Here is a 115,343-nt window from a genome sequence, read left to right on the forward strand (position 1 = left end):
CCAGACCCGGAATGACACCGCGCAGATTTTCCTCAAAATTCACCTTTCAGCCACGGTTGGTATGCAACAACGGCCCCCTCATTTGGGGGCCTGATTCATGCGCGCTGCGGCCGCAATATCAATCACTTTGCTTCTGGCGGGCTGCGCCGGCAACGAAGCGCCGGTCCAGCAGCCGTCCATGTATATCGACATGGCGGTCCCGGGCGCCAAGCTCGATGCGCAGGCGGCCGCTGTGATGATCTCGCAATACCGCCAGAACAACGGGCTCGGTACCGTCGTGATCGATTCCGATTTGATGCTGCTCGCCGAATCCCAGTCCCAGGCCATGGCGGCCGCCAACAAGATGGACCATGACGTTCGCGCGCCGCTCGCCAAGCGGCTGGCCGGCGGTGGCTATCCCGCGACCGTCGCGGTCGAGAACGTCTCGGCGGGCTATCACACGCTGGCGGAAGCGTTTTCCGGCTGGCGCGACTCGCCGCCTCACCGCGCCAACATGCTCAAGGGCGGTGTCACAAAACTGGGCATCGCGGCGGGCTATGCTCCCGGCACCAAATACAAGGTGTTCTGGACCATGATCCTGGCTTCGACGGACCCGCGATAAGCCAGACTTGATCCCGGGATGCATTGACGGCGCGCCGGACTGTCGCCACGGTGGCTCGCCTTTTGCTATTGTTCCCTCATGACAGATCATAGTCCGGACTCCGCTAGCATCCCCGCGAATGCGCAACGCGTCCTGGTCCTCCAGGGCGGTGGTGCGCTCGGCTCGTACCAGGCCGGCGCCTTCCAGGCGCTGTGCGGCCACGGCTTCGAGCCGGAATGGGTCGCCGGCATCTCCATCGGAGCGATTAACGCCGCCATCATCGCCGGCAACGAGGGCCGCACCCGCGTCGAGCGGCTGAAGGAATTCTGGGAGATGGTGTCGGCGCCGGTGCCGTGGAAGCCGATCGGCAAGAGCGATCACAGCCGCGAGCTGTTCAACTCGACGAGCGCGGCGCTGATCGCGACCTTCGGCGTGCCCGGCTTCTTCGTCCCGCGCGTTCCGCCGGCGCCGCTGTGGCCGCCGGGTCATCCCGAAGCGGAGAGCTATTACGATACCGCGCCGCTGAAGAAGACGCTGGAGCGTCTGGTCGATTTCGACCGCATCAACGATGTGAAGACGCGTCTGTCGATCGGTGCGGTCGGCGTCACCTCCGGCAACTTCAAATATTTCGACAATTACGAGTTCAAGAAGGTCGGCAAGAAAATCGGCCCCGAGCACATCATGGCCTCCGGCGCGCTGCCGCCGGGGTTTCCGTCCGTCGTCATCGATGGCGAGCACTATTGGGACGGCGGCATCGCCTCCAACACGCCGCTCGATTACGTGCTCGATGCCGAGCTCGCCCGCGATATGCTGATCTTCCAGGTCGATTTGTTTTCCGCCCGTGGCGATTTGCCGACCTCGCTGCTCGAGGCCGCCGAGCGCGAGAAGGACATTCGCTATTCCAGCCGCACGCGGATGAACACTGACAAGAACAAGCAGCTGCACAACGCCCGCCGGGCCGTGCGCGACCTCATCAGCAAGTTGCCGGATTATCTCAAGAACGATCCCTCCGTCGAATTCCTCGCGAAAGCGGCGCGCGAAAGCACCGTCACGGTGGTGCACCTGATCTACCGCAGCAAGAACTACGAATCCTCGTCCAAGGACTACGACTTCTCGCATGTCGCCATGGTCGAGCATTGGGAAGCCGGGGTGCGCGACGTGCATCTGTCGATGCGCCACAAGGACTGGCTCGAGAGGCCGCAGTCCGGCGAGACCATGGTGACCTACGATCTCACGGGGGACGTCACCGCACCCCCGACAAAAAGGAGCGAATGAAATGGGTAGTCTGTCAGGCAAGAACGCCGTCGTGACCGGATCGACCAGCGGCATCGGGCTCGCTTACGCACGCGCCTTCGCCGCCGCCGGCGCCAACGTGGTCATCAACGGCTTCGGCTCGCCCGAGGACATCGAGAAGGAGCGCGCCAAGATCGAGTCCGATTTCAAGGTCAAGGCGATCTACTCGCCCGCCGACATGACCAAGCCCGCCGAGATCGCCGGGATGATCGCGCTCGGCGAGAAGACGTTCGGCTCGGTCGACATCCTCGTCAACAATGCCGGCATCCAGTTCGTCTCGCCGATCGAGGAGTTTCCGCTCGAGAAGTGGGACCAGATCATCGCCATCAACCTGTCCTCCGCCTTCCATGCCATCCGTGCCGCCGTGCCCGGCATGAAGAAGAAGGGCTGGGGCCGCATCATCAACACGGCGTCGGCGCACTCGCTCGTCGCCTCGCCCTTCAAGTCGGCCTATGTCTCGGCCAAGCACGGCATCGCCGGTCTCACCAAGACCGTGGCGCTGGAAGTTGCGACCCACAAGATCACCTGCAACTGCATCAGCCCAGGCTATGTCTGGACGCCTCTGGTCGAGAAGCAGATCCCCGACACGATGAAGGCGCGCAATCTGACGCGCGAGCAGGTCATCAACGACGTGCTGCTCGATGCGCAGCCGACCAAGGAGTTCGTCACCTCCGAGCAGGTCGCCGCGCTCGCCCTGTTCCTGTGCAGTGACGATGCTGCGCAGATCACCGGCACCAATCTCTCGATCGACGGCGGATGGACCGCGGAGTAGTTCGCGCCGGTTCAGCTAGCTCGCTGTAGCTAGCTCGCTGTCATGCCCCGGCTTGACCGGGGCATCCAGTACGCCGCGGCTTATCAGTTCAATCACAGCTTTCTCGGAGTACTGGATCGCCCGGTCAAGCCGGGCGATGACAGTGAGAGTGGGGCGCGGTCTCTGGCCTAATGCGTCCAGGCCAGCGCCGTCACGAAGGCCGTCGACAAATTCAGCTCCGCAAACATGATCTTGCCGGCGACCACGAACAGCACGCTGGCAAGCGTCAGGCGCAGCACCGCTTCAGGGACGCGCGTCGCGCTGAAACTGCCGACGATGATGCCGGGCAGCGAGCCCATCAGCAGCACGCCCATCAGCGCCCAGTCCACGTCACCGAGCCCCCAGTGTCCGATGCCGGCAACCAGCGTCAGCGGCACGGCATGGGCGATGTCGGAGCCGACGATGGTCGCCATCGGCAGGCGCGGGTAGAGCAGCAGCAATACGGTGACGCCGACCGCACCGGCGCCGACCGACGAGATCGAGACCAGCACGCCGAGCACGATTCCGGTGATCACTGTCGCGATTGCAGTGGTGCGCTCGTCGATCCGCTCGAGGCGTTTCCGGTAGCGATCCATGATCGACTGGCGGAAGATCAGCGACGTCGCAGTCAGGATCAGCGCAAAGCACAGCACCAGATTGACCAGGCTGCGCTCGGTATCGCTCTTGAGGTCGAGCTTCCACAGCACCAGCAGCGTCACCGCGCTCGCCGGAATGCTGCCGCAGGCGAGCCGCAGCACCGCCGGCCAGTGCACGCTGCGCGACCAGCCATGGACCACGCTGCCGCCGGTCTTGGTGGCGGCAGCATAGAGCAGGTCGGTCCCGACCGCCGTGGAGGGATGAATGCCGAACAGCAGGATCAGGAGCGGCGTCATCAACGAGCCGCCGCCTACGCCGGTCATCCCGACAAGCAGGCCGACGCCGAAGCCAGAGGCGACGTAGAGTGGATCAAACATGTCCGGGGAATCTTAGGTTGGTCTCGTCGGTTGGGCAATACGACGTAGAATGAACTTTCTCCGGCATGCAACTGTTTGGATCAAATAAGAAAAATCATGCTGCAGGTGGGAGATGCATAGCCATTTTGCCCTGTTCACCGGCGTCTTGCGAAAGCGCCGTTCCCCAACGGGCAGATAGCCGCATGGCCTATTTTCCAAACGCCAGCACGTGCAGGCCGAGGCGCTGCCGCACGATCCAGAACAAGAGCACCGTCTCGAAGCTGAGCGAGATCGAGGTCGCGGCGGCGGCGCCGTGGCCACCGTAGCGCGGTACCAGTGCGATGCAGAGCACGACGTTCATCACGAAGGCCAGCGCATAAGCGAGCGCGCAGATTCTCTGCTGGCCGAGCATGTTGAGCAGCCGCTCGACCGGCCCGATCGCGGAGCGCACCACCAGGCCGATCGCGGCGACGAACATGATGTCGTAGCCGACCACAAATTGCGGCCCGAACAGCCAGAGCAGCGGCCTGCCGAGCGCAAGCAGCACGATGGTCGCCGCCAGCGACGGCCAGAACGTCCAGCTGATGGCGTGCGCCACATAGGCCGACAGCCGCGCCTTGTCGCCACTTGCGTTGTACTCGGCGAAGCGATGCGCGGTCGTTGCCGACATCGCGTAGTGGATGAAGGAAACCAGCGCCAGCGTCTTGACCACGGCAAAATAGACGCCGACCTCGTCGGAGGGGCGAAACTGCTGCAGCACCAGCACGTCGGTGTAGGACAGCAGCAGATAGAAGCTCTCGACCAGCAGGATCGGCAGCGAGATGGCGAGCCAGCCGCCGATGTCGTAGGCCTTGGGGCCCGGCTCGATGTGATCGGCGAGCTTGCGGTTCAGCATCACCATCTGCCCGGCCATCGCGATCCACACCGCACCCAGGCTCGCGACCATCGCGGCGATCGCGCCGAGATGATAGCCGAGCAGGAAGGCAGAGGCCGTGATGCCGATGATCAGCGCCTGGCGAATGATGAATTGTGGCATCAGCCCGAGCTGCATCCAGTCGTGCGAGCGCGCGATGCCGTCCTGGGTGTTGGCGACGACGAAGGCCGGCAGCGTCATGCAGCCGATATAGAGCGGCAGCACCTCGGCCGGATCGATCCAGGGTGCGAGCAGCCTGACGATGCCGGCGAGGCCGAGCGACACCAGCGCGGAGACGGCGAAGGTCAGCCAGCGGCTGCCGGAGAGAAAGCCGCGCAGCAACGCATGCTCGCCGCGGGCGCGGTACTCCGGAATGATCTTTTGCGCGGAAGCGGAGATGCCGAAATCCATCATGCTGCCGAGCAGCAGCACCCAGGTCCAGACATAGACATAGACGCCATAGTCGGACGTGCCCATCCAGCGCGCGAGCAGCACCTGCGAGACATAGGCGAGGCCTGCGCTGATGACGCGGATGACGAAGATGGTGCCGGCTAGCCGCCGCGTCAGCGAGGCCTCGCTCGAGCCGCCCGTCAGCCTGCCGCGCAGCCGCGCGATCAACCCGGCCGGTCCGGTCGTTGCGGGTTGTGCATCCATCACGGCCAATTCGAGATCCCCGGGGGTTCCGCTTGCTGCGGCCTGCCCGGGAATTAGCAACCATTCGTTAAGATTCGGTTGGGTGGGAGTGCTGTCGCAACCCCAACGTCGTCCTGGCGAAAGCCAGGACCCATTACCCCAGGGAGAAGTTGGACGAAGGCTCGGGGCTACGAGTTCGCGCCACCACTGATCCCTGGGGTAATGGGTCCTGGATCTGCGCTCCGCCCTGGACAACGCTACGCGTTGCCAAGAGCTGCGCTTGTCCAGGACGACCGCTGGGGTTGGGACGACACTACTCCAAATTCGCATTGAACTCGTACGACTTGTCCGGCCCGACCAGCGTGAACTTCAGCGCCGCACCGTCGGGCTTGGCGCCCGGCGGCAGCCCCTCGAGCTCGAAGGAAAATCGCTTCACGTCTGCCGGGCTGGGCTGGACCGGGGCCGGAATCGGCAGCGCCCAATCGGGCGTCGGCCCTTCCACGAACAGATTGACGTTGCGCGCCTCCGCCGGCGCGACCACGTCGACGACCACCTTGGTGGCGCCGTCACGCTTGACGTCGCGGATGGTGAGCGGGTTGGGGTCGCCGATATTGGCGGGCTTGGGCACGGTGTCGAGCGCTGCGCGCAGATTGGCGTCCTCGGTTGAGGCGACGCTGTTGAAGCCAAGCTCGGCGCGGGCCTCGACGGGGATGCAGAGCTTCTCGCACACGGCATAGTTGATCTCGGCGCGCAAGGTCACCGGCTTGTCGGCGGCCTTGGCGACGATGCGCAGGGGCAGCACGATCTGGTCGCGATAGCCGATCGAATGACCGCCCGCGCCGTCGTCGAACTTCAGCGGCGCCGGCCACATGACCGTCACCGCCTCGACATTGTCCGACTTGGAGAAGTCGAACCGCGGCGGAACGCCGGAGTCGCCGGGCGTACGCCAGTAGGTCTTCCAGCCTGGCTGGAGCTGGAAGGCGATACCGCCAAGCAGGACGGCGCCGCTGCGTGACCCCGCGACCAGCCGCACTGCGGAATGTCCGTCGCGTTGCCAGGGCGAAGCGTCGTCGGCACAGGCTGCGATGGCCAGCGACGACGCAAGCAGGGTTGTCGCGACGCCAATCGCCGCACGCAAGGGAACTATGCTGGACATGGCACGTCTTTACAGGGTGGCCCCGGGGCAAACCATTGAATTGCTTGTGATGGATGCATCTGAATCAAGTCTCTGCAAGCCTTGATTTGACAGCCGTCGGGCCCGACATCAGGATAGGAATTGAACCCGGAGTGCTTCACCATGGCTCCTACAGGCAAAAGGACGGGCGAGAGCACCCGCAGCGCGGGCCCCGCGCTCCCCAATTCGGCCGGTTATCTCGACGGCCGGCTCCTGATTGCGATGCCCGTGATGGGCGATCCCCGTTTCGAGCGCTCCGTGATCTATCTCTGTGCCCATTCTGCCGAAGGCGCGATGGGCATCATCGTCAATCACCCCGCCGGCTCCATCGACTTCCCCGAGCTCCTGATGCAGCTCGGCATCATCAAGAAGGGCGAGCACATCAAGCTGCCGGAAAATGCCGAAAGCATGAAAGTGCTGCGCGGCGGCCCGGTCGACACCGGGCGTGGCTTCGTGCTGCACTCCAGCGACTTCTACATTGAGAACGCGACGCTGCGGATCGACGAGGGCGTGTGCCTCACCGCGACCGTCGACATCCTGCGCGCGATCGCCAACGGCTCCGGCCCCAAGCACGCCATCCTCGCGCTCGGCTATGCTGGCTGGGCGCCGGGTCAGCTCGAGACCGAGATCCAGAGCAATGGCTGGTTGCACTGCGACGCCGACACTGACTTGATCTTCGGCGACGACGTCGACGACAAATACAACCGCGCCTTGCAGAAGATCGGCATCGATCCCGGCATGCTCTCCAACGAGGCCGGGCACGCGTAGCTTGGCGCGGCATCCTCGCGGTGTCGCGCGTCATCCTCCGCTGTCATGCCCCGGCTTGACTGGGGCATCCAGTACGCGGCGGCGTATCGGCTCTATCACAACCATCTCGGTGTACTGGATCGCCCGGTCAAGCCGGGCGATGACACCGGTTGCGGAGTAGATCCTACTCCGCCGCCTGCTGCTGCACCGTGGGCTCGGTGCCGGCCACCGTCGCGCGGCGCATGTCGCGCGGTTGCGACTGGTCGTAGCGGCGGACGCGGTGCATGGTCTGGCGGTTGTCCCACATCACGAGATCATGCAGCTTCCATTTGTGGATGTAGACGAACTCTGCTTGCGTCGCGTGCTCGTTCAGATCGCGCAGCAGCAGCCGGCCCTCCGGCACGCTCATGCCGACGATCTTGCCGGCATGCGATGAGAGATACAGCGATTTGCGGCGATGCACCGGGTGCGTGCGCACCAGACGTTGCAGCACCGGCTTGAACATCTCCTTCTCGTCGTCGGTATATTCGGTGAAGCCGAGGGATCCCCGCGAATACATCAGCGAGTGCTCGCACACGAGATTCTCGATCTCCGCCTTGGTCTCGTCGTCGAGCGCGTCATAGGCGGCGCGCATGTCGGCGAATTCGGTGTTGCCGCCCTTCGGGTTCACCACGCGCGCGGACAGCAGCGAGAACTTTGCCGGAATCGGGCGGAACGAGCTGTCGGAATGCCACAGGCAATTGCCGAGGTTGAACAGATGCGCGCGGCTGTCCTTCGCCAGCGGCTTGCCGTCCTTGCCGAGGTTCGAGACATCGTTCAGGCCGGATTGCAGCCGATAATCCTTCTCCTTGGTAACGGTGCCGCCGCGCGCATCCTCACGCTGGCCGAAATTCAGCGCGAACGCCATCTGCTGCTCGTCGGTGATGTCCTGATCGTGGAAGACCAGCACCGCGTATTTGTCCATGGCGGATTCGACCTCGCGCGCCTCCTCCGGCGTGAGCGGCTTTCGCAGGTCGAGGCCCGACACCTCACCGACGAAATGCTTCTGAAGCTGCCGGATGGCGATCGTCATGGCGTTTTCTCCCGCATCTGCGAGCGGTTTCCCCGCTCCGTTTGCGAAAAAAATGACTCCCGCGTCCGGCGATGTCAACGCGCCGCGCGCATGGCTCTTACGCGTTGCGCGCCATCAGCCCGCCATCGACCGGGATCACCGCGCCGGTGAGGAAAGAGGCGGCCGGCAGGCACAGGCTGAGCGTCATATGCGCAACCTCTTCAGGATCGCCGTAACGGCCGAGCGCAGTGCGGCGCTTGGCGTAGATGGTCTTGTGCTCCTCGGAGATGCGATCGGTGATTGCCGTGCGGATCGGACCGGGACAGATGCAGTTGACGGTGATGCCCTCTCGGCCGAGCTCCACCGCAAGCGAACGGGTGAGGCTCGCAACGCCGCCCTTCGCCGCCGAATAGGGACTATGCAATGCAGTGGCGCCGAGCGCCTCGGTCGAGGCGATGTTGACGATGCGCGGGCTCTTCGATTTGCGCAAATGCGGCAGCGCGGCGCGGATGACGCGCGGATGCGCCGTCAGCATCACGGCGAGGCCCTTGGCCCATGCATCCTCATAGGTCTCGTCGTCGATCGCGACACGCACCGAGATGCCGGCATTGTTGACGACGATGTCGAGCCCGCCGAAATGCGCCGCGACATCGCCGACCACGCGGTTGATCTCGCCGCCGTCGGCAACATCGAGCTTCCACGCCTTCGCTGCCCCGCTGCTTGCCGAGATCTCCTTGGCGACCGCATCGGCGCCGCGCTCATCATAATCGGTGACGGCGACGTTCGCACCCTCAGCGGCGAACACGCGCGCGGTTGCACGTCCCATGCCGCTGGCCGCGCCGGTGACGAGGACGGTCAGGCCCTTCACGGACCGGCTGAGCTGTTTGAATTCGGACATGCTGTTTCCTCGCGCCCTGCTTGTTCTTGTTATGATTGACAAGGCTGGCATCGATCCGCAGACAGGTCAAACAAGCAAAACAAGAGGGAGGCCGCGATGAACGAGCTCGATTTCTCAGGCAAGCAGGTGCTGGTGGTCGGCGGTTCCAGCGGCATTGGCAACGGCATCGCGCAGGCCTTTCGCGCCAGGGGTGCTCATGTCGCGGTTTGCGGCACGCGTGCTCGGCCTGCGGAATATTCCATCGAGGAAGGCTCCGATCTCACGGGTCTCGCCTACGCGCAGCTCGACGTCAGCGATGCCGGTGCGATCGAAGCGTTCAAACCGCCCTTCGAACGGCTCGATATCCTGGTGCTCGCGCAGGGCGCAGTGATCTATCGCCGCGGCGAATTCGAGATGGCGGGTTTCCGCAAGGTCGTCGAGGTCAACCTGATGAGCCTGATGGCGTGCGCAACGCGGTTTCATTCCATGCTGCGGGATGCGAAGGGCTCGCTGATCATCGTGTCCTCGACCGCGGCCTATCATTCCACCATGGGCAATCCAGCCTACAACGCCTCGAAGACCGGCGCTGTCGGATTGACGCGCACGCTGGGCGAGGCCTGGGCCGAGGACGGCATCCGCGTCAACGGCATCGCGCCCGGGCTCGTCGACACCAAGATGACGAAGGTGACCACCGACAATCCCAAGCGGCTCGAAGGCGCGCTGGCGCGCATTCCGCTGCGGCGATTGGGCACGCCGGCCGACATGGCGGGCGCGGCGCTGTTCCTGGCTTCGCCGCTGTCGTCCTACATCGTCGGCCAGACGTTGGTCGTCGATGGCGGCCTAACCTTGTAGCCTGGATGAGCGAAGCGACATCCGGGACTTTGCTTGCGCCGTTCCCGGGTATCGCTGCGCTCACCCGGGCTACGTGTTCTACACTTTCTTAAGCGCAAGGAACTGCGCTGCTTCTGATCGGTTACTTCGGCTGATCACCGAGGAGGATTATCATGGACGCGGATCGGATCATTGGATCAGCCAAGGAAATGGCGGGCGGCGTGGAAGGCACCGTGGGCGAGATGGCGGGAGACGCAAAAACGCAGGCCTCAGGCAAGGCACGGGAAGCCGCGGGGACAGTGCAGAATCTATATGGCCAGGCGAAGGACGCAGCGCGCGAAGCCGCAGACACGGCGACCAGCTACGCCAAGGATGCCTATGAGGCGAGCGGCGATACGTTCCGCGACGGCTCGCAGGCGATTGCGCGGAAGGTGCATGACAACCCGCTCGGCGCGCTGCTGATTGCCGGCGGCATCGGCTTCGCGCTCGCGCTTCTGATGTCGCGCCCCGCGCGCCGCCCGCCGCCGCGCTGGCGCTATTACGGCTAACAGCCAAGCCAATCATTCCGGGGCGCGCGCTACGCGCTCCGGAATGACATCTCCAATCAAACGAGAAAAATTACCGGAACATTTCGGCCGATCGCCCGACGTTACCCGGCGGCCGCGGGATCGCGGGGTTCATATTCGGATTGCGGGGGCCCGGGGGCGGCGCCAGTTGACGCGGTGGCTGCGGCGAGCCGAAGCCGAAGAAATCCCGGAATGACGGCGCTGCCTGTGCCGGCTGTTGCGGCGGGAGCTGCGGCTTCTTTGGCGCGAGTTTTGGCGGGGCGACCGCGGCGGCCGCTCCCGGTGAGCCGTGAGCAACGCTGCTGTCCGGCGTCGTCGCCGCCATCGGCGTATCGCCCTTGGCCTGCTCGCGGCCGACTTCGCGGCGCGGCCAGGCATAATCATCGGCACGGCCGGCAGGAGCCGTCAGCGGCTCGCCTTTCACCATCGTCTTCGCAGCGAGCGCATCGACGGCGGCGGGACGCGAGCCCGGCCCGCCCAGCAATTGATCGGTCGAGATCGAGGCCGCAACCAGCGGAACGATCGGGCCGGCCAGCGGCCGCGGCGCGGGCTTGCCGGGCTCGGCGCTGGTGTCGGGCGTCGCCGGCTCGCTCGGCAGCGCGATCGGGCCGGAGCGGCCCGCGAGCAGGCGCGTGATCTCGCGTTCGACATAGTGCGCGAGCTTGCGCGCGCCGGCTTTGGTGAAATAGACGCCATCAGAGCTGCGGAGCTGACGGATCTGGCCTTCGAAGTCAGGACCCTTCTGAAGGAAGCGGCCGGCCTCGTCGACAAAACCGTCCCAGACATCGACATAGGTGATGCCGGCCTTGGCTGCGCCTTCACGGTACAGCGAATCCAGGAATAGCATGTCCGCCGTGCCCTTCTGCCCGCGGATGGCGGGTAGGCCGACCCAGAGCACCGGAACGCCCTTGGCCTTGAGGACGTTGGCCAGCTCTTCGATCTTCTTGCCGTAAAGCTCGATCCAGCGCTCGTCGCGGAATTCGTAGAGACCGTTCGGGTTGCGCGCCGTCTTCTCCGGCGCGGCGGCCGCCGGCGTATCGGCGTTGTCGGCATCATCCTGCGGCAGGTCAGGATCCGCTGCGGGTTTGTCCTCAGGCTTGGCAGCGGTGTCGGGCTTGGCGTCGCCGGGCTTGCCCGGTGGCTTGCCGCGCGCGCCCTTGTCGTTCTTCTTGTCCTTGTCAGAGGCCTTGTCCGACTTGTCGGCCGCAGGCTCGCGGATCGCGATGCGGTCGTTGAGGCCGAGCATGACGACGATGATTTCGGGCTTTTCGGTTTCGAGGATGCCCTTCGCCGCAGCCGCCCAATCCGACGGCTCACCCTTCGGCTGGTACTTGATCAGGCCCGAGGTGGTCTTGTGCTTTCGGATCACGCCCATGTCGGGCTGCTCGGTGTAGGCGTCCTCGAGACCATAGGCGAGCCAGTCGGCCATGGCGTCGCCGATCACCAGCACGTTCTTGTCGGGGACGGTGTCGCGCTTCGCCGGTGCCGGCGCGCGCGAAAAATCCTGGCGCGGCGCCTGCGGCTGTTGCTGCTGGAATGGTGCGAAGAAGTCGCCGCCGAACCAGCCACCTCCACCGCCGCCCCGTGGTGGCGGCGGGGCGGCGCGCTGCGGCGGGCCGCCGAAGCCGGGGAAGTTGAAGAACTGCGCCGAGGCCGGGCCCGCGACCGACACCAGGATCGCAAGCGCCGTCCCCAGCGCGATCAGCGGGCCGGTCTCGGTCAGCGCCTTGAACAGGGACTTCTTCGACATGCGATCTCGGACACGCGCAACAGGATTGGAAGTGGCTTGGATATAATAACGGAATCAGGCGCCAAACGGGCAGATTCTCTCGCAGATTCTTCCGCCATACACCGGGGAACAGTCACCCAGGTCAAGGCTGCCTGCCAAAATCCCTGTTCAGGGTTACTTTCGGCGCGATTTACCGCCCGCGCAGCCGGTCCAGCACGTCGGACGACGCAAATCCGTCGGCGGGCACCCCGATCGAGGCCTGGAAGTTGCGCAGGGCTTCCCGGGTCTGGCCGCCGAACTGGCCGTCCGGGGTGCCCTTGTAGAAGCCGCGCTGGGCCAGCAGCTGCTGCAGTTCCAGCCGCTCGGTACGCGACAGCTCCCGCTCCTGCCGCGGCCAGGGCTGCACGAAAGGCTGCCCGCCGCGCAGGCGATCGGCGAAATGGCCGATCGCCAGCGCATAGGCCTCGGCCGGGTTGTACTTCATGATGACGCGGTAATTCTGCAGCATCAGGAAGCCCGGCCCCTGCGCGCCGGCCGGCGCGAGCAGATAGGCCTTCTCCGCCGGATGCGGGAAGGGCCGGTTGTTCGGACGCGTGAGCCCGAGCTTCTCCCACTGCGCGATCGTCATCGCCTTGGCCCGATCGGCCAGCATGTAGTTGAATCCCTCCGGCACGACGACCTCAAAGCCCCAGGTCTGGCCGGCCTGCCAGCCGTCCTTCTTCAGATTGTTGGCGGTGGATGCGATCAGGTCGGTCGGGTTGTCGACGACGTCGCGCCGTCCGTCGCCGTCGCCGTCGACGGCAAAGCGCTTGAACGCGGTCGGCATGAACTGGGTCGGGCCGAAGGCGCCGGCCCAGGAGCCGCGCATCTGCTCAGGCCTGAGATCGCCGCGGTTGAGGATCTCCAGCGCGGAGAGGAATTCGTCCTTGAAATAGGCCTGGCGACGTCCGATGCAGGCGAGCGTCGCGGTCGATTGCAGCACGCTGCGGTCGCCCATCTGCGTCGAGTAGTTGGACTCGATGCCCCAGATCGAGGCGATGATGTAGCGGTCGACGCCGGTGGCCTTTTCGGTGGCGTCGAACTGCGCCTTGTATGTGGCGAGGATCTCGCGGCCTTTGGCGAGGCGGTTGTCGTTCACAAGGATGTCGAGATAGTCCCAGATCGATTTGGTGAACTCCGGCTGCGAATCCATGAGGTCCATGATGCGCAAATCGGGGCTGAGACCTGCGGTGAAGCGCTGGAAATTCTCCTGCGTGATGCCGCGCCGTGCGGCATCGGGCCACATCGCGGCGACGCAATTGTTGAAATTGCCGGCGGCCTCGCGGATCGCGGCCGCCGTCATCAGCGGATGGCCGGAGGCGCCGTCCTCGCCGCTCCAAGGTTGCGCACCGCCATTGCCGGGCGGGGCTTGCGAGGGGGCGGGATTGGGGCCGGAGAAGATGCCGCCGAACAGATTGGAAAGGCCATTCTGGGCTTGCGCGTGCGCGCAAGCCGGCAGCAGCAAAGCCGCCGCAATCATCGTCGCGGCGGTCACGGAGCTAACCCGTTCCGCCAGTCGTGCCACTGATTGCATCATCTCCCACCCGTCGGCCTGAAATTCCGCCATCAGGAGGCCTGGTAGGCGTTGCCAATAGCTTAACAAAGGTGAAATTTTGGTGACGGCGTTTTTCTTAACTCTGACGGGGCGAGGCCCCACATCCGCCTTTGTTGGCGGCTGCAAACAGGCTAGCAAGATGCCATTGCTCCGTTCACGTCCTCAGGTATTCGATCGATCCCATGAAAATTCGCAAAGCCGTATTCCCCGTCGCCGGCCTCGGCACCCGCGTCCTGCCCGCCACCAAGGCGATGCCGAAGGAAATGCTGACCATCGTCGACAAGCCGCTGATCCAGTACGTCTATGACGAGGCGAGGGAGGCCGGCATCGAGCACTTCATCTTCGTCACCGGCCGCAACAAGAATGTCATCGAGGATCATTTCGACCGGATGTTCGAGCTCGATGCGACGCTGGCTGCGCGCGGCAAGAAGGGCGAGCAGGAGATCCTGGCGCAGAACCAGCCCGATGCCGGCGCCGTCAGCTTCACCCGCCAGCAAGCGCCGCTCGGCCTCGGTCACGCGGTCTGGTGCGCGCGCGACATCGTCGGCAACGAGCCGTTCGCGGTCGTGCTGCCGGACGAGCTCGTGCTCAACACGCCCGGCTGCCTGAAGCAGATGATCGAGATGGCGGCTTCGCTCGGCGAGAAATCCAATTTGGTCGCGGTCGAGGCGGTGCCCGACCATCTCACCCATCAATACGGCATCTGCGGCGTCGGCAAACGCACCGGCAAGATGTTCGAGGTCGACGGCATGGTCGAGAAGCCTGCCAAGGGCACTGCGCCCTCCAACCTCTCGATCACCGGCCGCTACATCCTCCAGCCGGAGATCTTCAAGATCCTGGAAACCCAGGAGCGTGGCGCCGGCGGTGAGATCCAGCTCACCGACGCCATGATCGGCCTCGCCAAGTCGCAAAAATTCTACGGCGTCGAGTTCGAGGGCGAACGCCACGATTGCGGCTCCAAGCCCGGCTTCCTCCGCGCCAACATCGCCTACGGCATGAAGCGCCCGGAGCTGCGCGATGGGCTGATCGCCGAGATGAAAAAGTATCTGGGGCAGTAGCTGCTCCGCGTCGTCCTGGACAAGCGCAGCGCCGATCCAGGACCCATTACCCCAAGACGGCGTTTGGCGAAGACGCGTGGTGATCAGCTCGCGCCACGACTCCTTCTTGGGGTAACGGGTCCTGGCCTTCGCCAGGACGACACGAGAATTAGGCACGCTACTCGCCGCCGATGACAGTCGCCTCACGCCACCAGCGACAACTGCGGCAGGCTCGCGACCACCGACTGATTGCGTCCGCCGGCTTTCGCGGCATAGAGCGCCTTGTCGGCGGCGGCGACCAGGATCGACGGGTCCATGCCGGCGGTGGGGACCAGGCTGGCGATGCCGCAGGAGACCGTCGTGCTCACCTGATCGTCGGACCAGCCCTGCACCTTGAGGCGGATCGTCTCGGCGACCTTGAAGGCGTCGGTGACCGAAATGTTCGGCAGCAGCACGGCGAATTCCTCGCCGCCATAGCGCGCGGCGCAGTCGCCGGCGCGGCTCACCGCGTCGGAGATGCAGATAGCGATGCCGACCAGCACCTGGTCGCCGGCCTGATGGCCGAACGTGTCGTTGTAGGCCTTGAAGTGATCGGCATCGATCATCAACAGCGCGACCGGCGTCTTCTGGCGCATGGCGCGGCGCCATTCGACGTCGATGACGGAATCGAACTTGCGGCGGTTCTTCAGGCCGGTGAGCGCGTCCGTCGTCGCCATCTCCTCGAGCTTGCCCTCGGCCTCCGCGCGCCGGCCGATCTCGCGCGCGAGCACCAGCGTCGAGGCCAGCATGAACAGGATCAGCGCCAGCACCACGGCGCCGATGCGATAGGCTTCCCTCTGCCAGAGCTCGAACACGGCGGTCAGCGGCTTGCCTGCCACCACGAACATCGGACCTGTGCCGGTGCTGCGCACGTAGAGCCGCGGGGTCGGGTCCACCGGGCCCTGGCCGGCGTAGGATCCGCCGGCCTTGAGATTATCGGCCCTCCAGTTCTGGCGCTCGTTCAAATTCCTGCCGATGATTTCGAGATCGAACGGCCGCCGCATCATGATGGTGCGGTCGCGCTTCAGCACGGTGATGGTGTCGTCGCGGTCGAGGTTCAGCCGCTCGAACAATTCGTGGAAATAGCTGAACCGGATCGAGCCGGCGACGACGCCCATGAAGCCGCCGTCGGTATCGCTGATGCGCCGGCTCAGCACGATGGAATAGGCGCCGCGAAACAGCATCGGACGGCTGATGAAGAGCCCGATGTCGGGATTTTCGCGATGAACCCTGAAATAGTCCTCCTCGCTCCTGACCTCCGGCAGCGGATCGAGCGTGGAAGCGTCGATGGTCAGCCGGCCCTCGGTATCGAACACCTGGATGGCGCCGAAATGCTTGGCGGTTATCGCATGGTCGAACAGGATCAGTTGACGGATCGGCTTCGACACCGTTGCGAGCTCCGGCAGCAACATGCTGCTGGCGACCGCCTTCAGTGACAGGTCGTAGATCTCGATGTTGCGGTTGACGTCGGACTCGATGGTCGTCGCCAAATTCTCCAGCGTCTGGCGGGCGAGCGCCTCCTCGCCGCGGCGCATGTCCAGCATCACGTTGACGCAAATGGCGGAGAAGCCGATCACCGTCACCACGGACGAGATGATCAGCAGCTTCGCCGAAATCCGCCACGGCCGGCGGGCCGTGACTTCGCGCCGTCCAGACAGCATCGCTCGCTCCCGATCCTAGTGGATGCGCCCGAAAGCTTGAGTAGTGTTTAAGGCGGGACGGCGCTACCGCAATGAGTTAAGAATCGGTTTATGCGGCGCACGGTTTTGGGCAGCCTCATGCAAGCGGGACGAGAGGACGATTGTGAACGACTACGGCGCGTTGCGCGACTATCTGGTGCGGCAGAAGCAGGACGAGTTGGTGCTGAGCTTCGAGCAGATCGAGGAGATCATCGGCGCGGCCCTGCCGCGCGCGGCGCATCGCGCCTCCTGGTGGGACAGCCTGCGCAGCCCCGACATCCAGATGCCGCAACGCGAAGCCTGCCTCGCTGCCGGCTTCGTGGCGACGCGCATGCCCGACGGCCAGAGCGTGCGGTTCAGGAAGCAGAAGAGCGACCGGCGGCGATAGTGCGGCGGCACGCTGCCACCCTCCCCTGGAGGGGGAGGGTCGGCTCACATTGAGCGCAGCGAAATGTGAGTCGGGGTGGGGTGACGGTCTCTCCACCGATGCAGCGCCCGAGTGGAGAGATCACCCCACCCCGCTCGCGCTCCGCGCGATCGACCCTCCCCCTCCAGGGGAGGGTAAGAGAGCCTAGCTCGCCGCTTCCAGCCGCACTTCCGTCAGCAGCCGCATCGCCGCGTCGGCGTCCATCGGCTCGCCGAAGGCGAAGCCTTGGGCGTATTCGCAGCCCATCTGGTAGAGTTCGACCGCGTCGGAATCGGTCTCGGCGCCCTCGGCCACCACGTCCATGCCGAGATCGTGCGCGAGCGCGATGATCGACTTCAGAATCACCGGGCGGGTGCCGCGGCTGGTGGTGCGCACGAAGGACTGGTCGATCTTGATGGTGTCGAACGGGAAGCGCTGCAGATAGGCCAGCGAGGAATGGCCGGTGCCGAAATCGTCGAGCGAGAGCCCGGTGCCGAGCTCGCGGATCCGCGTCAGCATCTGCGCTGCGTGCTCCGGATTCTCCATCACCAGCGATTCCGTCAGTTCCAGCTTGAGCGTGCCGCGCGCCACCGAGGAGCGTGACAGCACGGTGCGGATGTCGTGGATCAGATCGTGGCGCAGCAATTGCCGCGACGACACGTTGACGGAGGCGAAGATCGGCTCGCGCGAGCGCATCGCGCGCTGCCACACCGCGAGCTGCTTTGCGGTCTGGTCGAGCACGAACATGCCGAGGTCGACGATCAGCCCAGTCTCTTCCGCGATGGTGATGAATTCCGACGGCGCCATGCGCCCGAGCTTCGGATGGTCCCAGCGCGCCAAGGCCTCGAAGCCCGCGATCGACCGATCCTCCAGCCGCACGATCGGCTGGTACAGGATCGTGATCTCCTTCCGCTCGATGGCGCGGCGCAATTCGCTCTCCAGCGTCAGCCGGTCGGTCTTCCGCGCACGCATTGCCGGCTTGTAGACGTCGATGCGATCGCCGCCGATGCGCTTGGAGTGATACATCGCAAGCTCGGCGTCCTTGATGATCTCATCCGTCAGTTGGGTCTGCGGATCAGACAAGGCGAGGCCGATCGAAGCCGTGAGGAATATCTCGCGGTCGTTGAACGCGATCGGCGCGCGGATGGTCTTGCGGATGGTCTCGGCGAAGGCGGTGATGCGGGCAGGGTCCTGCTCCGACAGCAGGATCAGGCCGAACTGGTCACCGGCGAGCCGGGCCAGCGTGTCCTGCGGCTTCAGGATGCGGGTGAGGCGGCGCGCCAGCGTCAGCAGGATGGAATCGCCGACCGCGATGCCGACGGAATCGTTGACCTGCTTGAAGCGGTCGAGGTCGATCACCATCAGCGTCGGCCGCAGCGTCGGCATGGTCTTGGCGAAGTGCGCCACCGCCCCCAGCCGGTCCATGAACAGTTTGCGGTTGGGCAGGCCGGTGAGGTTGTCATGCACGGAATCGTGCAGCAGACGTTCTTCCGCGTTGCGCAGCTCGGTGACGTCGGTGAGGGTGCCGACCACGCGCGAGACCTCGCCGTCCGACCCGACCACCGGGCGCGCCTTCAGCGCGAACCACATGAAGTGGCCGTCCGGGGTGCGCAGGCGGAAATCCTGCACCAGGCGGCCGCGGCGCTGGTCGAGCACGCTGTCGAGCGCGGCGCGGAAACGGTCCTGGTCGAGCGGATGTAGCACTTCGAGCCAGGACGCGGCCGGCCCCTCCAGCGTGCCGCGCTTGAGGCCGAGCAGGGCTTCGGTCTCGGGGCTGGTGAAGACCTTGTCGGCGGATACGTCCCAGTCCCAGATCAGATCGCCGGAGCCGGCCAGCGCCAGCGCGCGGCGCTCGATGTCGGAGACGACGCCGGTCGAGGCGCCGCCGCCGGCGAAGGCGTGCTGCATCACCGTGAAGCCGATCAGCATCACGATCAGCACGAGGCCGCCGAGCAGGGCCGGGCCGACGATGTCGTTGGTGACGGAGCCGGCGACTGTCATGCCGGCCGCGACCACCCACACCACCAGCAGGAACCAGGTCGGAATCAGCAGCACCGCGCGGTCGAAGCCATGGGTGGAGAGATAGACGATCAGCGCGAAGCCGGCGAAGGCGATCAGCACCAGCGAGATGCGCGCGATGCCGGAGGCCACCGCGGGATCGAACAGCGCGAGCGCGACGAGCGAGCCAAGGAAGGCCAGCCAGCCGACCGTGATGTGCGAATAGCGCACATGCCAGCGGCTCAAATTGAGATAGGCAAACAGGAACACCAATAGCGTCGCCGCCAGGATCGCTTCACCCGCCGCGCGCCAGATGCGCTCGGCGTTGTTCGACATGTCGAGCACCTTGCCCCAGAAGCCGAAATCGACGCCGATATAGACCAGCACCGCCCAGGCCAGCGCCGCGGCGGCCGGGAACATGATGCTGCCTTTCACCACGAACAGGATGGTCAGTACCAGTGCGAGCAAGCCGGAGATGCCGATCACGATGCCCTGGTACAGCGTGAAGGAGTTGACCTTGTCCTTGTAGGCTTCCGGCTCCCACAGATAGAGCTGCGGCAGCTTGTCGGTGCGCAGCTCGGCGACGAAGGTGACAACGGCTCCCGGATCGAGCGTGATGCGGAACACGTCCGCGGTTGCGCTTTCCTGACGTTCGGGCCGGTCGCCGATCGAAGGCGTGATGGTGGCGATACGCGACAGGCCGAGGTCGGGCCAGAGCAGGCCTGAGGAGACGATGCGGTAATGCGGGGCGACGATCAGGCGGTCGAGCTGGTCGTCGGTGTTGTTGGCGAGCGCGAACACCACCCAGTTCTGGCCACCTTCGCGGGCGCGCACCTCGATGCGGCGGACGATGCCGTCGGTGCCGGGCGCGGTCGAGACCTGGATGCGGTCGGCATCGCTGCGCTGATGCTCGAGCACGCCGGTGAGGTCGATCGCGGGCGCGTCACTGCGAACGCTGACAGCGTCGAGCGCGCGTGCAGGGGACGCGGCAACGAGCATCATGAGGCCCAGCGCGATGGGCGCGAGGCACCTGAGCAGACGCAAGGTCAGTTCTCCGCGTTCGACGCAAACTTCGAGTGCAAGGCGATTTCAGACCGGACGGAACGGGTTCGGTGCGTCGCGATAGATGCCACGAAAGCGAGGAAAATCAAAGGGTTTCCGCCCTGTCCCTGTGGGCCGGCGGCCTACACCTCCAACACAATTTTGCCAATATGTGCGCTGGTCTCCATGCGCCGGTGGGCGTCGGCTGCCTTTTCCAGCGGGAAAGTGCTGTCCATCAGCGGCTTGATGCGGCCTTCACGCAAAAGCGGCATCACTTTCGCCTCAATCGCGGCCACCATCGCAGCCTTGTCCGCATTACTACGGGGGCGCAGCGTCGAGCCGGTATGGGTCAGGCGCTTCACCATCACCTTGGCAATGTTGACGTTGACCTTCGGGCCGTTGAGCGTCGCGATCTGGACGATGCGGCCGTCGACCGCGGCGGCATCATAGTTGCGATCGACATAGTCGCCGGCGACCATGTCAAGGATCAGGTTGACGCCGACCTTGTTGGTCTCTTCCTTGACCACGGCGACGAAGTCTTCGCTCTTGTAGTTGATGGCGCGGTCGGCACCCAGCTTGAGACAGGCATCGATCTTGTCCTGCGATCCCACCGTGACGAACACCTTCGCGCCGAACGCTTTGGCAAGCTGGATCGCCATGGTGCCGATGCCTGAGGAGCCGCCATGGATCAGCAGCGTCTCGCCGGCCTTGAGACCGCCGCGCTCGAACACGTTGTGCCAGACCGTCATCAGGGTTTCCGGCAGCGCGCCGGCTTCCTTGATCGACAGCGCCGGCGGCACGCTCATGGCCTGGGCGTCCTGGGCGATGCAGTACTGCGCATAGCCGCCGCCGGCGACGAGCGACATCACCTTGTCGCCGATCCTGTGCCGCTTGGCATTGCTGCCGACGGCCACCACTTCGCCGGCAATCTCCAGGCCCGGCAGGTCGCTGGCGCCGGGCGGCGGCGGATAGGCGCCGGAGCGCTGCGCGACGTCGGGCCGGTTGACGCCGGCGGCCTCGACCTTGACCAGGATCTCGTCTGGCCCGGGCTGCGGCACGGTGCGTTGTTCCGGCACCAGCACCTCCGGTCCGCCGTGCTTGGAGATGGCGACCACGGTCATTTGCGCGGGCAGCTTGTCCATGATGTGTCCTTGAGCAAAGGTGCGGAATGGAATGAGGCCATTGCTTAGCCAGCGCGCTCCAAGCTGGCAACCTCGGCCTGCTAGATCGCGCGAACGCAGGAGGAACGACGATGCCGACGGAAGACGACGACCGCCCGCGCAAGAAGATCAGCCATGAAATCGGACAGGATCTCTCACTGTTGTCGGTGGAGGAGCTGACCGAGCGCGTAGCGCTTCTGAAAACCGAGATCGCAAGATTGGAAGAGGCCGCCACCAAGAAGCGCGCCTCGCGCGATGCGGCGAACAGTTTTTTCAAGTCGTAGCCACCACAGCCGTCGTCCCGGCGAAGGCCGGGACCCATACTCCGTGCAAGCAGTTTGGCGGAGACTCGGAGTTACCAGCTCGCGCGACAACCACTCCCTGTGGTTATGGGTCCCGGCCTTCGCCGGGACGACGTGGAGAGTTTGTTCCCCCGCACACTCGGCCACTGGCCGAGATGGCTAACGAACTCTCAAAAATTTAGCTCGTTTACGGTCGATTAAGCTTTCGGGTTTATGACTGGAACCGTCCTCGTTTGGACACCGAGTGGCTCCTGTCCACTCTGTTTGACGCCTCCCTGTTATCAACTTTCAAAGCCGCCGGTCTCCGGCGGCTCTTTTTTTGCCTCCACCTCGCTTTTTGCGTCTCCTTGCGGTTGAATTCCTGGCAATGACCCGCGGAAACCATATCCGCGCTTGTCGCTGGACTCCGCGCTCCCAGCGCGCAATGATTTGTTCATCATAAGCCGGCGCCAAGCCGGACAGTCAGACAGTTGCGTAAGGGGCGTTAACCATGGAACGTTTGCAGGCCGACGGCGCTCTCGTTCAACTCAGCGAGCGGTTCACCAATTCTGCGGCGTTCAGCGTCCTGTTCCGCGAGGGCATGGACCTCGTCGAGGAAACCGCCGCCTATCTCGACGGCGCCGGCCGCACGGAGGCCAAGGCACTCGATCGTGCCGTCAGCCTGACTTATGCGACCGAAAGCATGCGTCTCACCACGCGCCTGATGCAGCTCGCCTCGTGGCTGCTGCTGCACCGCGCGGTGAAGGAAGGCGAGATGACACTGAGCCAGGCCAATCGCGAGAAGACCAAGGTCAAGCTCTCCGCCGCCGATCCCGGCCCCGCCGACACCATCGAGAAGCTGCCCTCGCAGCTCCAGGATCTGATCCACCGCTCGATGAGCCTCCAGACCCGCGTGCGCCGTCTCGACACCACCATCCACACCCCGCCGGCCGAGCACGTCCCGATCGGCAACCCGCTGGTGCCGCACCTGAACGCGCTGAAGGCCGCGTTCGAGCGGTAGGGTCTCCGCCCGCGTCATTGCGAGCGAAGCGAAGCAATCCAGAATCCCTCCGCGGAGACAGTCTGGATTGCTTCGTCGCAAGAGCTCCTCGCAATGACGGCCCCAAAACAAAAACGCCCCTGGTCTCCCAGGGGCGTTTTTCGTCGCAGCCTTGCGGCCGGATCAATCCTTTTTGAGGAAGCCCGAAAACTTCTTCTGGAAGCGCGAGACGCGGCCGCCGCGGTCCATGATCTGGGCGTTGCCGCCGGTCCAGGCCGGGTGCGATTTCGGGTCGATGTCGAGGTTCAGCGTGTCGCCTTCCTTGCCCCAGGTCGAGCGGGTCAGGTACTCGGTTCCGTCGGTCATGACGACCTTAATCGTATGATAGTTCGGGTGAATTTCGGCTTTCATGGCAATTCCTCGGCGCCCGGGCGCCTCTTGGGTGGCTAGCGAATGACGGATTTGGCCGGCTCTATACCTCACGAACCCCCGCAAAACAAGCCATATGCCGGCTGGTGAACCGGGCTTGCCCCTAAGGGACATCCCGGATTTGCCACTCCCGTTGCACCAGCCTATTGGGAGCAAACGAATGCAATGGGTCGGATCTCATGAGCGCAGTGGAACGGCTTGATGAACAGTATGTTCAGCCCGAAATGAATTCCCAAGTGAATTCCGCCGATACCCCGTCGATCGAGGCCGATCTGATCGAGCAGCCCGCCAAGGGCCGCGCCAAACTCCGGCCGCTGCTCGCGCTCGCGCCTTATGTGAGCCGCTATCGCGGCCGCGCCGCACTGGCCTTCGTCGCGCTGACGGTCGCGGCACTGACCACGCTGCTGGTGCCGGTCGCGGTGCGCCGGATGATTGATTTCGGCCTGACGCCCGAGGGCATCGAGCTGATCAACAGCTACTTCTCGGTAATGCTCGCGGTGGTCGCCGTGCTCGCGATGGCGAGCGCCGCGCGCTACTACCTCGTGATGACGATCGGCGAGCGCATCGTCGCCGACCTCAGGCGCGACGTCTTCGGCCACCTGTTGTCGCTCTCGCCGACCTTCTTCGATTCCGCGCGCAGCGGCGAGCTGATCTCGCGTCTCACCGCCGACACCACCCAGATCAAATCCGCCGTCGGCGCCTCGGTGTCGATCGCGCTGCGCAATCTCATGATGTTCCTCGGCGCCGCCGCGATGATGGTGATCACCAGCCCCAAATTGTCGGGCTTCGTGCTGCTGGCGATACCCTTGATCGTGCTGCCGCTGGTGGCGTTCGGACGCTGGGTGCGGCGGCTGTCGCGCAATGCGCAGGACACGCTCGCCGACGCCTCCGCCTATGCGGGCGAGCTGGTCGGCGCGATCCGCACCGTGCAGGCCTATACCAGCGAGCAGTTCGCCGAAAAGCGCTTCGGCGGCAATGTCGAGCAGGCCTATGAGGCGGCGCGCACCTCGACCCAGGCCCGCGCCGTGCTCACCGCCATCATCATCTTCATCGTATTCGCAAGCGTGGTCGCGATCCTCTGGATCGGCTCGCATGACGTGCTCACCGGTGCGATCACGCCGGGCCGGCTCGGTCAGTTCGTGCTTTATGCGGTGTTCGCCGCGGCGGGCCTCGGCCAGCTCAGCGAGGTCTGGGGCGAGGTATCGGCGGCCTCGGGCGCGGCCGAGCGCCTGTTCGAGATCTTGCATGTCAGTCCTGAGATCACCGCGCCTGCGTCGCCGCGCGCACTGCCGGTGCCGGCACGCGGCGAGGTCGGCTTCGATCGGGTCAGCTTCGCCTATCCGGCGCGGCCCGATGTCAAGGTGCTCGACACCGTGTCGTTCACCGTGCGCCCCGGCGAGAAGGTTGCGATCGTCGGCCCCTCCGGCGCCGGCAAGAGCACGATCTTTCATCTGCTGCTGCGCTTCTACGATCCGCGCAGCGGCGCGATCGCGCTCGACGGCGTGCCGGTCAGGTCCGCCGATCCGCACGATGTCCGCGCTCGCATCGCGCTGGTGCCGCAGGAATCGGTGGTGTTCGCGGCAAGCGCCCGCGAGAACATTCGCTTCGGTCGTCCCGATGCCTCCGATGCCGAGGTCGAGCGCGCCGCCGAGCTCGCGCATGCCGCCGAGTTCATCCGCCGCCTGCCCGAAGGCTTTGAGACGGCGCTCGGCGAGCGCGGTGTGACGCTCTCCGGCGGCCAGCGCCAGCGCATCGCCATCGCCCGCGCCATCCTGCGCGATGCGCCGCTGCTGCTGCTCGATGAAGCCACCTCCGCGCTCGATGCCGAAAGCGAGACGCTGGTGCAGACCGCGCTGGAAGAGCTGATGCGCCACCGCACCACGCTGGTGATCGCGCATCGCCTCGCTACCGTGCTCTCCTGCGACCGCATCCTGGTGATGGACCAGGGCAGGATCGTCGAGCAGGGCACGCATGCCGAGCTGGTCGCCGCGAACGGCCTCTATGCGCGGCTGGCGCGGTTGCAGTTCGAGGGGGCGTGAGACGCCGGGCGGCGTGAGGTTGCTCGATCGCCATCCCAATCACGGTGTCATTCCCCGCGAAGGCGGGGAATCCAGTACGCTGCGGCGTCTCGGTTCAATCACTGCCATCTCTGGAATACTGGATCACCCGCCTTCGCGGGTGATGACAGCTGAGTTTGCATTGGGCGCGTCCCAGCAGACATCACCGGCACTTCGGCGAGAGCGTCGGCACATTCGGCCACGGCCAGTTCTTCCAACTGCCATCCTCGTCGATGCAGGCCGATGGCGCAGGGTTGCTCGTCGGAGCGGGAGAACCCGTGGTGTTGACCTGCGTCGCAAAGCGCTGGTCGACATAGGTCGTCGACAGATATCCGGCGACGATGACGCCCAGAAAGACCGAGGAACCTTTGGCCAGATCGCGCAGCTTCATCGATCGTCTCCATCCGCTTGTCGTCGCTGCTCTGGCTACAACGACTAACAGACGTCGCGGGATCCAAGCGTGACAGGCTTCACGCCCGCCATGCCATCTTCAGCACCGGCCGCCCCGAGGTCGGGTTCAGATCGTCGCCAGCATGGGCAAAGCCGTTGCGCTCATAGAAGCGGATGGCGCGGGCGTTGTCCTTGTTGACGAGCAGCGTGACGCCAGTCGGGGACAGGCGCTTGGCCTCATCCACCAGCAGCCTTGCTGCGTCCGAGCCCCAATGGGCGGGATCGACCACGAGCTGGTCGAGATAGCCGTCACCGTCGATGGTCACGAAGCCGGTGAGCGCGCCATCCTGTTCGGCGACGACGATCGAGGCCTTCGGCACTAGATCCTTGCGCCACCGTTCGCGCCACCAATCCAGCCGCGCAGCGAAGTCGATTTGCGGATAGGCCTGCTGCCAGGTGCGATGCCAGAGGTCGATGGTGGCGGCCTCGTCCTCGGGCCGGTAGGGGCGGAGGTGGATGGCGCTCACTACCGCTCCGTCAGCTTCAGCTCGATGCGGCGGTTGCGCTTGTAGGCCTCTTCCGTGTTGCCGGTATCGAGCGGCTGGAATTCGCCAAAACCGGCGGCGACGAGGCGCTGGGCGGGCACGCCGAGCGAGATCAGGTATTGCACCACCGAGATGGAGCGGGCGGCGGACAGGTCCCAGTTCGACTTGAAGTTCGGGCCGTTGACCGGGCGCACGTCGGTATGGCCGTCGACGCGCAGCACCCAGGGAATCTCGGTCGGGATCTTCTTGTCGAGGTCGATCAGCGCGGTCGCCAAGGTGTCGAGCTCGGCGCGACCCTCGGGCAGCAAGGTCGCCTGTCCGGTGTCGAAGAACACTTCGGACTGGAACACGAAGCGGTCGCCGACGATGCGGATGTCGGGGCGGTTGCCGAGGATGGCGCGCAGGCGGCCGAAGAACTCCGAGCGGTAGCGCGACAATTCCTGCACGCGCTGCGCCAGCGCCACGTTCAGGCGCGAGCCGAGATCGGCGATCCGGTTCTGCGATTCCTTGTCGCGCTTCTCGGAGGCATCCAGCGCCTCTTCCAGCGCCGCCAATTGCCGCCTGAGCGCGCTGATCTGCTGGTTCAGCACCTCGATCTGCGCCAGCGCCCGCGCCGAGACCGCTTTCTCGGAGTCCAGCGCTTTGCCGAGCTCGGCGGTCTTGCCTTGCGCGTCGCTGCCGGCGTTGGCGAGACCTTCATAGAGGCCCTTCATGCGGTCGCGCTCGGATTCGGCCGAGGCAAGGCCGGCCCGCAGTTGCGAGACCTGGTCGTCGAGCGAGAGCTTGCCGAGCTTCTCCAGCGACAAGAGCTCGTTGAGCTGCGCGATCTTGGCGTTGAGCTGCTCCAGCGCCTTGTCCTTGCCGGTCACCTCCTGCGACAGGAAGAACTGCACGACCAAAAACACCGACAGCAGGAACACGATCGACAGCACCAGCGTCGACAGCGCGTCGACGAAGCCGGGCCAGTAGTTGAAGGCGCCTTCACTGCGGCGGCCGCGGGCAAGAGCCATGATCGTCTCCGTTTCATTCGTGTCCCGGACGCGCTGCAGCGTGTAACGCTGCTGCGCAGAGCCGGGACCCAGAATCACTCGTCGAATGGGACCCGGATCAGCGACGCATCACTTTGTGCTGCATCGCGTCCGGGGCACGAGACCTTTCGTCCTGTTCTCAACTCTTCTCGGGCTGGCGCGCAATGCGCTCCAACAGGCGCCGGATCTCGCGGTTCTGTTCGCCCTGGCCGTCGGCCCATTCGCGGATCATCTGCTGCTCGGTGCGCATGTGCGAGACCAGCGCCTGGATGGCTTCGGCGAGGCTCGCCATCGCCGCGGTGGTGCCGCGGTTGGAGCTGCCTTCCTCGAGCACGGAGCGCAGCCGTTCGACCGCGGCCTGGAGCTCGCCGCTGGCCACGCCACCGCCGCCGGAAGCGACCGCCACTTCGCCGCTGCCATATTCGCGCACGGTGGTGGCGAGCCAGTCTTCGAGGTCGGTGTAGAAGCGGTTCTGTGCCTGGCTCGATTGCAGGTCGAGAAAGCCGAGGATCAGCGAGCCGGCGAGGCCGAACAGCGAGCTTGAGAACGAGATGCCCATGCCGCCGAGCGGGGCGGCGAGCCCCTCTTTCAGCGTGTCGAACAGGGCGCCGGAATCACTGCCGACCTTGAGCCCGTCGATCACCTTGCCGACCGAGCCGACCGTCTCGATCAGGCCCCAGAAGGTGCCGAGCAGGCCGAGAAAGACGAGCAGGCCGGTCATGTAGCGGGAGATGTCGCGGGCCTCGTCCAGGCGGGTCGCAATCGAATCGAGCAGATGCCGCATCGTGGTCTGGGTGATCGACATCCGCCCCGAGCGCTCGCCGCCGAGGATCGCCGCCATCGGCGCCAGCAGCTTCGGGTGCCGGGCTGGCGCCAGGCCGGGATCGGCGATGCGGAAATTATTGACCCAGGACACCTCAGGGTAGAGCCGGATGACCTGGCGGAAGGCCAGCACGATGCCGATGAACAGCACCGCCCCGATCAGGGCGTTGAGGCCGGGATTGGCGAAGAAGGCCTGGATGATCTGCTTGTAGAGCACCACGCCCACCAGCGCACACAGCACCAGGAAGACCAGCATCCGCACCAGGAAGACGCTGGGCGAGGACAGTTTGGTGTACTCGATATCCATGGTGGAGCGGGAAGTGCCAGACCGCATGCCGGTATCATCCATTACGAAGCTTGCTTGCGGGCGCACTATGGCACAGCGCCAGCCCAAAAAAAGCGCCGGATGCGCCGATTTCGGGGACAGCTTGGGGAACTTGGACCGAAAGCCGCGCTTTGATAGGCCGGTGTCTGCAAGAGCTCGCCATTCGGGGGCCGCATGAGCGTCGTTTCCGCGATCATCGGGACTGCCGAACGTGTGCCGTTGCCGGACGTGGTGGTGCGTGCCGCGATCCAGCGCCTGTGCTCGCGCACGGCGACACGCCTGTCCAAGCTGGGGGCGGCCGACGATGCCGCCTTCGCCGGGCGGATGATGCTGCGGCCGATCGCCGAGGACGCAGATGCTGCCCGCGGCCGGCATGACGAGGTGCCCGCTTCCTTCTTCGCGCAGGTGCTCGGCCCCAACCGGAAATATTCGTGCTGTTTCTACAAGACCGATGCGACTTCCTTGCAGGAGGCGGAGGAGGAGGCGCTGCGCCAGACCGTCGAGCATGCCGGTCTTGCCGACGGGCAGACCATCCTCGAGCTCGGCTGCGGCTGGGGCTCGCTGTCGCTGTGGATCGCGCGGCAGTTTCCGCACGCGAAGGTGACGGCCGTGTCGGCCTCGCAGGCGCAGCGCGCTTATGTCGAGGAGGAGGCACGGCGGCGCGGGCTGTTGAACCTGCGCGTCGTCACCGCCGACATGAACGTGTTCGCGCCCGAGGGGCAGTTCGACCGCATCGTCTCGGTCGAGACGTTCGAGCACATGATGAATTGGCGCAAGCTGATGACGCGCCTGCGCGCGTGGCTCGCGCCCGACGGGCGCTTCTTCATGCATGTGGTCTCCCATCGCTCCGGGTCCCATCTGTTCGACCCGGCGAATCGCGAGGACTGGATCGCGCAGCACGCCTTCACGGGCGGGATGATGCCGAGCCATCACCTCGTCAGGCAATTCGACGACATCTTCGCAATCGAGAAGGAATGGTGCTGGAGCGGCACGCATTACCGGCACACCGCGAACGACTGGCTCACCAATTTCGATGCGCATCGCGCCACCATCGAGGCCTCGTTGCGCAGGGCCTATGGCGAGGAGACCGCACTTTGGATGCGGCGCTGGCGCTGGTTCCTGCTGGCGACGTCGGGCCTGTTCGGCTACGCCGATGGAACCGAATGGGGCGTCAGCCATTACCGGATGAAAGCCGCCGCCTGATTGCGATGTTCGGTCGCAGCACGCGGCGATGGAGCCCGACTCACAATCAAGTGAGTCCACAAAAACCATCAAGATTCAACACGATACGCCGTGTGACAATGAGCCGCCCGCGTCATGCGTTGCATCGCAGCAGGCGCATTCTATTTTGGCGGCATCGGCCGCGTGCAAAGAGCCCAGAACGGGCCCGCGCGGAGCGTGATCAGTTACAACAAAATCGGGGCGACTCACTTCATGTCTGGACTTCGTGCGCGATCGGCATGCGTTGCAATGATGCTCGCGGCCTTAGCGCCGCTGCTGGTGGGCTGCGACGAGTCCAGCTCCGCCGTATCCGCCGCTCCGCCGTCCGACCCTGACGTCAGCATCGTCGTCATCAAGCCGCAGCCGCGCGCCGTGGTGCGGGAGCTGCCGGGCCGCATCGCGCCGACGCGCGTCTCCGACGTGCGGCCGCGCGTCTCCGGCATCGTGGTCGAGCGCCTGTTCCGCCAGGGCAGCGAGGTGAAGGCGGGCGATCCGCTCTACCGCATCGATCCACGTCCGTTCGAGGTCGAGGTGTTGGCCAACGAGGCCGCGGTCGCCAAGGCCGAAGCTGGTGCGATGCAGGCGCACCAGCAGGCACGCCGCATCGCTACGCTCACCAAGGATCGCGCCGCGCCAGAGGCCGAGAACGAAAAGGCCATTGCCGCCGAGCGGCAGGCCCAGGCCGAGGTCGAGGGACGCAAGGCGGATCTCGCGCGCGCAAAACTCAATCTCGACTACGCCACCGTGCGCGCGCCGATCGACGGCGTCGTCGGTGCGGCGCTGGTCAGCGAGGGCGCGCTCGTCGTGCAGAACGAGACCAATCTCGCCAGCATCCAGCAGCTCGATCCGATCTATGCCGACTTCACCCAATCGGTGACCGAGCTCAACCAGCTCCGCCGCGCCTTCGAAACCGGCGATCTCGAGCGTATCGCGCCCGATGCCGCCAAGGTGCGCCTCGTGCTCGATGACAACACCACCTATTCGCTCGACGGCAAACTGCTGTTCTCCGACGCCAAGGTCGATGCCCACACCGGCCAGGTGACTCTGCGCGGCGAATTCCGCAATCCCAAGCGCGAGCTCCTGCCGGGCATGTATGTCCGCGTCCGCATCGACCAGGGTCTGGACGCCGACGCGATCGCGGTGCCGCAGCAGGCGATTCAGCGCAATGGCGGCGGCGGCAGCGAGGTCTTCGTCGTCAAGGACGACAACCACATCGCGGTGCAGGCGGTGCGCACCGGTTCGGTGCAGGATGGATTCTGGTTCATCACCGAAGGCCTGAAGGCCGGTGACAAGGTCGTGGTCGAAGGCTTCCAGAAATTCGCGGCCGGCGACAAGGTCAAACCGCAATCATGGTCGGAGGCGGACGCGACCGCGGACAACCGGCACGCCCAGAAGCTCACGCGGTAACGCGCCATGCCGAGTTTCTTCATCGACAGGCCGATCTTCGCCTGGGTGGTCGCGCTATTCATCTGCTTGATCGGTGCGATTGCGGTTCCGCTGCTGCCGATCGCGCAATATCCGATCATCGCGCCGCCCTCGATCTCGGTCTCGACCAGCTATCCCGGCGCCTCGCCGGAGAACCTCTACAACAGCGTCACCCGGCTGATCGAGGAGGAGCTCAACGGCGCCTCTGGCATCCTCAATTTCGAATCGACCAGCGATTCGCTCGGCCAGGTCGAGATCATCGCCAACTTCCAGCCGGGCACCGATACCAGCGCCGCCTCGGTCGAGGTGCAGAACCGCATCAAGCGCGTCGAGGCGCGCTTGCCGCGCGCGGTGATGCAGCAGGGCATCCTGATCGAGGAAGCCTCCAGCGCGGTGCTTCAGATCATCACACTGAACTCGATCGACGGTAGCCTCGATGAGGTCGGCCTCGGCGACTTCATGATCCGCAACGTGCTCGGCGAGATCCGCCGCATTCCCGGCGTCGGCCGCGCCACGCTCTACTCGACCGAGCGCAGCTTGCGCGTCTGGGTCGATCCGGCCAAGCTGGTCGGCTATGGGCTGACCGCCGACGACGTCAACAAGGCCATCGCCGCGCAGAACGCGCAGGTCGCCTCGGGCAGCATCGGCGCCGAGCCGTCGACGTCGAGCCAGCGCACCTCCTCGCTGGTGCTGGTCAAAGGCCAGCTCTCGTCCCCGGACGAATTCGGCGCCATCATCTTGCGCGCCAACGCCGACGGTTCGACCGTGCGCCTGCGCGACGTCGCGCGCATCGAGGTTGGCGGCCTCAGCTACCAGTTCAACACGCGCCTCGACGGCAAGCCGACCGCCGGTCTGTCCGTGCTGATGTCGCCCACCGGCAATGCGCTGGCGACCGCGAGTGCCGTCGAAGAGAAGATGAAGGAGCTGTCGCGCTTCTTCCCGGCCAATATCACCTACGAGATCCCGTACAACATCACGCCCGTGGTCGAGGCTTCGATCAAGAAGGTGCTGTCGACGCTGGTCGAGGCCGTGGTGCTGGTGTTCGTGGTGATGTTCTTGTTCCTCCAGAACATCCGCTACACCATCATTCCGACCATCGTGGTGCCGGTGGCGCTGTTGGGGGCCTGTTCCACGCTGCTGCTCGCCGGCTACTCCATCAACATGCTCTCGATGTTCGGCATGGTGCTCGCGGTCGGCATCCTCGTCGACGACGCCATCGTCGTGGTCGAGAACGTCGAGCGCATCATGGCCGAGGAAGGCCTGCCGCCGAAGGAAGCGACGCGCAAGGCGATGTCGCAGATCACCGGCGCCATCATCGGCATCACCCTCGTGCTGATGGCGGTGTTCGTGCCGATGGCGTTCTTCCCGGGCTCGGTCGGTATCATCTACCGCCAGTTCTCCGTGACCATGGTCGCAGCGATCGGCTTCTCCGCCTTCCTGGCGCTGTCGCTGACGCCGGCGCTGTGCGCGACCCTGCTCAAGCCCGTCGCCGCCGGTCACGGCCATGCCAGGAAGGGCGTGTTCGGCTGGTTCAACCGCGTGCTCGAAGGCGGCAAGGAGGGCTATTCCCGCACCGTCGGCTTCTCGCTGAAGCGCACCGGCCGCCTGATGCTGGTCTATGTCGCGCTGCTGGCCGGTCTGTCCTGGGCCTTCGTCAACCTGCCTGGCGGCTTCCTGCCCGTCGACGACCAGGGCTTCGTCACCACCGACGTGCAAACGCCGTCGGATTCGTCCTACGCCCGCACCGAGGCGGTGATCGAGAAGGTGGAAAAATATCTGGCGCAGCGGCCCGGCGTCGACAACGTCACTTTCCTCACCGGCTTCAGCTTCTCCGGCCAGGGCATGAACACCGCGCAGGCCTTCATCACCTTGAAGGACTGGTCCGAGCGCGGGCCGAAGGATTCGGCCGCGGCGATCGTCAACGACATCAACCGCGATCTGTCCTCGATCCGCGATGCCAAGATCTCAGCCCTCCAGCCGCCGCCGATCGACAATCTCGGCAATTCCTCGGGCTTCTCCTTTCGCCTCCAGGACCGTGGCCAGAAAGGCTATACGGCGCTCATGCGCGCCGCTGACCAGCTGATCGCGGAGGCCAATGCGAGCCCGGTGCTGCAGAAGGTCTATATCGAAGGCCTGCCCGAGGCGGGCGTGGTCAATCTCGTGATCGATCGGGAGAAGGCCGGCGCGTTCGGCGTCACCTTCGAGGACATCAACAACACGATCTCGACCAATCTCGGCTCGAACTACATCAACGACTTCCCGAACCGCGGCCGCATGCAGCGCGTCGTGGTGCAGGCAGATAGCCGCGACCGCATGCGGACCGAGGACATCCTCAACTACAACGTCAAGAACAGCCGCGGCCAGCTGGTGCCGTTCTCGTCCTTTGCCACGGTGGAATGGGCGCGCGGGCCGACCCAGATCGCGGGCTTCAACTACTATCCGGCGGTGCGCATCTCCGGCGAAGCGAAACCCGGCTTCACCTCGGGCGACGCGATCGCCGAGATGGAGCGGCTCGCCGGCAAATTGCCGCGCGGCTTTGGCTATGAATGGACGGGGCAGTCGCTCCAGGAGAAGCTCTCGGGCTCGCAGGCGCCGTTCCTGCTGGCGCTGTCGGTGTTCGTCGTGTTCCTGTGCCTTGCCGCACTCTATGAAAGCTGGACCATTCCGCTCGCGGTGCTGCTGACCGTACCGCTCGGCATCGTCGGAGCAGTGAGCGCGGCGATGCTGCGGGGCCTGCCCAACGACGTCTATTTCACCGTCGGCCTGATCACCATCATCGGCCTCGCGGCAAAGGACGCGATCCTGATCATCGAGTTCGCGAAAGATCTGCGCAAGGAAGGCAAGCCGCTGGTGGAAGCCACCATCGAGGCCTGCCGCCTGCGCTTCCGACCGATCCTGATGACCGGCCTCGCCTTCATCTGCGGCGTGCTGCCGATGGCGATCGCCCACGGCGCCGGCGGCGCAAGCCAGCAAGCGCTCGGCTCCGTCGTGATGGGCGGCATGATCGCGGTGGTGATTCTGGCGCTCTTGATGGTGCCGGTGTTCTTCGTCTCAGTGCAGCGCGTGTTGGGCGGGGATCGGGAGCCGAAGATGGCGAAGGAAGGCGAGGCCTACGGGCCGCCAGCGCCGGTGAAGCCGTAGCGCACACTGTCATGCCCCGCGGAGGCGGGGCATCCAGTACGCCGCGGCATCTCCGTATCCAACTGATGTCTCTGGAATACTGGATCACCCGCTCCAGTGCGCAATTGCGCACAAGGCGGGTGATGACAGCGGAATGCGGAGCGCGAGCTTCCGCCTTACGCCGCCTTCCGCAAAATCTTCACCAGCTCTCCGTGCACGAACTCGTTGCCGCACACCACGTGCCCCTTGGTCAGCGCATCGCCGGGCGTGTCGATGTCGCTCACGGTGCCGCCGGCTTCCTTCACCATGATCTGGCCGGCCGCGATGTCCCATGGCGAGAGATTCCGTTCCCAATAGCCGTCGAGACGGCCGGCGGCGACGAAGGCGAGGTCGAGCGAGGCGGCGCCGAAGCGGCGCAGGCCCGCGACGCGGTCCTGGATCGCGGTCATCTCGCGGCGGAATTCTTCGTGGTCGCCGCGGCCGATATGGGGCAGGCCGCAGGCCACCACGCATTCGTTGAGCTGGCGGCGGCCGGCCACGCGCAGCCGCTGGTCGTTGAGGAAGGCGCCCTTGCCGCGCTCGGCGATGTAGAGCTCGTCATTGGCGGGGTTGTAGATCACGCCCGCGATGATGGTGCCCTCGCGCGCGAGGCCAATCGAGATCGCGAATTGCGGGATGCCGTGCAGGAAGTTGGTGGTGCCGTCCAAGGGATCGACGATCCAGGTGTGGCTCTTGTCGCTGCCTTCGCGGGTGCCGCCCTCTTCGCCGATGAAGCCGTAGCCGGGCCGGGCCTTGGCGAGGTCCTGGTAGAGGATCTCTTCGGCGCGCTTGTCGGCGAGCGAGACGAAATTCGCCGGGCCCTTCAGCGAGACCTGGAGATGCTCGATCTCGCCGAGATCGCGCTTGAGGCTGCGGCCGGCGCGGCGCGCGGCCTTGACCATGACATTGATAGTTGCGGAGTACAGCATGAGCTCTGGTCTTGATCGGGGGAAATGGCGCGAAATCGCGCCCGTTTGAGGGATGGGGTGCCCTGCGAGGGCGCCAAGGTCAAGTCATTTGGTCCCGAGCCATTTCTTTGCGGCGGCTTCCGCCTTGGCCCGGTCCTCGGCCGGCAGATCGGACAATTGCTTGTCGAGCTCCGGGTCGCCCTTGCCGGCGGTCTTGGCCACCAGGTGCCATTTGAAGCCCTCGACCTTGTCCACGGCCGTGCCCATGCCGTTGATCAGCACCCAGGCCAGCCGGTTCTGCGCGATCGCGCTGCCCTGGCGCGATGCCTTGCGTAGCAACGCGACAGCCGCCGGCTGGTTCTTCGGCGTCCCGGTGCCGTTGAACAGCGCGATGGCGTATTCGACCTCGGCATCGACATTGTCGGCCAGCGTGGCGGCCTGGAGCAGCCGCACCGATCGCTCGGGATCCTTTGGCACACCGGTGCCCTCCTTGTAGAAGGTCGCGAGCGCGTATTGCGCCTCGGGCAGGCCGGCATCGGCGGCCTGGCGCAACAGCTCGGCGGACCGCTTGACGTCCTGCGGCAGGGTCTGGCCGTCCAGGTAAAGCAGAGCGAGGTTATAGGCCGCCTTGGGCTCGCCCAGCTTGGCGGCAGAAGCCATCAGCTTCACCGCTTCGCCCTTGTCGACCGGGCCGCCGCGGCCGGACATGCGCAGCATGGCGAGCGCGAACATCGCCTCGCGGTCGCCGGCATCCGCGGCGCGCTTGTACCATTCCTGCGCTTTGGCGTAGTCGCGGCGAATGCCCATGGCATTGGAATAGAGCTCGCCGAGCATGGTCATCGCCTTGGGATCGCCTCCTTGCGCGCGGGCGGCGGCGAGCTCGAACGCCGTCTTGTACTGCCCGCGCTGATAGGCGCCGAACACCAGATCGACGTTGGGATCGTCAGTCGCCGGCGCTGGGATCACGGTCGCGGCCGGGGCCGGCTTGGAGGAGGGGGCCGGCTTGGGCGAAGCCGAAGGCTTCGGCGCCGGTGCGGCCTCCTTCTTGTTGGTGAGCGCGTGCGGCTTGGGTTTCTGTTTTTCGGCGGGCGGGCTCGGCGTTGTGGCCGGCGGGGTGATCTGGAGCTGCGCGGCCGCGGGCGCCGTCAGCAGCAGTGTGGCCAAAATGGTGATGCGCGGGAGCTTCATGTCGGGCGCTAGCCGTGCTCCTGGCCAGCCGGCGCCGTCGCATGGGCCTTCTTGATTGCAGCATCGGCCTCGACCAGCGCGGCCTTGGGTCCGCGCGGATCGGCCCAGATGAACTCGCCGGCCAGCACGAAATCGGCGCCGCTGGCGGCGAAGTCGTAGGCCTCCTCCAGCGAGGTGGCAAAGCCGACGCAGGGCGGCTCGAACAGCTCGGCCCACCAGTCCAGCCGCTCCGCGATCGCCTGAGACGACGGCCGCTGGCCGTTGGCGTCGGGCTCGCCGAACAGCACGTAGTCGGCGCCCATCTCGCCCGCGCTCATGGAATCGTGGCGCGTGGCGAGCCCGCCGACGCCGGCAATGCGATCCGGCTTGAGCGAGGGCACCGCCTCTTCCAGCGCGGCGAGGCCCGTGAGATGCGCACCATCGGCGCCGCCGCGCGCCACCAGTTCGGCATGGCCGTCGATCAGCAGCGCGGCGCCCGCCTTCTGCACCGGCGGCGCGAAGGCCTTGATACGCGAGATCATCGTGCGCTGGTCGGTCTCCTTCAGCCGCAGCAGCACGGCCGCGACATCGGCGGAGGCGAGCAGGCCCGGCAGCTCGGCGACGAGCGATGCTGGATCATCGACAACCGGCGTCGCGAGATAGAGACGCGGCGCCGGGCGCGGCGGAGGCGGTTTGTTCGACAAGATCTAGGCTGCTTTCTTTTCCAGGCTGCTTTGCCATTCGCCCTTGGACGCGAGGCCATTCATCCGCGCGCGGTGGCTGAAGGCACGCTGCCCGGCCGCGACATTCTCGGCCTTGCCGGACCAGGCCTTCTGCGGCGCGGCTTGCAGCGCGCGGCCGTAGGAGAAGGTCAGGCCCCAGGGCAGCGGGCCCAGCTTGTGCATGGCGTTGAGATGCGCGGTCGCCTCCTCGTCGGACTGGCCGCCGGAGAGGAAGGCGATGCCCGGCACCGCCGCCGGCACGCAGGCCTTCAGCAGCCGGATCGTCTTCTCCGCGACTTCCTCGACGGAAGCCTGCTTCGCGCACTTCTTGCCTGAGATCGCCATGTTCGGCTTCAGCACCATGCCTTCGAGCGCGACGCGCTGCTCGCGCAATTCCTGGAACGTCTTGTTGAGCACGCGTTGTGTCACTTCATAGCAGCGCTCGATGTCGTGATCGCCATCCATCAGCACCTCGGGCTCGACGATCGGCACGATCTGTGCCGCCTGACACAGCGCCGCATAGCGCGCCAGCGCGTGGGCGTTGACGCTGATCGCGGTCATCGAGGGAATGCCGCTGCCGATGTCGATCACCGCACGCCATTTGGCGAAGCGCGCGCCGCGCTCGTAATATTTCTTCAGGCGCTCGGCGAGCTTGTCGAGGCCGACGGTCACAAGCTCGCCCGGGCACATCGGCAGGGCTTGCGTGCCTTCGTCGACCTTGATGCCGGGGATGGCGCCGGTCTCCTCGATCAGCCTGATCAGCGGCGTGCCGTCCTTGGCATCCTGCCAGATCGTCTCGTCATAGAGGATCACCCCGGAGATATACTGGCTCATGGCCTCCTTGGAGCGGAACAGCATCTCGCGATAGTCGCGGCGGTTCGCTTCGGTCGATTCGACGCCGATCGCGTCGAAGCGCTTCTTGATGGTGCCGGAGGATTCGTCGGCGGCGAGGATGCCCTTGCCGGGGGCGACCATGGCAGTCGCGATCCTGTTGAGCTCAGTCAGATTCATCGAGAGGTCCTCCCAAAACGATTCTGCCCTTGCCCGTGAAAATAGACCGTTCTCGGGCAATTGCCGAGTTAACGTTCGTCGCAGGGTAAAGGGGGGAGGCGGTTGGGTCCACACCTCTCCCATAGGGAGAGGTCGGAGCGAAGCGCCGGGTGAGGGGTTTCGCCCTATCGAGGGACCTGAGCCCTCACCCGATTTGCTTGCGCAAATCGACCTCTCCCCAATGGGGAGAGGTGATCCGAGTTCGCGGAGGCAGGGGAAGATAGATCATGCCACCGCGATCGCTATGCGACGCGGGGGTCGAGCTCGCCCTTGGCGTAGCGCTTGGCCATGTCGGCGGTGGTCAGGACCTTCTTGATCTTCGAGGCCTGGCCGGCGGTATTGAACTCCTGGAGGCGCTGCTTGCACAGCTTGGTCATCGCCTCCATCGCCGGCTTCAAATACTTGCGCGGATCGAACTCTTCCGGATTGTCCTTGAGCACTTTCCGGATCTGGCCGGTCATCGCCATGCGGTTGTCGGTGTCGATGTTGATCTTGCGCACGCCGTTCTTGATGCCGCGCTGGATCTCGGCGACCGGCACGCCCCAGGTCGGCTTCATCTTACCGCCATAGGCGTTGATGATGTCCTGGAGGTCCTGCGGCACCGAGGACGAACCATGCATCACGAGATGCGTGTTCGGCAGCTTGCGGTGGATCTCCTCGATCACGTTCATGGCGAGGATGTCGCCGTCGGGCTTGCGGGTGAACTTGTAGGCACCGTGCGAGGTGCCCATCGCGATCGCGAGCGCGTCGACCCTGGTCTCCTGCACGAACTTCACGGCCTCGTCCGGATTGGTCAGCAGCTGGTCGTGGCTGAGCTTGCCTTCGGCGCCGTGGCCGTCTTCCTTGTCGCCCATGCCGGTCTCGAGCGAGCCGAGCACGCCGAGTTCGCCTTCCACCGAGATGCCGCCGAGATGGGCCATGTCGGTCACGGTCTTGGTGACGCCGACATTGTAGCCCCAGTCGCCGGGGGTCTTGCCGTCGGCCTTGAGCGAGCCGTCCATCATCACCGAGGTGAAGCCGGATTGGATCGCGGTCATGCAGGTCGCCGGCTCGTTGCCGTGGTCGAGATGCACGCAGACCGGAATATGCGGATAGATCTCGGTCACCGCATCCATCATGTGCTTGAGCATGACGTCATTGGCGTAGGAGCGCGCACCGCGCGAGGCCTGGATGATGACGGGCGCGTCGACCTGGTTGGCCGCGTCCATGATCGCCAGCGCCTGCTCCATGTTGTTGATATTGAAGGCCGGTACGCCGTAATCGTTCTCCGCCGCGTGGTCGAGCAATTGACGTAACGTGATCCGAGCCATCTGTCTTTTTCTCCCGTTTGGGCCTGCAAGGCCGCTCAATGTTTGCCGACTTAAGCTTAACTGACGCGCAGCACCTCGACGCCGGGCAAGGGCTTGCCTTCCATCCATTCAAGGAACGCGCCACCGGCGGTCGAGACATAGGTGAAACTGCCGGCGACGCCGGCCTGGTTGAGCGCGGCGACAGTGTCGCCGCCACCGGCGATCGAGATCAGCTTCTTGTCCTTGGTGCGCTCGGCGGCGTGCCTGGCGGCCGCGACCGTGCCGCGATCGAACGGCTGCATCTCGAAGGCGCCGAGCGGTCCGTTCCAGACCAGCGTCGCGGCGTCGTCGATCGCGGCGTGGACGCGGGCGACCGATTGCGGGCCGACGTCGAGGATCATGCCGTCGGCGGGGATCGCGTCGAGCCCATAGGCATGCGACGGCGCGTTGGCGGCGAAATGGTAGGCGACGGTGGCGTCGACGGGGAGGATAATCGCGCAGTTGGCGGCGCTCGCCTTCTCCATGATGCGCAGCGCGGTGGCGGCGAGATCCTTCTCGGCCAGCGACTTGCCGACCGCGACGCCCTGGGCGTGCAGGAACGTGTTGGCCATGCCGCCGCCGATCACTAGCGCGTCGACCTTGTTCACGAGGTTCTCGAGCAGATCGATCTTGGTCGAGACCTTGGCGCCGCCGATGATCGCGATGACCGGTTTGGTCGGCGAGCCCAGCGCCTTCTCCAGCGCGTCGAGCTCGGCCTGCATGGTGCGGCCGGCATAGGCCGGCAGCTTGTGGCCGAGGCCCTCGGTCGAAGCGTGGGCGCGGTGCGCGGCCGAGAAAGCGTCGTTGACCCAGATGTCGCCGAGCTTTGCCAGCTCCGCGACGAAGGCCGGATCGTTCTTTTCCTCTTCTTTGTGGAAGCGGGTGTTTTCCAGGCAGAGGATGTCGCCATCCTTCAAGCCGGCGACGGCCGTGGCCGCAGGCTCGCCGATGCAATCGTCGGCGAAGGCAACCGGCTTCTTCACGACCTTGGACAGCGCTTCGGCGACGGGCTTGAGCGATTCCTTGGCGTCGCGGCCCTTCGGCCGGCCGAAATGCGCGAGCAGGATGACCTTGCCGCCCTTGTCGGAGATCTCGCTGATGGTCGGTGCGACGCGCTCGAGCCGCGTTGCGTCACTGACGCGGCCATTCTCCATGGGTACGTTGAGGTCGACACGCAGCAATACGCGTTTGCCCTTCACGTCGACGTCGTCGAGGGTGCGGAATTTCGTCATCGGACACTCTCTCTTGTCCCGGGCGCATTGCGGCACGAAGTGCCGCTGTGCTGAACCGGGACCTACGCGGGGGAGACATGGGTCCCGGCTCTGCGGAGCAGCGCAAGCGCGCTGCTCCGCGTCCGGGACACGAGAGTAAACGCTTAGATCACCTTCGCGATCGCGACGGCGGTGTCCGCCATGCGGTTCGAGAAGCCCCACTCGTTGTCGTACCAGGACATCACGCGCACCAGCGTGCCGTTCTGCACCTTGGTCTGGTCCTCGTGGAAGGTCGAGGAGTGCGGATCGTGGTTGAAGTCGATCGAGACGTTCGGCGCGCTGGTGTAGCCGAGGATGCCCTTGAGCTGCTGCTCGGAGGCGCGCTTCATCGCCGCGTTGACCTCCTTGGCGTCGGTGGCGCGCTTGGCGACGATCTTGAGGTCGACGACCGAGACGTTCGGCGTCGGCACGCGGATCGCGACGCCGTCGAGCTTGCCTTTCAGCTCGGGCAGCACGAGGCCGATCGCCTTGGCGGCGCCGGTCGAGGTCGGGATCATCGACATCGCGGCCGCACGGCCGCGGTAGAGATCCTTGTGCAGCGTGTCCAGCGTCGGCTGGTCGCCGGTATAGGCGTGGATCGTGGTCATGAAGCCGGTCTCGATGCCGACGAGATCGTTCAGCACCTTGGCGACCGGCGCGAGGCAGTTGGTGGTGCAGGAGCCGTTGGAGACGACCAGATGGTCCTTGGTCAGCGTCTCGTGGTTGACGCCGTAGACGATGGTGGCATCGGCGCCGTCGGCGGGCGCGGAGACCAGCACGCGCTTGGCGCCGGCGGTCAGATGCGCGGAGGCCTTGTCCTTCGAGGTGAAGATGCCGGTGCATTCCAGCGCGACATCGACGCCGAGATCCTTCCAAGGCAGCTTCGAAGGATCGCGCTCGGCGGTCACCTTGATCTTGCCGTTGCCGAGGCTGATCGAGTCACCATCGACGGTGACGGTGCCGGGGAAACGGCCATGGACGCTATCGAAACGGAGCAGATGGGCGTTGGTCTCGACCGGGCCGAGATCGTTGATGCCGACGACCACGATGTCCTTGCGGCCTGACTCGGCGATAGCCCGCAGCACGTTGCGGCCGATGCGACCAAAACCGTTAATTCCGACGCGGACTGCCATGTTTCGTCTCCTTCAATGACCGTTGTCATCCCGCACAACGCGCTTTGCGCGCCTGTGAGGGTTTTTTAGGGGCGGGCGCCCGGTTCGGCCGGGCGGTGCGTGATCATATGAGAGATTACGTAGTCCTTTTTTGCGGCAAGCTCAACTCTCAGGACACGCGCTTCAGCACAGCGTTAACCGTGGCCTCGGTAGTAATGCCGAAATGCTTGTAAAGCTCCTTGGCAGGACCGCTTTCGCCGAAGGAATGCATGCCGATGAATTCGCCGTCCTGGCCGATCACGGCATCCCAGCCCCAGCGCACGGCGGCCTCGATCGCAATCTTCACCGGTGCGTTACCGATGATTGCGGCGCGTTTCGCCTCTGGTTGCGCTAACAACAGCTCGAGCGAAGGAACAGAAACCACCCGTGACGCGATGCCGCGCTCGGCGAGCTGCTTCTGGGCGGCGACCGCGATCTCGACCTCGGAGCCGGAGGCGAACAGCGTCACCTTGGCTTCGCCCTCGGCTGCGACCAGCTCATAGGCACCGGCTGCGCAGGGATTGTCGTTCGGTGCGGTGGTGCGGAGCTGCGGCAGGTTCTGGCGCGTCAGTGCGAGCACGGTCGGGCCGTCGACGCGGTTGAGCGCGAGCTCCCAGCACTCGGCGACCTCGATGGCATCGCAGGGACGGAACACGCGCATGTTGGGAATGGCGCGAAGTGCGGCGAGATGCTCGACCGGCTGATGGGTCGGCCCGTCTTCGCCGAGACCGATGGAATCGTGCGTCATCACATAGACGACGCCGGAGCCCATCAGCGCGGCAAGGCGCATCGCGGGCCGGGCGTAGTCGGTGAACACCAGGAAGGTCGCGCCGTTCGGCGCGAAGCCGCCGTGCAGGAAGATGCCATTCATCGCGGCGGCCATGCCGTGCTCGCGGATGCCGTAATGGATGAAGCGGCCCTTGGGCGTCTTGGCCGAGAAGGCGGTCGCCGACTTCGCCTTGTTGTTGTTGGAGCCGGTGAGATCGGCGGAGCCGGCCAGGAATTCCATCGGCATCGCGGCTGCAATCGCCTCGATCGCCGCTTCCGACGATTTGCGGGTCGCGGCCGTCAGCGGCTTCTCCAGCAGCTCCTTCTTGTGCGCCCGCAGCGCCTTCGCCAGCGAGGCCGGACGCTCATGGCGCAGGCGGCGCTCGAACTCGGCACGCTTGCGGCTGCCGAGCTCACCAAGCCGTCCTTCCCATTCCAGCCGCGCCACAGCGCCGCGGCTGCCGGCTGCGCGCCACGCCTTCAGCACGTCGTCAGGCACGGAGAACGGCTCGAGCGAGATGCCGAGGTTTTCCTTGGCGGCCTTGAGCTCGTCGGCGCCGAGCGCCTCGCCGTGCACCTTCGACGTGCCGGCCTTATGCGGCGCGCCGAAACCGATGGTGGTGCGGCAGGCGATCAGCGTCGGCTTGTTCGATTTCTTGGCGCGCGTGATCGCATCGGCGATCGCGGCCTGGTCCTGGCCGTCGATCTTCTCGGCGGCCCAGCCTGCGGACTTGAAGCGCTTCACCTGGTCGACGGAATCGGCGAGCGAGGTCGGACCGTCGATCGAGATGCCGTTGTCGTCGTAGAGCACGATCAGCTTGTTGAGCTTCCAGTGTCCGGCCATCGCGATCGCTTCCTGCGACACGCCCTCCATCAGGTCGCCGTCGGAGGCGAGCACATAGGTGTGGTGGTCGACGATCTTCTTGCCGAACTCGGCGGCGAGCATCTTCTCGGCCAGTGCCATGCCGACCGCGGTGGAGATGCCCTGGCCGAGCGGACCGGTGGTGGTCTCGATGCCCTTGGTGCGGAAATTCTCGGGGTGGCCCGGGGTCAGCGAATCGACCTGGCGGAACTGCTTGATCTGGTCCAGCGTCATCTCGGAATTGCCGGTCAGGTACAGCAGCGAATACAGCATCATCGAGCCGTGACCGGCCGAGAGCACGAAACGATCGCGGTCGGGCCAGCCGGGCTCAGCGGCATCGAATTTCAGGAACTGCGTGAACAGCACCGTGGCGATGTCGGCCGCACCCATCGGCAGGCCCGGATGGCCCGATTTGGCCTTCTCGACGGCGTCCATCGAGAGTCCGCGGATCGCGTTGGCCATACGGGTGTGATCGACCTGCGTATTCGCCATACGGGTGGCATCGAACTGCATCATGATGAAAATCCGTCTGAAATGAGGTGCTTGATGGCCGTGCACGCCGCGCGGGGTCGAGCCTAGCGGCCACGGGAGCTGGGGCTGGATAGCATCTCGGTTTCGGGAGTCCAAGGCAATCAAACGCCGGTTTGGCCGCAAAAATTGCTTATCGGTGCATAGTTTCGCGGCGACGTTGCGCTGGGCTAGCTTGCCACGTAAATTTCTGCTTCTAACCGCTTGCCGAACCGAGTCTTTTGCCGGACGGCGAGCCCCAGGAATAAGGCCACTGGGGAAAGGCCATAGGTTCCGCCGCTGACTGCATGAACGATCGCGTGTCCAACAGCTCTGCCATGACGGAGTCATCCGCCGTCGAGATCGAGATCGCGACCCGCAGGCTCACGGCTGCGCTCGACGCGCTCGAAAGCGCGGTGGAGCGGCGGCGCGATGCCGATCGCGACGAGAACGAGCTCGCGGCGCGGCTTCAGGCGCTCGGCGCCGACCGCTCGCGCCTTGCCGACGAACTCGACGGTGCACTGGTGAAGGCGCGCAAGCTCGAGCGCACCAATCGCGAGATCTCCGACCGGCTGGATTCCGCAATCGTCACGATACGTTCGGTGCTCGATACCGGAGAGGACGGATGAGCCACATCAACGTCACCATCAACGGCCGGCAATACCGCATGGCCTGCGAGGAGGGCCAGGAGGTGCGGCTGCTGAAGCTCGCCGAAAGCCTGGAGACGCGCATCCAGTCGCTGCGCGGAAAATTCGGCGAGATCGGCGATGCACGCCTCACCGTGATGGCGGCGCTGACCGTGTGCGACGAGCTGGTCGACATCGGCAACCGCGTCCGTACCCTGGAGCAGGAGTTGACCGAGCTCAGGGATTTCCGCAACGCCGCCGTCGAGCGCGCCCGGATGACGCAGACCGCGGTGGTAAATGCGCTGAACGCCGCCGCCGAACGCATCGAGAAGTCGACCCAGATTCTGAACCGGACCGTCGGCAACGGCATCGCGATCGGGTAGGGGCTGCCAAAGACTCGATCGATGTGCTCGATAGTGCCGCGGACTCAACCTCTCCCGCTTGCGGGAGAGGTCGGCGCGAAAGCGCCGGGTGAGGGCTCTCTCCTCTAGGGGATTGTCCCGTTGCGGAAACACCCTCTCCCCAGCCCTCCCCCGCAGGCGGGGGAGGGAGCGCACCTCCGCCGTGACTCGCAGGGCGCCTCATTACGCCGAAGCTCGGCATTCTCGCCGGGCTGGCGATTCGTCAGTATCGTTGTTAGATTGCGCGAGCGAGGCTGCGACGTGCGTCAGGAGCCATATATCCCCGGGGCCTTATCGATCCTTTAGGGAACTGTCCCTGGCCGGGCCCGTGGGCCCGGACATATGGTGCCCACCTACTTTCGTAGGGAACTCCGGGATCGAGTGCTTCAACGGCGTACGCGGCTTCGCACTGTTTGCTTCTGTGTCTGTCGAAACTACTGCGGCCAGTTCAGTAGGTGTCATGCCCCGGCTTGACCGGGGCATCCAGTACGCCGCGGCCCTTGTGCGAATTACCACCGCCTCTGGAATACTGGATCACCCGCATTCGCGGGTGATGACGTGGGGGACCAAAGCGCATGTCCAACTCCAAAGCCGAACTCCGTGCTAAAGCGCTGGCGGCGCGCGACGCGCTGAGCGAGAAGAAGCGCACCACCGCCGCTGCAAAGCTCGCCAAGCGCGGGCTGCCGTTCAAGCTCCTGCCAGGCAGCATCGTCTCCGGCTATTCGCCGATCCGCAGCGAGATCGATCCGCTGCCACTGATGAGAAAGCTCGCCGAGGAAGGCGCAAAGCTGGCGCTGCCTTGCGTCACCGCGCGCGGCCAGTCGTTGATCTTCCGTCTCTTTCAACCGAACGATCGCCTGATGCTCGGCCCGCTCGGCATTCCCGAGCCGTCGCCGGCAGCAAGCGAAGTCATCCCCGACATCATGCTGACGCCACTCGCCGCCTTCGACCGTCTTGGCCACCGCATCGGCTATGGTGCCGGGCATTACGATTTCACCTTCGCGCATTTGCGCAAAACCAAGCATATCGTCGGGATCGGGCTTGCCTTTGCAGCGCAGGAGATCGAGGCGGTTCCGGCACTATCGCACGACGTCGCGCTGGATTATGTGCTAACGGAATCGGACGTGTTCGATTTCCGGAGTTCTGAAGTTGCGCATTCTCTTCGTGGGTGACGTCGTCGGCCGTGCCGGACGCACCGCCATCGCCGACCATCTGCCCGGCATGATCAAGGACTGGTCGCTCGATTTCGTCGTCGTCAACGGCGAGAATGCCGCCGGCGGCTTCGGCATCACGGAAGCGATCTATCAGGAGTTTCTCGACGCCGGCGCCGATGCGGTGACGCTCGGCAATCACTCCTGGGACCAACGTGAAGCCTTGGTGTTCATCGAGCGCGCCGAGCGCCTGGTGCGGCCGGCGAACTATCCGCGCGGCACACCGGGCCGCGGCGCCGCGCTGATCGAGACCAAGAACGGCAAGCATGCGCTCGTCGTCAATGCTTTGGGGCGCGTCTTCATGACCCCGTTCGACGATCCCTTCGCGGCGCTCGAGCGCGAACTCGGCGCCTGTCCGCTCGGCGTCGCGGCCGATGCCATCGTCGTCGACTTCCATTGCGAGGCGTCCAGCGAGAAGCAGGGCATCGGCTTCTTCTGCGACGGCCGCGCCAGCCTCGTCGTCGGCACACACACCCACGTGCCCACCGCCGACCACCAGATCCTGTCAGGCGGCACCGCCTACATGACCGATGCCGGCATGACCGGCGATTACGATTCCATCATCGGCATGCAGAAGGAAGAGCCGCTGCGCCGGTTCACCTCGGGGATTCCCTCAGGGCGTTTCGAGCCAGCCGTGGGGACGGCGACGCTGAGCGCCGTCGCCGTGGAGACGGATGACACGACCGGCCTCGCATTGCGGATCGCGCCGGTGCGCGTCGGCGGCAGGCTCGAGCCGACCACGCCGAAGTTCTGGTTGAGTTAGGGCGCGTACTCATAAGCTTGCGCTACAACTTCGTATGAGGTCTGCGTGCCTCCGCAGTGACCAGGCCTCAGCGCGTGGATCGTCGAGGAGCGTCTGCCAATATTCCGGCGGCAGATCGGCGTCCGTGAAATTGAAATGGCGGCTACACTTCGCTCTCCGCCTTACGATTTCGCTCACGCGCGGATGGAGCCTGACAGGCGTGCTTCCCTAATGCAAATTTGTCCGCTCCTATTGACTCGCCTCGCGAATGGGCAAATCCTTCCAACAACGCAATTGCCATCGCCAATTTCAGCACTACGAACTTCGGCGCCTCGGACTTTATCGGCGCTATCCGACTCAATTTTCTGAATAGAAACGGAGGGGCCGATGCGCGCGCTCGCCTTGAGAACCGTCTCTCTTCTTACCCTCACTATCCTGGGCTCGATCTCTGCCACGCCTGCCGCACGCGCGGAGGACGGGACCGACGAGCAGTTTGGCAAGGTTCACTTCCAGACCTCCTGCAACGAATTGGCGCAGCGCCGCTTTGACCGCGGGATGCGCTATCAGCACTCGTTCTGGTACCGGCCCGCGAAAGAGATTTTCGAAGAGACGTTGCAGGCCGATCCGGATTGCGCGATCGCCTATTGGGGCATTGCCCTGAGCCTGCTGTATAATCCGCATTTTCCCGCGCCGAAGGAAAACCTCACCGGGGGCCTCGCCGCGCTGCAGAAGGCCAAAGCACTCGACGCCAAGAGCGAACGCGAACGCGACTATATCGATGCGCTGCTGGCCTTCTATTCGGGCGACGAAAAGACGACGTTTGGCCAACGCGCGCAGGCCTATCTCAAGGCAACCGAAGCCGTGGCCGCGCGCTATCCCGATGATGACGAGGCGCAGATCGCCTACGCCATTACGCTGAATGTCACGGCGTCACCAAACGACAAGACCTATGCTAACCAGCTCAAGGGCGCTGCCATCCTGGAGCCGATCTTCAAGCGGCAGCCGCGCCACCCCGGCGTCGCGCATTACCTGATCCACCTCTACGACTATCCGGCGATCGCCGAGCAAGGTCTCGACGCTGCCAAGCGCTATTCCGAGATCGCGCCGGCGGCGCCGCACGCTTTGCATATGCCGTCGCACATCTTCACGCGCGTCGGCTACTGGAACGAATCCATCGAGGCCAATAGCCGTTCCGCCAAGGCTGCCAAGGAGGGCAAGGACCCCAGCGAGCAACTGCATGCCGACGACTATATGGTCTACGCCCTGCTCCAGCTTGCGCAGGACAGCCGAGCTCGCGACGTCATCGCGGACATGGTTGCGACCACGGGTTATGCGCCGGCCGTCCGCGCCGGTCCCTACGCGATAGCGGCCAGCCAGGCGCGCTATATGGTCGAGCGCGGCGATTGGAAGGGCGCCGCCGCGCTGAAGGTTGAGCCGAGCCGGTTTGCCTATGTCGATGCGATCACCTATTTCGCCCGCGCCCTTGGCGCCGCGCGCTCCGGCAATGCAGACGCAGCAACGGCTGATATCACCAAGCTGGCGGAGCTGCGGGACAAGCTGCAGCAGGACAAGGATGCGTATTGGGCCGAGATCGTCGACATTCAGCGGCAGGTCGCCACAGCCTGGCAGCTCAATGCCCAGGGAAAACAGGCGGACGCGTTGGAAGCGATGCGCCTTGCCGCCGACGCCGAAGACAAGACCGAAAAATCCATCGTGACGCCGGGACCGCTTGCTCCGGCACGCGAGCTTTACGGCACCATGCTGCTCGAACGCGGCATGGCGACGGAGGCATTGGCCGCGTTCGAAAGCACCATGCGCAAGGAGCCGAACCGCTTTGGCGCGACGATCGGCGCCGCTCACGCCGCCGAGAAAGCGGGTGACGCCGTGAAGGCACGTCAGTACTACGCGAAAGTCGTCGACATGGCGCGCAATGGCGACTCCTCGCGGGAGGACCTCGCGGCCGCACGAAAGTTCATGGCTCAGAACTAGCAAAAGTGCCGTGGCAGCTTCCATGCGCCTGACAAGCAAATTCGTTGCGATCGGCGCAGCCACCGCACTGCTCTGCGCAGTCGCTGCGGTCTGGACATTGCGATCCGGCGAACCGGTACGCGCTACAGCGGCACTCGGCGAGGTCCGCCCTGTGTGGTCAGAAGCCGACTGGCCTTTCGGCGCAGATCCCTGGGGGAAAGGAAAGGCATTCCGCTGCAAAGCCGAGGATTGCGGCGGCGAGGTCCAGCTCTACGTTCGCGCCAAGCTCGGGTTTTGCAATTGCGCCACCGGCGTCGCCGACGATGACGACCTCGATAAAATGGGCGACCTGGCGCTGATTGGCAAGGCAACGCCGATCGGTGCCGGTCGAGAGATCATCGTCGGTCCGATGCGCGGCCGCAGCCGGCCCTATCGCGTCGAGGGAAATCGCAACGCGCTCTCACTCGCCTTCAATCAGCGCTGCGACATGGTGGCCGCCACGGCTTTGGTTGGATCGGGCGCGCCCGCGTCACTGGAACCGGCGGTGCTGGCGTTCCTCAATAGCGACCGCATGTTGAAATGGGCCGAGATCGCGCTTGGCTTGTGAGGGCTCTCCGCGCGAGATGAATGGGGTCGCAGCCGGCTACGCGGCCTTCTCCCACGAGGCAGCAAGAGGCGCAAATGCGCGATTTCGGAATAATCGCATTATGCCCCTGTTTTGCCCGACGCGTCAACCGCGTCGCCACTTCTTCGGGCCTGTTCGCGTAAGCCTTTGATTTCGCCGGTCCCGGCTACTGTGCATGGGGTTGTTTTTCAGCCTTTGATTTGAGGGCACCGGAGCGCCGTCGCGCAGGGCGCCTCGCGGGCCGTCAGCTCTGGCGAAAACCCATCCGGAAGGCGCCCCAGTGCTTGCCGCGAACCATGATCGGCGAGGACAGATCCTTCATCAGCACGAACTGCCCGCCGCCCATGTCGCGGCGGTAGGTCTGGAGCAGGAACGGCTTGGTGTTGGCCGCGACCTTCTTCACCGCGCGATCGGTGAACAGGCGGCGATTGCGGCAATTGGCGTTATTCCAGACCGGGTCCTTGCCCTGCGGCAGACGGTAGTTCGGATTATGGGTCGGCAGATAGCCGCCCTTGGCCCAGGCGACGCAGAACACGATGCGGGGATCGGATTTCTGAATCGGGTCCTGGATCGCGGGCAGCACGCGATCGGTGAACGCGACGTATTTGGTGAGGTATTGTTTCGGATCGGTGCCGGGAATTTCGCGGTACGTCTCGTCCATGAGCTGGTCGAGCGTGATATCGCCGCGATCGATCGCGGCTTCGAACTCGGCGGAGATTCGCTTGGCGGTCTCGATGACGACGCGGATCAGCGGCGCGTCCGACGTCTCCACCCCGCTGTCGGCGATCAGCGCGATCAGGCCTTCGGAAGTGTCGAGCAGCTTTGCAACCCGCTCGTCGGCGTTCTTGAGATCGCGCGAGGACAGATCGACGCCCTTGGCGAGCTCGTTGAGCTCGCTGATGACGGTGTCGCAATGTCCGAGATTGGAGGTCGCCGCGCGTGTGACGCTGTCGATCTCCGCTTCCACGGAGGCAAAACCCTGCTGGACGCGTGAGATGATGCCGGAGATCTGCTGGGCGCCTTCGCCGGCGGTCTTGGCGCGCTGCGAGGCGTCGCTGCTCTCGCCGATCAGGCCCTCGATCTGGCCGTCGAGGTCGCGCACGGTGTCGGAGATCTGATGCGTGGCCTGACGGGTGGCTTCCGCGAGGTTCTTCACTTCGCTGGCGACCACGGCGAAGCCGCGGCCGGCATTGCCGGCGCGCGCCGCTTCGATCGTGGCGTTCAGCGCGAGCAGATTGGTCTGTTTCGCGATCGCCTCGATCGAGCCGGACACCTTCGCGACCTGTGCCAGCGCCGAGCCGACCGCGCTCAAGCGTGCTTCGATACGCTCCACCGCGGCGACGAGCTCGGAAATGTGGCTGACAGCGGTGTCGACCGCGCTGCGCGACTGCACGATCTCGCCGACCGCCGCGGACGTCGTCGTCTGCACCGCCTGCGATGCATTGGCGATGTCGTGATTGGCCGAGACCATCGTCTCGGCCGTCTTCTGGAGGTGGTGGAACCGTTCCGACTGGTTCGCGACGCGGTTTGCAACTTCCTGGACGTTGCCGGCGATGTCGGCGAGCTCCACGCCGAGGCCGCCAATGCGATCGGCGAGCTGGTCGATCAGCCGTTCGGCCAGCGTCCGGTTGGAGCCGGTGTCCATGACTGCAACTTGTGCGACGGACATGTTCGATGAATCCTCCAGTCAGAGCCGTTCGCCGGCTCGCGGCGGCATTCCCATTCCAATGATCACTTTAAGGGATGATTCGCCGCCGCCGTCTTGCCTGAGCGTGCACGAGGGCCAATTCGCCTTAATTCTTTGGTTGGAGCATGGTCTTGTAGAAAGACGGCTGCACAACTTTTCCGATCATGCCCTAGAGCTTGTAAGCAGTGCGGAATCCACCCCAGTGCCGGCCCTGCACGCGGATCGGGACGTCGATCTCCCGCATCATCACCGTGTTCCCGTTGCCCATGTCGCGCGCATAGCTCTGGACCAGGTACGAGCGCAGGTTGCGCGCCGCGGCCAATCCGGCCGGATCGTTGAATATCCGCCGGTTGCGGCTGTTGGCCGTGTTCCAGGCGACATCGCCCGGCCGCTGCGGATGCGAATAGATCTTGTTGTGTACCGGCAGGAAGCCGTTGCGGTCGACCATGGCGCAGAACGCCATGCGCGGCTCCTTCGCCAGAAAGGCTTCCTGGAACGGCGGCAGTGCGCGGTCGGCCCAGTCCAGATATTTTGTGCGATATTGCTGCGGATTGGTCCCGGCAATTTCCACATAATCGGTGTCGAAGAGCTCGTCGATGCTGACCTCGCCGCGCGCGACCGCCTGCTCGAATATCCTGGTCAGCGTGTTGCCGGCTTCCATGGCGCGGGTGACGAACTCCGTGTTCTCCTCATGGATCGACCACAGCCTGTCTTCGATCTTCTCGCGGAGCTCGGTATTGGGATTGACGAATTGCGCGCGGGCGCCGGCCTTGGATTGCTCGACCACGCGCAGGCGGCAGGCGCCGACGTGTTCGAGGATGCCTTCGATCAGCGCTTGCGGCGCAAGCCGGCCTGCTGCGTCTGCGCCGCCGATCAGCACGCCCTCCATCGCGATTTCATAGACCGGCATCACGCCGCGCGCGGTTTCGAACTTGAGATGGCAGGGCAAGCGCTCGGTCTTGCGGTGGTCGTCGTGCTCGCTCTGGCGGAGCAGCACGGCGCAGCGCGATTTCAGCTTCTGCGCGAAGGTGGTCACGGCGCGGCCGGCGCTGGCGACATTCTCGCCATGGGTCTCGGCCGCCTTGGTCGCGGCATCGATCTCGGCCGCGCTCTCGCCGACCGAGACGATGAATTCCGACGCGCTTGTCGCATTGCCGGAGACTTCGCTGGTGGTGGCGTTCTGCTCGGCGACCGCGCCGTTGACGGTCGCGAACACCGGGCGGATCGCCTCGATCGCCTGCGAGATGCGATGCACCGCATCCGCGGAGCCGGCGGCGTCGCGCTGGAGCGCGTCGATCTTCCGGGTGATCTCTTCGGTCGCGCTCTGAGTCTGCACCGCGAGGGCCTTGACCTCGGTGGCGACGACCGCGAAGCCTTTTCCCGCAGCGCCGGCACGGGCGGCTTCGATGGTCGAGTTGAGCGCGAGCAGCGTCGTCTGCCGCGCGATCTGCGCGATCAGATTGACGACATTGCCGATGGCGGCGGACGATTCGCGCAAGCGGTCGACGTTGGCGCGGGCTTCCTGCGCCGCGGCGCTGGCCTCGTCGGCGAGCTTGCCAGCTTCGCGGACCTGCGCCCCGATTCCCAGCGCGGACTGCGTGAACTTGTCGGCGGCATGGGCGAAGGTGGAGGCGGTCGATTGCGCCGCGTTGGTGCGGCCGGTCAGGGCGTCGGTGCGGTCGCGAATGGCGGCAAGGGTTGCGGCGGTCGCCTCGGCGCCGCCGGCCACCGAATTGGCGGCGCGCTCGAGCTGGCGGATCATGGCGCCCAGCTCGAGTTCCAGCAATTCCAGGATCTCCCTGGCGGAATCGCCGTCCGTGGCGGGGACGGGCTCGAAATTGGCCACCGGCTGCGGAGCTGCCGCGGGCGCAGCCATCTCCGGCAGACGCTTCCGAAATAGTCCGAACGCCATCACGTCTCTCTTGTCGGGGAACGGGCGGACGCTATTTTCGCAGGCCGAAATGAAATCAGGGTTAACAATGCCCGACCTCTAGGCACGGACCATTACGGTGGCTACCTCTACAGTGCTACCTTAAAGTACCAGAGCCCTTTGATTCCGGTGGGTTGGCGGCCTATAAGGCCGCGCTTCCCACCCCATCGGCGAACGATTCCAAAGACCATTCAAGAGACCACGCATGGCCGGACATTCCCAATTCAAGAACATCATGCACCGCAAGGGGCGGCAGGATGCCCAGAAGTCGAAGCTGTTCGGCAAGCTGGCGCGGGAAATCACCGTCGCGGCCAAGCTCGGCACCCCTGACCCCGCCATGAACCCGCGCCTGCGCGCCGCCGTGATCGCCGCGCGCCAGGAGAACATGCCGAAGGACAATATCGAGCGCGCCATCAAGAAGGCGCTCGGCAGCGACGGCGAGAACTATGACGAAATCCGCTACGAGGGCTACGGCCCCGGTGGCGTCGCCGTCATCGTCGAGGCGCTGACCGACAACCGCAACCGCGCCGCTTCCGACATCCGCTCCTTCTTCACCAAGTCCGGCGGCAATCTCGGCGAAACCGGCTCGGTCTCGTTCATGTTCGACCGCACCGGCATCATCGAATACGACCGCAGCGTCGCCTCCGACGACGCCGTGCTGGACGCCGCGATCGAGGCCGGCGCCGACGACGTGATCTCGAGCGAGAGCGGCCACGAGATCTACGCCTCGACCGAAGGCTACCGCGACGTCGCCAAGGCGCTGGAAGCCAAGTTCGGCGAGCCGCGCAAGGCAGCGCTGATCTGGAAGCCGCAGAACACGGTCGCGGTCGACGATGAGACCGGCGAGAAGCTCTTGAAGCTGATGGACCTGCTGAACGAGCACGACGACGTCCAGAACGTCTACGCCAATTTCGAGGTGTCGGACGCGCTTATGGCGAAGATGGGTGGGTAGGGGCCGTTCGTCTGCCCCGTGCTCCGCTGTCGTCGCCCGGCTTGACCGGGCGACCCAGTATTCCAGAGACGTTCGAAGGATACGGAGAAGCTGCGGCGTACTGGATACCCCGCTTTCGCGGGGTATGACGACGGAATGCAGGGCGGGCACCTTCCGACCATCACCACACCCCACTTCCCCTGTTACTTCCGTTCTGTTTCTGTTTCCCTCAGTCCGGCCAGCCGCTATCACTGGCCCATGACTGCGCTTCCGATTCGTGGCCCCGTTCGCATCATCGGCATCGACCCCGGCCTGCGCCGCACCGGCTGGGGCGTGATCGAGGCTGAGGGCAATCGCTTGATCTACGTCGCCTGCGGTTCGGTGGAACCGCCGGACGATTTGCCGCTGTCGAGCCGTCTGCTCGCGATTCATGAGGGGCTCGCTTCCGTTCTGTCCGATCACAAGCCGATGGAGGCCGCGGTCGAGCAGACTTTTGTGAATAAGGACGGCGTCGCGACGCTGAAGCTCGGCCAGGCCCGCGGCGTTGCCATGCTGGCGCCCGCGATGTTCGGCATCAGTGTCGCCGAATATGCGCCGAACCAGGTCAAGAAGACGGTGGTCGGCGCCGGTCACGCCGACAAGCAACAGATCGCGATGATGCTCAAGATTTTGCTGCCCAAAGCCGAGCCGCCGTCGGCAGACGCCGCCGACGCACTCGCCATCGCCATCACCCACGCCCATCACCGCCAGAGCACCGCGCTCAGGCTGAAGGTGGTGGGGATATGATTGGCAAGCTCAAGGGCCTGATCGATTCCTACGGCGAGGATTTCGTCATCCTCGACGTCGGCGGCGTTGGCTATCAGGTGCACTGCTCGTCGCGCACCTTGCAGCATCTGCCGTCGCCGGGCGAAGCGGCCGTGCTGTCGATCGAGACCTATGTCCGCGAGGATCAGATCAAACTATTCGGCTTCCGCACCGATCAGGAGCGCGAATGGTTCCGGTTGTTGCAGACCGTGCAGGGCGTCGGCGCCAAGGTCGCGCTCGCGGTGCTCGGCACCTTGTCGCCGGCCGATCTCGCCAATGCCATTGCGCTACGCGACAAGGCGGCGGTGTCGCGGACGCCCGGCGTCGGCCCCAAGGTCGCCGAGCGCATCGTCACCGAATTGAAGGACAAGGCGCCTGCCTTCGCCAATGTCGATCCGGCCGTCGTGCATCTCGCCGGCGCCGTCGACGACCAGCGCGCGCCGCGCCCCGTGGCGGATGCGATCTCGGCGCTCGTCAATCTCGGCTACGGCCAGCCGCAGGCAGCTGCGGCGATTGCGTCCGCGTCGCGCAGTGCCGGTGAAGGCGCTGAGACGGCGCAGCTCATTCGCCTCGGCCTGAAGGAATTGGCGAAGTGAGCGCGTCAATGGTTAGTCTCGTAGGGTGGGCAAAGCGCAGCGTGCCCACCACCTTTGGAGCGATTGGAAACATGGTGGGCACGGCGCGAAGGGCGCCTTTGCCCACCCTACGATCTGATGGAGTTCGCTGAGTGAGCGACCCCAAGGCCAACCGCATGCTCTCGCCCGAGCGCCGCAGCGACGATGTCGGCGACACCGCGCTGCGCCCACAATCGCTGTCCGACTTCGTCGGCCAGCAGCAGGCGCGCAAGAATCTCTCGATTTTCATCGAAGCCGCCCGCAAGCGCGGCGAGGCGCTGGATCATGTGCTGTTCGTCGGCCCGCCCGGCCTCGGCAAGACCACGCTGGCGCAGATCGTGGCCAAGGAGCTCGGCGTCGGCTTTCGCGCCACGTCAGGTCCCGTGATCGCCAAGGCCGGCGATCTCGCTGCGCTGCTCACCAATCTCGAAGAGCGCGACGTGCTCTTCATCGACGAAATCCATCGCCTCAGCCCGGCGGTGGAAGAGGTGCTCTATCCCGCGATGGAGGACTTTCAGCTCGACCTCATCATCGGCGAGGGGCCGGCCGCGCGCTCGGTCAAGATCGAGCTGTCGAAATTCACCCTCGTCGGCGCTACCACGCGCGCCGGCCTTCTCACCAATCCCTTGCGCGACCGCTTCGGTATTCCGGTCCGGCTCAATTTCTATACGATCGAGGAGTTGGAGAGCATCGTCAGCCGCGGCGCGCGCGTGCTCAATGTCGGCATGAGCGCGGACGGCGCCAACGAGATCGCGCGCCGCGCCCGCGGCACGCCGCGTATCGCGGGCCGACTGCTCCGCCGCGTGCGCGATTTTGCTTCGGCCGCTGATGCCGACAAGATCGACCGCAAGATCGCCGACCATGCACTTAGCGCGCTCGAAGTCGACGCCGCGGGCTTGGATGCCATGGACCGCCGCTATCTCACGACCATCGCGCTCAACTATGGCGGCGGGCCGGTCGGCGTCGAGACCATGGCCGCTGCCTTGTCCGAGCCGCGCGATGCGATCGAGGACATCATCGAGCCCTATCTGATCCAGTGCGGCTATCTCCAGCGCACCCCGCGCGGCCGTCTGCTTACCTCGCACGCGTTCCGCCATCTCGGTCTTGCCGAACCCTCGCGCGATGCGGCCCAGTTCGGCTTGTTCGGCACCGACCAGGCCGAGGACGACTGACTGCCTGAGACGGTGAACCCACCGGTTCAATCCCATCACTAATCCGAACGCGCGGCGAACGGCATCGCCGCTCACGCACACGGCTTGGAGTGGGAAGCAATGGGGCCGACGAACGACACCGGATTGCTCGAGGTCATCGCGGCCGCGCCGCGATCGGGTCGACCTCATCCTGAAGATCTTGAAGATCGAAGCCAATCCGGTGCTGCTATCCCTGCTCGCCGCGGGTCCCCTCGAAGACGTGATCAGCGCGGGGACGATCGACCGCATCGAGCGTGAGGCGCGTGTCAATGAACGTTTTCGCGATCTGCTCGGCGGCGTCTGGTACTACCGCGCGCCCGATGACGTGAGGACGCGGCTGGATGCGCTGATTGGCGAGAGCCGCTGGTAATTTCTGTGCAGGCGTCTGCACCAGGATGCAGACGGTCTGCACGAACGCACCCCAATTCCGCTTCAATCGGGTCGCATCGAGAAGCAGCATCACCATCGAGCGTCCATGATCACTCGCCGCCATCTCATCCGTTCCATTGGCGCCCTGTCCGCCCTCGGCGCCTCGACTGCGGCCTATGGTGTCGGCGTCGAGCCGATGCTGCGGCTCCGCGTTACCCGCTACCATCCGATGCCGCGGCAGTGGCCGGCGGATCTTCCGCTGAAGATCGCTGTCATCGCCGACATCCATGCCTGCGATCCCTGGATGCCGCTGGACAGGATCGAGGCCGTCGTCGACCGCACCAACGCGCTGAAGGCTGATATCATCGTGCTGCTCGGCGACTATGTCGCCGGCCTGCACCAGGTCACGCGTATCATCCCGTCGAGCGAATGGGCCAGAGTGCTGGCCGGCCTCAAGGCGCCGCTCGGCGTTCACGCCGTCATGGGCAACCACGATTATTGGGACGACAAGACCGTGCAGCGGGCCGGACTTGGCCCGACCATCGCGCATCGCGCACTGGAAGCAGCCGGCATCCCCGTCTACGAGAACGACGTCGTGCGCCTGACGAAGGACGGCCGACCGTTCTGGCTCGCCGGTCTCGGCGATCAGCTCGCGTTCCTGCCGGCGCGACGCTTCCGCAGCATGGTGCACTTCGGGGCCGACGATCTCAACGCGACGCTCGCCAAGGTCACGGACGACGCGCCAATCATCCTGCTCGCGCATGAACCTAACATCGCGCCGCGTGTGCCCGCGCGCGTCGCGCTGCAACTGTCCGGTCACACCCATGGCGGCCAGGTCCGCCTGCTCGGCTGGTCGCCGGCGGTTCCACCGCAGCATGGCATCCGGCTCGCCTATGGCCATGTCAGGCTGAAATGCGACGTCATCATCTCCGGCGGCCTCGGCTGCAGCATCATGCCGCTCCGCGTCGGCGTGCCGCCCGAGATCGTCGAGGTGACGCTGGGTAGGACGGGGCGGCCGGTTGTATCCTAGCTCAGCTTGCGCGGCCGGCGGAATTTGCGCAAAACGGGCCGGTTGCAGACAAGCGAAGAGGCTCGCGACGTGACAGCTCATCTCGACGGCGAGATCCGCGACGGCCGCCACCACATGCAGGTCCGTGTCTATTACGAGGACACGGATTTCTCTGACTTGCCATTATCGTAGTAGGCAAACGAACTGCTTTCTTCCGCCGTGCGGCGGCCTTCTGGGAAAAGCTTCTTGCCGTAAAGGGCAACGCTGTTGAGGTAGGGCGTATATTCGTAGGGCATTCGCTTGCGAACCGGATGAACCACGATGCAGTCAATCAAGTTGCGGAAGGCGACACGAGTTTCGATCGCCTTAGGATTGGTTTTGAGCGCTGTGACAAGCCTTCTAACCTCCAAACGGTATCGGTCACCGAATTTCGGGTGGTCGAAGGGGATGACATTTTCGCCGCCACCGCCCAGCAGCCGCATGCGCTCTTCTACGCTTTCCCGTTCCAAGTCACACTCATCGATCCGCTTGAGCAACTCATCCGGCTTCCGACGGCTATTTGCGATGGCATATGACAGACGTTCGATCTCGGTAGTCAACACGCGGCGCCGACGATCTAGCTTGGCGTATCCGCTGCTCTTGTTCCGATCGTTTTTGCGCTCCTCCTTCCAAGCATGCATTGCCTCTTCAATGGCTCTTGGCGAAAGCAATTTCACTTCGATCTTGGCGGAGGCATCTTCGAGCAAAACGTCCATGTCAAAGCTGCGGGTATGCTCGCAGGTGCCCCGCTGATGCGCGTTCGCGCATGCAGCGCGAGGTGCGCCATTACGGGAGGATTGAGCGATTCGCATATGGCCATTGCAGACCCCGCACCGGAGCACCCCGGCAAGCGGGTGCTCGTTATTACGCGGGATCACGATGCGACGCCGCGGCTTGCCTGTCGGCCCGAACATGTGCACGGCGCGCACGCTACGAACCTTCTGCGCTCGATCCCAGAGCACTTGCGGCACGATCCGCAGCTCGGGCTTTTTGACTATGATGTGCCGTTCCTCCGGATTGCGGCGCTTCTGCTTCTTCTGCGTTTCCGGGTTGATAATCGTCGAGCGAACGTTCCAATGTATCTCGCCGATGTATAGATCGTTACCGATAATGCCGCGACCATGCCGACCGCCCGTGATGCACTGATGATTCCAGGTGGTGCGTCCCGCCTTGTTCTTGTGACGAATTGCCCCTGGTGAGGGCACGCCTTCGCGGGTGAGATCAGCGGCGATACTTCGAGTCGAGCGGCCAGCCGCATATTCGGTGAAGATGCGGAGCACAACCTTCGCTTCGTCCTCATCGATCGTCCGCTCGCCGGGCGCGCCTGGTTTCGGCCGATACCCATAGGCGTATGAGCCAGGAATTCTTCCGTTAGTAACAGCGTTGTCATGGCCGCGCCGAACCTTCTCGGCGAGCTGCGGCTTGTAAATCGTATTGTAGAGACTTGCGATGCTGATGTCCGTGGCTGTCGCATAGACGCCTTTCTGATCCATTAACTCAACGCCATTGAACTCGAAAACCTGCTTGAGACGCTGGATAGTTGCGGGATCGCGCGACAAGCGGTCAAAGTGCTCTACGACGACCACGTCAAAGTCATGTTTTCGCACACCGTTGAGCAAGCGCTGATAGCCGTCCCGTGCACCTTCGGTAAGGCCAGATTTTGCGGCATCCACAAACTCCCCGATAATATCGAGGTTGTTGCGCAATGCGACCTTCCGGCAGAGCAATAGCTGACCGTCAATCGAGGTCGCCTTTTGCATGTCGCTGGAATAGCGGGCGTATAGTACGGCCGTTTTCTTGGATGACCTTGTCGTCATGCCGGTCCTCTATCGGCTGCTGCCGAGCCGTCATTTTCATCCCGTGCGATCTGGCGTCCGATGGCGCGCGCCAGCTCAAACCAGATTTCCTCATTGTCGGGATTATCCCAGCTCTGAGGATGGGAGGGGTCAAGCGCTCGAATGATCGCCCGTTGTTCTCGGAGCGATCGGGTGCGGGTACGCATTTGCAAACTCGCCAGCAGAAGCTAACGTAAATTTCCGCGCTGCGCCACAGCCAAGCCGCAGTGATTGCTCGCAGCGCTTCCCTCATCCTGACTTCCGCGGCATCGAATGAAAATGAAATTCTTCAAGTGTCGCAGCGCGCGTGAGGGCATTCCTGGCGATCAGGCGCGTAGTCGGGAGCAGATTTGCTAAGCAAAGCGGAGTAAAAATACTTGCGGGTGACGGTGGCGTAAGTCTGTTGTTCGGTGCCGTGCCTAGCGGAGCCGTTCTCAGGCCACGCGGCCTCTCGTAGTGGCTGCTGCGAAACGTCGGCTCGTCCACTGGCTGCTGGTGGTGAATTGTAGACCTTAAGACCGAAGCACTGCGCGGGGGCCCGTCCGGCATCTGACGCCAATGGATCCATTCGATACTTGGCAACTAGATAGGGCTATTCAACGATCCGGGGGTGCCGGGGCCGCGCGTAATGCGAGCCCAGAATAACGTGGTAGAAAGATTGCAAGAGCAAACAAAAACCCCGGCATTGCTGCCGGGGTTCTCGCGTTTGGTGGTCCGCGTGATGCGGCTGGATCAGAAGTCCATGCCACCCATGCCGCCCATGCCGCCGCCAGGAGGCATCGCAGGGCCGCCGGCGTTCTTCTTCGGCAGCTCGGCAACCATCGCTTCCGTTGTGATCAGCAGCGCCGCCACCGAGGAGGCGTTCTGGACTGCGGTGCGCACGACCTTGGTCGGGTCGATGATGCCCTTGGAGACCAGGTTGCTGTATTCGCCTGTCTGCGCATCGAAGCCGTAAGAGTACTGATCCTTCTCCAAGACTTTGCCGACCACGACCGAGCCGTCTTCACCGGCGTTGAGCGCGATCTGACGGGCCGGCCAGGACAACGCCTTGCGTACGATCTCGACGCCGGTCTTCTGGTCGTCGTTCTTGGTGCGCAGGCCCTTGAGCGCGTCGGCGGCACGGAGCAGGGCGACGCCGCCGCCCGGGACGATGCCTTCCTCGACAGCCGCGCGGGTCGCGTGCATCGCGTCATCAACGCGATCCTTGCGCTCCCTCACCTCGACCTCGGTCGCGCCGCCGACGCGGATCACCGCGACGCCGCCGGCGAGCTTGGCGAGACGCTCCTGCAGCTTCTCACGGTCGTAGTCCGAGGTGGTTTCCTCGATCTGCGCCTTGATCTGGGCCACGCGCGCCTCGATGTCGGCCTTCTTGCCGGCGCCGTTGACGATCGTGGTGTTCTCCTTGTCGATCATCACCTTCTTGGCGCGACCGAGCATGTTGAGCGTGACGTTCTCGAGCTTGATGCCGAGATCTTCCGAGATCGCCTGGCCGCCGGTCAGGATCGCGATGTCCTGCAGCATGGCCTTGCGGCGATCGCCGAAGCCGGGAGCCTTGACGGCCGCGACCTTCAGGCCGCCACGCAGGCGGTTCACGACCAGGGTGGCGAGGGCTTCGCCTTCGACGTCCTCGGCGACGATGACCAGCGGCTTGCCGGTCTGCACCACGGCCTCGAGCAGCGGCAGCAGCTCGTTGAGCGAGGAGAGCTTCTTCTCGTTGATGAGGATGTAGGCGTCGTCCATCTCAACGCGCATTTTGTCGGCGTTGGTGACGAAGTAGGGCGAGATGTAGCCGCGGTCGAACTGCATGCCCTCGACGACGTCGAGCTCGGTCTCGAGCGACTTGGCTTCCTCGACGGTGATGACACCCTCGTTGCCGACCTTCTTCATGGCGTCGGCGAGGAACTTGCCGATCTCTTGGTCGCCGTTGGCCGAGATGGTGCCGACCTGGGCGATCTCGTCGTTCGAGGTGACCTTCTTCGAGTTCTTCTGGAGATCCGCAACGACGGCCTCGACCGCGAGGTCGATACCGCGCTTCAGGTCCATCGGGTTCATGCCGGCGGCAACGGCCTTGGCGCCCTCGCGGACGATCGCAGCCGCCAGCACGGTGGCGGTGGTGGTGCCGTCGCCGGCCGCGTCAGCGGACTTGGAGGCGACTTCGCGCACCATCTGGGCGCCCATGTTCTCGAACTTGTCCTCGAGCTCGATCTCCTTGGCGACGGTGACGCCGTCCTTGGTGATGCGCGGAGCGCCAAACGACTTGTCGAGCACGACGTTGCGGCCCTTCGGACCGAGAGTGACCTTCACCGCGTTGGCGAGGATGTCGACACCGCGCAGCATGCGGTCCCGCGCGTCTACGCCGAATTTGACTTCTTTGGCTGACATGACGATTTTCCCTGAGGTTCATTTCTTTCCACCCTTGGCGGGGCGCCCGGCAGGCGCTCTTCAGGGGTGAGTGGTGCGAGCGGTGGATTTAGGCGGCCTTCTTGCTGGAAGACACATCGGTGAGAACGCCCATGATGTCGCTCTCCTTCATGATCAACAGCTCCTGGCCGTCGATCTTGACCTCGGTGCCCGACCATTTGCCGAACAGGACGCGGTCGCCGACCTTCACGTCGATCGGGATCAACTTGCCAGCCTCATCGCGGCCGCCGGGGCCGATGGCGATGACTTCCCCCTGAGACGGCTTTTCCTTGGCAGTGTCGGGAATGATGATACCGCCAGCGGTCTTCTCTTCGGCGTCGATGCGCTTGACCACGACGCGGTCGTGAAGCGGACGGAATTTCATGCAGTCCTCCTAAGTATTTGCACGAGTTGATGATTTTAGGCTTGTTAGCAATCGCTGCCCGCGAGTGCTAGCGCGGGCGGAGCTGAAATAGGAAGAGTGTTTTTCGGGAGCAAGGGTCTGTAAGGGGTCCTGCTCCAACAAATACAGTACGGAACGGACAAATAATCTCAGTTCTTACACGACTGCGCCCTCTCGGGGGCGACGATCTACGTCAGTAATAAGCGCCGCATGTGTCCGCGCGGCTTCCTGGCCTCTTCTAGGACGGCTGCGAACAGTCATCCGGCAGGAATTCTATCAGTGGGCGGGCGGAAATCCCCGCCGGGTATGATCACGATGAAATATTTGGCACTCCATACCTCAGAACTGATCATCCGCGGACAGGGTTATCCTTGCCGTTGGTCAGCAGCAGCGACGGTTCACACTTCGGAGCTGTGCCTGATGCCGGCGCACAGTCCCGGACGTCCCGGGGCATCTAGGATTGCCCATCCCGGGCGGGCTACGGCAGCTTTTGCGAAGAACGTGAGGCTGGCCACTGAGGTCAGTGGCTCGTGACGGGGCCGCGCTCGTTCATACCTAAGCCCGTTCTGCGGCACGTGAGCGGGTCTTTTGCGAAAATGAAAGCGCATAAAGGACGGTCGCCGCGCCCTCGCGCAGCTCCTTCGGAAGCTGCGACCAGGCGATGTCGTGATCGTGTCAGAACTTGATCGCCTACCGCGGGTCCTTTCAAGGTGCTGAGCATTTTACCGAGATCAGAGTCCCGCCGCGATCACATCGTAAAGGCGCCGCCTACAAGTCACTGGCGGAGCCGTGGGCGGACAGCACGCACGAACTGGGAGAAGTGTTGGCGGCGCTGGTTGGCTACATCGCCCGCGAGACGCGGGGAGATAATTCGCGAACGAACGGCAGCGGAACGCGAACGGTCGACAGCGTGGCATGAAATTCTTTCGCCGGCTCAACAAAAGCAGAGCCATCTAACGGAGACGTGCAGGAAAAAACCTCAAGGCCATAGTACACGCCGTCAATGTGGCGCATCCACGATCTTGCGCCTGGAGCCGTAATCGTCCTGAGGCTTGCTCGTGCAACCGAAAAGCATAAACCCGGCTAAGCCGGGCGTCTTCGGACGGCTTGGATGGCCCTCGTCATGACCAGGTTAGCGTGCGGCGGCGTAAGCTCGGAGATGATAGTGAGGAGATCCCGCACGGCTCTGCTTCTGGTCGCGCTGCGCACCAAGGATGGCGTCGCGTCTCTGTCCGATCTGGTCCGGTCATCGCTGCGTTTGCGCCCCGATCGCATTCCGGTCGGGGAGGTGCGGGGCAGCGAAGCGTTGGAACTCCTCAAGGCCTGGGGCACCGGCCACCCCGGTGGGATCGGAACGATTCACGCCGGCACGGCGCTGGGTGCGCTCCGCCGCCTCGAACAGCTTAGCTGGGGGTGGCCTGACATACGAATATGCCGCGGTCACTGGAAGAAGTGGCGAAGGAGTCGTTGTCGAGACCGAGGCACAAGTGATCCGGCGCATCTTTCAGGAATACGTGGACGGCCGTACGCCTCGGGAAATCGCGCACGATCTCAACAACGAGAGGATACCACCTCCGCGGGGGACTATGCGCCTGGACATTGCGTAAAGCGGGCGGGACCGGAGGAGATCAGGCAGCTTAGCCGCGCAGATCTTGCTCGCTTGGTTGCAAATTCAGTCTTTGGACATGGAATCCGTCCGAGCCGCGATTCCGTGGGTTTCGGTCGCTTCTTCCTGCAGGCGCTGGGCGTCTCCAGCGTCGCCGAGTCCGTGGCACCCGAAGCTTTCGCCTTACCTGGCAGTTCCGCCAGTACCTAATCGAGCCAAGCGCGGATCCGGAACGATACCATGCGCTGCAGTTACAGCTTCCAAACGGCATCTTGCTCTATGGACCGCCAGGATACGGCAAGACCCACGCGGTGGAACGCTCGTCGCCGTCCTCAGGAGACCAACCTTCAGGTTTGACCTAGCAAACTCGGAGGCTCGGCGTTCGGACAAGCGAAGCGTAGCGCGCCGTCGCTGCTGATCCTGGAGGAGATCGATGCCTTTCGTCGGTGCGCGGACCCTTGTCACACGACCGAAAGGTGGAGGACCTGACGGAGATCCACCGGATGCTTATACCGGACAGTACAATCGTCTTGCCCTCGTAGCTGCTGAACGGATCCTGGCCAGATATGAGTAGCGTCCGAGTAATTCGTGTTTCGTAAACAACGAGTCGATGTCGTTACCGAGCTGATCGGCCTTGCGGTTGCGCGCGAGAGTCCGTCGGCGATTCGATCGATGTGGTCTTGTTCTTGGCTGTGAATAGGACGATGTGGCGAATCATGGCTGGCTAGGACTCGTGTGAGATGAAGGCTGATCGCAGGACTATCTTAATATCGTGCCAGCGATGGACGCCGCATGGTGCTCTGCGATTGCATTTTTGTCCCTCATAATGACGCTGGGAGGGCGAGGCGCTCAATGGTTTGAATGTGACGCGCAAGCAGATCGCAGGCTTGATCGATATTGCGCGATCGTAATGCTTGCAGAATCAAGCGGTGATCCTGATTGGAGCGCGGACGCCATCCGGCACTGCGCGCCATCGCGAACACCAGTCGCGAGTTTGCGAGTTGCAGTCCATCGAGGCAGGCGAGCAATCGAGGCATTGCGCAGGGCGCCACAAGGGCGTGGTGAAATGTGCGATTCGCGATCTCGAATTCCTGAATTGTCTCCGCGTTGTCTGCTTCGATCAGGGCCAGCTCAATCCGCGCCAGATGAGCCGACGTGAGTTTCGGCGCGGCATTCCGCAGCGCGACCACCTCTAGCGCGGCGCGCATCTCGGCGATCTCCTTCACCGACTTCGCGTCGAGCGATGCAACGCGCACGCCGCGGCGGGGGGCGGCAACAACGAGATGTTGTGCCTCCAGTTGCCGAAAAGCCTCCCGCACGGGGACGTGGCTCGAGTTGAATTCGCGCGCGATATGGTCCTGCCGCAGCGGTGCGTCTGGTTGTAGCGCGCCGCTGATAATGCGGTGGCCGATCGAATGCGCAATGCGTTGCGCAGTTGTCGTGTTGTCGCTCAAATTCATCATAGATTATCTATCAGAAAACATCGTGCGTGGCGGACAGACGTCAGTTAGCATACCTCAAGATGGAAGATCATAGATAATCATAAGGATTATCTATAGTTTGTAGAGGAGGCCTCGTGGCTCGGATGGTCCCAAGCGCGAAAACAGAATCGGACGACGGCTACATCGAACCCCTCCGCCACGACTGGACCCTTGGGGAGGCGGAGGCGCTCTACAACGCGCCATTCTCCGACCTGATGTTCCGCGCCCAGGCCGTTCACCGCCGCCGCTTTGATCCCAATCATCTGGAGACCGCGAGCCTTCTCAGCATCAAGACAGGCGGCTGCCCAGAGGATTGCGGTTATTGCTCGCAGAGCGCGCACTATGACACGGGGCTGAAAGCGACGCGGCTGATGGACAAGGCGGATGTGATCGCGGCGGCCGAGCGCGCGAAAGCGGCCGGCGCGACGCGGTTCTGCATGGCGGCGGCGTGGCGCAGTCCGAAGGACCGAGACCTAGACCAGGTCTGCGAGATGGTCAGCGCGGTGAAGGGTCTCGGAATGGAAACCTGCGTGACGCTCGGAATGCTGACCGCTCCTCAGGCGCAGCGTTTGCGTGAGGCCGGCCTCGACTTCTACAACCACAACGTCGATACCTCGCCCGAATTCTATGGCCAAATCATCACCACGCGGATCTTGCAGGATCGTATCGACACGCTCACAGAGGTGCGCGCGGCGGGCATCAAGGTCTGCTGCGGCGGCATCATCGGCATGGGGGAGCGCGTCGTGGACCGGCTAGGCATGCTGGTGCTGCTCGCCAATCTGCCGAGCCATCCGGAGAGCGTGCCGATCAATCTCTGGAACGAGGTCAAGGGCGTGCCGGTCATGGAAACCGCGGAACGGCCCGATCCAATCTCCCTCGCGCGTCTCGTCGCGGTCGCACGCATCCTGATGCCACAAAGCGTGGTGCGGCTGTCCGCCGGACGGCAATACATGAGCGACGAATTGCAGACGCTGTGCCTTCTCGCCGGCGCTAACTCGATCTTTATCGGCGACGCGCTCCTGACCACGCGCAACCCGCAGCGCGAGCGCGACGTGGAGTTGCTTGGGCGGCTCGGCATCAAATCCAGCCTCGACCAAGAGCAGCCGGTCAACACGCAATCTGCGCCGGCTAACGATAGCGTTCACAGCGATTGACGCCCAAACCGCGTCCGCCGACCTCGAGAGACGTTTTGAAGAATGTCAGGAAGAAGCGGGGCTTCGTGATTAGCGGCTGCCTGAGTGATTTGCGCAAGCACTCCTTCTACACGCGGGATTGATTAATGACTCCAACACGCGCGGACAAGGTGGCCACTTATCACGCCGCCTTGCGGGCCCTGAACGAGCAAGAGCGGCTGCGGCGCCTAGCGCCGCGTTCCGGCATTGATTTTGGATCGAACGACTATCTCGCGCTGGCGAGTGCGCCGCGCATGAAGAAGGCTGTGGCGGCGGCGCTGGAAGCCGGCACTCCAATCGGGGCCGGCGGGTCACGACTCCTGCGCGGAAATTGCGACGAGCACGAACGTCTCGAAGCGGAGGCCGCGCACCTTTTCGGAGCCGAGACGGCGCTGTTTTTCAGCGCCGGATATGTGGCGAATTTTGCCATCCTGACGACGCTGCCTCAACGGGGCGATCTGCTGGTACTCGATTCGCTCGTGCACGCGAGCATTCACGAAGGCGCACGGTCCGGACGAGCCGAGTTTCGCGAAAGCGCTCACAACGACCCGACGTCGGTCGAAAACACAATACGCGACTGGCGCGCGAAAGGCGGGACGGGCCGCGTCTGGATCGTGGCTGAAAGTCTATACAGCATGGACGGCGATTTCGCGCCGCTCAAGGAGCTTGTCGCAATCGCCGACAGGCATGATGCGTTTCTTTTGGTAGATGAAGCTCATGCCACTGGCGTGTACGGTGAGCAGGGAAAAGGGCTGACCGCCCCCTATGAAGGGCGCGAGAACCTGGTGGTCGTTCATACGTGCGGCAAGGCGTTGGGCGCCGCCGGTGCCCTCGTCACCGCAAGCAGAGTGCTGCGCGACTTCATGGTCAACCGTTGCCGTCCATTCATTTTTGCAACCGCCCCGTCGCCTTTGCTAGCTGTTGCCGTGCAGGAGGCGCTATCAATTTTGAAGGAGGAACCGGAACGGCAACAACGCCTGGCCAGCTTGGTCGCCTTCACACATCGGGAGATCCGCTTGCGCGGGGGCCGGAGTCCCTCCGTTTCCCAGATTGTCCCTTACATTGTCGGCGACAACGCGCGCGCCATGAAACTGGCATCGATGCTGCAGGCTCGCGGATTCGACGTTCGCGGAATCCGACCACCGACTGTGCCGGCGGGCACAGCTCGGCTGCGAATCTCCCTGACGCTGAATGTCGGAGAGAATGATGTGCGTGCGTTGCTCGATGCCTTGATGGAAGAAACCGGAAGCGAGGCAAGATGGCTCGGCGATTCGTAGTCACCGGCACCGACACTGAGGTCGGCAAGACGATCTTTTCCGCAGGACTCGTCGATTTTCTTGATGCCTATTATTGGAAACCTGTCCAGGCTGGCCTTCGAGGGGAGATCGATTCCCAGGTCGTTGAACGACTGGCTGAACTTCCCGACGATCGGATTGTGCCAGAGCGGTATCGTCTTGAAGCGCCAGCCTCACCACATCTCGCAGCAGAACTCGATCGCCTTCACATCGATGCCACCGCACTCAATGTACCGGACACCGGGGATCGTCCGCTCGTGATCGAAGGAGCAGGCGGGCTGATGGTACCGCTCAATCGCAACGAACTCTATATCGACGTCTTTGCACGATGGCGGCTGCCAGTCATTCTCTGCGCGCGCACTGCCCTCGGTACCATCAATCATTCGCTACTTTCGCTCGAGGCCTTGCACAATCGCAACATTGAAATTCGCGGTATCGCGTTCATCGGCGAAGAGAACGTCGACACCGAGAGCACCATTTGCAGGATCGGACAAGTGCGGAAGCTGGGCCGGCTGCCGTGCCTTGCTCCACTCACGGCCAACGCGCTTCGCGCGGCCTTCAAGGTCTCGTTCCATGGTGGCGATTTCGATTCATAATGTGCAAAGCAAAGTCGCGGATCTGGCATCCGTTTACCCAACATGCGCTGCAAGGCGAGATGATAAAGGTTTTGCGCGGCGAGGGTGCATATCTTTACACCGCGGATGACCGTCGCATCATCGATGCGATCGCGTCCTGGTGGGTTGTGACCCATGGCCATTGTCATCCATACATCGTGAGTGCCATTCAGAAGCAGGCGGAAAAGCTCAACCAGATCATCTTCGCGGGCCACACTCATGAACCCGCCGAAGAGGTTGCCTCCCTGCTTTTGAAACTTGCGCCCCGCGGCCTCGACTACGTCTTCTTCTCCGACAGCGGCTCGACCAGTGTGGAGGTCGCGCTAAAGTTCGCGCTCGGCTATTGGCGCAACATCGGCGAGTCGCGTTCACGCATCGTCGTGATGCAGCATTCCTATCATGGCGACACGGTGGGGACGATGTCGGTCGGCGCGCGTGGTGTGTTCAATGCGGCCTACGAACCTCTGCTGTTTGAGGTTACCTCAGTGCCGTTCCCGGCGCTGGGTCATGAACAGCCGACGCTCGACGCGCTCGAGGCCGCGTGTCGCAACGAAAATCCGGCTGCCTTCATCGTCGAACCCCTGATCCTGGGAGCTGGCGGGATGCTTATGTATCCTGCTTGGGTCCTAAATGAAATGAAACGGATCTGTGAGGCCTCAGGCGTCCTGTTCATTGCCGACGAGGTCATGACAGGCTGGGGGCGCACTGGAACATTATTCGCTTGCGAGCAGGCTGGTGTCACGCCCGACATTGCCTGCTATTCCAAGGGCCTCACGGGTGGCTCTCTTCCGCTTGCGGTGACGCTCTGCCGCGCGGACATTTTCGACGCACACTATTCGAAAGACCGAACCCGCACCTTCTTCCACTCCAGTTCTTACACGGCAAATCCGGTGGCGTGTGCCGCTGCCAAGGCGAACCTGGATCTCTGGTGCAACCATGAGACTTACGAGCGCGTGGCCTCCGTCGCTGCAATGCAGAAACAGAAAATCGAGCCATTTCGCGCGGACGCGCGCTTCGGGAATGTCCGTCAGACTGGTACTATCACAGCACTCGAGCTGAAGGCGTGCGACGAGGGCTACCTCGCCAATATCGGGCCGAGGCTGCAGGCGTTCTTTAGCGATCGAGATCTGCTGCTGCGCCCGCTTGGCAATACGATCTATGTCATGCCGCCGTATTGTGTCACGTCGGCGGACCTCGAGGAAATCTACGCTGCAATTAACGATGCAGCCGATGAGCTGGTCTAGAAGCAGGCCGGATCGGTCGTCGATCGCGACAGCCTGTCGGCGAATCTTCAGAAGCCATTGGCCACGCCCGCATGACCCAACACACCGGCCGAGAAAGTCTTCGTCTGGTGATCGCGCAACCAAAAGGAATTTCCATCCGTCGCCACGCCATTTTCGAGGAATCGATTTCTTTTTTTCTCCCCCGGTTGACAATTTTCTTCCACGCTCCCTAGGAAGTACTAGGTGCGTAAGGGCTCAACGGTGTTTCAAATGAGAAAAGTACTCTCTGCTAAGCAGTCGGCGAGTTGGTTGACATCAAAGCCTTGCCACTGCGCACCGCAGAATCGAACTGAGGTCGTCGACGCGATGGGGTCCAAATGAGCCACGTTTCGCAGCAGCCGGTCGAGCGCATCACGATTCCCATGCTGCAGCGCTGGAAGCAGGACAGCCGGCGTCTCGTCATGACGACTGCCTACGACGCGGTTGCGGCGCGCATCGCGGATCCTTCCGTCGACATCATTCTCGTTGGTGACAGTGTCGGTAACGTTTGCCTTGGATTTGAAAACACGCTCCCCGTAAGCGTGGCGATGATGAACCATCATCTGGAAGCCGTTGCACGCACCAGGCCTCGTGCTTTGCTCGTCGCCGATATGCCGTTTCTTAGCTTCCACCTCAGCGTCGAAGAAACCATACGCAATGCCGGCGGATTCCTGCAACGAGGCGCAGCCGCGGTGAAGCTCGAGGGCGGCGGCAAGCGTATCGAGATGGTACGTGCCCTTGTCGATTGCGAGATTCCCGTGATGGGTCATCTGGGTCTTATGCCCCAGAGCGTCAATGTCATGGGCGGCTTCAAGGTGCAGGGCCGGAAAGCGGACGAAGCGCTGCGGCTGCTCGATGATGCTCACCGTCTGCAGGAGGCCGGCTGTTTCGCTTTGGTGTTGGAAGGCATTCCGGCCGAGCTTGCTGCTCGAGCAACCGATTCCTTGACAATACCAACGATCGGAATCGGCGCCGGCCCGGACTGTTCAGGGCAGGTGCTCGTGTTTCACGATGTGCTGGGCCTGACCGAAGGTCATCGCCCCAAATTCGTTCGCGCCTATGCAGAAGGCTTCCAGCAGTTGCATGATGCGCTTTCGCGCTGGGCCGCGGATGTCCGCAGTGGTGCATTCCCGACAGCGCAAGAGTCCTATCGACTTCCTGAAGGTGTCGGCGAGGCAATTACCAACTGGGCGCCATCCAACCCAACCTGATGTAGAGCTCGACATGCAAACAATCACGACGGTCGCTGAGCTTCGCCGCACTCTCGCAAAATCCCGCAGTGCCGATCAACGGGTCGGATTCGTGCCGACAATGGGCTATCTCCACGATGGCCACCTGGCGCTGATCGCGGCGAGCCGGGCGCAATGCGACGTCACCGTCGTCAGCATCTTCGTCAACCCCACTCAGTTCGGACCAAACGAGGATCTCAGCACCTACCCGCGAGCCTTCTTGCGCGATGAGGGACTGTGCCGCGATGCCGGTGTTGCGATCCTCTTTGCGCCGGATGCACAGGAAGTCTATCCGAGCCATTTTGAGACCTTCGTTGAACCGGGCGACCTCGCGAAACCGCTGTGCGGAGCCTTCAGGCCTGGACATTTTCGCGGTGTCGCGACTGTCGTATGCAAGTTGTTCAACATGGTGCAGCCCGACGTCGTGTTTTTTGGCCAGAAGGATTTTCAGCAATGCGCAGTCGTGCGCCGCATGGCGGCCGATCTCAATCTTCCGATCGAGATCGTCACCGTACCAACCGTTCGCGAACAGGATGGGCTCGCGATGAGCAGTCGCAACCGGTATCTCAGCAAGGAAGAACGTCAGCGGGCCCTTGCGATCAATCGTGGACTATCCGCCGCGCTCGATGAATTTCGCGCAGGAGAGCGCAACGTAGAAAAGCTGATTGCGATCGCCAAGGGGCATTTAGAGGCAGTTGACCGAGTGCAGTATCTTGAACTTGTCGACGGTGACACGCTCAACACCGCCGACAGTCCACTGCGACGCCCCGCGGCGCTTTGTGCGGCAGCCTACGTCGGCTCGACCCGGCTGATCGACAACGTAATGCTGACGTGGCCGACTCCGTAGCGCAATACGTAGCCAAACCGTATGCAGCATATTGAGCTGGAAGAAGTGCTCAAGGCAACGTTTCCGACAGACGTGTCGACCTAATAGCAAAGGGCGAACTCCGAACCGACGTTGTTCAGCGAGTTAGCGATGCGATAGGGGATGCTTGCGGAATATTATGGGACCGAGAACTTTGCGTCTGGCAACGTCACAGGTTTCGCGCGGCTGCGACCAGCGACCGTTTCGACAAACCTTGGTATAGTGTTTTGCAGCCGATGCTATATTACCCACTTACCCTTGTACAGTTGAGCACCCGTCAGGTTCGTTTGTACTTTCGATGTCGAAACCTGGATCATTCGATCGACGGGTCGGCGCGAAGCCTGAACTGATAGCTTGCTAGAAGTCAGTGCGTTCCAATCAGGTGTGAGGACGAACATCTTGAGTCGGACCTTTGGCCGATTGCACGCAAAAAGACAGGGGCTTTATCTTAAGAAGGTGCCCACTATTCGAGATCGCGATCAGCGATCAGAACAGCGGAGCCAACATTCATTCAAGCGACGAAAATGGAGAAGCGGAGGATTGGGCACGCTATGCTCATGAACGTGTGAGCCCTTAGAGTAGCCGATAATGCTTCCCTCATACTACCGGCTTTAGCGCAGTTGCCGCATTGATGATCATTGCCGTAGCGCAAGTTGCTGGCGAATTTGCATCCCCCTTTTGAAATGCGAGTCGAGATGGCATTTACCGAGCTTTTCATCAAACGTCCGGTATTGTCTATCGTCGTCAGTTTCCTGATCTTGCTGATCGGCTTTCGCGCGGCCACCGTACTGCCGATCCGGCAGTATCCCAAGCTATCTAATACGGTCGTCAATATCACGACTTCCTATCCTGGCGCCTCCGCCGACATGATCCAGGGGTTCATCACCACTCCCCTGGAGCAGGCAGTCGCTTCCGCCGAGGGCGTCGACCACATCAGTTCCTCATCGGTGCTCGGTACCTCGACGATCCAAGTCTACATCAAGCTGAATTTCGATCCCAACGAGGCGCTCACCGAGGTTCTCTCCAAGGTCAATTCAGTCAAATATTTAATCCCGAAAGAATCAAACGATCCGGTCGTCACTAAGTCGACCGGTCAGGCCACCGCCGTCATGTATATCGCCTTCTCCAGCGAGGAACTGACGGCCAGCGCGATCACCGACTACCTCTCGCGCGTCGTGCAACCCGTTATGTCAACCGTCGACGGCGTCGCAGCGGCAGACATCCTGGGCGGCCAGAGTTTTGCGATGCGGCTATGGCTCGATCCAGCGAAAATGGCAGGGCACGGCGTGTCGCCGGCTGATGTTTCGGCTGCAATCGCCGCTAACAACTTCCAGGCCGCGGCCGGCCAGACCAAGGGCTATTTCACAATCTCTGATGTTACGGCAAACACCGATCTGCGGAGTGTCGATGACTTCAAGCGCATGATCGTCAAAGCCAATGACGGTGGCTTTGTGCGCATGGAGGACATTGCAGTAGTCGAGCTTGCTGCGCAGACCACAGACACCAGCGTCGCAATGAACGGCGAGCACGGGGTCTTTATCGGCGTTCGGGCGAGCCCGCAAGGCAATCCGCTAAACATAGTGCGAGGCGTTCGGGCGCTGTTTCCAGAAATGGAGCGTAACCTGCCGCCGTCACTGAGGATGAAAGTGGCCTACGACTTCACCAAATTCATTCAATCGTCGATCGATGAAGTGGAGAAGACGCTCATCGAGGCCGTCGTGGTCGTGGTGGTGGTAGTCTTCCTGTTCCTGGCCTCGCTGCGGTCGGTCATCATTCCCGTAGTCACTATTCCGTTGTCGCTCGTCGGTGTCTGCAGCATGATGCTGGCGCTGGGGTTTTCATTCAATCTCCTGACTCTCCTTGCGATGGTTCTCGCGATCGGTCTCGTGGTCGATGACGCGATCGTGGTGGTGGAGAACATTCATCGCCATTTAGAAGAAGGTGCGCTGCCCCTACAGGCTGCTACAAGGGGCGGGCGCGAGATCGTCGGCCCCGTTGTCTCCATGACGATTACCTTGGCTGCGGTATATGCCCCAATCGGATTTCTCGGCGGCCTCACCGGTGCGCTATTCCGCGAGTTCGCGTTTACGCTAGCGGGAGCGGTGATCGTGTCGGGCGTGATCGCTTTGACGCTGTCGCCGATGATGTGCTCGCTCTTCCTGAAACGCGCTGAGGAGGGGCGGTTTGCAAGACTTGTGAACCGCGGGTTCATCGCCATGACACGATGGTACGGCCGCAAGCTCGACCGCTCGCTCGACTATCGTCCGATTACCGGCCTGTTTGCGCTGACCATGCTGGGCCTCGTCGGCTTTCTCTATATGCATACTTCCAAGGAACTCGCACCCGAGGAGGATCAAGGTATCGTATTCGCTCTAACCAAGGCGCCGAAATACGCCAATATCGACTACCTCGACTATTACGGTACCAAGATCGAAAACGCGTTCCAGAAATTTCCCGAGACTGATTTGAGCTTCGTGCTCAACGGCGTTAGCGGCCAGCAGAGTGGCTTGGCCGGCATGTTGCTCAAGCCATGGGACGAGCGTAAGCGATCATCGATTGCGCTAAAGTCCCTTGTCCAGGCCGAGCTGTCAAAAATCGAAGGCATTAACGCGTTTGCCTTTAGCTTGCCGCCGCTTCCGGGCGGTTCGGATGGCCTACCAGTGCAGATGGTGATCAATTCGACGCTTGGCTTCCAATCCGTCTACGAGCAGATGTCGAAGCTGAAAGATGCCGCGCGGAAGAGCGGTCTGTTCATGGTGAGCGACTCCGACCTCGAGTTCAACCAGCCGGTGGTACGAGTCAAGGTGGATCGATCCAAGGCCAACGAGCTTGGCATCACCATGCAGACCATCGGTAACGCGCTCGCCACCTTACTTGGCGGAAACTACGTCAACCGCTTCAATTTACAGGGCCGCTCCTACCAGGTGATCCCGCAGGTCCCACGCGAGGAACGCCTGGCGCCGCAAGCCATCGGGAGCTATTATGTGAAGACAGCGACGGGCTCGATGCTCCCGCTGTCCACCGTTGTCTCCATCGAGACTGCGACCGATCCGAACGCGCTCACCCACTACAACCAGCTCAACTGCGCAACCTTTCAGGCCGTGCCGATGCCAGGCGTCACGATCGGTCAGGCTGTGGACTTCCTGGAAGCTGAGGCAAAGAAACTGCCCGCAGGCTTCAGCCACGACTTCCTCGCCGACGCCCGCCAATATGTGCACGAGGGTAACCAACTGGCGATTACGTTTGCATTTGCACTGATCATCATATTCTTGGTGCTTGCGGCGCAGTTCGAAAGTCTGCGCGATCCCCTCATCATCATGATCAGCGTCCCAATGGCAATCGTCGGCGCCTTGATCCCGCCATTCTTTGGCTGGGCGACGATGAACATCTACACCCAGATCGGACTGTTGACACTGGTCGGGTTGATTTCCAAGCACGGCATCCTGATGGTTGAGTTCGCCAATGAGCTGCAGCTCAAGGAGAGACTTGACCGTCGCTCGGCTATAGAGATGGCGGCGCGCGTCCGACTGCGTCCAATCTTGATGACCACGGCGGCAATGGTCACGGGCTTCATACCCTTGTTGACGGCAACGGGAGCTGGCGCCGCGAGCCGCTTCTCGATCGGGCTCGTGCTCGTCGCTGGCATGTCTGTCGGCACGCTGTTCACGCTCTTCGTGCTGCCGGCGGTCTACGTCGCGATCGCGTCCGATCACCGTGCCGATGCGAGCTCCGGCCGCGCGAAGATCGCCCCCGAGCTCGACCTCACCGGCGCTGCTGATGCCCAGCTGGCCAAGCAATGACGATAGAATCAATCTAGGTTCGCTCAGTGTGGTGAGCACCTGCGATCGCCTCACGCTCACTTGCGCATCGAGATCTTCACGCCCGTGGTGCCGAGCTTGCCGAGCATCAGGTGCACCGACACGATCATTCTGTCCCTGATCCTGCTGCAAGCTGCGGGTTGGCGCCGCCCTGTCGAAGCAAGCTGGCTGATCGGCCTGCCATTCGGGTCGATGCTGGGCATCCTCTATTCGGTGACGACTATCTCCGGCCCTCCCTTAGCGATGCTGTTTAACAACCAGGGCCTGGTTAAACACGAGTTTCGCGCCGGCCTAGCCCTGGTTCGCGTGGCGGAACCGAGCGTGACCGCCTTCGTCTATTATCAGCTCGGCTTGTTCCCGAAAGCGGCAGCTTGCTCTATGTTTTTATGCCCAGTGTTATGCTTGGCATCCCTCTGGGGTCCTACCTCATTCGCCGGCTTGATCCGGAGATATTTCGACGCATCTGCATGAGCTTTGATGCGGGCGTCGGTTTGTCACAGGTGCTGATCGAGCTCGATCTAGTGCAGAGCGCCTGGGCTTATAACGTGAGGGCGGCGGCGATACTGATGGATCTGTGCCTGCTACACTTGCTCCTTACCACCCACAGCCCGATTTGATAAGAGCGACGGGCTCGGCGAACTGCGGATATAAGCGCTTGAACGATGCCGGCGGGCACCTCGGTATCGAATGCGCGCGCGTCGTGGACCTGAGCGACGCCGCTCTCTTCCGCGGCGACAATGATGGCATGTAAATCTGGTTGATTGCTCTATGACAGCCCAGCGCACCGGCGCCGGGGAATTCGGGATCACAGGACAGCCCTAAACTTTTGGAGGTTGATCTTGTCGCCATGCCACTCGCCGTGGCTGTGGTTGCCGGCGGCAAGCGCGCCAGACAAACGGATCACTCGAGACACGGCACAGCGAGCGCGACGTGGGGAACCACCTAGCCGCCTGAAACCAGGAATAATCGAATATCAAAAGTATCGGGCCGACATTGACGGCTTGCGCGTGATAGCGGGCTTGTATTGATCTTGTGAGTGAGCGCCGTTACTCGTGATGAGAGCTCCCGATTTTACAAAAGCTGTCGGAAAACCTACGGCGTGTTCGCGCCAAGTACACAGTGGCGTCGGGCGCCGTTGGCTTTGCAGGCTTTGTAGGCTTTGCGACAAGGCCATAGTGAGCGTTGCGCCTCCAGCCGTCGCAGACCAGCAAAAACTATCACCCCATGGCTAGCTCATCCGGGAAAGTGGCCGAAACACCGCATCACGGGCTCGACGATCACCCCTACTTGTCGCTCGCCTAGTGACGTAGTCCAGTTTTTGTGACGGCATTGCATTTGCAGGGCTAGAGAATGTCAACTTGAGGCCATCATTGTCGATCGCGCCGCTTGCAGGCGACGCACGCAGGATGACGGGCGTCGCGCTCGCGAGCCCGTTCTCTCAGGAGCGCCCGTGATACCATCCGCTAATTGGTCTGCCGGCCTGCTTGGGACACGGCTCGCATTTTTTGTGGCCGGAGTCGGTCTCGCGGCCTGGGCGCCTTTGGTGCCACTCGCCAAGGAGCGGCTCGCGGTGGATGACCGCATGCTTGGTCTTCTGCTGCTCTGTCTCGGAACGGGATCCGTCATCGCTATGCTTTTGACCAGCGTGTCGAATGCGCGGTACGGCAGCAAGCCCATTATCCTCGCGGGTGGACTTGGACTCGCGATCACCCTGCCGTGGCTTGCAATTGCCGACACATCTCTCGGGCTCGGTGCCACGCTGTTTGCTTTCGGCGTTTCACTCGGCTCGATCGATGTAGCCATGAACATTCATGCGATTGAATTGGAGCGCGCCACCGGCCGTCCATTGATGTCTGGCTTCCACGCCCAGTACAGCATTGGGGAATTCACCGGCTCTGCCGCCGTGACGTCGTTACTCTCGCTGCAGCTTGGCCCGCTTTTTTCGACGTTGGTTTGTTCGGCGTTAATGACGATCGCGATTGTGTCGGCCTGGCCGGGGTTGCTCGCGACGGGTTCGAGGCAGCAGGGGCCATTGTTTGTCTTGCCCCATCGCAGTGTGTTGCTAATAGCTGTGCTCGCGGCTATCACCTTTCTTGTCGAAGGTGCAATGCTCGATTGGAGCGCTTTGCTTCTCGTTGAACGAGATCTTCTCGCGGAGGCGCACGGGGGCATTGGTTGTATGCTCTTCTCAATCGCAATGACCGCAGGGCGTCTCAGCGGAGATGCCGTGGTGGCGCGAATCGGCGACCGTGCCACATTGATGCTCGGGACTCTGCCGATCGTGACAGGCTTCTTGGCTGTGGTGGCCGCGCCCGTTGCGTTGATTGCTATGGCGGGGTTCCTGCTTATTGGATTGGGTATTTCAAATGTTGTACCCGTACTGTGTCGACGCGCCGGCAAACAGACAGTGATGCCAGCAGGCGTTGCGATCGCGGTCATCACGACAGCCGGCTACGCGGGTATACTCGTCGGGCCTGCCAGCATCGGGCTCGCCGCACACATGTTTGGCTTGCCCTTGGCGTTCGGGATGTTAGGCGCGCTCATGTCCATCGTTACGCTGTCGGCGAGGATAATGATGACAGACCATCGCTAAGCCGTTGGTCGAGAGGAAGGGGACACCAGCACGCTCCCGGCTAATGATCGTCCACCGGTCGGCGTCTAGCGGCTTAGAGTCGATGAGATCTCAACTTGATGGCAGCAGGTGTCGATGATGGCCATTCTCCTTTTCCTGCAAGTCGATTGGCGGCGTCATAGCTAGGATACACCGCGTCACTCGGGTTCTAGACGTCCAACTGAGCGCGTTGTTGACAATGAACGCTTGTCAACTGCGAAGCAAAATTGGTTGTTACGTGAGCGGCAAGTCCGCTAGGCTGGACGTTCACCGATGATCGATACGTAGGAGTGGTCCGTTATCGGGAACAGGCAGATCACTCTGCTGCCGTCCATCGCTGTCGGCGCGATACGCCCGGTATGCCAGCTGAATGCCGTCCTCAAGAGAGGTCGTGGCGCGCCAGCCGAGCCCGGACAGCCGCCCGATGTCGAGCAGCTTGCGCGGCGTGCCGTCCGGGCGCGACGTGTCGAAGCTGATCTCACCGCGAAAACCGACGGCGGCCGCGACCATGAGTGCTAGCTCGGCGATGCTGATGTCCTCACCGGTACCGATATTGACAACTTCCGGCGAGGAATAGGTCTTCATCAGATGGATGCAGGCGTCGGCGAGATCGTCGACATAGAGAAATTCGCGGCGGGGCGTGCCGGTGCCCCACACCACGACGTTGCCGCCGCCCGAAATCTTGGCCTCGTGAAAGCGGCGGATCAGCGCGGCGACGACGTGACTGTATTCGGGGTGATAGTTGTCGCCGGGGCCGTAGAGATTGGTCGGCATCACGCTGATGAAATCGGCGCCGTACTGGCTGCGATAGGCCTCGGCCATTTTGATGCCGGCGATCTTGGCGATGGCATAGGGTTCGTTGGTCGGCTCCAGCGGGCCGGTCAATATCGAATCCTCTCGCAGCGGCTGCGGCGCCAGGCGCGGATAGATGCAGGAGGAGCCGAAGAACATTAGCTTCTCGCATCTATTGGCATGGGCCGCTTGGATCACGTTGCTCGATATCGCCAGATTGTCGTGCAGAAACTCGGCGCGCAGCGTGTTGTTGGCGACGATGCCGCCGACCTTGGCGGCGGCGAGGAACACGGCCTGCGGCCGCTTCGCGGCAAACCAGGCATTTACCGCGGCCTGGTCGCGCAGGTCGACCTCGCTGCGCGACACCGTCAAGAGATCGGCCTGTTCGCGTGCCAGCCGGCGCATCAGCGCCGCGCCGACCATGCCGCGATGGCCGGCGACGAAAACCGTCTTGCCCTTCAGCTCAAACGCCGTGCTTGCCATTGGCTGCGTCCTGCCTGGCTTGGACGAGATCGCTGGCGACCATTTCCTTCACCAATTGCGAGAACGGCGTCTTCGGCGCCCAGCCGAGTTTCGCGCGCGCCTTGCTGGCGTCGCCGATCAGGAGATCAACCTCGGTCGGACGGAAATAGGCCGGATCGATCTGCACCAGGGTCTTGCCGGACGCCTTGTCGAGGCCGACCTCCTCGCCCCCCTTGCCGCGCCATTCGATGCTGCGCCCGACCTCGGCAAACGCCAGCTCGACGAACTCGCGGACCGACCGAGTCTCGCCGGTCGCGAGCACGAAGTCGCCGGGCTCGTCGACCTGCAGGATCCTGTGCATGCCCTCGACATAGTCGCGGGCATGGCCCCAGTCACGCTTGGCATCGAGATTGCCGAGATAGAGCGTGTCCTCGATCCCGACCTCGATGCGGGCGACGGCCCGGGTGATCTTGCGCGTCACGAAGGTCTCGCCGCGGACCGGGCTCTCATGGTTAAACAGGATGCCGTTGCTGGCGAATATACCATAGGCCTCACGGTAGTTCACTGTGATCCAATAGCCATAGAGCTTGGCGACGCCGTAGGGCGAGCGCGGATAGAACGGCGTGGTCTCCTTCTGCGGAACTTCCTGCACCAGGCCGTAGAGCTCGGAGGTGGAGGCCTGGTAGAACCGCGTCTCCTTTTCCATGCCGAGGATACGGATCGCTTCCAAAAGGCGCAGCACGCCGATTGCGTCGGCGTTGGCGGTGTATTCCGGGCTTTCGAAGCTGACGCCGACATGGCTCTGGGCGGCCAGGTTATAGATCTCGGTCGGCCGGATCTGCTGCACCAGCCGGATCAGATTGGTCGAATCCGTCATGTCGCCATAGTGCATCAGGAACGGCACGTTGCCGGCATGCGGATCCCGGTAGAGATGATCGACGCGCGCTGTGTTGAACGAGGACGACCGGCGCTTGATCCCGTGCACGGTGTAGCCGAGACCGAGCAGATACTCGGCGAGATATGCGCCGTCCTGCCCGGTGACGCCGGTGATCAGCGCAACGCGCCGCTTTGAGTCCTGAGCCGCCATGGTTTCTCTTAGTTGCGCCGGAAAGAAAGCCTCCCTGTGAAACGCGATTGCGAAGCCGTTTCTCGAGAAATCTAGATGCGCAAGCGCGCCCCACCCGCAATTAGAGGAAAGCGATCGTTAGCTCCAGTCATACACATCATGCAGGAATGCACACTATATACATTGATTTATATTGGACTGGAGGGTGCCAACCCATTGAGCTTCAAAAAATGAAAGTCAACTAACCCTCGCAACCTGCCTGATATCCGCGATGATCCTAAGCGCGCGAGATCGATGGCAAACGCCGTTACGCGCCCGGCCGCGCGTGCCCCCGGGCTGATATTTCCAATGAGATGGAAGCCGACGGTCTGTGTTCCTTATCTATCCTGAGGCGCATGTCTGCATTCGCGTGGTCTCGTCATGGCTTGGGAGAGCGATGGGCTGAGGCCGCAGTCGTCAATGCATTTGTCGGAATGACGACATGCAAGCCAGCACACAGTCAAGCCTGCGCATCAATTCGTAATCTACAAAGCGCCCGTACCGTTAACTTCCGAACAGAACAGCCGGCCTTGGCGGTCGACTCATCAACCGTGGTCAGCGCCTTTGCCAATATCCAACTCGCGGCAGGCAGTGGACCGTCGACGCAAGACAAAATGAGAAAGAGTAGCCAACGTTGGTATAGATAATCGAACGTATCGATATCAAGAGTTTACGTTCGTACAATAGAGCTTCGACGCCAATCGTTTAGTCTCGACGACCGTAACTTGCTTCGGTCCGAGTATGATGAGCCTCTTAAACCCGCGTCGGCGAAATGTTTCCTGTGACAAAGGACAATTCACGCTAGAGCGGCTGCGCAAATGTATGGGCAGCAGATCATGTAGAAGCCATGGGCAGGTTTCCTCTTTCTATGTCCCCAATGGAGCGCAGCCGAGACGGAACGTGAGCCTCTCGAAGGGTCTATCAGTGAGGCGGAAAGACTCAGTTACTGCCACATTCACGGCCGCTCGGTTCGCCGGCGTCGCTGCTCACCTTCTTGGAAATGTGAGCTGCAAGTCGTGAAATGGCTCATCAGTGATGATGAGCGAACAAGACAAGATGCTTTGTCGTAGGATAATTGGCCCGCCGATCTGGTTCGAATGTCCTCAATCTATGGAGCCAGACTATTTGCGCGATATGTCCTCGCAGCGGCTTGTTGCGACGCCGACAGCTATTGTCGCAACCGACCGAGTCTGTTTGTGCCGTGATTGGATGTCGCGCCACCCTGCAAGCGCACCTGCATATCTGGCTCTCTTCGAAGCGGTCACGCTTTTCGCGGCCGCATTGCAGTTTGTACTCAGATAGGCAGCCAAAAGCGGAATGTAGTCAGGCGAAGCGATGATGGCTGAAAGAGATCTAACTCACGCTTGTGAATGCGGCGGCGATAGCGCCGGCCGCGACAAATCCCGAACTTGACATCTGTTATCATCGGGCAAGCGAATTTCATAACGGGGTTCCTGTGAGGGGGAACGTCGGGCTTCTTTAACTTGGGCAGCATTGATCCATATGTGTGGAATTGTCGGCATCTTGGGGCGTGGCCCGGTCGTTGGGCAGTTGGTCGCGTCGCTCAAGCGATTGGAATATCGTGGCTACGACTCCGCAGGCCTCGCTACTCTCGAAGGTCTCCGTATCGAGCGGCGACGCGCTGAAGGTAAGCTGAGAAACCTTGAGGAGCGGCTGCGCTATTATCCGCCGTCGGGTCGTACCGGTATCGGTCACACCCGCTGGGCGACTCATGGAAAGCCGACCGAGAGCAATGCTCATCCGCATGCGACGGAAAATGTAGCGGTCGTTCATAACGGGATCATTGAGAATTTCAGCGAGCTGCGAGCCGAGCTGGAGCGGAATGGAGCCCATTTTGAATCAGAGACGGACACCGAGGTGGTAGCACATCTCGTCGAATCTTATCTCAAGAATGGCTACTCGCCGCAGGATGCGGTACAAGCGTCGCTGCCCCGGCTGCGCGGTGCCTTCGCGCTGGCATTCCTTTTCAAGGAGCACGACGATCTTTTGATCGGTGCGCGTAAGGGGTCGCCCCTTGCGATCGGACATGGTAACGGCGAAGTGTATCTAGGATCGGACGCGATCGCGCTCGCGCCTTTGACCGACACCATCACCTATCTTGAAGACGGTGACTGGGCCGTTCTTACGCGCACGATGTGCGTGATTTATAGCGCAGACGGCTCCGTCGTCCAGCGGGAAACATCAAAGTCTGGCGTATCGTCACTCCTTGTGGACAAAGCGAATTATCGCCACTTCATGGCCAAGGAAATCCACGAGCAGCCGACCGTGGCCGGCAAGACATTAGCGCATTATCTCGACATGGCGGCCAAGCGCGTCGCCCTGCCGCTCACATTGCCGTTCGACTTTAAATCCATTCAGCGCATCTCAATTACCGCGTGCGGCACGGCGAGCTATGCCGGGCACATCGCCAAATACTGGTTCGAGCGGCTGGCGCGCTTGCCTGTCGAGATCGATGTAGCGTCCGAGTTCCGCTACCGGGAGGCGCCTCTGCGCCGGGGAGATCTCGCCATCGTCATCTCGCAGTCGGGCGAAACCGCTGACACACTGGCTGCGTTGCGATACGCCAAGGGGCAGGGCGTGCACACGATATCTGTGGTCAACGTCCCGACCTCGACGATTGCGCGCGAGAGTGAATCCGTTCTGCCGACGCTGGCGGGGCCAGAAATCGGCGTAGCTTCCACAAAGGCATTCATCTGCCAGCTGATCGTTTTGGCGGCGCTTGCCGTCTCAGCAGGCAAAGAGCGCGGTAAGCTGTCTGAGATCGATGAGTCGAAGCTCGTGCGTGAGCTTATCGAAGTGCCGCGGTTGATTGCTGCGGCGCTGTTAATCGAGCCGCAGATCGAGAAGCTCGCGCGTTATATCGCTGACTCGAGGGACGTGCTCTATCTCGGTCGCGGCACATCGGCCCCCCTGGCATTGGAGGGCGCACTCAAGCTGAAGGAAATTGCCTACATCCACTCAGAAGGTTATGCCGCCGGCGAGCTCAAGCACGGACCGATCGCACTGATCGATGAGGCCGTGCCTGTGGTGGTGATCGCGCCTTACGACGAGGTCTTCGAGAAGACCGTCTCGAACATGCAAGAAGTTGCCGCTCGGGGCGGCAAGATCATCCTGATCACCGATGCTAAGGGTGCTTTGGAAGCGACGGTGGACACACTCATGACCATTGTGCTGCCGGAGATGGTCGCAAGCTTTACGCCGATAGTCTATGCCATTCCGGTTCAGCTCCTGGCTTACCATACCGCCCTAGTAAGGGGCGCGGACGTGGATCAGCCGCGTAATCTAGCAAAATCGGTGACCGTCGAATGAGGCCGCAGTGTTAGTATCGGAGCATTGAGGCCTCGGCGTCGAGCCATTGGGCTCGCGTTTGGTCGCGTCGATTTCGTGGGGACGGAACCGGACAAGTTCTCGATCTTGCCGTGTCCGAAGTTGCTTGTAGCTGCCGTATGGTTGCGCGACTCAGGCCGTGCTCCGCTGAGCGGCGAGACGACGACGTCACTATGGCATGGGCGAGCTCAGAAGGAGAACGATCCCGACATCAACAGGTCAATCATAGACCCATCCAGCTAAAGAGCAGATTCCGTCGTGCTTGCGTCATCACGTCAGGACACCAATGGCAGCGAGCGTTACCTTCCTGGCATTCGACTGGAATGGTCGATAACAATCGGGAATTAGTCGCCCGTTAAGAACGATTTCAGCGGTGATTGGTCGCTGAGGGCAGCGATGATGGTGGTCAGGAAGAGACGCCAAAGAGTCCTCAGCCAGGCGAGGATGCGGCGGAAGTTATGCCCGACGGCGGAGAGGATGACGCTGGCGGCATCGCTGGACCGGTGAAGTACTGAAAATACGGGTCGTGGAGCCAGCGCTCGCACCCCCTCATCGGACAGGCCGTAAATGTGCTTGAGCAGCAGCAGCCCGATCACAAAGCGGGTCGCGATCCCGGGCCGGCCGTTCTCGCTGTACAGCGGCGCGATCTCGCCGTCGATCCAGTTCCAATCGACCTTGCCGGCGAGCTGAAGCAGCGCGTGCTTCATATTGATGATCTGGTCCAGCCTGGCCCGGAACAGATCGCCCGATCCCCTCGTCCTGTGCTTCTTCGGTCGCATCGCCACCTCCGATGCGACGACGGAATCATGGCTGGCCATTCGACGGAATCCCGAAATGAAATTGCAAGGCTCCGATGCCCGGTGCACCAACCCTGCATTCGCAAACCAGCCCACACGACAAAATGCGATTCTAGCTCAATCGCTTAGCCGTTCTCCACGGACGACGCGTTAGCTTCCTCTTCACAAGAGCGCGCGACAGATGCTCAACCTAGGCGCGTCAGCTCATAGTCAGCTAGACCTCTTACCATCGTCGGTAGAGCTCGAGCGGCGCGAGCTCAGCACCCCCAACCGTACCGACAGGAGAGAGATCCGATGTATGGCCGAATTGTTGGCTCATCCAGCCAATCCACAAGCGCTACCCAGGCTGATGAATCGAGGCATTCAGATGACGAGGGCTTTGCGGAAAGGCTTGCAGGCATGGCGCCCGATGCTGGCCCAAGTTCGTCTCAAGCAGCGACACGGCCGTACTCCGTAGTTTCCCGACCTCCGATCGAAGAGATCGACATGGATACCTTCGGGGAAGAAGTGAAGGCCTTCTATAGCGATGACATCAAGCACATTGCCGATAATCCACTGGAGTACTCGGATTTCATATCCACAAAAGCTGAGCGCGCAGCAAACGTTGCTAGAACCCACGGTCACACCGACGAAGATTCGGACGAGGCGCGATATTTCGCCTATCGATTGGGTGACAAAACTGTTGGGCTTCTGAGAACAGAAGGCGGACTTCGGGTAGGAGGAAGGCGATTCAGCGCCCAGTTTCCCGGTCGAAACGCCGTCACATCCCAAGTAGATCTTCGGGTTACTCATCCGCTCGTCGAGAACGCTGGCGATATTCTACTGGAGCATCAGCTTCGGGAGGACGGCGAGCGAGCATTGATTATGTCAAAACCTGCGTTGCCAGGCATCGAGCCCCGTCTGGCTCAGATGGGCTTTGTTCCTGTGAGTGATAAGAATCACTGGGTGCTTGATCCTCACCAGCATCCCGACAAGTGGACGCATAACGCTGAAGGTAAATGGCAACGGGTAGGCAAACGTGAAGGATATCTCGCCGCCGAGAGTAGTGGTGCTCAGGCAAGAATCGAGCGAGCTTCGAGTGAAGCAAGTGATGAGACAGAGTCGTCCGGCGATGACACGTCTTGGTACTTCGAACGCCTTAATCTAGGCCCGGGGTCGGCTGCCGAATAGTCGCTGTGGGCGAGGCCGGACCTGGTGACTACTGAGCTCATTGAGTATGTTGCTGCAGGAATGGCTCGCCACTTCAAAACGAGCTTGTGTTAGGCGGCGGGATCGCGCCCGGAGTGCTGCGCCGACCTGCGCTGGGCCGCTCGCCGCCAGTCAGCGAGCACGCGTAGCCGAATTGGATCCAATCCACGCATTCCATAAGGGGCCGCGACGTGTCGAGGCCTTCGGCTGCACGATGGCGTCGACCGTGACCCGCTTGAGGTCCTGATTGCGTAACGCGCCGCCTCGTGCGCCACCCGCAGGCTCTCGGCCAGCAACAGCTCCAGCTTGTCGCCAAGCCGCTTGCGCCAGTGGATCAGGTCCGAGCGCTCGTGCGGGAAGGCGTGCTGAAAGAACTCTTCGCCGGTGAAGTACTGAAAATACGGGTCGTGGAGCCAGCGCTCGCACATTCCCTCATCGGACAGGCCGTAAATGTCTTGAGCAGCAGCAGCCCGATCACAAAGCGGGTCGCGATCCCGGGCCGGCCGTTCTCGCTGTACAGCGGCGCGATCTCGCCGTCGATCCAGTCCCAATCGACCTTGCCGGCGAGCTGAAGCAGCGCGTGCTTCATATTGATGATCTGGTTCAGCCTGGCCCGGAACAGATCGCCCGATCCCCTCGTCCTGTGCTTCTTCGGTCGCATCGCCACCTCCGATGCGACGACGGAATCAAGGCTGCGATTCGACGGAATCCCGAAATGAAATTGCAAGGCTCCGATGCCCGGTGCACCAACCCTGCATTCGCAAACCAGCCCACAACGACAAAATGCGGCTCTAGCTCAATGGCTTAGCCGTTCTTCACGAACGACGAATTACGGACAGTTGGGAGATCCAAGTCGGCTCTTGGTTACCTAGCCTGCTATCTGCCTTGCAGGGCCAAATCAGCCTGAAGCTCGATGCACAAAAGATATCTCTAACTCATCCTCGCATCTTGCCGAAGCCGGCGAGCAAGTCGGTGCAGACGGCTTCGGGCCTCTCCGTCGCGGCTTATTCACTGGAAGCGCATACGCGCGACAACTTACTTTTCCCGATTGCCAGCATCCGCTCCATGTCGGGCAAGTTGAGCATGCACTTCGACCCCGGGACGATTGCTAGGATAAGCGTCCAGTTTCTTCCGTAGATCGCGCGTAGCAGCGGCTCATTCAATCCGGTTGGGCCACACGCGCCACCGCGGCCCTCCCACCTGCTACCTGTCATCAAAAGGATTGTTAGAAACCGGACATTCCCGCGCAAGTTCCAGGGCCTAGAATCAATAGCAGATGGTTCGCCGCACCGGAAGGACGCGGCGCGCCCGCTGTAGATGCGACAGGCGAGTACTATTGGCCATTATCTGGCCCAGCGACAACCGACCCGCTCGTATAGGAGGATCGACCAGCGACGCGGGATTTAGCACGACTGGCAAATCCGGTCGGTGGGCCAGCGATCGCATCGGGCTCATACCGCGGAGCCGCAGATATGGTTGAAAGAAGAACCGCTCCTCATTCTCGGCACGGGAATTGCTGTCCCGCTCCTCGAACGCGACTGCTGTCAACGCATGTCTGGGAGTGCTGCGCCTTAGGGCAGCCTCTCCATTTCTAGCGTTTGAACGCTCGCACCGAGAATAAGAGTGTGCAGCCGCAAATCTCAGGGCCACAACCTCAACAACGCCGTCGTGGTGAGGTGGCATGCCAGGCTAGGTGTCCGTTCGCCACACTCTAAGGAGGAACGAGATGAATGATCGGAATGTGGCCGAAGTCGATCTTCACAACCTACAGGTCTCGGATCCGCTGATTGGGAGATGCCAGCAGTTGGTCAGGGAAGTGGCAATTCCCTACCAATGGGAGGTGCTAAACGATCGCAATCCCGAGGCGATACGGAGCCACGCGGTGGAGAACTTCCGCCTTGCCGCCGGACGTGCGAGGGGCGAGTTCCATGGCACGGTTTTTCAGGACAGTGACGTCGCAAAATGGCTTGAGGCGGCTGCATGGTCGCTATGCCAGACACCCAATCCAGACCTGGAGAAAGCTGCCGATGAGCTGATTGAATTGATTGCGGCCGCTCAATGCGGCGACGGCTATATCAACACCTATTTCATACTGAACTCGCCTCAGGAGCGCTGGACCAACCTAGCAGAGTACCACGAACTTTATTGCGCGGGCCACTTGATTGAAGCGGGTGTCGCGTTCTTTCACGCGACTGGCAAACGGAGATTGCTGGAGGTCGTTTGCAGGCTTGCTGACCACCTCGGCACAGTTTTCGGCCCAGAGCGCGATCAGTTGCACGGCTACGATGGCCATCCGGAAATCGAACTTGCGTTGGCACGCCTCTACGAAGCGACAAAGGAGCAGCGATATCTCACGCTAGCCAATTATTTCGTGGAGCAACGCGGCACGGAGCCACACTTCTACAACATTGAGTACGAGAAGCGCCAGCAATCCTGCGTCCACAAATCCGACGGCACGCCTTGGATGATAGAAAACAAAGCGTATAGCCAAGCGCACTTGCCGCTTTCGGAGCAGCGGACTGCAACCGGTCATGCGGTTCGTTTTGTATACCTCATGACGGCAGTAGCTCATCTCGCGCGTCTGCGCCAGAACGAGCAGCAGCGCCAAACTTGCCTACAGCTATGGCAAAACATGGTCCAGCGCCAGATCTATATTACCGGAGCCATCGGCTCGCAAGGCGCCGGCGAAGCGTTCAGCAGCGATTACGATTTGCCAAATGATACGGCGTACGCGGAAAGTTGCGCGTCGATTGGCCTGATGATGTTCGCGCGCCGTATGCTGGAGATGGAACTGGACGGTCGCTATGCCGACGTGATGGAGCGCGCACTCTACAATACCGTTCTCGGCAGTATCGCGTTCGACGGGCGTCACTATTTCTATGTTAACCCGCTCGAAGTGCATCCCAAAACGCTGAGATTTAATGGCATCTACAATCATGTCTCGCCGGTGCGACGACGCTGGTTTGGCTGCGCGTGCTGTCCACCGAACATCGCACGCCTTTTCACATCGATTGGTCATTACATCTACACGCCCCGCACCGACGCGCTCTATGTAAATCTCTACGTTGGTAATAAGGTGGCAATATCCGTCGACGGACATGCGCTGCGGTTGCTCATAAGCGGCAGCTATCCCTGGAGAGACGAGGTGGAAATCGCCGTCGAATCTGCGCCGCCAATTGCCCACACGCTCGCCCTGCGCCTGCCGGAATGGTGCAGCTCGCCGCAGGCGAGCCTGAACGGCGAGCCTGTGAATTGCGAACCGCGCAAGGGCTATTTGCACATTCGCCGAACATGGCGGCAGGGAGATCGCGTCACACTATCGCTGCCGATGCAAGTGCGTCGCGTATACGGCCATCCACAAGTTCGCAATTTGGCCGGCAAGGTGGCCATCCAGCGTGGCCCGTTAATTTATTGTCTGGAGGAAGTCGACAACGGGACCGAGTTACACAACGTTTGGCTTCATGCAGACAGCCGGTTTTCCCTTATCGAAGGAACTGGTCTCTTTAACGGCAAGATTTTGCTGCAAGCCAACGGGGCACGGTTGCAACACACGCATTCTGAAGAAACGGCGCTTTATCAGTACGACAAAGTGCCTGGACAACTAGAAGCGCAGCAGCTGACATTCATTCCGTGGTTCAGCTGGGCTAACCGCGGCGAAGGCGAAATGCGGATTTGGATAAATGAGCGTTGACGCCGAAAGCGCGGATCGCGCTTCCACGAGTCGAACTTAGATTGCGTTTCCGGCGCAGGCGATATCGTTGGTCAAAGTCTGAAATCCGGCCAAAACTATGGGAGGCGGCTCGTCCGCGAGCTCCACGGGAAGGTCGAAACGAAAACCCGGACATGAGGCGGTCCGGCGGATCTCCGGCGTCAGTAGGTCAATCATCGATCGACCGGATTTCTAATGGAGGAGCATCCTCGGACGTGCTCGCGGCCTCTCATCAAACCTGATGATGGCACGAGCGTGCCGCCGTGTCGTTCAGAAGGAAGCTCTATGACAAGCCAGCGTGAGGGCAGCCACGTCAGGTTTTGGTAAGCCAGGCTCCCTATCAGCGCCGCTGGGCCTAACAAGCCTAAACTAGATGCGGAAATGTATGTCCGACGGGAGCACCAATCGCCATGTATAATCGGATCAATGGCTCGTCCTACTTCCAATCCTCTCACTTTGCCGAAAGTGATGAGCAAATCGACGCCGACATCTTTGCGGATGCGTTCGCCAATATGCGCTTAGCCGAATCTGGCTCGAGTGGCGGTTCATCTTCGGCAACAAGACCGTATTCGCTCGTTTCAACCCCTCCCATAATGGAGTTCAACGATCGTCAGTCATTCCGAAAAGCCGCGGAGGCCTATCATGACGACGAAATCAAGTACATCGCCGACAACCCCCAAGAGTACTCCGAGTTCGTGTCCGCCAAGGCAAAGCGAACTGCAGAACTTGCCAAAGACTACGGGACAACCCGAGATTCCGAGAATGCGCGATACTTCAGCTACCAATTGGGCAACAAGAGTGTCGGACTTCTAAGAATGGAAGGCGGCGACAGCATGACGAAGTTCGACGTCAAAAGGTGGAAGGAGCTGTTTCCTGGGCGATCCGGGACGACCTCTACCGTAGATCTTCAGGTCGTTCATCCGCTAGTCGAGAACGCTGGCGATATTCTGCTCGAGCATCAACTTCGAATGGAAGGCAAACGGCCGCTGCTCAATTTGCGTCCAGCTAATGCGGAAGCAAGAGCACGTGCGGCAAAGTTGGGGTTCGTCGAGGTTGACGCCGACAACATGGTTCTCGACCCAGAGAAGTCAGACAAGTGGATAAGGAATAGCGACGGCGAATGGCAGCGAAAAGGCACTGCTGGGTATCTTTCCAAAGATGACGACAGTGAAGGCAGTGATACCGAGATCCCAGCGAGCTCCTCACCATACGATTATGAGGATGATTTTATGTGACCACGGGGTCCCGGGATATGGCCCCATGGAGTAGGCCCATCTAGCCTGCTCCGGGCTCCCCTGCGTTTATTGGCGTTTCGGCTGGGAGTTCTTCTGAGTCGGCTCAGAATACTACCCCCACAGTGCCCCTTGGCTTAGCGGTTGCTGATCCGTTTGCGCCTTGGAAGTAGGGGCTCACTGCGCAAGGCAATTGCGACAATGCTCGCTGCGGCGAGAACCTGCATGGGGTGCCGCCAAAGTGCGCCCGGCCGCCCAGGGGCCGGGCGTGCTGCGCGGAGCAGTTTGGACTGCTTGGAGGCAGAAGTCTTCTACGGATGACGCCTACGAAGTAGTAAGGGCGTGGGCGCGTGGCGTGAGTCGGTGGGCAGGAAACGCACAGCGAACCGGCGGCCCGATGGACAAGGCTGGCCGGCATGCGTCAACGGACATAACGACGTCGTGAGCAGAGCATCGTGCAGAGCTCTTTCACCAGAACAGCCTCAACACAAGACGTGAGGCGGTTGTCCTGGGCGAAGCTCCGTTGGCGTGGTCACTGCAGTCGGGCTGCGCACAGCCAATCTCCTGCTTTGTCGAGCGCTCTCAGCCAGCTCCGCTCTGCAATGGAATATATAGCCTCGATCCAGACGGAGTTAAGAAGTGCTTAGGGTCGTCGATTGCTTTGGGTGAGCATTACGTTGAACGTCGACCTGCAGAATGAGTCGAGCTGGCGTGCCCTCCGGCGCCCTCGCAGCGATAAGGTTGTTCTGCACCAATGTAGCCGCCCGGCGATGTCGGTAAGGCATCCACAAGGCAACAATTGGCCTCTCGCTCGCCTGATTTTAGAGCAAGTAGCGTGTCCGACCGCGAAGAGGTTGATCGGTGGCGTGATCGTCGTCGCATGGAGCGTTTAGATCGGACATGAACTCAAGCGCTGCAGGTTGATTGCCTCAGATACCGCCCGGGCCGCCAGACGCTTTCAGTGCGGTGTCGAGGTACTCTATTAACGCCTGTCCGCCAAAGGGTTTGGCAAGGAAGCCAATCGCTCCGGCACCCAGGGCTGATGCGCGCACGCGGTCGTTGGGGAAAGCAGTAATGAAAATGAACGGTGCGTCGTAACCACGCGTCCGCATCTCTGCCAACAGCTCCAAGCCGCTCATAGCCGACATCTGCACATCGGTAATGACACACGACGTCTCGTTCAACTGCGGCGACCGCAAGAGTTCCTCGGCCGACGCAAATATTTGGACGATGTAGCCACGCGATTTCAAAAGGTTCTCTGTCGCCGCACGGACTGAGGCGTCGTCGTCAACGACGGAAATCAAAGGCGTGGACAAGACGAGCCCTCCTGACGCGGGAATAGCGGCTGCAAGCATTAGCCACCTTCGGCGAAAAGTGGGCTTGAGTGACGAAATTGTAAAATCATACTTGGGTTTGTTCAGGACGATTGGCGCGAATTCCCAGCGTCTCAGTCATTCTGATCAAGTCGGCCAGCGACCGGGCACGCATCTTTTTCATGACGTGTCCCCGGTAGATCTTGACCGTAATTTCGGCGAGCCCAAGCTCGGCGGCTACTTGCTTGTTCATCAGGCCGGCAGCGACCAGTTTCATCACCGCCTGCTCGCGCGGGCTTAAGGTCTCAAATAGAGACTGCAGGTTCGCGACGGTCTGCTGAGCCTCCCGTCTTTTGCGATCGCGTTCGGTCGCCGCAACCACGGCATCGAGCAGTTCCTGATCGCGAAACGGTTTGCTGAGAAAATCGACCGCTCCTTCCTTCATGGCCCTGACGGTCATGGGAATGTCGCCATGGCCGGTAATAAAAATGATCGGAATATGTATGTTCAACCTCGCGAGCTCGGTCTGGTACTCAAGGCCGCTCAAGCCTGGCAGCCGGACATCAAGAACTAGACAGCTAATAACGTCCGGAATTGCGCTCTGCAGCATTTCGCGGGCCGATCCGAATGCAACGACGTCCAACCCAACCGATTTAAAAAGGTTCGTAAGCGAGCGACGCATGGAGATGTCATCCTCGACGACGAAGACGATCGCCTTTGTCGAGGCCTCGGCATTGCTGCCTTCACCTGGCGAGTCAAAGCGTCCTGTCACGAGACGACCTCCTTATGCAATGGTAGGGCAAACTGGAACGTCGCGCCCGGCCCATGTCTGTGGACCATTGACAGCCGCCCTCCGTGAGCTTCCACGATCGACCGGCAGATCGAAAGACCCATTCCAAGGCCACTCGACTTGGTGGTGAAGAAGGGATCTAAGACGCGGTCCGCGTCGTTCTCGGCGACCCCGACGCCGCAATCGGTCACGGCAAGCTGCACCTGCCCCATGTCGTTCTTTGATGATTGAATCAGCAGTTCGCGCGTCCGGTCTGTAACAGCGTCCATGGCTTCGATTCCATTCATCACCAGATTGATGATCACCTGTTGTAGCTGAATCCGGTCGCCGAGGATCGTAGGCAGCGCGGCCGTCAACTCGGTTCGTAACGTCACTCGGTGGCTCGCCAGCTCTCGTGTTACCAGCCCAATGACGTCCTTAACGACCTCATTGATATCGAGCGGCACCATCTCAATCTCCCCTTTCTTCGCGAGTGCACGAACACGACGGATCACCTCGCTTGCCCGGATTGCGTCTTCGATGATCCACTCCACCGAAGAGCGCGCGGCGGAAAGATCAGGAGCTTCGCGACCCATCCAACCGAGGCACGCATCGGCGTTGCTGATAATAGCGGCGAGTGGCTGGTTTATTTCGTGGGCGATGGAAGTTGTCAGCTCTCCTAACGTCGTTACACGCGTCACATGCGCAAGCTCCGCCTGTGCCTTTCGTAGTTCTTGTTCGGCTTCATCGGCGCGAATGGTAGCGGTGATGTCAGTGCTGACGCCACGGTAGCCGAGAAAATTGCCGTTTCCATCGAAAAACGGCTTGCCACTCGTGCGGACGTAGATCGGAGATCCTGTCCGATTCACGGTGCGGTAGACGAGATCCCGAAACGGGAGATGGGCCTCCAACGTCGCCCGATGCTGCCGCCACTTCTCGGGTTCCTCTTCGACGTCGCACGCAATGTCCCAGCGAAGCAGGCCCATCAATCCTGTCGCCAAAATTCCCGCAGCGCTGGTGTGCTCGGACAAGTGAGTGACCTGATGATCCGGCCCGGTCTCCCAGAGCCAGTCGGACGCTGTTTCGGCGTAGTCGCGAAAGCGCTGTTCGCTTTCGCGCAGCGCGGCAAGTGTGGTTTCCAGGCGTTCCCTAGCTGCGTGTTGCTCGGTGACATCCATATGTGTTCCGATCAGCTCGCTGACGTTACCATCGCTGCCGACCACCACGTGCGCAACGGAGTGTATGCGCCTTATCCCGCCATCTGGTAAAAGGATACGGAAATCATATTCGAACCGCCCCTCCTTGTGTTCAATCGCCTGGCGCTGCACCTCCTGCAGCCGCGGCAAGTCGTCCGGATGGATGCGCGATCGAATGGTCTCTATCGATACCGGTTCTTGTGGGCTAAAGCCAAGCAGACGATCGACCTCGGCGGAGCGATACACGAAATCTAGACCGTAGACGTCCCAGGACCAGCTGCCCGTGTGACTGAGATGCTGGGCTTCGGCCAGGTAGGCCTCGCTGCGGCGCAGCTGCTGTTCTGCTCGCCTCGCCGCCGTAATATCCGTAGCTGCCCCAACAAACTCGATGTCACCAGAGGCAGTTCTCGTGGCTCGTGCCTGCGCATGGATGTGCTTCACCGAGCCGTCCGGTAGTAGCAACCGGTATTCGTGCTCGAAATCGCTCGGGTCTCGCATCGCTCGATCGATAGTTTCTTTAACCGAAGCCCTATCATCTGGATGAGTGCGCTCAACGACGAGCTGCGGCCCCGGGACAGTCTCAGGATCCAATTGGAAAATCCGAAATGTTTCCTTTGACCAGAAGGCCTCGCCCGTAGTGGCGTTCCAGCTGAAGCTGCCTGTATGACTCAACTCCTGCGCCTGGGCCAAATGTGCTTCGCTCCGCTGCAGGGCAAGTTCGGTCCGCTTTCGCTCCGTGATATCTTCGCAGGCTATAAGGACAATGGGCTGGTCATCGGCCCAGAGCATGGCTTTGGCGTTTTCACGTACCCACAATACCGAGCCGTCCTTCCTGACTTTCTGGACGTCCCACGTGCGCGATTGTCCGATATCCGCAAGGCACGTCCGAACGCATTCGCGAACGAACGCGCGATCCTCCTCAAGAAATACGCCCAGCACGGATTGACCGATCAGTTCAGCACGAGCATAGCCGAGTTGTGTCGCGCCGAACGTATTGACGTTGAGGACAGTGCCGGCTTCATCGACCATGAAGTACATGGCCGGATTGTGCTCGAAGATTGCGCGCCACCGTTTTTCGCGATCCTCCAAATCGGCCGCACTCCGCTGAAGCTTGGCCGCAGCCACACGCGCAGCCTCTCTTTCCTGGCGGAGCTTTCCGATCAGGTGCGTTCCCACAATCGAGGCAATAAAGAATGCAACAACCACCGGAAGATCTTGGGGGTCATCGATTCGCAGGCTGAACGCCGGCGGCGCAAAATAGTAAGCGAGAGCAACGATGGCTAGGATGCAAAGCGCGGACGACGCGATGAAGCTGCCCATCAACGAAAACAGCAATACCACCAACAAATAGGCGAACGCCGTCGCGGCAAAGTGCGCCTGAAGGTACAAGCAAGCCAGTGTTACCACGGCCAGCGTTATGCTGCCGAAGGTAAACTGAGGGGCTGAACATTTTAAACTGCTGATCTGGCTACGCATTTTGATACCGTCCGGCCTGTTCTCCGGCGGGAGAGCTATAACATTTTAGGCAAAAATGGGGCAATCCTCGGTACCAAGACCCGCTGGTGAGCGGTTCCGAGATCGATTGCTTGCTGCTGTACTGAGCACGCGCCGAGAAAAAACGCATCACAGACATACGTATAGTTGTCCTAAACCTTCCAATATGGCGCAGGCTGACACGCCTGCAATCGAAGCTGAGATGTCTGCTTTCCTCCGCTGCCGATAGCCTCCGGGCAGGCGCTCGAGGATGCGGCCGAGGACAACCCCCTTAAGCCAGCGGTACGAGGACAGCGGCTGCAGGTCAGCCAAGACGTTGAGGCAAAACAATCAGGCGCACCTCGCCGAACCCGGAAAGAAGAGGGACAAGCTTCCGGACCACTCATCACGCCGGCACGATCGGTCATGCGGAAGAAAGCGCAATGGTCATGTACCGAGACACGAAGGCGAAGTAACGCGACTGCTACCTATACCTTCAGGCCGTCACGCGTAGGTGCGGAGGACTTGTCTCGAGTGGCTAGCCGGAACCGAGTGCGCACAGTGACGCCTAACCGACCCTAGCCGCGTGCGAGCCGCCACGGCTCCGTCGAGGTGCCATCTAATCCATGCTGATCACACCCATCACGGTCTGATGCGCAGCGCGCACCTTAGCAACGGATCACGAGTTGCGTCAGCAAGATCGCTACCACGTCGTTGGTCGGGCGAGGCAAATGCGGTGACCACGCATATGGGCATTTGTAGGCGGACCAACAGCTAGGTCCGTCAGGCCGGACACGTTCTGTCGCAGTCCTGTTAACTTGCTCGGCAAAATGGTGCACAAGCGTTCAGATGGCCGGGAGCCTTGACGGCGAAAAACGCCCTTGAAAATGACTGTTAAAAAAGCTCCCACTCTTTTGCTCGCGTGCGACATCTTTTCAGGGGCGGCTGCCGGGGCGCAACGCGGAGCAAGGCGCAACTGGAGATCGCGCGAGAAAGTTCCGACTTGTGTCAAGTCGGTTGTGCCGCTTCGAATTACGAGAGATGTGGCTGCGCTTGCATTCGAGGCGTCTTCGAATGGCGGCGGTTAAGATTCGGGACCTACCTCATTGTGCTTGTAGTGTCGATAGTGGTGGGCTCGTTGAGCCGAGCCTGCAGCGTCGCGTGCTCGAGCTCGCCTTCCCACCAGGATACGAACACGGCGGCGATGCCATTGCCGGTGATGTTGGTAAGGGCGCGCACCTCGCTCATGAACTTGTCGATCGAAAACACGATTGCCATGCCCGGCACCAGCGCTGGGTTGACCACCGACAACGTCGCAGCGAGCGTGATGAAGCCCGCGCCGGTGACGCCGCTTGCTCCCTTCGACGTTAGCATTGCCACGAGCAGGATCGTGAGCTGCTGGCCAAAGGTGAGATCGACCCCGAGTGCCTGGGCAATGAACAATGTCGCAAGTGTCATATAGATATTGGTGCCGTCGAGGTTGAAGGAGTAGCCAGTTGGCACCACGAGGCCGACCACGGGCTTGGAGCAGCCCAGCCGCTCGAGCTTCTCCATCAATTGCGGCAGCGCGCTTTCAGAGGACGAAGTGCCGAGCACGATCAGAATCTCGTCCTTGATATAGACAATGAACTTGAAGATTGAAAAGCCGACGAGGCGCGCGATCAAACCGAGCACCACCACCACAAATAGCGCCGCCGTCGCGTAAAACAGCGCGATCAGACCGATCAAATTGCCGAGTGCTGCCGGCCCGAACTTGCCGATCGTGAAGGCCATGGCGCCGAAGGCGCCGATCGGGGCCGCTTTCATGATGATTGCGATTACGCCGAACACCGCGTGCGCCACGTCGTCAATCATGCCGCGCAGCCGCTCCCCACGGTTTCCCAGCGCCATCAGCGCAAAGCCGAATAGGATCGCGAACAGGAGAACCTGCAGAACATCGCCGCGAGCGAAGGCGCCGACCACGGTATCGGGAATGATGTTGAGAAAGAAATCGACGGTCTTCGAGGCTTCCGCCTGCTTGACGTAATTTGCGACCGCCGCAGCATCCGGCTTGACCGCAAGGCCATGGCCGATTTGGACCAGATTGCCCATAACAAGGCCCAACAGCAAGGCAAAACTGGAGACGATCTCGAAATAGACCAGCGCCTTGACGCCGACGCGCCCGACTTTCTTCGCATCTTGAATATGCGCGATACCAGATGTGACGGTGCAGAAAATAATCGGCGCGATCACCATCTTGATGAGCTTGATAAACCCGTCACCGAGCGCCTTGACCCAGTCGCTGGTCGCGACGGACGGCCATAGGGAACCGACCATGGCGCCAAGCAAGATCGCGATCAACACCTGGACGTAGAGAATCTTATACCAAGCTTGCGACGCGCGCGCGGGCGCCGCAGTTGCCATGGTGGTCATGACGCTTCCTTCCCGAATATACTCGAATGTGAGCCGCCGCGTCGTTGAGAGGCGACAGCGTCATGCGAGACTCATCATTTTTGCCGTGTCCGATTGAAGACGGTTCCGAGAGCCGGCGCGTCGTTCCAAAGGCAGGCGTTCAGTTACGTTATCTTTCTCGCTAAGCAAGATATGCACCAGATGCCCAAACTGCGGTCGATTAAGCAGTCGCGGACAAGCCGTGATCTCCGGGTGGCATCGCTTTGAGTGCTCGGACCACGTTCGCAAGGTCGAAGAAGAAGTTGCAGCGTGACTCGTATCTTGATCGGCTGCGCGCATCAGCGGAGTCACGTCTCGGCCTGGAAACTCTAGCGTGATCGATATGCCCCGACTGCTGAGATGGATGCAACAGTACGTGACACTGGTAAAATTGATAGTTTGGATTGTAGGCATCCACGCGATGGAAGCCTGGCTTAGGAACTCGATTGCGCGAAAAAATCTTTGATGGATGCACTGCGTGTCGCTAGCGGCAAAGCTCGTTCGTGCACGGGGCACTTGTCTCCAGGCCTGTGCTAACGGTGCGCATTAGGCAGGTTGGTCGAGAGGCGGCGTTCGCTCTCGGCCCCTCGCACCTTTTGCCGCGTCGCAGAATCAGCTGACGATGATTTCTCAGCTAGGTCATTCGCGTTGCTGCCAAATGGCAGGCTTCCTGCGATCCGTTCCATTGCCGGCGTGGCGAGTGCGGCGTTTGAGCCGTCGGCAAACCAAACAGGCATCTCTCGGGGCCTCAAGCCGTTTCGTTGCGCGGCTGTCGCTGTCTGCTCGGGAACAAAGATGCCAGAAATCTGACAAAGCGTTAGGTCCACTCCACAGTGCCGTCGGCGTCTATGCGAATTTCTCTCACGTTGAGCATAGAGCGCGCCACAGTTCGCACGCGGCACAGGAATTGCTGATGACGAACGAGGAGCTGCCGCCGTCTGATGGATCGAAGCAGCCCTGTCACAGGAGTTGCCGATGAGGCGTGCGATGCTGCTCTTGCTCGCAGAAACGACGCGCGCGAATGTGGCGGCCGCCACGAAGTGCCGCGCAACGAAAGGGCGATCCGCGCCACATCCCTGGGTGAGCCGGACGTGCAGACGATCACTGTGCCGATACGGCGACTTGCTCGCACTGTTGTGCTGACGCACATGGATGTCTTTTCGGCAGAGATTTCGCAATCCGTTGCGCTCACGATCGAGCTCGCCAGCGTGACGACCGTGATCCTCCTCGTGATTGGTGTGCCCCTCGCTTGGTGGCTAGCGCGCTCAAAGACTCTTTTGAGCGAGGCGGTGGCGACGATGATCGCCCTGCCGCTGGTGCTACCGCCGACGGCTCTCGGTTTTTGCTTACTCGTGTTGCTCGGCCCCCACGGACCGGGTGGCGTTCTCGCCGCTTTCTGGGGCGAGCGCACGCTCGCTTTTACCTTCGCAGGAATCGTGGTCGGATCGGTCCTCTCGGCGCTGCCGTTGGTGGTGCAGCCGATCCGTAACGCCTTTGTTGCGATAGGCGATCGCCCCTTGGAAACTACGCCGCCCGTTTCGCCGTTGTATGCCTTCATTGCCATCAGCGCGCCGCTGGCGCGACTGGAGTTTGTTAAAGCCGCCGTGGTTGGCTTTTCTCATACGATCGGCACATTCGGCGTGGTGATGATGATCGGCGGCAACATTCCTGGGCGCACCAAGGTGTTGTCAGCGTACGTCGTAGAGTACGTCCAAGCATCGCGCTGGCGCGAGGCGAGTGTGGTTGCCGGCGGTATGGTGATGTTCGCCTTTGCGGCAATCTTCACCTTAGCCCTCATCGACAGACACTGTGCCAGGAGAGGCACATGAGCGCAAGCGCACCGGGCCGGATAGAACCGTCTTAGGCCTACCGGCCAGACATATCCGATCACGACCGAGCAGCAGTATTGCAAGCCGATCATCCATCCTTGCGAGGCTACAATGAACAAGCTTGTTATGGCCGCGGCGGCTGCTGGAATCGGCTTCAATTCAGTGCACTCCGCGCCTCTGCCCGAAGCGAGGGCCGATGACGTCGGCGTTTCTCAGCAGCGCCTCGCCAAGCTAGACGAGTTCTTCGCTCGCGAGATCGCGAGTAAACGCGTGCCGGGCGCGGTAGTTGCAATCGCCAGAGACGGAAAGCTGATTCAATACAAGGCGTACGGGCAACTCGATCCTGCAAAAGGAAGGTCGATGCGGCTCGATGCGATGTTCGCGCTTGCGTCTATGACCAAGCCGATGGTGGCCGTTGCGGGGCTTATCCTCATGGAGCAAGGTCGCCTGCCTCTACAGGCTAGGCTTACGGATTACTACCCGGAATTCGCAGACATGAAGGTGGGAGTGCCGCAGCATGACGGCTCATTAGAATTTCAAACGCAGAGTTCTCCGATCTACATCCACGACCTATATCGCCACACATCCGGGCTCACCTATGGCGCGCCCCTCGACAGCTCAGACCAAGTGGCGCGTCTCTATCCCGATTTCGCCGCTCCGCCACTAAGGGGCGATAAGCAGGCGTTCATCGAAGCCATTACCAAGCTTCCGCTAGCGCACCAACCGGGGACGGAATTCGAATACGGCTTCTCGACCGATGTGCTGGGAGCTGTCGTGGAACAGGTCAGCGAACAGCGATTGGGCGACTATCTTGCCACCAACCTGTGGAAGCCCATCGAAATGCAGGATGCCACTTTCCATTTGTCGGAATCGCAACGCGAGCGCCTCGCGCATCCATTTCCAGACGACCCGCTGACGGGAAAGCCACAAGATATCGAGCTCCTCGAAAGTCCGACGAAGTTTGACTGCGGGGGAGCCTGCGCATTTGCGACAGTCGGTGACTACGTGCGCTTTGGACAAATGCTGCTCAACGGTGGGGAGCTCGATGGGCAGCGCATTCTCGGTCCGAAGACGGTGCGCCACATGATCTCCAACCACCTCGCGCCAGAGATCAAAAATAAGGTCGCCAATGTGGAGGCGCACCGTGCCGGCTTCGGCTTCGGGCTCGGAGTGGCTGTACGCATAAACGAGGGTCTCTCGGCGGTTCCGGGCAATCCAGGTGAGTTCACCTGGACCGGCGCCTACGGGACACAATTTTTCTGCGACCCAAAGGAGCGTCTCGTCGTGGTGGTCGGAACGGCAGCGCCCGGAGAAATCCGAAAGTACTACCGCGAACAAGTCCAGTATATCGTCTATGCTGCAATAATCCGATAATTCGCTTTTCCTCGAAAGGCTCGATGAACCGGTTTGGGTAGTAGGCAGACAGGGTTGCTAGTACGGATCGATGTCGACTGAAAGTCGGCGCCGTCGCCTGCTATCCGGTCGGCCGGACCGCACCAGTGCTTCAAAAACGAGATCGCCTCCGCCATCGCGAAGAAGCTCTTGCAAGTGGGTTTGGTGACGCGATGCGCCAAGACGATCGCGCCGTGCTATCGATTGGCTCGCGCGATGAACGCTCCTAGATGATAGCTCTGAACGTCCAGGCTCTCGCCCACGATCCTGTAGCGATGCCGTGCGGCGAGTCGCTTTGAATAAGGCAGATCGGATCGATCAGACCTAAAAGGTGAAGGCAGCGTGCGCATCGCGGCTCAATCCATTGCGGCTTCTCTTCGTCGCTCGACAGCCGCTTTGGTGCGGGCTGTTTGAACCATCGTGCTGCTCTGTTGAAGTGCTCACATCGACGTCCAAAACCGGACACCATTAGCATGACAGATCAATGGCGCAGCTTGTGGCTCGCTGGCTGGGTTCGACAATCCGCAAATCCCGAAGGGGTGGCTTGGTATCTGTCAAGTGTTTCGCTTCGGTGGCCTGTTTCTTGCTGAACGTCAGCAATTCGTTTAGTCGACGATAACTCACATGGAAGGCCTCATGGCTGGTGCAACGGAAACGTTCTACAGCGTGATCAGACGTCAGGGTATCACGCGTCGTAGTTTCCACAAATTCTGCAGTTTGACGGCCGCGAGCTTGGGACTTAGTCCGCTCGCCGCAAGCAGTATTGCCAACGCTCTGGAGACCAAGCCGCGTGTGCCCGTCATCTGGCTGCACGGGCTCGAGTGTACCTGCTGCTCGGAAAGCTTTATCCGCTCGGCCCATCCCTTGATCAAGGACGCACTGCTGTCGATGATTTCGCTCGACTATGACGATACGATCATGGCGGCGGCAGGACACCAGGCCGAAGCCATCCTGGAGGAAACTCGTGCCAAGTACAAAGGCAGGTATGTGCTCGCCGTCGAAGGCAATCCGCCGCTGAACGAAGGTGGCATGTTCTGCATTGACGGCGGCAAGCCGTTCGTTGAAAAGCTCAGGTCGATGGCGGAAGAGTCCATGGCGATCATCGCTTGGGGCACGTGTGCGTCCTGGGGATGCGTGCAAGCGGCCAAGCCCAATCCGACTGGCGCGGCGCCGATCGATAAGGTGATCACCAACAAGCCGATCATCAAGGTACCCGGGTGCCCGCCTATCGCAGAGGTCATGAGTGGCCTCGTGACTTTCATCACCACGTTCGGAAAGCTTCCGGAGCTCGATCGCCAAGGGCGTCCAAGTATGTTTTATTCCGAGCGCATTCACGACAAGTGCTATCGGCGTTCCCACTTCGATGCTGGCCAATTCGTCGAAGAGTGGGACGATAAGTACGCACGCAAGGGCTATTGCCTGTACAAGATGGGCTGCAAGGGGCCAACCACCTACAATGCCTGTTCGGCCCTTCGGTGGAACGGCGGCGTTTCATTTCCGATTCAATCCGGGCACGGCTGCTTCGGCTGCTCCGAAGACGGCTTCTGGGATAAAGGGTCATTTTACGACCGACTCACAACCATCAAGCAGTTCGGCATCGAGGAGAACGCCGACCAGATCGGCGTGGCCGCAGCCGGCGCGGTTGGGCTAACCGTCGCTGCCCATGCGGCGGTCACCGCCGTGAAGCGGTTGACCCACAAGCCGGATCGCGCAGCCCACAAAAGCAAACCGAGTTGAGGAGGGGACGACGGTGGCCGTCCAGACACCGAATGGGTTCAATCTCGATCGTTCCGGCAGGCGAATCGTCATCGATCCGCTGACGCGGATCGAAGGCCACCTGCGCGTCGAAGCCAATCTCGATTCCGACAATGTGATCCGCAATGCGGTCTCAAGCGGGACGATGTGGCGTGGCATCGAAGTCATCCTGCGCGGGCGCGATCCGCGGGACGCCTGGGCGTTCACCGAGCGGATTTGCGGGGTCTGCACCGGCACCCATGCGCTCACGTCCGTGCGCGCGGTTGAAAATGCACTAGGAATTACGATTCCGGAGAATGCCAATTCGATCCGCAACATCATGCAGCTGTGCCTGCTCGTGCATGATCACCTCGTACATTTCTATCACCTGCACGCGCTGGATTGGGTCGACGTGGTTTCCGCGCTCAAGGCCGATCCCAAGTCGACCTCCGCGCTGGCGCAGTCTATCTCGCCCTGGCCGCTGTCGTCCCCTGGCTATTTTAAGGATTTGCAGATCCGGCTCACCAAATTCTTCGGATCAGGGCAACTCGGTCCGTTCAAGAATGGCTATTGGGGGCATCCGGCCTACAAGCTGCCACCGGAAGCGAACCTGATGGCTGTAGCACATTATCTGGAAGCGCTCGACTTCCAGAAGGAGATCGTCAAGATCCAAGCTATCTATGGTGGCAAGAACCCGCATCCGAACTGGCTGGTCGGCGGCGTGCCCTGCGCGATCAACATCGACGGAACTGGTGCGGTGGGTGCGATCAATATTGAGCGGCTGAACATGGTGTCCTCGATCATCGATCGTTCGATCGAGTTTGTCGAGCAGGTTTACCTGCCCGACATTGCCGCGATCTGCTCGTTCTATAAGGACTGGCTCCATGGCGGCGGACTTTCGAGCAAAAGCGTGATGTCCTATGGTGACATCCCCGAACACGCCAATGACTGTTCCGCGAAAAATCTCAAGCTGCCGCGCGGGGTCATTCTTGATGGCAATCTCAAGGAGATACTGCCGATCGACCATGGTGATCCCGAGCAGATCCAGGAATTCGTCGCGCATTCATGGTATAAATACCCCAGCGATTGCTGTGGACTGCATCCCTGGGACGGTATCACCGAGCCGAGTTTTGAACTTGGGCCAAAACTCAAAGGCAGCAAGACAGATATCAAGGAACTCGACGAAGGCGGCAAGTATTCCTGGATCAAAGCGCCGCGCTGGCGCGGCCACGCCGTCGAGGTCGGGCCATTGGCGCGATACATCATCGGTTATGCGCAAGGCACAGCCGAGTTCAAGGAGCCCGCCGAGAGACTGCTCAAGGGGCTCAATCTTCCCCTGACTGCGCTGTTCTCGACGCTTGGCCGTACTGCGGCTCGGGCGCTCGAATGCCAGTGGGCGGCGCATCAGATGCGTTATTTCCAGGATAAGCTGGTAATCCACATCAAGGCAGGCAATACGGCAACTGCCAATGTCAGCAGGTGGAAGCCGGAAAGCTGGCGCAAGGAGGCCAAGGGCTACGGGTTCACTGAGGCGCCGCGCGGTGCACTCGGGCACTGGATCAAGATCAAGGACGCCAAGATCGACAATTATCAATGTGTCGTGCCGACGACGTGGAACGGATCTCCTCGCGATCCCAAGGGCAATATTGGCGCTTTTGAAGCCTCCCTGATCGGTACCCCGATGGCCGATCCGCAGCGGCCCCTGGAGATCCTGCGCACCATCCATTCCTTTGATCCGTGCTTGGCTTGCTCGACCCACGTAATGAGTCCTGACGGCCAAGAAATGGCTTCAGTCAAAGTTCGTTAGAGACATGCTGGACAACGCTCCGCAGCTCCTTGCCGCCGTCGATGCGGCACCGACTGAACGCCCCATCGGCGGTGGCGTCGCCTGCGCGCCGGTGCGACTGTGGCATTGGGTCAATGCGGCGGCCATTCTGATGCTGAGTTTAACCGGCTATCTCATTGGAACCGGGACACCGGCGATATGGGGAGAGACAAGCGGCAATTTCCTGTTCGGCTATATCCGCTTTGCTCATTTCTCGGCGGGATATGTACTCAGCGTCGGCTTTCTTCTGCGCATCTACTGGGCCTTGATGGGAAACGCGCATGCCATGCAGATCTTTTGCGTGCCGCTCTGGCGCAGGTACTTTTGGCGCGAGGTGTACCACGAGATTCGCTGGTATGCGTTCCTTAGAGTTGAGCCCGAGAGGCGCGTCGGGCACAACCGTCTTGCTCAGCTCGCAATGTTCTTCATGTTTACGCAGACGATCACGTTCATGGTCGTCACAGGCTTTGCACTTTATGGGCAAGGTGCCGGTACTGACAGCTGGCAGTACAAGCTGTTCGGCTGGATGTTTTCAATTTGGCCGAACAGTCAGGACGTCCATACCTGGCATCATCTCGGCCTGTGGGTGATCGTGATCTTTGCGCTGGTTCACATCTACGCGGTGATCCGGGACGACGTCATGTCGCGCCGGAGCATCTATTCGACGATATCGGGTGAGCGCGGGTTTCGCGATTGACTGGAAGTGGATGCCGAATCCGGAAAACAAGAAACGGATCCTGGTGCTCGGCATCGGCAATATCCTGTGGGCCGATGAGGGATTCGGCGTGCGGGTGGTCGAGGAGTTTCATCGCCGCTACGCCATCGATGACAACGTCACCGTCCTCGATGGCGGCACGCAGGGCCTCTACCTCGTCAGTTTTCTCGAGCAGGCCGATTGCCTGATCGTGTTCGATGCCATCGACTATGGATTGCTGCCCGGGCAGTTGAAGCTTGTGCGAGATGACGAAGTGCCAAAATTTACCGCCGCCAAGAAGGTGAGCCTGCATCAGACCGGCTTTCAGGAGGTTTTGAGTGCGGCCGACCTGCTTGGCCGCCGCCCGCGAGAGCTCGCTCTCATCGGCTGTCAGCCGCTGGACCTGGAGCATTGGGGCGGTCCGCTGACAGCCCCGGTGCGCTTTCAGATTGCGCCTGCGATTGAACTGGCTTGCAAACTCCTGGCGCAGTGGGACTCGCCGGCAAAACCGCGGACCGCGCCGCTGCCTGCATCAGAACGGCTGTTGGCGAACAATATCGACCATGCGAATTATGAGATGAGGGCGCAGCCGATCTAGCGGCCCGCGACTGACCATGTGCCTTGGCTTACCAATGACGATTGTCGAGACCGACGGCATCACGGCGCTGTGCGAGCATGGCAATGAACAGCGGCGCGTCTCGGTCATGCTGCTCTCCGACGCGTCGGTCGGCGCCAAGGTGCTCGTTCATATCAACAGCGCAGTGCGGCTCTTGGATGACGAGGAAGCAAGGCTGATCTCGGAAGCACTTGACGGGCTTGAGGCCAGCCTCAACGGCCAGGACTGCGATCGCTTCTTTGCGGACTTGATCGGTCATGAGCCGCAATTGCCGGAGCACCTACGCTAGCAGTTCCGTTCGCCTGTTGCGCCGACTAGGCTTGCTCACAAATCGAATTCCAGTCGCACGTAACCTTTACATGGAAAATGTCAGACGCTTCGAGCCGTTGGTTCGAGCGGGAGTCGCGGCCAGGCGATGATTGGCATGCGCCTTGCTAATAGCCTGCTAGCAGAACCGAACATTATCAGAAAGGCGTGTGATGAAGTTGCAGCCGGCGCAGCATGGTCTGGCGCGGCCCGCTCCGTCCGACGTAGAGGGCGTCAGCGTCGATGCGCGCCTGGCCGCGCACGCTCCCGTGAGGGCGGCCGTGATGCCGCTGTCGGCGGCCGATCCCCTATATTTGCTCCGGATCATCCAGCTCGCATTCTTCCTTCCTGAAATGGTCAAGGCGTTTCGAAAGCAAGGCGCAGTGCCTGCGGGCGGCGTTGGTGGCGAACTGGTCGGCCGGCTCGGCCTGCGTGGCCCGTCGACGCCGAGCCTGTGCCATCGGCGCGATACACTCCGCCTGATCGGCAAAAGACCAGTCCGTTTGGTTACGATCGACCACATCTCGGTACCGATCGTTCGGCCACACGCCGGCAGCACTGCTGTCGGCAAGTGCATTGCCTCTCGATACAGCCAACGGAACGTCGCATCATGAAAACAGCGATCCGCGTTGTATCCGACGGCGTCGACCGGACGGCGAGCGAGCTTGCCACGGGCTCTGGAGGGCTCGACGTATTCCATAGTGGGTTGACAAGTGCGAGTGCGCTCGCCAAGCGCGCTTGGCGCGATGGCGACGAGCTTGCAAGGAACTTTCCGAATGCCACCGCGCTGTTATCGAATGCCGCTGCTGCCGTTGGCAGCCAGAGAAGCGGCGCTCGGACGCAACTGTACGGACTAGCGAATCTCAGCGATCCCGAGCGCAAGCTGATTGGCGAAGTGCTCGGAGAAGGTGAGGTCGCCGGCTTGGTTGCGCTGCCAGATGGCTCTTTGGCGCAAATTCAGGAGTCCAAGCTTGCGGGAATCTGGCGCGTGCGCATCGGGACCGAGCCGGCGCACGAATATGTTGAGGTCGGGGCGATCCCGCAGATTGTGCGGCGCGCCGCAACTGACCTGACGTCCGCCGATCTTGCGATCGGTGCCGCGCCGGACGGCGCGATGAACGTGCAACCGGTGCTCGCCGAAATACGCGAGCGGGCGCGCGTCTGGCGGTTTGGCATGTGCGCGCATGTCATCAATCTCACATTGCTGCCGATGAGCGTTATCGACCTGGCATTCCTGCAGCAAAGCGTGGGCAATGGCCCGGTCGAACTCATCTTCCGCGGCTACGGCACGTGCCGAGTGCAGGCGACCGGGATCAGGAATGTCTGGTCGGTGCAGTTCTTCAATTCTACGGACAACATCATCCTTGATACGCTGGAGGTCGGCGGTGTGCCGATTGTTGCGTTGGCTGCCGACGAGGATTTCCAGGACTCTGCCGAACGCATGCAGGAAATTATTAAGGCGTACCTCACATGAAGAGCTGGGAGAACATTCGGCATCGGGTGGGATCCCGTAGACGGCGCGTGCGCAGCGACCGCCGGCATAGCTTGCGCAGGATGTTGGCGGAGTGGTGCGCATGAGCCTCGCTGCCCGCAACAAAATTGATGTCACCGTATCGCTAGCTGCCGACGTAGTCGCCGCGGTCGAGATCCTGCCGCGTGTCCGACCGCCGCTGGCGCGGCTGTTCGCCGGCAAACAGGCCTCGTCGCTGCTCAAGGTGCTGCCGCGGCTCTTCGCGTTGTGTGCCGCCGCGCAGCAAACCGCACTGCTGTCCGCGATTGAGACGGCGCGCGACGAAGCGATCACCCGCACAACAAGACAGCATCGTATTGCGCTTATCGTTACCGAACGCATCGCGGATTTGCTACGGGGCCTCTTTGTCGGACATCTTACGCAAGACATCGCCAGTGCGGCGGCAATCCGCTCCCTGATGCGCGGAATGTCAGCGCTTGTCGGCAGCGCACAGCCAGCCTGGGGCTCCGCTCAACGCGAAGAGACAGCACGGATTGTGGCTGCGCTGGCCGCGCTCGGCATGCCGAATGAGGGTGGCGCGCTGAGGTCCGGTAGCCCATTGGCGCTTCGCATTGCAGCGCTTGATGAGATCGACCTGAAGTCAATTCCGGCGGAGCACTCGTACCTGTCTGTTGCTGACGACCGCAAAATCATTGAACGGCTGCTCGTGGATGACACGACATTTTGCTATTGTCCCGATCTCGACGGACATGCGCCCGAGACGGGTCCATGGGCGCGCCAAATGACGCGTGATCGGCTCTCGCCGAGACCAGCCGGTGCGGCCGAGCGGCTGAGGGCCAGAATTGCTGAAATCCTCCGGCTATGCGCCTGGCTCAAGGCCGGTGCTCAGATTGACTCGGCGGAGCATGGGATTGTCGAAAGATATAAGCTAGGGCCCGGCCGTGCAGCGGCCGCGGTCGAATGCGCCAGGGGGCGTCTCTTCCACGCGGTTGAGCTTGATCCTCAGGGCCGGATATCCCGCTTCGAATTCCTCGCGCCGACGGAGTGGAATTTCCACCGGCGCGGACCGCTTGTCCGGAACCTGCAGGGCGCGGTGCTGACGGCGAGACGACGTCGGGATGCAGTCCATGCAGTGATTGCATCGCTTGATCCGTGCGTCGGGTTCACCCTCAATTTTCGCGAAGTTGGCGATGCATGAAATGGCGATTTGTCTTGGCATTATTCAAATCGTCGAGGAGGAGGTACGTCATCGGTCGTTTTCGCGGGTGCGGAGCGTCTGTCTGGAGCTGGGAGCGCTGAGTCATGCCGCGCCTGAGGCGATCAGGTTCTGCTTTGCTGCCGTTGCAACGCGGACCGTTGCCGAGGGCGCGGTCCTTAACATCGTCGAACTTCCAGGCGTTGCCTGGTGCATGAGCTGTTCGAAGAGCGTCGAAATTGCACGGCGCGGTGAGCGCTGTCCCTGCTGCGGCAGTTATCAGTTGCAGGTAACCGCGGGCGAACAGATGCGGGTGAAAGAGCTGGAGATCGATTGATGTGTACCGTTTGCGGCTGCAGCGAAGGGACGCCGTCGACCGAATGCGCAAAAGCGCATGATGCGGAGAGCCACGCGCGTTACTATGCCCATGTGCAGGACGATTGCAATCGCCATTATGCCCATCCTCATGGCGACCAAGCCCTGCAGCGTTCATACCATGCTCGCGATAGTCATAGTCACCATCATCGCTCTGCCCATCACCAGGCTCATGGCGGGCAGGCGCTTCTGAGCGGCGGCGCTGGGCCGGCTGCCTTGAAGGTCACGGGCATGAGCAGAGAGCGGGTCATTCAGATCGAGCGCGATATTCTTGGCAAGAATAATGGGATTGCGGCGGACAACCGCGCGCTCTTCGTAGCCGATGACCTGCTTGTATTTAATCTTTTGTCCAGTCCCGGTGCGGGTAAAACGACGCTGCTTGTCCGCGCCGTCTCCGAGCTCAAGCGTAGCCGTCCGGTCGGGGTGATCGAAGGCGACCAGCAGACCTCGAACGATGCCGAACGCATTCGGGCCGCCGGCGTGCCGGCCATTCAAGTTAACACCGGCAAGGGTTGCCATCTCGATGCTGCAATGATTGGCGAGGCTTATCGCCGCTTGCCGCTGCTCACGGGCGGTATTCTCTTCATCGAGAACGTCGGTAATCTGATCTGTCCCGCAGCCTTCGATCTTGGCGAGGCCTGCAAGATCGTAGTGTTGTCGATGACCGAAGGTGAAGACAAGCCGCTCAAATATCCTGATATGTTTGCCGCTTCGTCGCTCATGGTGATCAACAAGATTGATCTGGCCCCTCTGCTTGAGTTCGATTTGGGCAAGACCATCGAATACGCCAGACGCGTCAATCCAAAGATCGACGTGCTTGTAGTTTCGGCGCGTACCGGCGAGGGTTTTGGCGCGCTCTACGCTTGGATCGATAGACAGGCGGGGCATCAGAGGCGCGCCGTAGAGGACACAAGGCGATGAGCGCCGCAACCACCTGCGACCGAACACGGCTGCGCGTGCGCGTGAGTGGGGCCGTGCAAGGGGTCGGGTTTCGTCCTTACGTCTATGGACTCGCTATGCGGTACGGATTGGCGGGGTTTGTCATCAACGGCCCCGAGGGCGTTATCATCGAGGTCGAGGGCGACCGTGCGTCAGAGTTTGTCGCCACCTTGCCGCTCGAGGGGCCTCCATTGGCACGCATCGACCACATCTGCGTTCGGGAGACTGCGGCGCTCGCGGCGAAAGACTTTTCGATCGGTACGAGCGAAGGCGGCAAATTTTCAACGCAGATCGTCGCTGATGCCGCGACCTGCCAGCAATGCCTCAATGAGCTGTTCGATCCAGAAAATCGGCATTACCTTTACCCATTCATCAGTTGCTGCCATTGCGGCCCACGCTACACCATCGCCGAACGGCTTCCGTACGATCGCCACAACACCGTGATGAGGGCTTTTCGGCTGTGCGCCGCCTGCGCGGCCGAATATGCCGATCCGGCGAGCCGCAGGTTTCATGCTGAGGCCATCGCGTGTCCGACATGCGGTCCTCGGCTCAGCCATGGGATCAGCGCCATTGTCGCGGCAATCGCGGGGGGACAAATCGTGGCGATAAAGGGGCTGGGCGGATACCAGCTTCTTTGCGATGCGCGTAACCAGGACGCCGTGCAGCGTTTGCGCAGGGGAAAGCAGCGCCTTCAGAAGCCGTTCGCGGTTATGGTCGATTCCATAGAGCGCGTCAGCGACATCGCGGAGGCGAACGCGCCCGAGCTTACGCTGCTCGAATCCGTAGCACGTCCCATCGTCCTTCTGCCTTCGCGCAACAATCTGGCGCCCGCCATAGCTCCTGGCTTATCGCGTGTGGGTGTCATGCTGCCTGTAGCGCCGCTGCATCACCTCATCTTTCATGCGCTTCGCTCGGCAGGAGCATGTGCGGGAGCCGGTCCGGTCATCGTCGCCACCAGTGCCAATCTTTGCGGCGAACCGCTCCTGATCGACAACGCGCAGGCGCTGCGGCGGCTCAAGGGGATCGCCGACCTTATCGTGACCCATGATCGCGATATCCTGACGCGTGCTGATGACTCCGTGGTGTCGGTGGTGGCTGGCCGGCCGCAATTCATTCGTCGTGCCCGTGGCTATGTTCCCGAACCGATCCGGCTTGCGAAGTCTGTGCCGCCCGTGCTCGCCGTCGGCGGCGCACTAAAATCGACCGTCACCATCACGCGGGACAACCAAGCGTTCGTCTCCCAGCATATTGGCGATCTGGATACGGCCGAAGGCATTCGTGCGTTCGAGGACACGATCCGACACCTCACATCGAGCCTTGACGTGGAGCCCGTCGTCATCGCCCATGATCTGCATCCCGATATGGCTTCCACCCGGTTTGCGGAAGCAAATGGCCGCGCGCTGGTGGCTGTCCAGCATCATCACGCACACGCTGCCGCAGTGATCGCCGAGCATGGCCATACGGGACCTGCGCTTGCCCTGGTGCTCGATGGCCATGGCTTTGGCTCCGAGGGCGGTAACTGGGGTGGCGAACTATTGTTGTGCGAAGGGACGAGCTGCCGACGCATCGGGCACTTAGCGCCCCTGCAAATGCCTGGTGGAGATCGTGCAGCCCGCGAGCCGTGGCGCATGGCGAGCGCAGTATTACACGGGCTCGGCCGGACTAACGAAATCGGGCCGCGCTTTGCGGCGCAACGCCAGGCCGGATATATGTCGGCCTTGCTCGATCAGCCGGGCGGGGCCACCACGACAAGTGCGGGCCGGTTGTTCGACGCGGCAGCGGCGCTGCTGGGGATTGCGAGTTTGCAGAGCTATGAGGGCGAAGCGGCGATGAAGCTCGAGGCGCTGGTGCGGCGGACTGCGATTCTCGAAGCCGGCTGGACAATCGATGGCGGCGTCCTGTCGCTTCAGCCGCTGTTTGCGCGGTTGGTTGCAGATGATATTGACGCCGCGGGCGGAGCCGGGCTGTTTCATGGCACCTTCGCCGCCGCCTGCGTTGACTGGGTCACGCGCTCTGCGCGGACAACCGGCGTTAATACCGTCGTTCTGAGCGGCGGCTGCTTCCTGAACGCGGTGCTGGCGGACGAAATCCCGCGCGGTTGCAGCGCTGCCGGCCTTACCCCGCTGGTGCCGCGGCGGGTGCCGCCCAATGATGGCGGTTTGAGCCTTGGCCAGGCCTGGATTGCCGCTCTGCAGATTGCTCAACGGTCGTCCGCCAGGGGAGGAACAGCCTGATATGTGTCTTTCGGTTCCGGCAAAGATCGCGAAAATTCTTCCCAACGACATGGCCATGGTGTCCATCGATGGCATTAGCCTGGAGATATCGATTGCTCTCATCGACGAGCTCGAGGTCGGCGATTGCGTCCTTGTCCATGTCGGCTATGCGCTGGCCAAGATCGATCCGACGGAAGCCAAGCGCACGCTAGAACTCCTGCAGGAGCTAGGCAGCGCAGGGGCACGCCGATCATGAAATATGCCGACGAATTCCGCGACAAGGCCATCGCGCAGGGAATTGCGCGTGCGATTGGCGCCGAGGTCAGTTCGCAAAGAGCCTATCGGTTCATGGAATTTTGCGGCGGACACACTCATGCGATCTCCCGCTACGGCCTGGAGGATCTGCTGCCCGCGAACGTCCGCATGATCCACGGGCCCGGTTGTCCCGTCTGCGTTCTGCCCGCCAGCCGAATCGACATGGCGATCCGCCTCGTCGAGCGACCAGAGGTCACTCTGTGCGCCTACGGCGACCTGATGCGCGCGCCTGGATCGCAAGGACAGTCCCTGTTGCGAGCCAAAGCGCTTGGTGCCGACATTCGGATGGTCTACTCGACGCTCGACGCTATCCGGCTCGCCGAACAGGCGCCGAGGCGCGAGGTGGTCTTCTTTGCCATCGGATTTGAGACCACGACCCCCCCGACGGCGGTGATGATCCGAATTGCCGAGAAGAAGCGGCTGAAGGGCCTCAGCGTGTTCTGCAACCACGTGCTTACACCGTCTGCAATGCACAGCATTCTCGAGAACCCGAAGATCCGCAACACCGGCGGGGTCCCAATTGACGGCTTCATCGGGCCTGCACATGTCAGCACCATTATCGGTACGCAGCCCTACGAGCCCCTGGCGGAACAATTCGAGAAGCCTATCGTGATCGCGGGATTTGAACCCCTCGACGTGATGCAGGCGATCCTGATGCTGGTGCGGCAGGTGAACCAAGACCGCTACGAGGTGGAGAACCAATACAGCCGTGCAGTGACACGCGAAGGCAATCGGCGCGCCAAGGAGGAGGTAGCGCAGATATTCGAACTGCGTGAGCAGTTTGAATGGCGTGGGCTCGGACTCGTACCCAACAGCGGACTGAAGCTGAAGCGGGCTTACACGCAATTCGACGCCGAGACGCGTTTTGCGATCCACGACCTGCGTGTCGCAGACAATCCGGCGTGCGAGTGCTGCGCGATCCTGCGTGGCGCCAAGCGGCCGGTCGATTGTAAGCTGTTTGGAACCGTCTGCACGCCGGAAACTCCCATAGGGTCCTGCATGGTGTCATCGGAAGGCGCTTGTGCGGCGTATTGGACCTATGGCCGAGTTCGCGATGAACAGTTGAGGCGGACGTCATGAGCGTAAAGGCCTATCAACGCAAGCTCGACGTCGAGAACGGACGGGTTGATCTTTCTCACGGATCCGGGGGCCGTGCCATGGCACAGCTGATCTCCGGCCTTTTTCACAAAGCCTTTGGTAATGAATGGCTCGCCCGCTGCAATGATCAGTCGGCGTTTGACGTTGCGGCAGGCAGGATGGTGATGACGACCGACGGCTATGTGGTCTCGCCGCTGTTCTTTCCCGGCGGCAATATCGGGTCACTGGCTGTGCACGGCACGATCAATGATGTCGCAATGTCCGGCGCGCGTCCCCTCTATCTGTCGGCCAGTTTTATCATCGAGGAGGGCTTCCGGTTTTCGGATCTGAAGGCGATCGCGGATTCGATGGGCGCGGCAGCGCGCGGGGCCGGCGTTTACATCATTGCCGGGGACACCAAGGTCGTCGAGCGCGGCAAGGCGGATGGTCTGTTCATCTCTACGACCGGGATCGGGATTGTGGCCGATGGGCTCGATCTCTCCGCCGACAAGGCAAGGGTCGGGGACCGTGTGCTGGTGTCCGGTAGCCTCGGCGATCATGGGGTGGCGATCATGTCAAAACGGCAGAACGTCGCTTTTCAAACCGAGGTCGTCTCGGATTCCGCAGCGTTGCATAACCTCGTAGCGGTCATGGTTGCCGCCGGCGGTGGCGGCATCCGGGTGATGCGCGACCCCACGCGCGGTGGGCTCGCCGCGACCCTCAACGAGATTGCGCATCAATCCGACCTCGGGATCCGCCTGCAGGAAGCATCCATTCCGGTGAAGCCCGCGGTTGCGGCTACCTGCGAACTCCTTGGACTCGATCCGGTCCATGTCGCCAATGAGGGCAAGCTCGTTGCGATCGTCGCGCCTGATTTGGCCGATGCCGTGCTTGCGGCCATGAAGGCGCACCCGCTCGGGTCCGATGCAGCTGATATTGGCGAGGCGGTGGCTGACGATCGGAAATTTGTGCAGATGGCGACCGGTTTCGGCGGCCGACGAATCGTCGATTGGCTGTGGGGCGAACAATTGCCTCGGATCTGTTGAACACGCTGCGCAACGTCCAGTTTTTTGGAAACCAAATTTATGATCAATGGCCATCAGCCATCAACTCTGGAAACGATCCCTTCTATGGGCAATCCTGCCCAACCGGCAGACTGCGATCTTCGCTCTTTAACAAGTTTCGGCGAGGCTGGATTTCGGTTGTTAGCTTTTCCACGAGCCGAGAACGCAATTCGAAACGATTCACCGCCATCGCGCAGTTTCGACGGTTAAGCTCAGCGAGCATGGTCACGCGATCCGCTCGGCACCCGTGGGTTTGAAATC

General features: G+C 62.1%; 94 protein-coding genes, 1 other RNA gene and 3 pseudogenes. 60 read left to right on the top strand and 38 right to left on the bottom strand.

The features are described from left to right. The first annotated feature begins 97 nt into the window (after positions 1-97). The 3 genes from BLV07_RS06430 (at position 98) to BLV07_RS06440 (ending at position 2,645) form a co-directional block, all read left to right on the top strand. Positions 98-601: a CAP domain-containing protein gene (locus BLV07_RS06430; RefSeq protein ID WP_091881335.1), complete on the top strand. Its 504-nt coding sequence runs from the start codon at positions 98-100 to the stop codon at positions 599-601. A 78-nt stretch (positions 602-679) separates the two neighbouring features. Beyond that, a complete protein-coding gene (locus tag BLV07_RS06435; protein ID WP_091881338.1) occupies positions 680-1,855 on the top strand; it encodes a DUF3734 domain-containing protein in 1,176 nt (391 codons plus the stop codon). 1 nt (position 1,856) lies between these two features. Continuing rightward, positions 1,857-2,645 (top strand): 3-hydroxybutyrate dehydrogenase, encoded by a 789-nt coding sequence (locus tag BLV07_RS06440; protein WP_091881341.1) that lies wholly within the window; start codon positions 1,857-1,859, stop codon positions 2,643-2,645. A gap of 167 nt (positions 2,646-2,812) precedes the next feature. Here BLV07_RS06440 and BLV07_RS06445 read toward each other — a convergent pair whose 3' ends face one another. From BLV07_RS06445 to BLV07_RS06455, 3 genes are all read right to left on the bottom strand, one after another. Then, positions 2,813-3,637, bottom strand: coding sequence for a sulfite exporter TauE/SafE family protein (locus tag BLV07_RS06445; RefSeq protein WP_091881344.1), 825 nt, complete (start codon positions 3,635-3,637; stop codon positions 2,813-2,815). Between the two features lie 187 nt (positions 3,638-3,824). Next, positions 3,825-5,192 carry a flippase gene (locus tag BLV07_RS06450; RefSeq protein WP_176945374.1) on the bottom strand — a complete coding sequence of 456 codons (1,368 nt, stop codon included), beginning with the start codon at positions 5,190-5,192 and terminating at the stop codon, positions 3,825-3,827. Between the two features lie 283 nt (positions 5,193-5,475). Next, positions 5,476-6,318, bottom strand: coding sequence for a protein-disulfide reductase DsbD domain-containing protein (locus tag BLV07_RS06455; RefSeq protein ID WP_091881352.1), 843 nt, complete (start codon positions 6,316-6,318; stop codon positions 5,476-5,478). A 141-nt stretch (positions 6,319-6,459) separates the two neighbouring features. Here BLV07_RS06455 and BLV07_RS06460 point away from each other — a divergent pair, with 141 nt between their 5' ends. Beyond that, positions 6,460-7,104 carry a YqgE/AlgH family protein gene (locus BLV07_RS06460; protein WP_091881355.1) on the top strand — a complete coding sequence of 215 codons (645 nt, stop codon included), beginning with the start codon at positions 6,460-6,462 and terminating at the stop codon, positions 7,102-7,104. Between the two features lie 163 nt (positions 7,105-7,267). On the opposite strand, the gene BLV07_RS06465 is transcribed toward BLV07_RS06460, so the two are convergent. Both BLV07_RS06465 and BLV07_RS06470 read right to left on the bottom strand, forming a co-directional pair. Further along, entirely contained in the window at positions 7,268-8,155 is an 888-nt protein-coding gene (locus BLV07_RS06465) for a TauD/TfdA dioxygenase family protein (protein WP_091881360.1), read from the bottom strand. 97 nt (positions 8,156-8,252) lie between these two features. Beyond that, positions 8,253-9,032: an SDR family NAD(P)-dependent oxidoreductase gene (locus BLV07_RS06470; protein WP_176945375.1), complete on the bottom strand. Its 780-nt coding sequence runs from the start codon at positions 9,030-9,032 to the stop codon at positions 8,253-8,255. A 96-nt stretch (positions 9,033-9,128) separates the two neighbouring features. On the opposite strand from BLV07_RS06470, the gene BLV07_RS06475 reads away from it, so the two are divergent. Both BLV07_RS06475 and BLV07_RS06480 read left to right on the top strand, forming a co-directional pair. Further along, on the top strand, positions 9,129-9,863 hold the full coding sequence (locus BLV07_RS06475; protein ID WP_091881364.1) for an SDR family NAD(P)-dependent oxidoreductase: 735 nt from the start codon (positions 9,129-9,131) through the stop codon (positions 9,861-9,863). Positions 9,864-10,015: 152 nt separating this feature from the next. Further along, positions 10,016-10,390, top strand: coding sequence for a CsbD family protein (locus tag BLV07_RS06480; protein WP_091881369.1), 375 nt, complete (start codon positions 10,016-10,018; stop codon positions 10,388-10,390). Positions 10,391-10,460: 70 nt separating this feature from the next. Here the strand turns inward: BLV07_RS06480 and BLV07_RS06485 are convergent, their stop codons facing one another. Together BLV07_RS06485 and BLV07_RS06490 are read right to left on the bottom strand one after the other, a co-directional pair. Next, entirely contained in the window at positions 10,461-12,158 is a 1,698-nt protein-coding gene (locus BLV07_RS06485) for an SGNH/GDSL hydrolase family protein (protein WP_091881374.1), read from the bottom strand. A gap of 169 nt (positions 12,159-12,327) precedes the next feature. Next, a complete protein-coding gene (locus BLV07_RS06490; RefSeq protein WP_176945395.1) occupies positions 12,328-13,713 on the bottom strand; it encodes a lytic murein transglycosylase in 1,386 nt (461 codons plus the stop codon). Between the two features lie 200 nt (positions 13,714-13,913). On the opposite strand from BLV07_RS06490, the gene BLV07_RS06495 reads away from it, so the two are divergent. Further along, complete coding sequence (locus BLV07_RS06495) at positions 13,914-14,789, top strand: UTP--glucose-1-phosphate uridylyltransferase (RefSeq protein ID WP_091881382.1); 876 nt, start codon at positions 13,914-13,916, stop codon at positions 14,787-14,789. A gap of 182 nt (positions 14,790-14,971) precedes the next feature. On the opposite strand, the gene BLV07_RS06500 is transcribed toward BLV07_RS06495, so the two are convergent. Then, positions 14,972-16,468 carry a sensor domain-containing diguanylate cyclase gene (locus tag BLV07_RS06500; RefSeq protein WP_091881386.1) on the bottom strand — a complete coding sequence of 499 codons (1,497 nt, stop codon included), beginning with the start codon at positions 16,466-16,468 and terminating at the stop codon, positions 14,972-14,974. A 142-nt stretch (positions 16,469-16,610) separates the two neighbouring features. Between BLV07_RS06500 and BLV07_RS06505 the strand changes: the two genes are divergently transcribed. After that, on the top strand, positions 16,611-16,874 hold the full coding sequence (locus BLV07_RS06505; protein ID WP_176945376.1) for a DUF7662 domain-containing protein: 264 nt from the start codon (positions 16,611-16,613) through the stop codon (positions 16,872-16,874). A 183-nt stretch (positions 16,875-17,057) separates the two neighbouring features. Here BLV07_RS06505 and BLV07_RS06510 read toward each other — a convergent pair whose 3' ends face one another. Further along, the gene (locus BLV07_RS06510; RefSeq protein WP_176945377.1) at positions 17,058-19,934 is read right to left on the bottom strand and encodes an EAL domain-containing protein; all 2,877 of its coding nucleotides are present in this window, start codon (positions 19,932-19,934) and stop codon (positions 17,058-17,060) included. Positions 19,935-20,074: 140 nt separating this feature from the next. Then, positions 20,075-21,073 carry an NAD(P)H-quinone oxidoreductase gene (locus tag BLV07_RS06515; RefSeq protein ID WP_091881390.1) on the bottom strand — a complete coding sequence of 333 codons (999 nt, stop codon included), beginning with the start codon at positions 21,071-21,073 and terminating at the stop codon, positions 20,075-20,077. A gap of 110 nt (positions 21,074-21,183) precedes the next feature. Here BLV07_RS06515 and BLV07_RS06520 point away from each other — a divergent pair, with 110 nt between their 5' ends. Both BLV07_RS06520 and rcdA read left to right on the top strand, forming a co-directional pair. After that, entirely contained in the window at positions 21,184-21,375 is a 192-nt protein-coding gene (locus BLV07_RS06520) for a DUF1192 domain-containing protein (protein ID WP_091881394.1), read from the top strand. A gap of 508 nt (positions 21,376-21,883) precedes the next feature. Then, positions 21,884-22,393 carry a protease adaptor protein RcdA gene (gene rcdA / locus BLV07_RS06530; RefSeq protein ID WP_091881399.1) on the top strand — a complete coding sequence of 170 codons (510 nt, stop codon included), beginning with the start codon at positions 21,884-21,886 and terminating at the stop codon, positions 22,391-22,393. Between the two features lie 162 nt (positions 22,394-22,555). Here the strand turns inward: rcdA and rpmE are convergent, their stop codons facing one another. Then, a complete protein-coding gene (gene rpmE / locus BLV07_RS06535) occupies positions 22,556-22,783 on the bottom strand; it encodes a 50S ribosomal protein L31 (RefSeq protein ID WP_025034016.1) in 228 nt (75 codons plus the stop codon). A 197-nt stretch (positions 22,784-22,980) separates the two neighbouring features. Here rpmE and BLV07_RS06540 point away from each other — a divergent pair, with 197 nt between their 5' ends. Continuing rightward, a complete protein-coding gene (locus tag BLV07_RS06540; RefSeq protein WP_091881403.1) occupies positions 22,981-24,840 on the top strand; it encodes an ABC transporter ATP-binding protein/permease in 1,860 nt (619 codons plus the stop codon). A gap of 181 nt (positions 24,841-25,021) precedes the next feature. Here BLV07_RS06540 and BLV07_RS06545 read toward each other — a convergent pair whose 3' ends face one another. The 4 genes from BLV07_RS06545 to BLV07_RS06560 all read right to left on the bottom strand — a co-directional run bounded on the left by BLV07_RS06545 (position 25,022) and on the right by BLV07_RS06560 (position 27,977). Next, the gene (locus BLV07_RS06545) at positions 25,022-25,249 is read right to left on the bottom strand and encodes a hypothetical protein (protein ID WP_091881407.1); all 228 of its coding nucleotides are present in this window, start codon (positions 25,247-25,249) and stop codon (positions 25,022-25,024) included. Positions 25,250-25,328: 79 nt separating this feature from the next. Further along, the gene (locus BLV07_RS06550; RefSeq protein ID WP_091881412.1) at positions 25,329-25,775 is read right to left on the bottom strand and encodes a GNAT family N-acetyltransferase; all 447 of its coding nucleotides are present in this window, start codon (positions 25,773-25,775) and stop codon (positions 25,329-25,331) included. Further along, entirely contained in the window at positions 25,775-26,803 is a 1,029-nt protein-coding gene (locus BLV07_RS06555) for a peptidoglycan -binding protein (RefSeq protein ID WP_091882058.1), read from the bottom strand. Before BLV07_RS06555 ends, BLV07_RS06550 begins: the two co-directional genes overlap by 1 nt. 157 nt (positions 26,804-26,960) lie before the next feature. Beyond that, the gene (locus BLV07_RS06560; protein ID WP_091882061.1) at positions 26,961-27,977 is read right to left on the bottom strand and encodes a flagellar motor protein MotA; all 1,017 of its coding nucleotides are present in this window, start codon (positions 27,975-27,977) and stop codon (positions 26,961-26,963) included. A 165-nt stretch (positions 27,978-28,142) separates the two neighbouring features. Between BLV07_RS06560 and BLV07_RS06565 the strand changes: the two genes are divergently transcribed. The 3 genes from BLV07_RS06565 to BLV07_RS06575 all read left to right on the top strand — a co-directional run bounded on the left by BLV07_RS06565 (position 28,143) and on the right by BLV07_RS06575 (position 33,755). Next, the gene (locus BLV07_RS06565; protein WP_091881417.1) at positions 28,143-29,171 is read left to right on the top strand and encodes an SAM-dependent methyltransferase; all 1,029 of its coding nucleotides are present in this window, start codon (positions 28,143-28,145) and stop codon (positions 29,169-29,171) included. A 231-nt stretch (positions 29,172-29,402) separates the two neighbouring features. Further along, the gene (locus BLV07_RS06570) at positions 29,403-30,596 is read left to right on the top strand and encodes an efflux RND transporter periplasmic adaptor subunit (protein ID WP_091882064.1); all 1,194 of its coding nucleotides are present in this window, start codon (positions 29,403-29,405) and stop codon (positions 30,594-30,596) included. A gap of 6 nt (positions 30,597-30,602) precedes the next feature. Further along, positions 30,603-33,755: a multidrug efflux RND transporter permease subunit gene (locus BLV07_RS06575; RefSeq protein ID WP_091881422.1), complete on the top strand. Its 3,153-nt coding sequence runs from the start codon at positions 30,603-30,605 to the stop codon at positions 33,753-33,755. Positions 33,756-33,910: 155 nt separating this feature from the next. Here the strand turns inward: BLV07_RS06575 and BLV07_RS06580 are convergent, their stop codons facing one another. The 8 genes from BLV07_RS06580 to tkt form a co-directional block, all read right to left on the bottom strand. Continuing rightward, a complete protein-coding gene (locus BLV07_RS06580; RefSeq protein ID WP_091881426.1) occupies positions 33,911-34,702 on the bottom strand; it encodes an inositol monophosphatase family protein in 792 nt (263 codons plus the stop codon). A gap of 84 nt (positions 34,703-34,786) precedes the next feature. Further along, positions 34,787-35,869 (bottom strand): SEL1-like repeat protein, encoded by a 1,083-nt coding sequence (locus BLV07_RS06585; protein WP_091881429.1) that lies wholly within the window; start codon positions 35,867-35,869, stop codon positions 34,787-34,789. Positions 35,870-35,877: 8 nt separating this feature from the next. Further along, a complete protein-coding gene (locus BLV07_RS06590; protein ID WP_091881434.1) occupies positions 35,878-36,552 on the bottom strand; it encodes a thiamine phosphate synthase in 675 nt (224 codons plus the stop codon). A 3-nt stretch (positions 36,553-36,555) separates the two neighbouring features. After that, on the bottom strand, positions 36,556-37,581 hold the full coding sequence (locus tag BLV07_RS06595) for a class I fructose-bisphosphate aldolase (protein WP_091881438.1): 1,026 nt from the start codon (positions 37,579-37,581) through the stop codon (positions 36,556-36,558). A 281-nt stretch (positions 37,582-37,862) separates the two neighbouring features. Further along, positions 37,863-38,930, bottom strand: coding sequence for a class II fructose-bisphosphate aldolase (fba, locus tag BLV07_RS06600; protein ID WP_091881442.1), 1,068 nt, complete (start codon positions 38,928-38,930; stop codon positions 37,863-37,865). A gap of 56 nt (positions 38,931-38,986) precedes the next feature. Further along, positions 38,987-40,180 carry a phosphoglycerate kinase gene (locus BLV07_RS06605; protein WP_091881447.1) on the bottom strand — a complete coding sequence of 398 codons (1,194 nt, stop codon included), beginning with the start codon at positions 40,178-40,180 and terminating at the stop codon, positions 38,987-38,989. A 143-nt stretch (positions 40,181-40,323) separates the two neighbouring features. Next, positions 40,324-41,331: a type I glyceraldehyde-3-phosphate dehydrogenase gene (gene gap / locus BLV07_RS06610; protein WP_091881451.1), complete on the bottom strand. Its 1,008-nt coding sequence runs from the start codon at positions 41,329-41,331 to the stop codon at positions 40,324-40,326. Positions 41,332-41,479: 148 nt separating this feature from the next. Continuing rightward, positions 41,480-43,495 carry a transketolase gene (gene tkt, locus BLV07_RS06615; RefSeq protein ID WP_091881456.1) on the bottom strand — a complete coding sequence of 672 codons (2,016 nt, stop codon included), beginning with the start codon at positions 43,493-43,495 and terminating at the stop codon, positions 41,480-41,482. Positions 43,496-43,794: 299 nt separating this feature from the next. Between tkt and BLV07_RS06620 the strand changes: the two genes are divergently transcribed. The 7 genes from BLV07_RS06620 (at position 43,795) to BLV07_RS06650 (ending at position 49,041) form a co-directional block, all read left to right on the top strand. Next, positions 43,795-44,115: a DUF4164 domain-containing protein gene (locus tag BLV07_RS06620; protein WP_176945378.1), complete on the top strand. Its 321-nt coding sequence runs from the start codon at positions 43,795-43,797 to the stop codon at positions 44,113-44,115. After that, positions 44,112-44,495 (top strand): cell division protein ZapA, encoded by a 384-nt coding sequence (locus BLV07_RS06625; RefSeq protein WP_091881461.1) that lies wholly within the window; start codon positions 44,112-44,114, stop codon positions 44,493-44,495. Before BLV07_RS06620 ends, BLV07_RS06625 begins: the two co-directional genes overlap by 4 nt. A 266-nt stretch (positions 44,496-44,761) precedes the next feature. Then, positions 44,762-44,922, top strand: a non-coding RNA gene (gene ssrS / locus BLV07_RS06630) — 6S RNA. A gap of 166 nt (positions 44,923-45,088) precedes the next feature. Then, complete coding sequence (locus tag BLV07_RS06635) at positions 45,089-45,685, top strand: 5-formyltetrahydrofolate cyclo-ligase (RefSeq protein WP_091881466.1); 597 nt, start codon at positions 45,089-45,091, stop codon at positions 45,683-45,685. Then, on the top strand, positions 45,663-46,487 hold the full coding sequence (locus BLV07_RS06640) for a TIGR00282 family metallophosphoesterase (protein ID WP_176945379.1): 825 nt from the start codon (positions 45,663-45,665) through the stop codon (positions 46,485-46,487). Before BLV07_RS06635 ends, BLV07_RS06640 begins: the two co-directional genes overlap by 23 nt. Before the next feature lie 366 nt (positions 46,488-46,853). Beyond that, positions 46,854-48,455 (top strand): tetratricopeptide repeat protein, encoded by a 1,602-nt coding sequence (locus tag BLV07_RS06645; RefSeq protein WP_091881470.1) that lies wholly within the window; start codon positions 46,854-46,856, stop codon positions 48,453-48,455. A 22-nt stretch (positions 48,456-48,477) separates the two neighbouring features. Beyond that, positions 48,478-49,041, top strand: coding sequence for a hypothetical protein (locus tag BLV07_RS06650; protein WP_091881474.1), 564 nt, complete (start codon positions 48,478-48,480; stop codon positions 49,039-49,041). Between the two features lie 262 nt (positions 49,042-49,303). Here BLV07_RS06650 and BLV07_RS06655 read toward each other — a convergent pair whose 3' ends face one another. Together BLV07_RS06655 and BLV07_RS06660 are read right to left on the bottom strand one after the other, a co-directional pair. Then, a complete protein-coding gene (locus tag BLV07_RS06655; RefSeq protein WP_091881478.1) occupies positions 49,304-50,728 on the bottom strand; it encodes a methyl-accepting chemotaxis protein in 1,425 nt (474 codons plus the stop codon). Positions 50,729-50,915: 187 nt separating this feature from the next. Beyond that, the gene (locus tag BLV07_RS06660) at positions 50,916-52,658 is read right to left on the bottom strand and encodes a methyl-accepting chemotaxis protein (protein WP_176945380.1); all 1,743 of its coding nucleotides are present in this window, start codon (positions 52,656-52,658) and stop codon (positions 50,916-50,918) included. A gap of 223 nt (positions 52,659-52,881) precedes the next feature. Between BLV07_RS06660 and BLV07_RS06665 the strand changes: the two genes are divergently transcribed. The 7 genes and pseudogenes from BLV07_RS06665 to BLV07_RS48630 form a co-directional block, all read left to right on the top strand. Continuing rightward, the gene (locus BLV07_RS06665) at positions 52,882-53,628 is read left to right on the top strand and encodes a YebC/PmpR family DNA-binding transcriptional regulator (RefSeq protein ID WP_091881484.1); all 747 of its coding nucleotides are present in this window, start codon (positions 52,882-52,884) and stop codon (positions 53,626-53,628) included. A 237-nt stretch (positions 53,629-53,865) separates the two neighbouring features. After that, positions 53,866-54,393 (top strand): crossover junction endodeoxyribonuclease RuvC, encoded by a 528-nt coding sequence (ruvC, locus tag BLV07_RS06670; RefSeq protein ID WP_091881488.1) that lies wholly within the window; start codon positions 53,866-53,868, stop codon positions 54,391-54,393. Next, complete coding sequence (gene ruvA / locus BLV07_RS06675) at positions 54,390-55,007, top strand: Holliday junction branch migration protein RuvA (RefSeq protein WP_091881493.1); 618 nt, start codon at positions 54,390-54,392, stop codon at positions 55,005-55,007. The genes ruvC and ruvA overlap by 4 nt, the downstream gene beginning before the upstream one ends. A gap of 155 nt (positions 55,008-55,162) precedes the next feature. Continuing rightward, on the top strand, positions 55,163-56,197 hold the full coding sequence (gene ruvB, locus BLV07_RS06680; RefSeq protein WP_176945396.1) for a Holliday junction branch migration DNA helicase RuvB: 1,035 nt from the start codon (positions 55,163-55,165) through the stop codon (positions 56,195-56,197). Positions 56,198-56,231: 34 nt separating this feature from the next. Further along, a complete protein-coding gene (locus BLV07_RS50065) occupies positions 56,232-56,585 on the top strand; it encodes a DUF6869 domain-containing protein (RefSeq protein ID WP_349524446.1) in 354 nt (117 codons plus the stop codon). 105 nt (positions 56,586-56,690) lie between these two features. Next, positions 56,691-57,614: a metallophosphoesterase gene (locus tag BLV07_RS06690; protein WP_091881501.1), complete on the top strand. Its 924-nt coding sequence runs from the start codon at positions 56,691-56,693 to the stop codon at positions 57,612-57,614. A 69-nt stretch (positions 57,615-57,683) separates the two neighbouring features. Further along, positions 57,684-57,773, top strand: a pseudogene (locus tag BLV07_RS48630) (acyl-CoA thioester hydrolase); the annotation flags it as partial. Here the strand turns inward: BLV07_RS48630 and BLV07_RS06700 are convergent. The 3 genes from BLV07_RS06700 to groES form a co-directional block, all read right to left on the bottom strand. Continuing rightward, positions 57,746-59,449 (bottom strand): recombinase family protein, encoded by a 1,704-nt coding sequence (locus tag BLV07_RS06700; protein ID WP_091881506.1) that lies wholly within the window; start codon positions 59,447-59,449, stop codon positions 57,746-57,748. The pseudogene BLV07_RS48630 and the gene BLV07_RS06700 overlap by 28 nt on opposite strands. Before the next feature lie 750 nt (positions 59,450-60,199). Next, a complete protein-coding gene (gene groL, locus BLV07_RS06705; protein ID WP_091881510.1) occupies positions 60,200-61,849 on the bottom strand; it encodes a chaperonin GroEL in 1,650 nt (549 codons plus the stop codon). Positions 61,850-61,937: 88 nt separating this feature from the next. Continuing rightward, positions 61,938-62,252 (bottom strand): co-chaperone GroES, encoded by a 315-nt coding sequence (gene groES, locus BLV07_RS06710; protein ID WP_091881514.1) that lies wholly within the window; start codon positions 62,250-62,252, stop codon positions 61,938-61,940. A gap of 624 nt (positions 62,253-62,876) precedes the next feature. Here groES and BLV07_RS50270 point away from each other — a divergent pair. From BLV07_RS50270 to BLV07_RS06720, 3 genes and pseudogenes are all read left to right on the top strand, one after another. Further along, a complete protein-coding gene (locus BLV07_RS50270) occupies positions 62,877-62,987 on the top strand; it encodes a recombinase family protein (protein WP_130219856.1) in 111 nt (36 codons plus the stop codon). Positions 62,988-63,462: 475 nt separating this feature from the next. Further along, positions 63,463-63,675 (top strand): annotated as a pseudogene (locus tag BLV07_RS06715) (ATPase, T2SS/T4P/T4SS family); the annotation flags it as partial. Beyond that, positions 63,650-63,877 (top strand): recombinase family protein, encoded by a 228-nt coding sequence (locus BLV07_RS06720; RefSeq protein ID WP_349524448.1) that lies wholly within the window; start codon positions 63,650-63,652, stop codon positions 63,875-63,877. The pseudogene BLV07_RS06715 and the gene BLV07_RS06720, both read left to right, overlap by 26 nt. A gap of 820 nt (positions 63,878-64,697) precedes the next feature. Here the strand turns inward: BLV07_RS06720 and BLV07_RS06725 are convergent. Next, positions 64,698-65,336, bottom strand: a complete 639-nt coding sequence (locus BLV07_RS06725) for a GntR family transcriptional regulator (protein ID WP_085964263.1) — start codon at positions 65,334-65,336, stop codon at positions 64,698-64,700. 125 nt (positions 65,337-65,461) lie between these two features. Between BLV07_RS06725 and bioB the strand changes: the two genes are divergently transcribed. From bioB to BLV07_RS06770, 9 genes are all read left to right on the top strand, one after another. Next, on the top strand, positions 65,462-66,511 hold the full coding sequence (gene bioB, locus BLV07_RS06730) for a biotin synthase BioB (RefSeq protein WP_091881517.1): 1,050 nt from the start codon (positions 65,462-65,464) through the stop codon (positions 66,509-66,511). Positions 66,512-66,636: 125 nt separating this feature from the next. Then, positions 66,637-67,806: an 8-amino-7-oxononanoate synthase gene (locus tag BLV07_RS06735; protein WP_091881520.1), complete on the top strand. Its 1,170-nt coding sequence runs from the start codon at positions 66,637-66,639 to the stop codon at positions 67,804-67,806. Further along, on the top strand, positions 67,788-68,420 hold the full coding sequence (bioD, locus tag BLV07_RS06740) for a dethiobiotin synthase (protein WP_091881524.1): 633 nt from the start codon (positions 67,788-67,790) through the stop codon (positions 68,418-68,420). The genes BLV07_RS06735 and bioD overlap by 19 nt, the downstream gene beginning before the upstream one ends. After that, positions 68,420-69,682 carry an adenosylmethionine--8-amino-7-oxononanoate transaminase gene (locus BLV07_RS06745; protein ID WP_091881529.1) on the top strand — a complete coding sequence of 421 codons (1,263 nt, stop codon included), beginning with the start codon at positions 68,420-68,422 and terminating at the stop codon, positions 69,680-69,682. The genes bioD and BLV07_RS06745 overlap by 1 nt, the downstream gene beginning before the upstream one ends. 356 nt (positions 69,683-70,038) lie before the next feature. Further along, on the top strand, positions 70,039-70,911 hold the full coding sequence (gene panB, locus BLV07_RS06750) for a 3-methyl-2-oxobutanoate hydroxymethyltransferase (protein WP_091881534.1): 873 nt from the start codon (positions 70,039-70,041) through the stop codon (positions 70,909-70,911). Positions 70,912-70,924: 13 nt separating this feature from the next. Then, on the top strand, positions 70,925-71,776 hold the full coding sequence (panC, locus tag BLV07_RS06755; RefSeq protein ID WP_091881537.1) for a pantoate--beta-alanine ligase: 852 nt from the start codon (positions 70,925-70,927) through the stop codon (positions 71,774-71,776). 713 nt (positions 71,777-72,489) lie between these two features. Continuing rightward, the gene (locus BLV07_RS06760) at positions 72,490-75,594 is read left to right on the top strand and encodes an efflux RND transporter permease subunit (RefSeq protein ID WP_091882074.1); all 3,105 of its coding nucleotides are present in this window, start codon (positions 72,490-72,492) and stop codon (positions 75,592-75,594) included. Between the two features lie 60 nt (positions 75,595-75,654). After that, entirely contained in the window at positions 75,655-76,083 is a 429-nt protein-coding gene (locus tag BLV07_RS06765) for a hypothetical protein (RefSeq protein WP_244550989.1), read from the top strand. Between the two features lie 979 nt (positions 76,084-77,062). Continuing rightward, complete coding sequence (locus BLV07_RS06770; RefSeq protein WP_091881540.1) at positions 77,063-78,205, top strand: MFS transporter; 1,143 nt, start codon at positions 77,063-77,065, stop codon at positions 78,203-78,205. Positions 78,206-78,490: 285 nt separating this feature from the next. Here the strand turns inward: BLV07_RS06770 and BLV07_RS06775 are convergent, their stop codons facing one another. Both BLV07_RS06775 and gmd read right to left on the bottom strand, forming a co-directional pair. Further along, positions 78,491-79,498 carry a GDP-L-fucose synthase family protein gene (locus BLV07_RS06775; RefSeq protein ID WP_091881544.1) on the bottom strand — a complete coding sequence of 336 codons (1,008 nt, stop codon included), beginning with the start codon at positions 79,496-79,498 and terminating at the stop codon, positions 78,491-78,493. Continuing rightward, positions 79,479-80,564 carry a GDP-mannose 4,6-dehydratase gene (gene gmd / locus BLV07_RS06780; RefSeq protein WP_091881548.1) on the bottom strand — a complete coding sequence of 362 codons (1,086 nt, stop codon included), beginning with the start codon at positions 80,562-80,564 and terminating at the stop codon, positions 79,479-79,481. Before gmd ends, BLV07_RS06775 begins: the two co-directional genes overlap by 20 nt. 1,521 nt (positions 80,565-82,085) lie before the next feature. On the opposite strand from gmd, the gene glmS reads away from it, so the two are divergent. After that, positions 82,086-83,912: a glutamine--fructose-6-phosphate transaminase (isomerizing) gene (glmS, locus tag BLV07_RS06785; RefSeq protein WP_091881552.1), complete on the top strand. Its 1,827-nt coding sequence runs from the start codon at positions 82,086-82,088 to the stop codon at positions 83,910-83,912. A gap of 517 nt (positions 83,913-84,429) precedes the next feature. Here the strand turns inward: glmS and BLV07_RS06790 are convergent. After that, positions 84,430-84,709, bottom strand: a pseudogene (locus BLV07_RS06790) (transposase); the annotation flags it as partial. A gap of 417 nt (positions 84,710-85,126) precedes the next feature. Here BLV07_RS06790 and BLV07_RS06795 point away from each other — a divergent pair. Then, complete coding sequence (locus BLV07_RS06795; protein ID WP_502689895.1) at positions 85,127-85,897, top strand: host specificity protein; 771 nt, start codon at positions 85,127-85,129, stop codon at positions 85,895-85,897. Between the two features lie 89 nt (positions 85,898-85,986). Here the strand turns inward: BLV07_RS06795 and BLV07_RS50275 are convergent, their stop codons facing one another. Further along, positions 85,987-86,343 (bottom strand): hypothetical protein, encoded by a 357-nt coding sequence (locus tag BLV07_RS50275; protein ID WP_502689890.1) that lies wholly within the window; start codon positions 86,341-86,343, stop codon positions 85,987-85,989. Then, on the bottom strand, positions 86,250-86,576 hold the full coding sequence (locus BLV07_RS06800) for a transposase (protein ID WP_502689896.1): 327 nt from the start codon (positions 86,574-86,576) through the stop codon (positions 86,250-86,252). The genes BLV07_RS50275 and BLV07_RS06800 overlap by 94 nt, the downstream gene beginning before the upstream one ends. 1,065 nt (positions 86,577-87,641) lie before the next feature. Here BLV07_RS06800 and BLV07_RS06810 point away from each other — a divergent pair. Beyond that, a complete protein-coding gene (locus tag BLV07_RS06810) occupies positions 87,642-89,606 on the top strand; it encodes a glycoside hydrolase family 127 protein (protein WP_091881566.1) in 1,965 nt (654 codons plus the stop codon). Between the two features lie 428 nt (positions 89,607-90,034). Next, positions 90,035-90,859 (top strand): Effector protein NopP, encoded by an 825-nt coding sequence (locus BLV07_RS06815; protein ID WP_091881570.1) that lies wholly within the window; start codon positions 90,035-90,037, stop codon positions 90,857-90,859. 926 nt (positions 90,860-91,785) lie between these two features. Here BLV07_RS06815 and BLV07_RS06820 read toward each other — a convergent pair. The 4 genes from BLV07_RS06820 to dctA all read right to left on the bottom strand — a co-directional run bounded on the left by BLV07_RS06820 (position 91,786) and on the right by dctA (position 98,019). After that, the gene (locus tag BLV07_RS06820; protein WP_091881574.1) at positions 91,786-92,211 is read right to left on the bottom strand and encodes a response regulator transcription factor; all 426 of its coding nucleotides are present in this window, start codon (positions 92,209-92,211) and stop codon (positions 91,786-91,788) included. Positions 92,212-92,257: 46 nt separating this feature from the next. Continuing rightward, entirely contained in the window at positions 92,258-92,941 is a 684-nt protein-coding gene (locus tag BLV07_RS06825) for a response regulator transcription factor (protein WP_091881579.1), read from the bottom strand. Next, complete coding sequence (locus BLV07_RS06830; protein WP_091881583.1) at positions 92,938-95,610, bottom strand: PAS domain S-box protein; 2,673 nt, start codon at positions 95,608-95,610, stop codon at positions 92,938-92,940. Before BLV07_RS06830 ends, BLV07_RS06825 begins: the two co-directional genes overlap by 4 nt. A gap of 1,095 nt (positions 95,611-96,705) precedes the next feature. Then, positions 96,706-98,019, bottom strand: a complete 1,314-nt coding sequence (gene dctA / locus BLV07_RS06835) for a C4-dicarboxylate transporter DctA (protein ID WP_091881588.1) — start codon at positions 98,017-98,019, stop codon at positions 96,706-96,708. 1,166 nt (positions 98,020-99,185) lie between these two features. On the opposite strand from dctA, the gene BLV07_RS06840 reads away from it, so the two are divergent. From BLV07_RS06840 to hypE, 16 genes are all read left to right on the top strand, one after another. Next, a complete protein-coding gene (locus BLV07_RS06840) occupies positions 99,186-99,866 on the top strand; it encodes a molybdate ABC transporter permease subunit (RefSeq protein ID WP_176945398.1) in 681 nt (226 codons plus the stop codon). Positions 99,867-99,977: 111 nt separating this feature from the next. Continuing rightward, the gene (locus BLV07_RS06845; RefSeq protein WP_091881591.1) at positions 99,978-101,240 is read left to right on the top strand and encodes a serine hydrolase domain-containing protein; all 1,263 of its coding nucleotides are present in this window, start codon (positions 99,978-99,980) and stop codon (positions 101,238-101,240) included. A gap of 654 nt (positions 101,241-101,894) precedes the next feature. Beyond that, positions 101,895-102,995 carry a hydrogenase small subunit gene (locus BLV07_RS06850; protein WP_091882077.1) on the top strand — a complete coding sequence of 367 codons (1,101 nt, stop codon included), beginning with the start codon at positions 101,895-101,897 and terminating at the stop codon, positions 102,993-102,995. Between the two features lie 13 nt (positions 102,996-103,008). Continuing rightward, positions 103,009-104,799 carry a nickel-dependent hydrogenase large subunit gene (locus tag BLV07_RS06855; RefSeq protein ID WP_091881596.1) on the top strand — a complete coding sequence of 597 codons (1,791 nt, stop codon included), beginning with the start codon at positions 103,009-103,011 and terminating at the stop codon, positions 104,797-104,799. Between the two features lie 4 nt (positions 104,800-104,803). Beyond that, on the top strand, positions 104,804-105,514 hold the full coding sequence (gene cybH / locus BLV07_RS06860; protein ID WP_176945382.1) for a Ni/Fe-hydrogenase, b-type cytochrome subunit: 711 nt from the start codon (positions 104,804-104,806) through the stop codon (positions 105,512-105,514). A 10-nt stretch (positions 105,515-105,524) separates the two neighbouring features. After that, positions 105,525-106,109 (top strand): HyaD/HybD family hydrogenase maturation endopeptidase, encoded by a 585-nt coding sequence (locus tag BLV07_RS06865; RefSeq protein WP_091881603.1) that lies wholly within the window; start codon positions 105,525-105,527, stop codon positions 106,107-106,109. 16 nt (positions 106,110-106,125) lie between these two features. Beyond that, positions 106,126-106,416: a HypC/HybG/HupF family hydrogenase formation chaperone gene (locus BLV07_RS06870; RefSeq protein ID WP_091881607.1), complete on the top strand. Its 291-nt coding sequence runs from the start codon at positions 106,126-106,128 to the stop codon at positions 106,414-106,416. Positions 106,417-106,714: 298 nt separating this feature from the next. Next, positions 106,715-107,047: a hypothetical protein gene (locus tag BLV07_RS06875; RefSeq protein WP_244550990.1), complete on the top strand. Its 333-nt coding sequence runs from the start codon at positions 106,715-106,717 to the stop codon at positions 107,045-107,047. Next, positions 107,044-107,907 (top strand): hydrogenase expression/formation protein, encoded by an 864-nt coding sequence (locus BLV07_RS06880; protein ID WP_244550991.1) that lies wholly within the window; start codon positions 107,044-107,046, stop codon positions 107,905-107,907. The genes BLV07_RS06875 and BLV07_RS06880 overlap by 4 nt, the downstream gene beginning before the upstream one ends. A 100-nt stretch (positions 107,908-108,007) precedes the next feature. Continuing rightward, entirely contained in the window at positions 108,008-109,102 is a 1,095-nt protein-coding gene (locus BLV07_RS47375; RefSeq protein WP_091881617.1) for a hypothetical protein, read from the top strand. Further along, complete coding sequence (gene hypA, locus BLV07_RS06890) at positions 109,095-109,436, top strand: hydrogenase maturation nickel metallochaperone HypA (protein WP_091881621.1); 342 nt, start codon at positions 109,095-109,097, stop codon at positions 109,434-109,436. Before BLV07_RS47375 ends, hypA begins: the two co-directional genes overlap by 8 nt. Then, a complete protein-coding gene (gene hypB / locus BLV07_RS06895; RefSeq protein WP_244550992.1) occupies positions 109,436-110,395 on the top strand; it encodes a hydrogenase nickel incorporation protein HypB in 960 nt (319 codons plus the stop codon). The genes hypA and hypB overlap by 1 nt, the downstream gene beginning before the upstream one ends. After that, positions 110,392-112,647: a carbamoyltransferase HypF gene (hypF, locus tag BLV07_RS06900; RefSeq protein ID WP_091881625.1), complete on the top strand. Its 2,256-nt coding sequence runs from the start codon at positions 110,392-110,394 to the stop codon at positions 112,645-112,647. The genes hypB and hypF overlap by 4 nt, the downstream gene beginning before the upstream one ends. Before the next feature lie 55 nt (positions 112,648-112,702). Beyond that, positions 112,703-112,882 (top strand): HypC/HybG/HupF family hydrogenase formation chaperone, encoded by a 180-nt coding sequence (locus BLV07_RS06905; RefSeq protein WP_349524403.1) that lies wholly within the window; start codon positions 112,703-112,705, stop codon positions 112,880-112,882. Beyond that, on the top strand, positions 112,879-114,021 hold the full coding sequence (hypD, locus tag BLV07_RS06910) for a hydrogenase formation protein HypD (RefSeq protein ID WP_091881634.1): 1,143 nt from the start codon (positions 112,879-112,881) through the stop codon (positions 114,019-114,021). The genes BLV07_RS06905 and hypD overlap by 4 nt, the downstream gene beginning before the upstream one ends. Beyond that, a complete protein-coding gene (gene hypE / locus BLV07_RS06915) occupies positions 114,018-115,064 on the top strand; it encodes a hydrogenase expression/formation protein HypE (protein WP_091881639.1) in 1,047 nt (348 codons plus the stop codon). The genes hypD and hypE overlap by 4 nt, the downstream gene beginning before the upstream one ends. The last annotated feature ends 279 nt before the right edge of the window (positions 115,065-115,343 follow it).

This window comes from Bradyrhizobium sp. Rc2d (genome assembly GCF_900099855.1).
Taxonomy (GTDB): domain Bacteria; phylum Pseudomonadota; class Alphaproteobacteria; order Rhizobiales; family Xanthobacteraceae; genus Bradyrhizobium.

Coding starts and splice junctions, on each gene's coding strand:
- BLV07_RS06430 (WP_091881335.1), top strand. CDS start 98: ATGCGCGCTGCGGCCGCAATATCAATCACTTTGCTTCTGGCGGGCTGC.
- BLV07_RS06435 (WP_091881338.1), top strand. CDS start 680: ATGACAGATCATAGTCCGGACTCCGCTAGCATCCCCGCGAATGCGCAA.
- BLV07_RS06440 (WP_091881341.1), top strand. CDS start 1,857: ATGGGTAGTCTGTCAGGCAAGAACGCCGTCGTGACCGGATCGACCAGC.
- BLV07_RS06445 (WP_091881344.1), bottom strand. CDS start 3,637: ATGTTTGATCCACTCTACGTCGCCTCTGGCTTCGGCGTCGGCCTGCTT.
- BLV07_RS06455 (WP_091881352.1), bottom strand. CDS start 6,318: ATGTCCAGCATAGTTCCCTTGCGTGCGGCGATTGGCGTCGCGACAACC.
- BLV07_RS06460 (WP_091881355.1), top strand. CDS start 6,460: ATGGCTCCTACAGGCAAAAGGACGGGCGAGAGCACCCGCAGCGCGGGC.
- BLV07_RS06465 (WP_091881360.1), bottom strand. CDS start 8,155: ATGACGATCGCCATCCGGCAGCTTCAGAAGCATTTCGTCGGTGAGGTG.
- BLV07_RS06470 (WP_176945375.1), bottom strand. CDS start 9,032: ATGTCCGAATTCAAACAGCTCAGCCGGTCCGTGAAGGGCCTGACCGTC.
- BLV07_RS06475 (WP_091881364.1), top strand. CDS start 9,129: ATGAACGAGCTCGATTTCTCAGGCAAGCAGGTGCTGGTGGTCGGCGGT.
- BLV07_RS06480 (WP_091881369.1), top strand. CDS start 10,016: ATGGACGCGGATCGGATCATTGGATCAGCCAAGGAAATGGCGGGCGGC.
- BLV07_RS06485 (WP_091881374.1), bottom strand. CDS start 12,158: ATGTCGAAGAAGTCCCTGTTCAAGGCGCTGACCGAGACCGGCCCGCTG.
- BLV07_RS06490 (WP_176945395.1), bottom strand. CDS start 13,713: ATGATGCAATCAGTGGCACGACTGGCGGAACGGGTTAGCTCCGTGACC.
- BLV07_RS06495 (WP_091881382.1), top strand. CDS start 13,914: ATGAAAATTCGCAAAGCCGTATTCCCCGTCGCCGGCCTCGGCACCCGC.
- BLV07_RS06500 (WP_091881386.1), bottom strand. CDS start 16,468: ATGCTGTCTGGACGGCGCGAAGTCACGGCCCGCCGGCCGTGGCGGATT.
- BLV07_RS06515 (WP_091881390.1), bottom strand. CDS start 21,073: ATGGACAAGCTGCCCGCGCAAATGACCGTGGTCGCCATCTCCAAGCAC.
- BLV07_RS06520 (WP_091881394.1), top strand. CDS start 21,184: ATGCCGACGGAAGACGACGACCGCCCGCGCAAGAAGATCAGCCATGAA.
- rcdA (WP_091881399.1), top strand. CDS start 21,884: ATGGAACGTTTGCAGGCCGACGGCGCTCTCGTTCAACTCAGCGAGCGG.
- rpmE (WP_025034016.1), bottom strand. CDS start 22,783: ATGAAAGCCGAAATTCACCCGAACTATCATACGATTAAGGTCGTCATG.
- BLV07_RS06540 (WP_091881403.1), top strand. CDS start 22,981: ATGAGCGCAGTGGAACGGCTTGATGAACAGTATGTTCAGCCCGAAATG.
- BLV07_RS06545 (WP_091881407.1), bottom strand. CDS start 25,249: ATGAAGCTGCGCGATCTGGCCAAAGGTTCCTCGGTCTTTCTGGGCGTC.
- BLV07_RS06555 (WP_091882058.1), bottom strand. CDS start 26,803: ATGGCTCTTGCCCGCGGCCGCCGCAGTGAAGGCGCCTTCAACTACTGG.
- BLV07_RS06560 (WP_091882061.1), bottom strand. CDS start 27,977: ATGCGGTCTGGCACTTCCCGCTCCACCATGGATATCGAGTACACCAAA.
- BLV07_RS06565 (WP_091881417.1), top strand. CDS start 28,143: ATGAGCGTCGTTTCCGCGATCATCGGGACTGCCGAACGTGTGCCGTTG.
- BLV07_RS06570 (WP_091882064.1), top strand. CDS start 29,403: ATGTCTGGACTTCGTGCGCGATCGGCATGCGTTGCAATGATGCTCGCG.
- BLV07_RS06575 (WP_091881422.1), top strand. CDS start 30,603: ATGCCGAGTTTCTTCATCGACAGGCCGATCTTCGCCTGGGTGGTCGCG.
- BLV07_RS06580 (WP_091881426.1), bottom strand. CDS start 34,702: ATGCTGTACTCCGCAACTATCAATGTCATGGTCAAGGCCGCGCGCCGC.
- BLV07_RS06585 (WP_091881429.1), bottom strand. CDS start 35,869: ATGAAGCTCCCGCGCATCACCATTTTGGCCACACTGCTGCTGACGGCG.
- BLV07_RS06595 (WP_091881438.1), bottom strand. CDS start 37,581: ATGAATCTGACTGAGCTCAACAGGATCGCGACTGCCATGGTCGCCCCC.
- fba (WP_091881442.1), bottom strand. CDS start 38,930: ATGGCTCGGATCACGTTACGTCAATTGCTCGACCACGCGGCGGAGAAC.
- BLV07_RS06605 (WP_091881447.1), bottom strand. CDS start 40,180: ATGACGAAATTCCGCACCCTCGACGACGTCGACGTGAAGGGCAAACGC.
- gap (WP_091881451.1), bottom strand. CDS start 41,331: ATGGCAGTCCGCGTCGGAATTAACGGTTTTGGTCGCATCGGCCGCAAC.
- tkt (WP_091881456.1), bottom strand. CDS start 43,495: ATGATGCAGTTCGATGCCACCCGTATGGCGAATACGCAGGTCGATCAC.
- BLV07_RS06620 (WP_176945378.1), top strand. CDS start 43,795: ATGAACGATCGCGTGTCCAACAGCTCTGCCATGACGGAGTCATCCGCC.
- BLV07_RS06625 (WP_091881461.1), top strand. CDS start 44,112: ATGAGCCACATCAACGTCACCATCAACGGCCGGCAATACCGCATGGCC.
- BLV07_RS06635 (WP_091881466.1), top strand. CDS start 45,089: ATGTCCAACTCCAAAGCCGAACTCCGTGCTAAAGCGCTGGCGGCGCGC.
- BLV07_RS06645 (WP_091881470.1), top strand. CDS start 46,854: ATGCGCGCGCTCGCCTTGAGAACCGTCTCTCTTCTTACCCTCACTATC.
- BLV07_RS06650 (WP_091881474.1), top strand. CDS start 48,478: ATGCGCCTGACAAGCAAATTCGTTGCGATCGGCGCAGCCACCGCACTG.
- BLV07_RS06655 (WP_091881478.1), bottom strand. CDS start 50,728: ATGTCCGTCGCACAAGTTGCAGTCATGGACACCGGCTCCAACCGGACG.
- BLV07_RS06660 (WP_176945380.1), bottom strand. CDS start 52,658: ATGGCGTTCGGACTATTTCGGAAGCGTCTGCCGGAGATGGCTGCGCCC.
- BLV07_RS06665 (WP_091881484.1), top strand. CDS start 52,882: ATGGCCGGACATTCCCAATTCAAGAACATCATGCACCGCAAGGGGCGG.
- ruvC (WP_091881488.1), top strand. CDS start 53,866: ATGACTGCGCTTCCGATTCGTGGCCCCGTTCGCATCATCGGCATCGAC.
- ruvA (WP_091881493.1), top strand. CDS start 54,390: ATGATTGGCAAGCTCAAGGGCCTGATCGATTCCTACGGCGAGGATTTC.
- ruvB (WP_176945396.1), top strand. CDS start 55,163: ATGCTCTCGCCCGAGCGCCGCAGCGACGATGTCGGCGACACCGCGCTG.
- BLV07_RS06690 (WP_091881501.1), top strand. CDS start 56,691: ATGATCACTCGCCGCCATCTCATCCGTTCCATTGGCGCCCTGTCCGCC.
- BLV07_RS06700 (WP_091881506.1), bottom strand. CDS start 59,449: ATGACGACAAGGTCATCCAAGAAAACGGCCGTACTATACGCCCGCTAT.
- groL (WP_091881510.1), bottom strand. CDS start 61,849: ATGTCAGCCAAAGAAGTCAAATTCGGCGTAGACGCGCGGGACCGCATG.
- groES (WP_091881514.1), bottom strand. CDS start 62,252: ATGAAATTCCGTCCGCTTCACGACCGCGTCGTGGTCAAGCGCATCGAC.
- BLV07_RS06725 (WP_085964263.1), bottom strand. CDS start 65,336: ATGAATTTGAGCGACAACACGACAACTGCGCAACGCATTGCGCATTCG.
- bioB (WP_091881517.1), top strand. CDS start 65,462: ATGGTCCCAAGCGCGAAAACAGAATCGGACGACGGCTACATCGAACCC.
- BLV07_RS06735 (WP_091881520.1), top strand. CDS start 66,637: ATGACTCCAACACGCGCGGACAAGGTGGCCACTTATCACGCCGCCTTG.
- bioD (WP_091881524.1), top strand. CDS start 67,788: ATGGCTCGGCGATTCGTAGTCACCGGCACCGACACTGAGGTCGGCAAG.
- BLV07_RS06745 (WP_091881529.1), top strand. CDS start 68,420: ATGTGCAAAGCAAAGTCGCGGATCTGGCATCCGTTTACCCAACATGCG.
- panB (WP_091881534.1), top strand. CDS start 70,039: ATGAGCCACGTTTCGCAGCAGCCGGTCGAGCGCATCACGATTCCCATG.
- panC (WP_091881537.1), top strand. CDS start 70,925: ATGCAAACAATCACGACGGTCGCTGAGCTTCGCCGCACTCTCGCAAAA.
- BLV07_RS06760 (WP_091882074.1), top strand. CDS start 72,490: ATGGCATTTACCGAGCTTTTCATCAAACGTCCGGTATTGTCTATCGTC.
- BLV07_RS06775 (WP_091881544.1), bottom strand. CDS start 79,498: ATGGCAAGCACGGCGTTTGAGCTGAAGGGCAAGACGGTTTTCGTCGCC.
- gmd (WP_091881548.1), bottom strand. CDS start 80,564: ATGGCGGCTCAGGACTCAAAGCGGCGCGTTGCGCTGATCACCGGCGTC.
- glmS (WP_091881552.1), top strand. CDS start 82,086: ATGTGTGGAATTGTCGGCATCTTGGGGCGTGGCCCGGTCGTTGGGCAG.
- BLV07_RS06795 (WP_502689895.1), top strand. CDS start 85,127: ATGGCGCCCGATGCTGGCCCAAGTTCGTCTCAAGCAGCGACACGGCCG.
- BLV07_RS50275 (WP_502689890.1), bottom strand. CDS start 86,343: ATGTGCGAGCGCTGGCTCCACGACCCGTATTTTCAGTACTTCACCGGC.
- BLV07_RS06800 (WP_502689896.1), bottom strand. CDS start 86,576: ATGCGACCGAAGAAGCACAGGACGAGGGGATCGGGCGATCTGTTCCGG.
- BLV07_RS06810 (WP_091881566.1), top strand. CDS start 87,642: ATGAATGATCGGAATGTGGCCGAAGTCGATCTTCACAACCTACAGGTC.
- BLV07_RS06815 (WP_091881570.1), top strand. CDS start 90,035: ATGTATAATCGGATCAATGGCTCGTCCTACTTCCAATCCTCTCACTTT.
- BLV07_RS06820 (WP_091881574.1), bottom strand. CDS start 92,211: ATGCTTGCAGCCGCTATTCCCGCGTCAGGAGGGCTCGTCTTGTCCACG.
- BLV07_RS06830 (WP_091881583.1), bottom strand. CDS start 95,610: ATGCGTAGCCAGATCAGCAGTTTAAAATGTTCAGCCCCTCAGTTTACC.
- dctA (WP_091881588.1), bottom strand. CDS start 98,019: ATGACCACCATGGCAACTGCGGCGCCCGCGCGCGCGTCGCAAGCTTGG.
- BLV07_RS06840 (WP_176945398.1), top strand. CDS start 99,186: ATGGATGTCTTTTCGGCAGAGATTTCGCAATCCGTTGCGCTCACGATC.
- BLV07_RS06845 (WP_091881591.1), top strand. CDS start 99,978: ATGAACAAGCTTGTTATGGCCGCGGCGGCTGCTGGAATCGGCTTCAAT.
- BLV07_RS06850 (WP_091882077.1), top strand. CDS start 101,895: ATGGCTGGTGCAACGGAAACGTTCTACAGCGTGATCAGACGTCAGGGT.
- cybH (WP_176945382.1), top strand. CDS start 104,804: ATGCTGGACAACGCTCCGCAGCTCCTTGCCGCCGTCGATGCGGCACCG.
- BLV07_RS06865 (WP_091881603.1), top strand. CDS start 105,525: ATGCCGAATCCGGAAAACAAGAAACGGATCCTGGTGCTCGGCATCGGC.
- BLV07_RS06870 (WP_091881607.1), top strand. CDS start 106,126: ATGTGCCTTGGCTTACCAATGACGATTGTCGAGACCGACGGCATCACG.
- BLV07_RS06880 (WP_244550991.1), top strand. CDS start 107,044: ATGAAAACAGCGATCCGCGTTGTATCCGACGGCGTCGACCGGACGGCG.
- BLV07_RS47375 (WP_091881617.1), top strand. CDS start 108,008: ATGAGCCTCGCTGCCCGCAACAAAATTGATGTCACCGTATCGCTAGCT.
- hypA (WP_091881621.1), top strand. CDS start 109,095: ATGCATGAAATGGCGATTTGTCTTGGCATTATTCAAATCGTCGAGGAG.
- hypB (WP_244550992.1), top strand. CDS start 109,436: ATGTGTACCGTTTGCGGCTGCAGCGAAGGGACGCCGTCGACCGAATGC.
- hypF (WP_091881625.1), top strand. CDS start 110,392: ATGAGCGCCGCAACCACCTGCGACCGAACACGGCTGCGCGTGCGCGTG.
- BLV07_RS06905 (WP_349524403.1), top strand. CDS start 112,703: ATGGTGTCCATCGATGGCATTAGCCTGGAGATATCGATTGCTCTCATC.
- hypD (WP_091881634.1), top strand. CDS start 112,879: ATGAAATATGCCGACGAATTCCGCGACAAGGCCATCGCGCAGGGAATT.
- hypE (WP_091881639.1), top strand. CDS start 114,018: ATGAGCGTAAAGGCCTATCAACGCAAGCTCGACGTCGAGAACGGACGG.